Origin of the sequence: Virgifigura deserti (genome assembly GCA_003576685.1) — a bacterium.
In the GTDB taxonomy this organism is placed as follows: domain Bacteria; phylum Pseudomonadota; class Alphaproteobacteria; order Dongiales; family Dongiaceae; genus Virgifigura; species Virgifigura deserti.
Map to the genome: position 1 here is coordinate 1 of QOZR01000008.1, position 115343 is coordinate 115343.

Below are 115343 nucleotides of genomic sequence, written 5' to 3' on the forward strand. Positions count from 1 at the left end.
TAGCCGGCACCGGCCAGGGTGGCGCCGCCCGTGGCCGGCGCAAGGGCCGCGGTCGACAGCGCGCCGAGGCCCGCCCCGGCGGCGCAGCCGAGGCTCGCCCCGGCGATGGTGTGCCGGTTCTGGTAAAGGACGGCGCCGCCCAGGATGATCGCCTGCTCGGCCATTGCCGCCAACGCGTCCGTGGTTTCTCGCGCTTCCGCGACCGCCTCATCCAACCGATCCGACCATCCCGCTTCGGCCGGTGCCGCAAACCCGAGGGTCGCCAGCATCGCAAGAAGGGAAAGCGGTTGCCGAAGCAGGAGCATGATGACCGATCTTATGGCGGAATGAGCCAGGGTGGTGCCAACGGACAGTTTGTCCGGAAGGAGACTGTCGGACCAGAAAAAACGATCGAAGACACCCAAGAGAGACAACGCCGTCTCTCCAGCCAAGTTCCCGCGAGGCGGTCGTGGCAGGGAGCCGGGGCGGGCTCGAAAACCCGCCCCGGCGGTCCTTACGCGTTCTTCGCCATCTCCGCGGCGGCGGAGCCCTGGCGCTTGCTCATGAAGTTCTTGGCCATCTCGACCGCCACGGCGGCGTCGCGGCAATAGGCGTCTGCGCCGATATTCTGGGCGAAGGCCTCGTTCAGCGGTGCCCCGCCGACCAGAACGACATGGTCGTTGCGGATGCCTTTCTCGACCATCGCGTCGATCACCACCTTCATGTAGGGCATGGTGGTGGTGAGCAGGGCCGACATGCCGAGGATGTCCGGCTGGTGCTCCTCGATCGCGGCCAGATATTTCTCGACCGGATTGTTGATGCCCAGGTCGATCACCTCGAAGCCGGCGCCCTCCATCATCATCGACACCAGATTCTTGCCGATGTCGTGGATGTCGCCTTTGACGGTGCCGATCACCATCTTGCCCATCTTCGGCGCGCCGGTTTCGGCGAGCAGCGGGCGCAGGATGAACATGCCGGCCTTCATCGCGTTCGCCGCCAGAAGCACCTCGGGCACGAACAGAATGCCGTCGCGGAAATCGATGCCGACGATCCGCATCCCCTCGACCAGTGCCTTGGTCAGCACGTCATAGGGTGTCCAGCCGCGTTCCAGCAGGATATTGACCCCCTCCTCGATCTCCTCCTTGAGGCCGTCATAGAGGTCGTCATGCATCTGCTGCACGAGTTCGTCGTCGCTCAATGAGCGAAGATCGAGATCGCCTTCTTCGTCCGCCATCGCGTTTACCTGCTGTCCAATATCCAACGCCGTGCCGCCAAAGGTTTCGGCCATTGCCGAACGCTAGTCAACGGCCTATCGGGCGCCGCGTGTCGGCGCGACATGAATTGACCGGCCAGCGACATGGTCCCCCGCCTTCTCCCGAATCCTTCATCCTCGTTTCATCTTTGGCGGCTCCCCGGTTCAATGCTATCACGACGGAAATGTTCCAACCGGGTGCCGGCGATGCCTCAAATCGAATCCTTTCTCATCACCCCCGGGTCCCTGACCCTGACCGTTCTGCGGGCGCTGGCGGAGGAGGATCGGCCGATCGCGGTCGATCCCGCCTGCTGGCCGGCGGTCGAGGATTCCTCCGACACGGTGCAGATGGTGCTGAAGGAGGGACGCACCGCCTATGGCGTCAATACCGGCTTCGGCAGCCTGGCGCGAACGCGGATCTCCGACAACGAGGTGGCCGAGCTGCAGCGCCGGCTGGTGCTCTCGCATTCCGCCGGCACCGGGCCGCTGCTGCCCGACCGGCTGGTGCGGATGATCCTGATCCTGAAGATCAACAGCCTGGCCCGCGGCTATTCCGGCATCCGCCGCGAGGTGATCGAGGCGCTGGTCGCGCTGGTGAACGCCGGCGCCTATCCGCTGATTCCGTCCAAGGGGTCGGTCGGCGCCTCGGGCGACCTGGCGCCGCTCGCCCATCTCTCGGCGGCGCTGATCGGCGTCGGCGAGATGCGCGTCGGCGGCCGGGTCCTGCCGGCGCGCGAGGGGCTGGCCCAGGCCGGGCTGGAGCCCGTCGCGCTCGCCGCGAAGGAAGGGCTGGCGCTGTTGAACGGCACCCAGGTCTCGACGGCGCTGGCGGCGGCCGGGCTGTTCGCGGCGGCCGACGTGTTCGCCGCCGCGCTCGCCGCCGGGGCGCTCAGCGTCGATGCGGCGCTCGGCAGCGACGTGCCCTTCGACGCCCGCATCCAGGCGGTCCGCGGCCAGCCGGGGCAGATCGCCGTCGCCGCCGCGCTCGCCGACCTGCTCGGCGACAGCGCGATCCGCCGCTCCCATCTCGACTGCGACCGGGTGCAGGACCCCTACAGCCTGCGCTGCCAGCCGCAGGTGATGGGCGCCTGCCTCGACATGCTGCGCTTCGCCGCCGGCACGATCGAGCGCGAGGCGAATGCCGTCTCCGACAATCCCCTGGTCTTCGCCGAGGCGGGCGACATCCTCTCCGGCGGCAACTTCCACGCCGAGCCGGTGGCGATGGCGGCCGACGTGATCGCGATCGCGCTGGCCGAGATCGGCTCGATTTCCGAGCGGCGCACGGCGCTCCTCACCGACCCGCGGATGAGCGGCCTGCCCGCCTTCCTGGTGCGCGAGCCCGGCCTCAATTCCGGCTTCATGATCGCCCAGGTGACGGCGGCGGCGCTGACCAGCGAAAACAAGACCCTGGCCCACCCGGCCAGCGTCGACAGCATCCCGACCTCCGCCAACCAGGAGGACCATGTCAGCATGGCGACCCACGCCGCGCGGCGCCTCATCGAGATGGCCGACAACGCCGCCGGCATCGTCGGCATCGAGCTAATGGCTGCGGCGCAGGGCGTCGACCTCCGCCAGCCGCTGAAGACCAGCCCGAAGCTGGAGCAGGCCATGGCGCTGCTGCGCCGCCGCGTCGCCTTCCTCGAAACCGACCGCGAGATGGCCCCAGACATCGCCGCCGCGAAGGCGCTAATCGCAGGGGGCGCGTTCCGGGATCTGGTGCCGCTCGCCGTCTTCGGCTGAGAGGCGGGAGGGGGCTCCGAAATCGGGAAATAACCCCGGCAAGAACCGTGGCTTCGGGGATTGCGAGCGAGCTTGGGCTTTCCGATCAACTGGATCGTTGATTCATCCTTACGGGATCGTTCGCACGGCAATCCGCGTTTTCGAGCAGCCAGCGACGAGCGGTCTCGACGCTCGCCCGGACAGCTGCCGGGCGGGGCGTTACGAGCCAGTACGACATCGCGGTCAGGCCGACCCCTTGAAGCGGGGCAATGAGCCGTCCGCTGCTAATTTCGTCTTCCGTCAGGATGTTGCTTTCGAGAATGACGCCAAGACCCTTTATGGCGGCCTCAATCGCGACATGGGAAGGGTCGAGCTGAATCGATCTCGCGATGGCACCATCAGGTTCGAACCCTTGCCGCTGCAACCAGTCTTCCCAAGACACGATATTAACCCTGGTTCTAATGAGGGTCTGTGAGAGCAAGTCCTGTCGAGATCGGATCGGTCCAGAGGTGACGAGGTTGGGGGCGCAGAGCGGCTGAACCGTCTCTTCGAGGAGCGGAATGGCCCGGGATTCCCATTTGCTCGCACCACCATACACGACCGCCAAATCAACATTGGCAGCATCGAGGCCAGGTCCTGCCTCTGCATTCACCCTGATATCGATCATCGGATGATCTGCAAGGAACTTCGATAGGCGTGGAAGCAGCCAGCGGCTCGCGAAGGAGGGTGGCGTGTGTATTCTGACGATATCTATTGGGCGGCCATGTCTATTTTTACTGGATATTTTTTCGGTCGCCTGCTTCAGCTTGCGGAAGCCCTCTCGAATATTGTCATAGTAATCCAGGCCGTCTTGGGAGAGCGAGACGCCTCGACCAACACGTTCAAAGAGCCGAACGCCGAGGCCTGCCTCCAAGATCCGGATCTGATGGCTCACGGCCGAAGGCGTGAGGCTCAGCTCCTCCGCCGCCTCGCGAAAACTTCCCAAGCGGGCCGCGGCCTCGAAGACCGCAATTGCCCGGAGCGGCAGAGATGATCCTGACATATGGCTCCTTGTCCAGGCAGGGCCGGGCAGTCAGGCCGGCGGACACGATCATAAAATGATGAATTCAGCTCACCAGTCCAGTGAGTTCTTTGCGCTTGTCCCACCTTCAAGAAGTCGGATCATCAAGGCGGGAAGACGATGCGTGCCTGTGTGGTCTTTCCCCTCTCCATGACCATTCGCCCATGGCCATTCACAAGGAGTCCGGATGAACGACGTCGCACCCAAGACCGACCAGGCATTCTGGACACGCGCGCGGCGCCATCTGCTGCGCTATGGATGCGATTTCACGTCGTTTGTGCCGGAACGAGCCGAGGGAGCGTTTCTGTATGACGCGAGCGGACGCCGGATGTTGGATTTCACCTCCGGCCAGATGAGCGCCATCCTGGGGCATTCCCATCCCGAGATCGTGGCGACGGTCCGGGACATGGCCGGGCGGCTCGACCATCTCTTCTCTTCGATGCTCTCGGCACCGGTGGTCGATCTGGCCGAGGCACTGGCCGAACTGGTGCCGAATCTTCCCAGGGTGATGCTGCTGTCCACCGGCGGCGAGGCGAACGAAGCCGCGATCCGGCTGGCCAAGCTGGTTACCGGCAAGTGGGAGGTCGTCGGCTTCACCCAATCATGGCATGGAATGACCGCGGCGGCGGCAGCGGCGACCTACAAGGCCGGACGACGTGGGCTCGGGCCGCTGGCGCCCGGCTCATTCGGGATTCCAGCGCCGAATTCTTATCGCCCCCGCTTCGCCGGCGTCGACTGGAAACAGGAGCTGGACGATGCGTTCGATCTGTTGGACCGTCAGAGCACAGGCAATCTGGCCGCCTTTATCGCCGAGCCGATCCTGAGCAGCGGCGGCGTGCTCGACTTGCCGTTGGGGTATCTGCGGGCATTGCAAGCGCATTGCCGGGCAAGAGGCATGCTGCTGATCCTGGACGAGGCGCAGACCGGTATCGGTCGCACCGGCATGATGTTCGCCTTCGAACGCGACGGCGTCGTGCCGGACATCCTGACCTTGTCGAAGACGCTCGGCGCGGGCCTGCCGCTCTCGGCGGTGATGACCTCCGATGCCATTTCGGCCGAAGCCGATGACCGAGGCTTTCTCTTCTACACGACCCATGTCAACGACCCGCTCCCCGCCGCGGTCGGGCTGAAGGTTCTGGAGATCGTGGTTCGTGATGGGCTGGCCGCGAGGGCGCAGACATTAGGCGCGCGGCTCGCGGCCGGGTTGCGGGGACTGCAGCAGCGCCATGGCTGTGTGGGTGACGTGCGTGGACGCGGACTGCTGTTGGGGCTCGAATTCACCCAGGCCGACGGGAAGGATGCGGCGGCGATTTCGGATGCGGTAACGAATGCAGCGCTTGAGCTTGGCTTGTCCGCCAACATCGTGCGGGTCGGCACTTCGGGTGGGACGATGCGCATCGCCCCGCCACTGACGGTCAGCGAGGCAGAGATCGATCTGGGTGTGGAGCTGCTGGATGCCGCGATCTCGCGGGTAATACCGGCGCAGCAATAATCCCTGATATTCGCTGGCTCGGCTGCCAACCGTCCGACCTTCTCCGCTAACTCCCCTGATAAAGCGCCAGCGCCTCCGGCATCAGGCTCTCGAGCTGAGCGATGCGGTCCTCCGGCCCCGGATGGGTTGAGAGGAAGTCCGGCGGGCGTTCGCCGGCGGTCGCCATGTTGCGCCAAAGTTCGACCGATTCGCGCGGGTCGTAGCCGGCCTCGGCCATGATGAGGAGGCCGTTCCGGTCGGCCTCCAGCTCCTGGTTGCGCGAATAGGGCAGGATCAGGCCATATTGCGCCCCGGCACCCAGCAGGGCGGCGACCTGGTTGGCATAGCCGATATTGCCGGCCTGGAGCGCCACGCTGATGAGCTGCAGCCCAACATCGGTCGCCGCCTGCGAGCTCAGCCGCTCGGCGGCGTGCTCGGCCTGGTTATGCGCGATCTCGTGGCCGATCACGGTCGCGAGCTGGTCCTCGTTTTCGGCATAGTCGAACAGCCCCTCAAAGACGCCGATCTTGTTGCCGGGCAGGGCGAAGGCGTTGGCCTCCGCGCCCTCGAAGACGACCATCTCCCAATTGTTCGGGTTTTCGCCGGCCGCCTGCAGAAGATTGCCGCCGACCTGCTGCAAGGTCTGCTGGTAAGCGCGGTTGTCGGAGGCCGGCGTCTCGCTCCGGATTCGCTCCCAGTTCTCGACGCCCATCTCCTCTACCTGCTCGTCCGAAACGAGGTTGAGGCCGAGCCCCGTCTGCCCGCCGGCGCAACCGGCGAGAACTGCGCCGCCGGTTCCGACCAGCACGAAAACGAAATCGCGGCGGCTCAGGGCCGAGGAGTTCGCGGCCCTGGGCGGGAGCGCGAGACCGCTCCGGACGGGCAGGATGCGATGCGGGCGGTGGTCGAGACACATGGTCGCTTTCGCCTTCTGCTGAAAGCCGGACAGCAGGACAGGCCCCAGGATCGGTAGGGGACACCATTCCAACGGCATGATCGTCAACGGCTCTTGGCGGAAAAGGGTTCCGCGCGGCCGATCCGCGGTTCTGACGGCCGAGTGCGCCAGATGCATCCCCAGACGCCTCCAAGGCGGCCTCAATGCTTGCCCGAAGGCCCCCGGACGCTTAATTACAGGGGACCCCGCCCCGAGGAATGGAGCCCCCTAGTCCGGTCGCCCGATGACAGAACTGACGCTTGCCCACGATTTGGCCTTCGAAGACCTCTACCGGCCCGACGGCCTCGCCCGTATCGACGGCCTGTTCCTCGACGCGCTCGGCGAGAGCGACGCCGATCTCAAGACGCGTCTTCTGGCGGCGCGCGATCGGCCCGGCGAGCTCGAGGCAAAGGCGGAGTCGGAGCTGTTGATCGCGGTCGCGCCGCATCTCGAGGATTTCGTCGGCGGCCTGTTCGGCATCCGGCGGGAGCTGCAGACCCTGGCGGAGCGGCATCACGCGCTGGCGCCGCTCTATGCCTGCAAGCGGCTGTTCGTCCAGCGCCGCGCCATGCGCGCCCACAAGCCGGACGAGGCGCGCGGCTTCGACGCCGCCGCGCTGGAGGCGGCCCTCACGGAGCGCCTCGGCGCGCCGTTCGGCGAGCTTGCCTTCGCGCGGGCGGTGATGGGCTGGCTCGAGGACGAGACCGCCAACGCCGAGAGCCTCCAGCTCGCTTCGCGCTATGCCGCCTGGGCACTGCTGACCGAGGACGGAAAGCGGCGCCATGGCGAGGGCGTGCTGTTCAAGGCGCCGCGCAAGACCGACCCGCTGAGCTTGGTGCCGGTCGAGACCGTCGCGCGGCATGACACGGCGATGCTGGCGCTGCCGGAGGATCATCTGCGCCGGCGCGAGGGCTTTCGGCTGACCGATGCGGGCGCGGACCTCACCCACGCCCTCGACCAAGCGAACTACTGCATCTTCTGCCATAACCAGGGCAAGGACTCCTGCTCCAAGGGCCTGCGCGAGAAGGACGGCGCCTTCAAGAAGAGCCCCTTCCAGGTCACGCTCGCCGGCTGTCCGCTCGAAGAGAAGATCTCGGAGATGCACACGCTGAAGGCGGAAGGGGTTCCGCTCGGCGCGCTGGCGATGGCAGTCGTCGACAACCCGATGGTGGCGGGGACGGGCCATCGGATCTGCAACGACTGCATGAAGGCCTGCATCTACCAGAAGCAAGAGCCGGTCGACATTCCGCAGGTCGAGACCCGTACGCTGAAGGACGTGCTGGAGCTGCCCTGGGGTTTCGAGATCTATGGGCTGCTGACCCGGTGGAATCCCCTGAACTTGCGCCATCCGATGGCGAAGCCGCCGAGCGGCCGCAAGGTTCTGGTGGCGGGCCTCGGGCCGGCCGGCTTCACGCTCGCCCATTACCTGCTGAATGACGGTCATGCGGTGGTCGCGGTGGACGGCCTCAAGATCGAGCCGCTGCCACCGGAGACCTCGGGCGTCGATCCGCTCGGTGCGCGCGTTCCCTTCCAGCCGATCCGCGACGTCTCTACGTTGTACGAGTCGCTCGACGAGCGGGCGATGGCCGGCTTCGGCGGCGTCGCCGAATACGGCATCACGGTACGCTGGGACAAGAATTTCCTGAAGATCATCCGGCTGCTGCTCGAGCGGCGCGAAAGCTTCGCCATGGTCGGCGGCGTGCGGTTCGGCGGGACGCTGACGGTCGATCAGGCTTTCGAAATGGGCTTCGACCATGTTGCGTTGGCGCTCGGCGCGGGCAAGCCGACGATCCTGTCGATGCCCGGTGCGCTCGCCCCCGGCGTCCGCATGGCCTCGGACTTCCTGATGGCGCTGCAGCTCACCGGCGCGGCGAAGACGGAATCGATCGCCAACCTCCAGCTTCGCCTGCCGGCGGTGGTGATCGGCGGCGGCCTGACCGCAATCGACACCGCGACCGAGGCGCTGGCCTATTATCCCGTGCAGGTCGAGAAGTTCCTGAAGCGCTATGAGCTGCTCGCGGCCGAGGGCGGCGACGCGCGCGTACGTCAGCGCTGGACCCCGGCCGAGGCGGCGATCGCCGACGAGTTCCTGGCGCATGCCCGGGCGATCCGCGCCGAACGGGCGGCGGCGGCGCGCGAAGGCCGCCCGGCCCGCATTCGCGAGCTGCTCGATGGCTGGGGCGGCGTGACGATCGCCTATCGCCGCCGGATGATCGATTCGCCGAGCTACACGCTGAATCACGAGGAGGTCGACAAGGCGCTGCAGGAGGGCATCCGCTTCGCAGAGCGGCTGACTCCGGTGGAGATCGAGACCGATGCGTTCGGCCATGCCGAGGCGATCCGCCTCTCCCGCGCGGGCGAAGACGGCGCGGCGCCGGAGGTCGTGCGGCTTCCGGCGCGGGCAGTCCTCGTCGCCGCGGGGACGCGGCCGAACACCGTGCTGGCGCGCGAGGACCCCGACAACATCCGGCTCGACGGCAACTATTTCCGTGCGGTCGACGAGACCGGCGCGCCGGCGACGCCCGATCGCGTCGCCAAACCCTCCACGGCGGACGTGCTGCAGGACGTCCGGCCCGACGGTCGCGCCGTCAGCTTCTTCGGCGACCTGCACCCCTCCTTTGCCGGTAATGTCGTGAAGGCGATGGGCAGCGCCAAGCAGGGCTGGCCGGTGGTGTCGCGGGCGATTGCGCGGCTGGCGCGGCCGGCGTCCGATGAGGATGCCGCGACCTTCATCGCCCGGCTGAACGGCGCGCTCAGGCCGCGGGTGCATGCGGTGAACCGCCTTACCCCGACGATCGTCGAGGTGGTGGTACGGGCGCCGCAGGCGGCGCGAAACTTTGCGCCGGGCGAGTTCTACCGGCTGCAGAACTACGAGACGCTGGCGGCCCGTATCGACGGCACGACGCTGGCGATGGAAGGGCTGGCGATGACCGGTGCCTGGGTCGATGTCGAGCGCGGCCTGATCAGCACGATCGCGCTGGAGATGGGTGGATCGTCGGACCTCTGCGCGCTGCTGAAGCCGGGCGAGCCGGTGGTGCTGATGGGGCCGACCGGCGCGCCGACCGAAATCCCGAAGGGCGAGACGGTGCTGCTCGCCGGCGGCGGGCTCGGCAACGCCGTCCTGTTCTCGATCGGCCGAGCCCTGCGCGCCGCTGGCTCGCGGGTGCTTTATTTCGCCGGCTATCGGCGGGTGCGCGACCGCTACAAGGTCGAGGAGATCGAGGCGGCCGCCGACGTCATTGTCTGGACCTGCGACGAGGCGCCGGGCTTCGCGCCTGGCCGGCCGCAGGACAGCAGCTTCACCGGCAACATCGTCGAGGCCATGGTTGCCTATCAACGGGGTGAGCTTGGCGAGCGGCCGATCGACCTCGGCCAAGTCGACCGGATCATCGCGATCGGCTCCGACGGCATGATGGCGGCGGTGGCGCGCGCCCGCCACGACGTGCTGAAGGACTGGCTGAAGCCCCGGCACCGGGCGATCGGCTCCATCAACTCGCCGATGCAATGCATGATGAAGGAGATCTGCGCCCAGTGCCTGCAGCGGCATGTCGATCCGCTGACCGGCGAGGAGACGGTCGTCTTCTCCTGCTTCAATCAGGACCAGCCGCTCGACGAGGTGGACTTCGGCAATCTGCGCGACCGGCTGAGCCAGAACGGCGCCCAGGAAAAGTTGACCGCCGCCTGGATCGATCGCTGTCTCGTCAGGCTCAACCTTCGCGGGGCGGCTGCGGAGTAGGTTCCGGTACGGCTACGACGTCGCTTCCGCTCCCGCAGGACAGGCCGGGGTCACAGCCGATCAGGTTCTCGAAGCGGATGCCGGCGCGCCTCCACGCATGAAACGCCATCGTGATCGGAAGAAAATCGACATGGCGCCTACGCTGAACATCATCATCGCTAGTACGTGACCGCGCCGTGTCGGTGTCCCGGTGGGGGCATGGTTTCACGAAGTCGCAAAGGCCCATGGCGACTTCGATGCCGAACTCGTGGACCTCGCCGCGTTCGCTCTGCCGATCTATGACGGACCCCTACATCCCAGGCTGTAGAAATACGAGCACGAGCACACCAAGCGCTGGAGCGCGAGCGTCGATGCTGCGGATGCATATGTTTTCGTCACACCCGAATATAATCACGGCCCGACGCCTGCCTTGATTAACGCCCTCGACTACGTCTACAGCGAGTGGAACTACAAGCCTGCCGCCTTCGTCAGCTACGGCGGTATCTCCGGCGGCATGCGCGCGGTGCAGACGACGAAACCGACACTGACCACGCTGAAGATGATGCCGATCCTGGAGGCCGTGACCATTCCCATGGTCGCGCAGCATCTGAAGGATGGCGCTTTCGTGCCGAACGAGGTTCACACCACAAGCGCGAACGACCTTCTGAACGAACTCGCCCGTTGGGCCGAGGCTTTGAGGCCGCTCCGCGCCCCGGAGACTGTTTAAGGTCAGGACTCATTGACCGAGCCAAAAGATATCGGTTGCCGCGGTGCAGATAGCGCTGAAGAAGGTGTGGGCGCAGCGGTCGAAGATGCCCATGCGGGACCAGCGAACGAACCGCTTGTAGAGCGTCTTGTGGGGGCCATAGACCGCGGGCGCATCCCGCCATCGCAGCCCATTCCGGATCACATGGACTATCCCGCTGACCACACGCCGGTCGTCCACGGGCGGAATGCCACGTGTCCGCGGGAAAAGGGTTCAATGCGCTTAGCCGAGCCTTGGTCAGCCAGAATTGATCGGACATCGGCAGGTCCTCCTGCCGCACTTGAATCACGATGTCACCCCAGATGGAATCTGAGTTTGCCAAGGTCTGCTATGCGGACAAAGCTGACGCTCAGCAGCAGCAGGAACGCATCCTCTGAGCTGTATTTGAACTGACCGCGAGGATTATCTCGAGCATGGGGTGTCGGAATCTCCTTTAGCTAATCGTCTTCAAGACAGACAAGCTATGGAGAACAACAATGACTATTACCATTACCGCCTTTGAACGCTCGCCCGATGGCGGCAAGGGTCTGGCGCGTGACATGCGCGTTCGCTGGGCGCTCGAAGAAGTGGGCCAGCCTTACGACGTTCGTCTTCTTTCGTTCAAAGCGATGAAGGAACCCGCGCATGTCGCGCTTCATCCTTTCGGGCAGATTCCGACCTATGAAGAAGGCGATCTCGCCCTGTTCGAGTCGGGGGCGATCGTGTTCCACATCGCGGAGCGCCATGCGGGCCTGCTGCCAGACGATGCGAATGCCCGGGCGCGCGCGATCACATGGATGTTTGCCGCGCTCACCACGATGGAGCCGCCGATCTTCGACCGCGACCTAGCCAAGGTCCTCGAGCGCGACGAGCCTTGGTACGAGCGGCGCCTGCGTGTCCTCGAGGACAGCATCCGGAAACGGCTGGGCGACCTTTCCCGTCGCCTTGGCGATGCCGACTGGCTCGACGGTGCGTTCAGCGCCGGTGACCTGCTGATGGTGACGGTGCTGCTCAGGTTGAAAGGATCGGGTATACTGGACGAATATCCGAACCTCTCCGCCTATGTCGTCCGCGGCGAAGCGCGGCCCGCATACAAGCGTGCTTTCGACGCTCAATTGGCGGTTTTCACCGCGGCATCGACCGGCTGACAAAGGCCGCTCTGGGCTCGAAGCCGTCATCCGAGTCTTTCGCTCGGTTTATGGGTCCTGACCCTAGATAAATCGGCTCTGATCCCGGTCGGGGACCGGCTGGGAGAGGCCGCGGCTACAAGTCTTTTCCATCGAACGGGATCGGCGTGAGCGCGGCGATGTCCACATCGTCGAGGCAGCGGACGTTGATGGCGGCCATTTCCGCGCCGTTGGGAGCGGTCCCTCGGGCGAAGGACTCGACGCCACAGGCCGAGCAGAACAGGTGGTGGATAGTCTTCCGGCCGAACTGATAATCGACCAGATTCTCCTGTCCTGACAGGAGTGCGAACTGCTCGGCCCCCACGAAGGTCAGCAGCAGGCCCCGCTTCCTGCAGATCGAACAATTGCACGAGATGACCTGCTTCAGATCGGTCGTCGCCTCATAGCGAACCGCCCCGCAGTGGCAGCCGCCCCTATATGTCTTGCTGTCCGGCATGTTGTCCTCCTCCTGCTGGTTATCTCCGCAGTTCGTTCAAGATTCAATAAAGCTAAATATTGGCCGGGCTATGTCAGTCCCATGCGGCGCCGCGCTGTCGCAAATGAGCGACCAACCGTCGCGGGCAAAAGAGCCTGAAATTCGGCCGCGGCGCTCCTATGTCTCGTACGATGTCGCCGACGGATCGGCGCCATAAGATTGTTTCGAGGCCTGTTGACCGGCACCTGAGATGGACCAAGCACACTCCACCCTGCTGATCGCCTGTGGCGCCCTGGCGCGGGAGATTCTCGCGCTGATCGAGACGCATGGCTGGAGCCAGATGGCGGTCACCTGCCTGCCGGCGAAGTTCCATAACATGCCGGCCAAGATCCCGGAGGCGGTGCGGGGGAAGATCCGCGAGAACCGCGACCGCTATGACCGCATCCTGGTGGTCTATGGCGATTGCGGGACCGGCGGCCTGCTGGACGCGGTGCTCGAGGAGGAGGGCGTCGAGCGGATTCCCGGGCCTCATTGCTACCAGTTCTATACCGGCACCGCCGATTTCGAGGCGCTGGCCGATGCCGACCCGACCTGCTTCTTCCTGACCGACTATCTGGTCCGCCATTTCGACCGACTGATCATCGAGGGCTTGGCCCTCGATCGGCATCCGGAGCTGCGCGACGATTATTTCGGCAATTACACGAAGCTCGTCTATCTGGCGCAGATCGAGGAGCCGGAGCTGTATCGCCAGGCCGAGGCCGCTGCGGCCAGGCTCGGCCTCGCCTTCGAATATCGCCTTACCGGCTATGGCGAGCTGGCCTCCTTCATGGCCGACAACGCCAATGCCGGGGCCGAACACCCGTCAGGAGAGTCGTAGATATGGCGCAGCTGATCGTTGTCTATTGGCGCGACATCCCTGCCCAGGTAATCGTCAAGCGCGGCCGGCAGAGCGCGAAGCGGCAGCTTTCCGAGCGTTTCGAGAAGGCGATCGACCGTGCTGCGATGCGAGCCAAGCTGCGCGACACGGATTCCTACCTCGCCGAGTGGCGCCGGGCCGACCCGGTCGAGTGCGGCGACGACCTGGAGGCCGAAGCGGATGCCGCCGCGGCCCGGCTCGAGAGCGCGTTTCCCGATCCGCGGCTGGACGAATTCGTCGCTTCGGGTGGCGTGGAGTCGAAGGCGTCATGACCCGTCACGCCCTGACGGCCGACCGGACGGCAACCCGGGCACGTGGCCGGCTCGAGGCGGTGCTGCGCCGCGGCGACTTCGCGTTGACCGCCGAGACGTCGCCGCCGGATGCCGGCGCGCCGGCCCCGGTTCTGGCGCGCGGCGGATGCCTGAAGGGCCTCGCCGATGCGGTCAATGTCACCGACGGCGCGGGCGCGCGGGCGCATATGTCGGCGCTGGCCGCCGCCGCGCTGCTGGCCCGCGACGGCATCGAGCCGGTGCTGCAATTCACCATGCGCGATCGCAACCGCCTGGCACTGCAGGGCGACATCCTGGGTGCCGCCGCGCTCGGCATTCCGAACATCCTCTGCCTGCATGGCGACGACGTGGCGACCGGCGACCAACCCGAGGCGAAGCCGGTCTACGACATCGACAGCCGCGAGCTGATGCGCACCGCCCGGCGCATGCGTGACGAAGGGACGTTTCCGTCGGGCCGGCCGATCGAGCCGCGGCCGGCTTTGTTCATCGGCGCCGCGGACCGCCCGACCGACCCGAAGCCGGGCTGGAAGCCCGACGCCCTCTTGGCCAAGATCGACGCGGGCGCCGATTTCGTGCAGACCCAATATTGCTTCGACATGGACCTGCTGCGCCGCTATCTGGCGCGGCTGGCGGATCATGGCGTCCTGGAGCGGCTGTTCGTGATCGTCGGCATCGGCCCCATCGCCTCGGCCAAGTCCGCCCGCTGGATGAACGAAAACCTCTTCGGCGTTCAGATTCCGGAGGAGATCGTCCGCCGGCTGGACGGCGCCCGGGACCAGCAAGCCGAGGGGCGCAGGATCTGCGTCGAACTGCTGCAGGAACTGAGCGAGATCGACGGCGTCGGCGGCGCCCATCTGATGGCGCCGCGGCAGGAAGAGGCGATCGCCGAGGTGATTGCCGACTCCGGTTTGCTGTCCCGCCGCTCCGCGGCCTGAGAAACTCTAGAGACCCAAGGGATATATGGGCATGTATGCCGTTCGCCTCTGGTCGGTACGTCATTCGCGCCTGCTCGAAAGCTTCTATCAGGGCTTCGAGCGGATCATCGTTCGCCTCGACCCGCTGTGGAAGCGGATCGGCTATGAGCGGCTGGAGCAGCCGGTCGCTGCAGTGGAGCGGCAGGTCAAGGGCCTGCTGTTCGACTGCCAGATGTGCGGCCAGTGCGCGCTCAGCTCGACCGGCATGTCCTGCCCTATGAACTGCCCGAAGAACCTGCGCAACGGTCCCTGCGGCGGCGTTCGCGCCAACGGCCACTGTGAGGTGAAGCCCGAGATGAAATGCGTCTGGGTGAAGGCCTGGGAGGGCTCGCAGCAGATGCTTGAGGGCAAGGCCATCCTCGACGTCCAGAAGCCGGTCGACAACACTCTGAAGGGTCATTCCTCCTGGCTCCGCGTCGCTCGCGAGAAGGCCGGGGCCCGGGCGCAGCCCGAAGGGCGGGCGTCATGATCGTCGATCCGCTGTACGATCCTGGCGATCCGCTGCCGCCGCTGCCGGGGCATTCCTCACGCGGTCGGCTGGAGCGCGTCCTGCGGTCCGGCAAGTTCGCGGTGACCGCAGAGTTGAATCCGCCCGACTCGGCGGACCCGCGCGAGGTGTTCGAGCGGGCGCTGGTGCTGTCCGAGGTCTGCGACGCGATCAACGCAACGGACGCTTCGGGCGCCAACACGCATATGTCGAGCGTCGGCATCTGCAGCCTGCTGACCCGTGCTGGCTATGCCGTGATCATGCAGATCTCCTGCCGCGACCGGAACCGGATCGCGATTCAGGGCGACGTGCTGGGCGCCGCCGCCATGGGCGTGTCCAACATCCTCTGCCTTACCGGTGACGGGGTGCAGGCCGGCGATCAGCCGGGCGCCAAGCCGGTGTTCGACCTCGACAGCACCTCGCTGCTCGAGACCATTCGGACGATGCGTGACGAGAAGCGGTTCCTGTCCGGCCGCAAGATCACCGTGCCGCCGGCGGTCCTCCTCGGCGCCGCCGCCAATCCCTTCGCGCCGCCTTACGACTACCGGCCGATCCATCTCGGCAAGAAGGTCGCGGCCGGGGCGCAGTTCATCCAGACGCAGTATTGCTACGACATTCCGCTGCTGGAGCGGTTCATGGCGCGGGTGCGCGATTTGGATTTGCACAAGAAATGCTTCATTCTGGTCGGGGTCGGGCCGCTCGCCTCGGCCAAGACGGCCCGCTGGATGCGGACGAACGTTCCCGGCGTGCATATTCCGGACCAGGTCATCGCCCGGCTCGAGGGGGCCCAGAAGCAGAAGCTGGAGGGAAAGAATCTCTGTATCGAACTGATCCAGCAGATCAGGGAGATCGAAGGCGTTGCCGGCGTCCACGTCATGGCCTATCGCCAGGAAGAGCTTGTCTCCGACGTCATCAGCGCGTCAGGTATCATGAAAAACCGTCAGCCCCGGCCACAGGCCCGGCGTCCGGCAAAGGAAAGGATCGCATAATGACAGACACTGTAGTCAGCTCGGCGACCAAGGAGGTCGTCATCGGTTTCGAACGGCCCTTCGTCATCATCGGCGAGCGGATCAACCCCACGGGGCGCAAGCTGCTGGCCGCCGAGATGGCGGCCGGCGACTATAGCCGGGTCAAGGCCGATGCGCTGGCCCAGGTCGCCGCCGGCGCCCAGATGCTTGACGTCAATGCCGGCATTCCGCTGGCCGACGAGCCGCGCATTCTCGCCGAGGCGGTCCAGCTCGTGCAGTCGCTGACCGACGCGCCGCTGTCGATCGACTCCTCGATCGTCGCCGCGCTCGAGGCCGGGCTCGCTGTCTATAAGGGCAAGCCGCTGGTCAATTCCGTCACCGGCGAGGAGGAGCGGCTGGAGAGCGTGCTGCCGCTGGTGAAGAAATATGGCGCCGCCGTCGTTGCGATCTCGAACGACGAGACCGGCATCTCCGAGGACCCGGACGAGCGCTTCAAGGTCGCCAAGAAGATCGTCGAGCACGCCGCCGACTACGGGATTCCCTATTCCGACATCGTCGTCGATCCGCTGGTAATGCCGGTCGGCGCGCTGAACCAGGCCGGGCGCTCGGTCTTCCATCTGGTGCGCCGCCTGCGCGAGGAGCTGAAGGTCAACACCACCTGCGGCGCCTCGAACTTCAGCTTCGGCCTGCCGAACCGGCATGGGCTGAATTCCTCCTTCCTGGCCATGCTGATCGGCGCCGGCATGACCTCGGCGATCACCAATCCGCTCCATGCGGAGGAGATGACCGGGATCATGGGCGCCGACGTGGCGATGGGCCATGACCCGAACTGCATGCGCTGGATTCAGAAGTTCCGCGAGCCCGCGGCCGAGGGCGAGGAAGGCGCCGGCCGCCGCCGCGAGGGTCGCCGACGGCGCGCGTGATCGAAGAGTCTTAACCACAGAGGCACAGAGACACAGAGGTTGCGGACTGGTAGTAACGAGCACGCCGTGCCTCTATGTCTCTGTGGTTTTCTGAAGATCGGGATCTGATGTGGGTAACGATAGCTCCAGTGATAGCCGCGGCAGCGACGCCCTGATCGTCTTCATGCCGTCCGGACGCCGAGGTCGGTTTCCGGTCGGCACGCCGGTCCTGCAGGCGGCGCGCGCGCTCGGCGTCGACATCGATTCGGTCTGCGGCGGGCGCGGTATCTGCGGCCGCTGCCAGGTCGAGGTGAGCGAGGGCGAGTTCGCGAAGCTGGGCGTCTCGTCGCGGCTGGCGAACCTCTCGCCCTTCGGCGAGGTCGAGCAGCGCTATGCCGAGCGGCGCCAGGGCCGGGGCCGGCAGGGCCTCGCGCCGGGACGGCGGCTCAGCTGCTCGACGCTGCTGCTGGGCGATATCGTCATCGACGTGCCGTCCGACAGCCAGGTTCACAAGCAGGTCGTGCGCAAGCGCGCCGAAATGCGCGCGATCGAGCTCGATCCGGTGGTCCGGCTGCATTATGTCGAGGTGCAGGAGCCCGACATGCACGACCCGCGCGGCGATCTGCAGCGGCTGGAGCAGGCGCTGGAGGAGCAGTGGAACCTGACCGGCCTGAACTGCGACCTGCGCGTGATCCAGGGCCTGCAGCAGGCGCTGCGCAAGGGCGAATGGCAGGTGACCGTGGCGGTCCATCAGGGCACCCAGATCACCGCCGTCTGGCCCGGCTTCCATGACCGTGCCTTCGGGCTGGCGATCGACATCGGCTCCACCACCGTCGCCGCGCATCTCTGCAACCTCGCCACCGGCGAGGTCGTCGCCTCGGCCGGGCAGATGAACCCGCAGATCCGGTTCGGCGAAGACCTGATGAGCCGGGTGTCCTATGTGATGATGAACCCCGGCGGCGAAGTCGAGATGACCAAGGCCGTGCGCGAGGCGGTCAACGGCCTCGCGGCGGAGGTCGCGGCGGAGGTGGGCATCCAGGTCGAGGACATCCTCGAGGTCACCTTCGTCGGAAACCCGATCATGCATCACCTGCTGCTCGGGATTAACCCGGTCGAGCTGGGCGGAGCCCCCTTCGCGCTCGCCAGCGATTCGGCGATCATGTTGTGGTCGACCGAGATCGGCCTGCGTATCCACCCCAATGCGCGCATCTTCGTGCTGCCCTGCATCGCCGGTCATGTCGGCGCCGATACGGCCGGCGTGATCCTGTCCGAAGCGCCGCATCAGGCCGACGAGATGACCCTGATCGTCGATGTCGGCACCAATGCCGAGATCGTGCTCGGCAACCGCCACCGGCTGCTCGCCGCCTCCAGCCCGACGGGGCCGGCCTTCGAGGGGGCGCAGATCAGTTGTGGCCAGCGTGCGGCGCCGGGCGCGATCGAGCGCGTGCGCATCGATCCGGAGACGCTGGAGCCGCGCTTCAAGGTGATCGGCAGCGACAAATGGTCGGACGAGGAGGGCTTCGCCGCGGAGACGCGCAAGATCGGTGTCACCGGCGTTGCCGGCTCGGGCGTCATCGAGGCGCTGGCCGAGCTCTATCTCGCCGGCGTCATCAGTCAGGACGGCGTGATCGACGGCGCGCTGGCCGCGCGGAGCCCGCGAATCCAGGCTGACGGACGGACCTTCTCCTATCTGCTGCATGACGGCGAGCCGGCCCTGCGGATCACCCAGAATGACGTCCGCGCCATCCAGCTCGCCAAGGCGGCGCTCTATGCCGGCGCGCGGCTGCTGATGGACCGCATGGGCGTGGAGTCAGTCGACCGCATCACCCTCGCCGGCGCCTTCGGCAGCCACATCGACGTCAAGCATGCGATGATCCTCGGCATGATTCCCGACTGCGATCTGGCAAAGGTGAGTTCGGCCGGCAACGCCGCCGGCACGGGTGCGCGCATCGCCTTGCTCAACCGCCGGGCGCGCGACGAGATCGCCCGCGTCGTGAAGCAGGTGGAAAAGGTCGAGACCGCGGTCGAGCCGCGCTTTCAGGAGCATTTCGTGCAGGCGATGGCGATCCCGCACAAAACCGCGCCCTATCCGCAGCTCAGCGCTGCGGTTCGCCTGCCCGAGCCGAAGGAAGTGACGCTCGCCGGCGGCGACGACAGCGGGGGACGCCGGCGTCGGCGGCGGGCCTAAATCGGCGTTCCGGTGGGCCCGCCGCGCCCCGTGGCGGCAGCCCGATTCCGCAACGGCTGGGTGTAGAACCCGATCCGATCGCATCGGCTGGATGTAGTCGGCGTCCCAGTCTCTAACTACATGGGTTCGAGGACGAGCCACCGATCAGGTTGTATAAGCCCGATCGGAGCGTGCCCCAATATCTGTGTACCGCCCGCCGCCTCCAACAGAACTGTTCTAGTCCTCGGTGAACGTCGCGCCGGTATCCGGTGAGTCGGTTCGAAATTCGGTTGCTCCCATTATTTTGTCGGAACTTCAGGGTAACTGAGGCGTTGAACCCGTGTGATCAAGGCGATTGGTCAAGGCAATCACTAAGGCGGAGAAGGAAATGTTGAAGCACTTGCTCTCGACTACAGCCATCGTCCTGGCTCTTTCCACGACGGCGTGGGCGCAGACCTCGACCGCCGAGGATCCGGCCATGGATCAGGGGCAGACAACCGAAGAGATGAATGCCCAACCCACGGATCAGCCTGACTCCGCGACAGGAACCGATATGGAAGATCCGGCAGCCGGCACTGCCGAGACGGACATGCCGGATCCGACCATGGAGGAGCCGGCGGCGGACACCGCGGCCACCGATACGCAGGATGCGGTGATTCCCGCGGAAGAGGAGGGGCAGCTCAGGGCCGAGAACCTCATGGGTATGACGGTGCTCAGCGGTGACGGCGAGCGGATCGGCGAGGTCCAGGACCTGATCTTCGACGAGAGCGAGCAGATCACCGGCGTCGTCGTCGGGGTCGGCGGCTTCCTCGGGATCGGCGAGAAGCGGGTCGGGTTGAACTGGGAGCAGGCCGAGGTGCAACAGAACCCGGACACCAATGAAGAAGTGATCACGGTGAACCTGTCCAGGGAAGAGCTCGAGGCCGCTCCGGAGTTCCAGACCACAGAGGAGCAGGCGGCCGAAGAAGAGGCAGGGGCCGTGGCGCCGCTGCCGGAGCCGACGACCGGCACCGCACCCCAATAGGCGCGCAAATCTACATCAGCGCGGGCGACGCCCATCCCGTTCGCCCGCTCCATCCGACGGACTCGAAAGCTGTCCCCGATCCGGGGGCAGCTTTCCTCTATCCGAAGCCTTGCTCGCCGCCCACTTCAGGTCATATGACGGCTTCAGGCCATGTGGTGGCTCAGGCCATGACGGCGGCGCGGTCCTGTTCGGGGAGAGCCATGCCCCACATCTTCTCGAGATTGTAGAAGCTGCGCACTTCCGGGCGGAACAGATGCACGATGACGTCGCCGCCATCGATCAGCACCCAATCGCCGGCTCTCACGCCCTCCAGCCCGACCTCGCCCACGCCCTGCTCCTTGAGCTTGACGCGCAGATGCTCGGCCATGGCCGCCACTTGCCGCTGCGAGCGGCCTGAGGCGATGACCATATAGTCGGCCATGCTGGATTTTCCTTGAAGATCGATGACGACGATGTTCTCGGCCTTGTCGTCGTCCAGGGACTTTTCGACCAGTCCCACAAGCTGCGTAGAGGTCGCCAGGGACATGGTCCCATTGACCTGACTGCTGCGTGTTATGGCAACACCTCTGGGTTGTGGTCAGGTCGGAGGCGCTGAAACCTGGCTCCGTCCTGTACTTTTCTCCGTCCGCCCTGTTCCTGCCCCCCGTCCCGTCCGGATCTCGGTGGCCGAGAGCGGGTTGGGCCGGTTATGGACGAACACCCAGGCGGGCGGTTCCTGATCCGCCAGCCTCCGGCCGGCACTTTCGCGCAGCCGATTGCGGGCGAACCGCCGCGCCGCCTTGGCGGTCAGCGCCCTTAAAGAATAGGTGGGGCGGGCAAAGACTGCAATGGGAACGGCATGAAAGATTTGCGGCCAATCCTTCCAGGAGGCGATCTGCACTAAGTTGTCGGCGCCCATTAACCATACGAAGCGCGTGTGCGGAAACCGCCGTTTCAGCCGCCTCAGGGTCTCGGCCGTATAGCGGGTCCCGAGCCGCGCCTCGATGTCGGTCACGCGGATGCGGGGGTGCCGGGCCATTGCCCTCGCCTGCGCAAGGCGGTCGGCGAAGGGCGCCATGCCCGCGACCGGCTTCAGCGGGTTCTGCGGGCTGACCAGCCACCAGACCTCGTCGAGGCCGAGCCGCTTCAGCGCCTCGAGGCTGATCTCGCGGTGGCCCTCATGCGCCGGATTGAACGACCCGCCGAGCAGCCCGATCTTGCGGCCGGTGCGGCGACGTGCGTGGCGAGCGGTCCCCGAATCCGCCGTCAGGGGCGCACCTGTCCGGTACCGCGGACGACGTACTTATAGCTGGTCAGCTGCTCGGCGCCGACCGGTCCGCGGGCGTGGAGCTTGCCGGTGGAAATGCCGATCTCGGCGCCCATGCCGAACTCGCCGCCGTCGGCGAACTGGGTCGAGGTGTTGTGCATCACGATGCCGGAATCGACTTGGTCGAGGAACCGCTGCGCGGCCGCAGCATCCTCGGTCACGATCGCCTCGGTATGGTGCGAGCCGTGCCGGTTGACATGCACGATCGCCGCGTCGACCCCGTCCACCAGCTTCACCGCGATCACCGCATCGAGATATTCCGTGTCCCAGTCGGCCTCGCTCGCCGGCTGGACGCGCGGATCGAGGGCGCACGTCTCCGCGTCGCCGCGCACCTCGCAGCCGGCGTCGATCAGGTCGGCGAGGATTGCCGGCAATTGACCGATCGCCCGCCGATCGACCAGAAGCGTCTCGGTGGCGCCGCAGATCCCGGTGCGCCGCATCTTGGCGTTGAGCACCAGGCGACGCGCCATCTCCGGGTCGGCGGCACCGTCCACATAGGTGTGGCAGATGCCGTCGAGATGCTTGAGAACGGGAATCCGGCTCTCCGCCGCCACTCGCTCGATCAGGCCGCGGCCGCCGCGCGGCACGATCACGTCGATGGACTCCGCCATCTGGAGCATCTCGCCGACGGCGGCACGGTCGGTCGTCGGCACCAGCTGGATCGCCGCGGTCGGCAGGCCGCTCTCGCCAAGCGCACGCCGCAGACAGGCGGCGATTGCCGACGAGGAATGAAAGCTCTCGGACCCGCCGCGCAGGATTGCCGCGTTGCCGGAGCGCAGGCACAACCCGCCGGCATCGGCGGTCACGTTCGGGCGCGATTCGTAGATGATGCCGATGACGCCGAGCGGAACCCGGACGCGGGCGATCCGCAGGCCGCTGGGCCGGTCCCAGTCGGCCAGCACCGCGCCGACGGGATCGGGCAGCGCGGCGACCTCGTCGAGGCCCCGCGCCATCGCCTCGACGCGGGTCGCGTCGAGCTTGAGCCGGTCGAGCAGGGCCGGGGTCAGGTTTCGCTGCGCGGCCGCCGCCATGTCGCGGGCATTGGCCGCGAGAATCGTCTCGGCGTCGCGCCGGATCGCCGCAGCGGCGGCCTTGAGCGCGGCCGTCCTGCTGTCCGCCGAGGCCAAGGCAAGCGCTGCCGCGGCCTCGCGGGCGGCGACGCCGATGGCGCGCATCACGGCCTGGATGTCGCGTTCATCCATGTCTGCTTGTTTTGCCTGCGCGTTCGTGGACATCGCCGCTCGAGCCTCGCCCTTCGTCCCTCGACAGGCTCGGGATGAGGAGACGACCTCATGCTGAGCCTGTCGAAGCATGAGGGCCGGGAGGCTGCGAATCCTTTTGCGACAGCCGGCTAGCTCAGCACCAGATCGTCGCGGTGGATCATCTCGTCGCGGCCACGGTAGCCGAGGAGCGTCTCGATTTCACGGCTTTTATGGCCGCGGATGGTCCGCGCGTCGGCCGCGGAATAGGCGCTCAGGCCCCGCCCGACCTCGCGGCCGGCCGTGTCGACGATCAGCACCGCGTCGCCCCGCTGGAACGCCCCCTCGATCTTGGTCACGCCGGCCGGCAGCAGGCTGCCGCCGGCGCGCAGCGCCTTCAGCGCCCCGGCATCGACGGTGATGCGCCCGACCGGGCCGAGGGCGCCCGCGATCCAGCGCTTTCGCGCGGTCAGCGGATTGGCCGAGGGCAGGAACCAGGTCGCCGGCTCACCGCCCGCGACCGCGGCCAGCGGGTTCATTCGCCGGCCGTCGGCGATCACCATGCGGCAACCGGCGCCGAGCGCGATGCGCGCCGCCGTCAGCTTCGTCACCATGCCGCCGGAACTGTAGCCGGGCGGCGCCTGTCCCGCCATCGCCTCGATCTCGGGCGTGATCTCGGTCACTTCGGGGATCAGTCGCGCCGCCGAATCGCGGCGCGGATCGGCGGTGTAGAGCCCATCGATATCCGACAGCAGGACCAGGGTGTCGGCGCTGATCATCGCCGCGACGCGGGCGGCCAGCCGGTCGTTGTCGCCGAAGCGGATCTCGCTGGTCGCCACCGTGTCATTCTCATTGATCACCGGCACCGTGCCGAGCCGGAGCAGGGTGCCGAGCGTGCTGCGGGCGTTCAGATGCCGCCGTCGCTCCTCCGTGTCGTCGAGGGTCAGCAGGATCTGCGCCACGGTGATGCCGTGGCGTGCGAGGCTCTCCTGATAGGCATGGGCGAGGCGGATCTGGCCGGTTGCTGCCGCCGCCTGCTTCTCCTCGAGCCGGAGACCGGCACCGGTCAGCCCGAGATGGCGGCGGCCGACGGCGATCGCGCCGGAGGAGACGAGGATCACCTCCTGGTCGCGGGCGCGGGCGGCCGCGACGTCGTCGCCAAGCGCGTCGAGCCAGTTGCGCCGGATCGCACCCGTCTCGTCGTCGACCAGCAGGGCTGAGCCGATCTTGATGACGAGGCGTCTGGCCGTGTCCAGCCTTTGGCTTCGTCCCTGATCGGTCACGGTGCGCCGCCCTCCGTTGCGGCCTTCGCCTCCTCGGCCTCACGATGGGCTTGGATCGCAGCAACCATCGACCGCAGAAGGGTGGGCACGCCCTGGCCGGAGACGCCGGAGACGTGCAGGACCTCGGTCTCGCCGATCTCCGCCGCGGCGGCCAGCGCGGCCGCCTTCTCGGCGATGGCCGCTTCGTCCAGCGCGTCGCACTTGTTCAAGGCGAGGATCTCCGGCTTTGCCGCCAGGATCGGGCTGTAGGCGGCAAGCTCCTCGCGGACCGTCCTATAGGCGCCCGCGACATCGTCCTGCGTGCCGTCGATCAGATGCACCAGAACGCCGCAGCGTTCGACATGGCCGAGGAACCGGTCGCCCAGGCCCGCACCCTCATGCGCGCCCTCGATCAGGCCGGGAATGTCGGCCAGGACGAACTCGCTGTCGTCCACCCGGACCACGCCGAGCTGCGGATGCAGGGTGGTGAAGGGATAGTCGGCGATCTTCGGCCGCGCCCGCGACACCGCGGCCAGCATCGTCGACTTGCCGGCGTTCGGCAGCCCGATGAGGCCGGCATCGGCGATCAGCTTCAGGCGCAGCCAGACCCAGCGCTCTTCGCCGGGCCAGCCGGGCTCGGCGTGGCGCGGCGCCTGGTTGGTCGAGGATTTGAAGTGGGTGTTGCCGCGTCCGCCGTCACCGCCCTTCGCCAGCAGCACCCGCTGGCCGGGGCGGATGAGATCGGCGATCACCGTCTCCTTGTCCTCGTCGAGAATCTGGGTCCCGACGGGCACTTTCAGCAGGATGCTGTCGCCGGCGCCGCCGGTACGATTCCTGCCCATGCCGTGATGCCCGCGCTGGGCCTTGAAATGCTGCTTGTAGCGATAGTCGATCAGCGTGTTCAGGTTCGGCACCGCCTCGACGACGACATCGCCGCCGCGGCCGCCGTCGCCCCCGTTCGGTCCGCCGAACTCGATGAACTTCTCGCGGCGGAAGCTGACCGAACCGGCCCCGCCGTCGCCGCTGCGAACATAGATCTTCGCCTGGTCGAGAAACTTCATGACTGGTTAGCTCGGGTGCCGAAAAGCGGGGCGCAACGAAAAAGGGGAACGGCGCACCGTTCCCCCGAATCCAGGGCCCCTTGGACGGGCCGGCGGTCGGGTCCGCCTAGGCGGACGGCTCCACCACCGACACGAAGGTGCGACCACCGGACGTGCGGTGGAACTTCACCTGGCCCTCGGCGACCGCGAAGATCGTGTGGTCCTTGCCGATGCCGACATTGCTGCCCGGATGATATTTCGTGCCGCGCTGGCGGATGATGATGTTGCCGGAAATAACGGCTTCGCCGCCGAACTTCTTGACACCGAGCCGACGACCGGCTGTGTCGCGTCCGTTGCGGGAGCTGCCGCCTGCCTTTTTATGGGCCATATCGACTTACTCCTCGGTCTTCTTCTTTCGGGCCGCGGTCTTCCGCGCCGGCTTTTCCGGCTCGGCGGCGGCCTGGACCGCCTCGGGCTTGCGCCCGTCGGTCAGGATATCGGTGACGCGCAGCACGGTCAGATGCTGCCGGTGGCCGTTCTTGCGACGGTAATTCTGCCGGCGCTTCTTCTTGAAGACGATCACCTTGTCGTCGCGGATCTGCTCGAGCACCGTCGCGGCGACGGCGGCTCCACTGACAGTCGGGGCGCCGACGGTCACGCTGTCGCCCTCTCCGACCATGAGAATCTCGCCCAACTCCACGACATCGCCGGCTTCGCCCGTGAGGCGCTCGACACGGATAACGTCGTTCTTGGCGACCTTGTACTGCTTGCCGCCGGTTTTGATGACTGCGAACATGGGTCCAACGTCTGAAAATACGGAAAGGCGAGCCGCAGCCCGCTCAAGAAGCGCGGACTATAGCGCCGCGGCCTGCCCTGTCAACGATTTTCCGGACGGTTTCCGGCGGCCTTCCCGCCCATGACGACACCGCGGCGACACCGGGCGGCACCGGGGCGATATCCCAAGCAATAGTAAGAACGCTATTGCGGCGGGCCAAATGCAGTCCCTTCGAGGAACGTCTCACCGCGCCGGCATGTAGCCGAGATAAGGCCGGCTGCCCGGGATTCATCGTGCAATTAGCCATGATTTACTTGGGGCCTCCTGGCTATTTGAGTCCTTTTGGGGCCGGCCAGGGGAACCGTTGATCCTCGAAAACCGTTGTTGCAGTCGGGTCGAGGCGGTGCAACGTGCCGCGCCGGTCCATTCCGCTCCACCCTGGCACCCTGGAGGAGACCGTATTATGACGAGACTTACACCGGCATTTGGTGCGTCGCTGCTGCTGCTCGCCGCCGTTGGCTTGTCGGGCTGCGGCATGTTCGGAGGCGATCGCGATTCGGACATGTCGGCGCAGGCCCAGCCCATGCCGGACATGACCGCCACGGCCGATGCCGAGGCATCCGCCGAGCGCGCGGCTGATGCCGCGGAGCGGGCCGAGATGGCGGCTGAGCGGGCGGCGCAGGCGGCCGAACAGGCTCAGCGGGCGTTCCAGCTCTCGCAGCAGAAATAGTCGATAAACAGGCCGGAGCCGTGGATACTCGGGACAGTGGATGCCCGGCTACCGGGTAATCCGGACCGGGTAATCCGGACCGGGTATCCGCGTTTCTCCCGCACCGCCCGCCGGATTGCGCTGAAGTCCAGGCGGTTCGCCTGTGATCCGGCGGCCGTGCGCACCTTGGCGACCGCATCGCCGAAATCGTCCGATCCACCCTTGAACCGCCCGGTCGTCTCCAACTGGTCGGCTTGCGATTCCGATGGATGGACCTCGATGAAGAGCTCGCCCTCGATCCAGCCGAGCTTGACTGGTTGACGCAGCACGACGACCGGCGTGCCGATCGGCAGCCGCTCGAACAGCCCGTCGATATCCTCCGGATACATGCGGATGCAACCGCTGCTCGCGCGCCGTCCGATGCCCCAGGGCTTGTTGGTGCCATGGATCAGATAGGCCGGCCAGTCCAGATAGAGCGCGAATTCGCCGAGCGGATTGTCCGGCCCCGGCGGCACGACGGCCGGAAGCTCTGGCCGCTCCGCGCGAATGGATTTCGTCGGATACCAGGTGGGGGCGGTCGCCTTCCGCAGAATCCGCGTCTTGCCGATCGGCGTCGTCCGCCCTTCGCGGCCGATCCCAACAGGATAGGTCTCCGGCGGCTTGCCCGGCGCGGGGAAATAATAGAGCCGCATCTCGGCCAAGTTGATCACCAAGCCCTCGCGCGGCCCGTCGGGCAGCAGGTGGGCCGTCGGGAGCGTTATCACGGTTCCGTTCCCCGGCAGCCAGGGATCGACGCCGGGATTGGCGGCGAGCAGCTCGACGAAGCCCAGACCGAAGCGCCGTGCGACCTCGTGCAGCGTGTCGTCATAGGTGGTCCGATAGGTGCCCATTCGGCCCACCACGTCCTCCGCGGCATCCTCTGCGGCGTGGCTGCAGCCAGCCGACAAGCCGACGACCGCGAAAAGGAGGGCCCCGATTCGTCGCCGGAGCTTGGCTTTCATGAACAGCTTCGGCATCTTGAGGGCAGCCGTGGGGGTTCGGGGGACAGCAATGCCGATGTGGTACTGTTTGCGGGGATTGTCAAATTTCGCCTGCCTGCGTTTCCGGGGGGTCGGCGCGCTCCTCCTGCTCGCCGTCCTCTCCACCGCCGCTACCGATGCGGTAGCCAGCAACGGCGGCGATCCGGCTGGCGCCGACATGGTGGTGATCTACAAGCAGGAGCGGATGCTGCATCTGCTCCGCGCGGGCGAACGGATCCGGAGCTATCGCATCGCGCTCGGCAGGGAGCCGAGGGGACATAAGGTCCGGGAAGGCGATTCGCGAACCCCCGAAGGGGCCTACATCATCGACTGGCGCAATCCCGACAGCAGGTTCCACCTGTCGCTGCACATCTCCTACCCGGGTCGGCGCGATCTGCTGCGGGCCGCTTGGCTCGGCGTCACCCCGGGCGGCCAGATCATGATTCACGGCCTGCCGAACGGGCGCGATGCGGATGCGGTCGGGCACCCGGCCAGGGACTGGACCGATGGCTGCATCGCCGTCACCAACCGCGAGATCGAGGAGATCTGGCAACTGGTCGCCGATGAGACGCCGGTCTACATCTTTCCCTGAATCTTTACCCAGTATCTTTAGCCAGTCCGGCGCATGTTTCACCGCTTCCGCCTCTTGCGGCCCCAGGGGCGATAGGCTAGGGTCCCGCCCCGTTCGACAGGCCCCTGCCAAGGGGCCGTGCGATGCCGCCAGACGGAGGGGTGCCGGAGTGGTCGAACGGGGCGGTCTCGAAAACCGTTGTGCCCGCGAGGGCACCGTGGGTTCGAATCCCACCCCCTCCGCCAACAAGTCTTTGTTTTCAAGCCGTTCCCAGTGGGTTACGCGAAGTCCCGGTCCTTTCCGGGGGTTAGCGGCCGGCTTGGCGCGTCCACGGCCTGGAGAGACCGATTTCGCCGTCGCTCTGCGCGGTCTCAGGCGTCGTGTCTCTGTTCGCGAGTTCGGCGGTGCCACTCAGGCAGGCGCGAAGCCGAGCCGGCGGCGCTGCTCGCGCCAGTCGAGCGGCAGGTCTGCAAGCCGGAGCAGCCGCTCGGCGGTGAGCTCGACCGGCTGACGGCCGTCGAGGATCGCCTCGACGATGTCAGGCGCGAGGAAGGCGACGCGGAGCACACGCCGAATGTAGGAGCGGGCGATGCCCTCGGCCGTGGCGAGGTCGCGGAGCGAGCCCGCCTCGCCCGAATGCAGGCGATGCCACCAGTCCTGGGCCCGGGCGATCGCCTTGATCAGGGCGGGGTCGGGCGCCCGCTGCCGACGCTCGTCCCCGGTGCCGACGACGAGCTTCAGCTGGACGCCGCGGGTGCGCAGGCGCACGGGGATCACAAGGTCGTACGGTTCGGAGGTGTGGCTTGGCGCTGCATCGTCCGCCGGGAGGCCCAGGTTCCGGCGCAACGATCTCTGTTCGATGCGGAGCCGCACCGTGCCCTCCTCGACCACCACCTGATGCAGCACCGGGCCGAGATGGTCGATCCAGGTCGCGGGCGTCGCGTCCAGCAGGTCCTTGCGCCAGCGCCGCGCTCTTCGGATCGTATCGTCGGCCGCGGCCGCACTCGGGTTGCCCCCGAGCGCCGCCAGCAGCCGGCTCGGCGTGTTCAGGAGATCGGCGACGCCGGCGCGCACGACGCCCTCGATCGCGTCGGCCGGAATGCGCCGGAGCCGGGCGCGGGGTGGTCGCTCGCCGGTGATCAGGGCCCGCTCGACATAGTAGCGGTAGCGCCGGCCCGCCTTGAGCGCGTGCGACGGCGTGAAGCGGTTGCCCGCGGCATCGATCAGGCGGCCGACGAGCAGGCTTGGCGCGTCCGCGTTCGCCCGCGTCCGATGGCCAGTGAGGTTGGCGGCGAGCCGCTGCTGCACAGCCTGCCAGGTCTCGGGATCGATGATCGCCGCGTGGGCTCCGGCATAGGTCTGCTTCTTGTGGGCGATCTGGCCGACATAGATGGGATTGGCGAGGATGCGGTAGAGATGCCCACGGCTGAAGGCGGTGCCGCCGCTAATGCGGCCGTGCGCGTCACCGCGCCGCTTGGTCCGCAGCCCCAGCCGCTCGGCCTCCGCCTTCACCGCGCGAACGCTGCCCGTCTCCTGATAGAGTCGGAACAGGGCGCGGACGGTCGTGGCCTCCGGCTCGTTGATCACCAGGCTCCGGTCTTTGGCGTCGTAGCCGAGCGGGACGAACCCGCCCATCCACAGGCCTTTCTTCTTGGACGCGGCGATCTTGTCGCGGATGCGCTCGCCGGTGACCTCGCGCTCGAATTGGGCGAAGGAGAGCAGCACGTTGAGCATCAGCCGGCCCATTGAGGTCGTGGTGTTGAACTGCTGCGTGACCGCGACGAACGAGACGCCGTGCTGGTCGAACAGCTCGGCCAGCCGGGCGAAGTCGGTCAGCGAACGCGTCAGTCGGTCGATCTTGTAGAGGACGATCACGTCGATCTTCCGCGCCTGCACGGCAGCGAGGAGCCGCTGCAGGGCCGGGCGCTCGATCGTGCCGCCGGACTGGCCGCCGTCATCGAAGCGGTCCGGCAGGGCCCGCCAGCCCTGCTGCGCCTGGCTCTTGATGTAGGCCGCACAGGCTTCATGCTGGGCATCCAGCGAGTTGAAGTCCTGCTCCAGCCCCTCCTCGGAGGACTTCCGGGTGTAGATCGCGCAGCGGATCGTCGCGCGCTTGGCCGGCGTCATCCGCCGCGCTTCCCATCGGCGGGGGCTCGCGGCGGCGCCGTCAGGCCGAAGAAGCGCGGGCCCGACCAGCGCACCCCGGTGATCGCGCGGGCGATGGCGGAGAGCGATCGGTATTCCTGTCCCCGCCAGGCGAAGCCGTCGGCCAGCACCTCGACGACCTCGGTCCCGCCATTCCAGTCGCGCATCAGCCGGACCCCCGGCCGCAGGGTCGGGCGGGAGGGGGCGTTCATCGTCTTGGCGCTGGTTCTGAGATCGTCAGCCAAGCGCCGCAACTGACGGCGGGTGGCGGGCCGGAGCCCGCCGCCCGCCTGCTCCTGAATCCGGTAAGCGAGCGCCCGGATCAGCAGGTCTCGGCTGAGGTGAGCCGGCGCGGCATGGCCAAACAGGGCGGCCCATTCGGCCCGCAGTGACGGCACATCGCATTGGGCGATCGCGGCGAACCGACGGTCGACGGTTGATTTCTCCTGGCTCATTGTTCGCTCGCCGCTATCCTGGAGTCTTCAGCCGGCCGATTCGTCGCGTGAGCGATCCTGGGGCCGACGTGAGTCATCATGACCGGCACCACCCTTGCTTCTCGTCTCTGATGACGATGGCTGCGGATCGCTCGACTGTGGCGTATCGCCGGGATCGGCCGATGGCTCCCGCTTGGTGCGGTCGCGGAGGACCTGCGCGTAGCTGCGCCGCGGCCGCAGCAGATAGGGGCTGACAGAACCGTCCTCGTGGACATGGCGTGGTCTCCGGCGCATGGCTGGGCCATGTCAGCGGCCGGCGACGATGCGATAGACCCGGCCGCGGCCGGCCACCGTCTCCGAGGCGACGGCAAGGCCGAGCTTTTTCTTGAGCGTGCCGCTGATGGCGCCGCGCACCGAGTGCGGCTGCCAGCCGGTGGCCGTGACGATCTCGGCCAGGCTGGCGCCGCTCTTCTGCCTCAGGAGATCGATCAAGAGGGACTGCTTGGTTCCCGGCCGGGACTCTGACATGGCTGCCGCCGCCGGCCGCTTCGGGGTGGCCGTGTTTTGGGCGGGCTTTTGGGCGGGGCGCTTCAAGTCCGGCGTCTTCGCGGGTTCCGGCTTCTCGACTCCGGGCTTCGAGTCGATGCCGATCGCCTGCAGGCCCGCGTCGGTGATGACGAGCGTGACGCGCCGGCCGTTCTCGGCTTCGCGCCATGCGGCGACGTCCGGTGCCCCAGGCTGCTCCGCGACCAGACCGCTTTTCAGCAGGCTCTTAAGAACGCTGGTCACCGCCCCGCCTCGGAGCTTGAGTGACGGCGGCAAGGGCAGGACAGATCCGTCGGCGCGCTGGGCGGCAGCAGAGAGGATGACCAGTTGGGTGTCGGTGAGCTTCGGCATGTGGGCCTCCTTCGGTGTCCGGCGCCGCGGTGATCGCGGCGCTTCCACCACTCACAGCCCCGCCGGTCGGCCGGTCGGGGCAGGTGGGCCGGAGGCGGCCCATCACGTCCTGTCGTCGGCCCCCAGCAACGCTTGCCGTGCGCGGGAAGTCCAGTCGTATCTGCCAGCCCGAGGCGCCGATGGTCCGGCCCGAGGCCGGTCGGATCTCCCGATGCCACGGCGTCAGCGCAAGCGGCGCGATCCTGGATGAACCGGGTCCCGGCGCAAAGCGGATCGCTACCGCTCTCACACCCAAGGCCCGAGATCGCGCCCGGGCCCCGGTCATCGAGGCTGACCGCGCGTCACTCTGGCGCGAGTCTAGCGGTCTGTGGACTCCCAATGCTTGCGCTGCTCTTCCTCGGCCACCGGCATCAGCTCCGATCTGCCGGGGCTGGTCATCGCGCAGGTCACCGAGAATGTCTACGACACCCCGACGGGGCGGTATCTCCTGATCCCGCAGGGCGCGCCTGATCGGCAAGTACGACAGCGTCGTCGCCTTGGGGCAGAGCCGGGCGCTCGTCATCTGGAACCGCATCGTCATGCCGGACGGCGCCTCGATCGTGATCGAGAACCTGCCGGCGACGGATACCGCCGGCTACGCCGGGCTCGAGGACGCGGTGGACTACCACACTTGGCGGCTCCTCACCGGCGTGGCCCTCTCGACGCTGCTCGGCGTCGGTACCGAGTTGACCTTCGACGACGAAGAGAGCGATCTCCTCCGGGCCATACGCGAGTCCGCGCAGCGCGACGCCAACCGCGCCGGCCAACGCTTCACCGAGCGCAACCTCGACATCCAGCCGACCATCACCGTCCGGCCTGGCTGGCCGCTCCGCGTCATCGTCCACAAGGATCTGGTGTTGCGGCCCTACCGCGGCTGACGGAGGAGAGAGCTATGTCCGGCCTGAAACTTTCGAAGCTCCCGGACCGCATGCCGGTCAAGATCACCATCACAGTGGCACCTGAGCTCAACACGGCGCTGCAGGCCTATGCCGAGCTCTACCGGGAGGCCTACGGGGAAGCCGAGCCTGTCGCGGCACTCATCCCCTACATGCTGGAGAGCTTCCTCGCTGCCGATCGAGGCTTTGTAAAAGCGCGGCGCGAGCGCTCTTCCCCGAGACGCAGTTGATCCCAGTAACGAAAGGAGGCACAGTTATGTCGACCATCGGCACCTTCACCGCCACCAAGGATGGTGGCTGGGCCGGCACCATCCGCACTCTCATGATCGACATGAAGGTGCGACTTGTTCCCAATGACAATCGCGACAGCGACCGGGCGCCGGAATTCCGAGTGCTGGCGGGCCATTGCGATTTGGGAGCAGCTTGGCGCCATCGAACGAGCAGTACCAATCCACGAGAGTACCTTCGTGTCCAGATCGACGACCCGAGCCTCTCTCAACCCATCTCAGCGGCGATGTTTGTAGACCCCGCGCGCAATCAAGCGCAACTAGTATGGAGTCGCCGTCGGTTGGAGTGACGCGATGGTACATTGAGCTAAGTAGCTGCCCAGGCAGCCGAAGGAGCCGTCCATTGGCCCCGCTCAAGCGGCTTGCATGCCGATACGCAAGTCGCGGCGCCGTAACCAGGCAATGGCAGGTAGGGCGAGGAGAGTCATCCACGCTTTGCCGACGACTTGGCCGACTAGAAAATCCAGGCTTCCAAAGGCAAGCCATAGGAAAACGATACTGTCGACCAGCAGGCCAACAATACCGCTCGCGAGCACTGCAGCCATCAGCCATTGTCGCTGGAGCGGCGTATATACGAAGAGATCGGCGACCTCAGACAGCACAAATGCCATCGCCGAGGCGAATACAAGGGCTGCGGGCGCGAACGCCGCCGACAGTGCTGCGCCGAATGCAATCGCGCCGATTGCCCATCCCACCCCGAGTCGGCGCTGGATCAAGTCACGCAGCACCAGTGCTAATCCGATCATCAGGACGTCACTCGGCACAGCAATGCCGGGGGCGACGGGAACGAGACAGGGCCCCCACTGATGCAGGCCGTGCCAATATTCTCAATCAGCCAATTGGCCGCCGGGATACACGCTGCGAACGCCACTAGAAAAAACGGCGCCTTCGACGACGGCGCTCGAGATCAACCATCGTCAGGCTCCACATCGGTTTCCGACACTGTCAGTCAAAGACGGCGGTAGCCTATGACGCGGACTCGGCCGGCCGGCAGTGACCGCAGCAGTAGCCTCAAATGTGCTTGCGTCATCGATTGCCAAGGCAGCGCGTGTGCATTTCATGTGCGGTGTGTCGATAGCGCAGGCGATCATTTTTAGGTCTGTCCGGCTCTGAGTGTTGAGATTAAATGTAGCCAAAATAGCCATGGTGGTCTATAATAAATGCACGGAACAGGGGCGGATGAGGACGGCATTTATGCCGCTAGTGATTACCACCTGCACGAATCGTAAGCGTAAGCCAGTGTCCGATGATCTCCATGCGTCGTCTCTTCCGAAGGCAATGCTTTCCGATCTTGCGGTGCGCTGGGGCGAGCGCCTTGCATCGGCCGAGCCGCGCTTCATAGCTTCGGATATCTACGGTGGTCGGGCTTTCCAGGAGGCGGCCGCGGCAGCCAAACGCATGGACTCGCGATTACTGATCGTGTCGGCAGGGCTCGGCTTGATTGATGCCTCCGAACATGTGCCGCCCTACTCATGCACCGTCCTTATTGACGCGCCAGATAGCATAGCTTCGCGCGCGATCGACACGTTCACGCCTGCGGCTTGGTGGCGGGAGCTTCTCCCCGTTTCGCCTTACTCTACGCCGCTTCATGAATCCCTCTCCGGCACCAGCGGTGTCATCTGTGCCGCGCTCTCGGAAGCGTATATCGAGATGCTGGCGGCCGATCTCATCGATCTCCCGGCGACCAATTTGGAGCGGCTCCGCATCTTTACGCGCGCACCCGCTTCTCGGATCGAGCCGGCGCTGCGCCGCTTCGTCATGCCATATGACGATCGGCTCGATGGCCCCGACAGTACGATCGCTGGCACGCGCAGCGATTTCGCCGGCCGCGCCGTGCGACACTTTGCCGAGCATTTGATGAACATCGGCCAAGACCGCACTGCCGAGGCCGATGCGACCGCCGTCGCGGCAGCCCTCGATGGCTGGCGCATGCCTGCACGGTTCGAGCGCGTTCGCCATGACGATGAAACCATGCGTGACCTCATCGCCGCAAATTGGCAGGCAGCCAATGGCAGTTCGGCTCGTTTGTTGAGGCTGTTTCGGGACGAACTCAACATTGCATGTGAGCAAGGCCGCTTTGCAGAACTGGTGCGCGAAGTGCGGGCCTCGCGAGCATGACTGGGCGCGAGCACCTCAGCGTGCGTGCGGTGCGGTCGGAGCAGGCTAGTGGCACCAGTGTGTTCGCCTTCTTCCTGTATGGGGCCGATATCACCAGGATCGCCGACATCAGCCGCATCCGGCGCGATGATCAGGAACTCAAGGGCTTTCAACGGCGTGAAATCCGAGATCACGTGAAGGCGATCACCGAATTTCTCGATAGCGGCCCAGTGCTATTCCCGAACGCGATCATCCTGGCGATGTCGCCCGAAGTCGAATTCGCCTCCGCACGCGGCCGCAAGCCCGGCAAGCTCTGCGAAGTTGGAGACGCGGGCACGCTGACGATCCCAATCTATCCCGAGGGCCGACGAGCCGCCTGGATTGTCGATGGTCAGCAACGGTCGCTCGCTCTGGCGCAGGCTAAGGACCGGTCGATCGCCGTGCCGGTGATCGGCTTTGTCTCCGCAGAACTCGAGACGCAGCGCGAGCAGTTCATTCTCGTTAACAAGGCGAGGCCACTTCCGACGCGGCTGATCAACGAGCTTCTGCCGGAAGTCAGGGTGCTCTTGCCGCGGGATCTTGCTGCGCGGCAACTGCCGAGCGCGTTGTGCGAAGCGCTCAACACCGATCCAAGTTCGCCCTTCCACGGGCTTATCCGTCGTGAGTCCAATACCAAGGACAAGTCGGGCTTGGTCACCGACACTGCGCTGGTCGAGATGATGCGCCTGAGCCTCAGGTCACCGATGGGGGCTCTCGGCCAGTATCGCCGCAACGGCGAGGGCACAGACACCGCCGCGATGTATGAAGCGTTAGTGCTCTACTGGTCCGCTGTCCGTGACACCTTCCCCGACGCCTGGGGCAAGGCCCCGACGGAGAGCCGGCTCATGCACAGTGCCGGCATCCGCGCGATGGGGGCGCTGATGGACCAGATCATGCTGCGCACTGATGGCAGCGCCGACCGCGCGTCGGCGGTGCGCCAGACGCTCAAACGCCTTGCTCCGCACTGCCGCTGGACGAGCGGCACATGGGAGGGCTTAGGGCTCGCGTGGAACGCGATCCAATCGACGTCGCAACACATTTCCAAGCTCAGCGATCATCTGATGCACCTTGAGCGTGATCTGGCGAAAGGTCAGTAATGAAGTTCGTCTTCGCCGATAGCCTCGACTATGTAGATCCGAACTTCGACTTCATTGCAGATCGGAGCCCGGCGGAGCGCCAGCCATACTGGGATGACTCCTACCCGCACGAAATCCTCGGCTACGCACCGTATGACGGAGTGCTGGTGTCGCGCGGCATAATCGGCGATCACCGTGTGAAGGGGAAATATACGGCGAGCCAGGCACGCCGCTTCGAACTTGTTGGCGCACGCAAATTTCTCCGCCTCGACAAGCCCGCGTTCGCTCATCTCGACATCTTCGGTGACTGTGGCGCCTTCAGCTACGTCAGCGAGGAGAGGCCACCATACTCCGCGGTAGAGATGGTCGAGTTCTACGAGGACTGCGGGTTCACCCACGGCTGTTCCGTTGACCACATCATCTTCGACTTCGACAGCGCCGGGAGCGGCGTGGACGGTGGTTCGGCCGACGCACGGAATCGCTTCGACATTACGCTGGAGAATGCCGACGCATTCAGGCGCGAGGCAGAGCAGATCGATGCGAGCTTCACGCCACTTGGGGTAGTTCAAGGATGGTCGCCGGGAAGCATGGCCGAAGCGGCCCGGCGCCTCGTCGCAATGGGTTACGATTACCTCGCTATCGGCGGCATGGTCCCGCTCAAGTCGCCGGAGATCAAGCTCTGCCTCGACGCCATCCGCGACGCGGTGCCATGGTCGACTAAACTGCACATTCTCGGCTTCGCCAAGGCCGATGATATCGACAGTTTTCATGGGTTCGACATCGCCAGCTTCGATACAACATCGCCGCTCATCCGCGCCTTTAAGGACGCAAAGCAGAACTACTATCTTCCGGGCGAGGGACTGGCCCTCCACTACTTCACGGCGATCCGCGTGCCGCAGGCGATCGAAAATCCGAAGCTACAGCGGTCAGTCAAGAAGGGGGTGTTCCGTGCGGAAGATCTCCTGCGGATGGAGGCGGCTGCGCTGGGCTCGCTGCGCGCTTACGACCGGGGCGAGGCTGAACTCGAAGAGACGCTGCACAACGTCCTTGTCTACAGCGCGCTGCTAGTTGAGGAGAAGTCCTTCGACGACTGCGGAGGAAGTCCGGCCATGGCAAAGCTGGCCGCTCGCTACCGGCGTACGTTGGCCGAGCGACCTTGGAAGCGATGCGGCTGCGCTATCTGCGTGAGCGCCTCGGTCGACGTGATCATCTTTCGAGGCAGCAATCGAAACAAGCGCCGCGGGATCCACAATCTCGCGATCTACAAAAGCCATATCGAACGACTGGATCTGAAACGTGCCATCAACCGACCAACTGAACTACCTCGCCGTCTGTGCGCAGCAGAGCAGTGAGCACGAGGTGCTCACGTTCGCGGCGAAGGCCTCGGACGTGCTGCGCTTTGCCTCCATCGAACGGATCGGCCGCAATGCGCAGGGCGAGCTTAGCGGCTTCCAGCGTCCACAGGTGGCGGCGCATATCCACGAGATCCGCGACTATCTCGAGAAGCCCAATGCCGTGTTGCCCAATCCTATCGTGATCGCGTTTACCAATCGGGTTGTGATCGATGACCTCGGCAATGGGTCGGCCATGTTGACGATCGACATCGGTGAGGGTGCTCCCGGCCTGGTCGTCGACGGCCAGCAGCGGCTATCGGCGCTTTCAGAACTCGATCGTGACTTCCAGGTGTTCGTGTCGGCGCTTGTTTGTCGAGATGAGGCCGAGCTCCGACGCCAGTTCGTCCTCATCAACAATACTCGCCCACTACCGAAGTCGCTCATCTACGAACTGCTGCCTACGGTCGAGGGCCTGCCCCCCAGGCTCGCTCGACGGTCGGTGGCGGCCGATCTCACTGCGCGGCTGAACTTCGAAAAGACGTCACTGCGCGGGGAAATTAAGCAGCACACCTGCCCGGATGGCATCATCGCTGACACGGTTATCCAGAAGATCATCATGGAAAGCCTCACAAACGGAGTCATGCGAGAGCTGATCCGGAAGACAAACGGACCGGATCGGTGCGTGCACCTGATGTCGGCCTTCTTCGAAGCGGTTAAGTGCGTCTTTCCCGATGCGTGGTGGGGGCACAAACCGTCGACCTCGCGCCTCGTGCATGGCGCGGGCGTCCAGGCCATGGGTGATGTCATGGAGGTGCTGGCGCAGCGCAGCGGTGCCCGCGCTGTCGACGATTTCCGGGAGGGCTTGGCCTGTCTCGTCGGCAAGACCGCATGGACCTCGGGCGAGTGGAAATTGGGCGGTGAAGTGCGTCGCTGGAACACACTTCAGAATGTTAATCGCGATATCGCGCTTCTCAAACATTACCTTGTCGGCATTGTGAAGGCTGACCTTAGACGTAAGCTCAAGGCAGCGCCGACACCGCTCCTGAAAAGAACAGATTGCTAACGATGAGCTACGCCGTCAAAGAGATATTTAAGACGCTGCAAGGAGAAGGCGCCCAGAGTGGCCGTGCTGCCGTCTTCTGTCGGTTCTCCGGCTGCAATCTCTGGACGGGTCGCGAGATCGATCGCGGATCCGCCATCTGCTCATTCTGCGACACGGATTTCGTCGGCATGGATGGCACCGGCGGCGGCCGCTTTGCCGACGCCGAGGCTTTGGCCGATGCCATCGAGGCGGAGTGGGGTGACCTCCGTGCCCACCGCTATGTTGTCCTAACTGGCGGCGAGCCGCTTCTTCAAGTTGATGAGGCGTTGATAGATGCGCTGCACGCGCGGTTGTTTGAAATCGCTATCGAGACCAATGGAACGCAGATCGCCCCGCCAGGTCTGGATTGGATTTGTGTGAGCCCGAAACAGGGTGCCGATCTGGTTCAGCTCCGCGGGAACGAGTTGAAGTTGGTCTATCCGCAGGAGGGCGCCCCGCCAGAACGGTTCGAGGGCCTCGCGTTTGATCATTTCTTTCTGCAGCCAATGGACTCACCGTCGGCTGCAGACAATCTCCAGGCGGCCATCTTCTATTGCACCAACAATCCGCGCTGGCGTCTCTCTCTCCAGTCTCACAAGATGATTGGGATCCGCTGATGTTCGAAATCAGCAAGCAATTCCGCTTTGACGCCGCTCACACCCTTGAGCGGGACATCGAGAGAGAATCAAGCCGTCGCATCCACGGCCATTCCTACCGCGCCGAGGTGACGGTGCGCGGTCGCCCCGATCCTATCACGGGCATGGTCGTGGACCTTGGACTGCTCGAGAGTGCGCTCGAAGCCGCGCGGGACGGCCTTGATCACCGTTTCTTGAACGAGGTGTCGGACCTGGGGCCAGCGACAATGGAGAACCTTTCGGTGTGGATCTGGCGGCGCGTGTCGCCGGTCTGCAGCGGCCTGGCGCGAGTGACGGTCTACCGCGACTCCAGCGGCGACGTGTGCAGCTACTTCGGACCTGGGGAGACGAACCATGGATGACAGCACCGCCTTAGTCCTCTTCTCCGGCGGCCAGGATTCGACGACTTGCTTAGCTTGGGCGCTGGATCGCTTCGAGCGCGTCGAGACCATCGGGTTTGACTACGGGCAACGGCACCGAATAGAGCTCGACGTACGGCCCCGTGTTCTCGATTCTTTGCGCTGCACCTTTCCGACCTGGGAAACCCGCCTTGCCGACGATCATCTGATTGACCTGGCCGTACTCGGCCAGGTGAGTGATACGGCGCTGACGCGCGGTGCCGAGATCGGCATGCAAGCGAACGGGCTGCCCAACACCTTTGTGCCCGGCCGCAACCTTCTGTTCCTGACGTTCGCCGCCGCAGTCGCCTACCGACGGGGTGCTAAGCACCTTGTCACCGGCGTGTGCGAAACCGACTACTCCGGATACCCCGACTGCCGCGACGACACGATGAAGGCGATGCAGCTCGCGCTTAATCTCGGCATGGAGGCGCGCTTCGTTGTTCATACGCCGCTCATGTGGATCGACAAAGCTCAGACTTGGGCGCTTGCCGAAACGCTTGGCGGTGAAGCGCTAGTCCGCCTCATCGGCGATGAGACCCACACCTGCTACAAAGGATTGCGCGATCAGCGCTACGCTTGGGGCTTTGGGTGCGGTGAGTGCCCTGCCTGCGATCTGCGGGCACAAGGATGGGAACGTTACCAATCGTCCAAGGCCGAGTCGGAGGCGGCGCATGCCTAACCTTGATCGTCGGCGCCGTCTTGAGGGCGCCATCCTGTTTGTGGCTTTTGCCGCGTGTGTCCCCCTGGCCAACTGGCTGATCGGCAACGTCGGCACGGTTTGCGTCCCGAACGGACCGTGCCTCATTCCGGTGGCACCAGGGCTGTCGGCCCCCAGCGGGGTGCTTGCGGTCGGACTCGCGTTCGTTCTACGCGATCTGGTCCAGCGCCGGCTCGGTCTTCTGTGGTCGGCCGTAGCGATTGCCGTTGGTGCCGCGCTGTCGGCCGTGTTCGCGCCTCCAGCCCTCGTCCTCGCATCCATCACGGCCTTCGCTCTGTCTGAGACCGCCGATCTCGCTGTCTATACACCCCTGCAGCGGAGGGGACTCGTAGTCGCGGCAATGGCGAGCAGCGTCGTCGGCCTTGTCGTGGATAGCCTCTTATTCCTTGCCGTGGCGTTTGGCAGCCTCGAGTTCCTTGCCGGACAAGTGGTCGGAAAGCTCTGGATGGTTATCGCCGCCCTACCTCTCCTGGTATGGCTCCGTGAGCGTGATCGGAGGGTTGGCCTCGCGCCAGCATTGACCGGTCCCTGAGAAATTTCTCTAGACGCACCTAGAGTCCGGCTGTGGTTGAACCGATACCCGTCTTCGGACCACTGTCCGACCGCAGAACCCATTCCTCGACTGCTCTGAGAATGCTGATCGCGCCACGTCCGGCCGCATAGGTGAGGGGTCGGTCGCCCCGCTTCGAGCGAATGAAGTCTGTGGCTGCGTGAGTGGCCGATGCGGCAACGACTACGAAGAGGTCCGCGTTCTCGGCGAGGGCACGCAGAGACCTCGACCCACCATGGTCGCTGTTCACGCGGACATCCACGTCCGGAGCCAGTGCCTTGAGCGTATCCGAGGCCTGTGCAGCTGCGGACTCCATCAGGGTATAGATGGCCACCATTTGCCCCGCTAGGCGCTGCGCGAAGGCGACGTCGGCGCCAGCGTCCGATCCGACTGCAAGTGCCTCCGGTAGGGTCTCTCCCCAAGCTAAGGAGGTGGCGAGCCGAGCTAGGCTGGCGCGCTGCAGGTTCGAAAGTTGCGGAGCGATCGGGATGAGCCGGGCAACGGCGTCCTGCCAGAACCGCTCCCGGGCCGGCTGGTCCGGGGCGGGCGCGGCGACTGTCTCCTCGAGTAGCTCGATCAGCCAGTAGGCAGTTCGCACCCCGGCGCCCTGACCTGAGAACTCCAGCAGGTCAGACAGCAACCGCGCATATGCTGCCGGCGGCGGGCCGATTGCCAGCATGGCCCTCGCCAGCACCCCAGCGGAGTCCAGCATTGGGGCTGCGGCGCGTCCGCCGAGTATCAGCCGCTCAAGTGCAGCCTCGTAGACGGGATAGCCCACTGTTCGCGGAAAGTCGGGGTCGCGTTGCAGCCACGCGACTAGGTGGGGAAGGCCCTCCACGAGACGGTCCGACGCAGGCGGTTCGTCCCGGACCGCATTGAGCCTTTCGGTCAGGGTTGCGATCTCCACAGGGTCGCCCAACCCTGGGCGCCATTCCTGAGCCCCCTGGCGCGCGACCGCTAGGGCCTGGGTGAAGCCGTTGTCGTCGAGTGCTGCGAGCCAGGCGGTCCAGTCGGCGGGCGCCGGCTCCGCGCCGAAGATCTCGGCGATTGCGGCCAGGGCCCGCCGCGGTTGGTCCAACTGCAACAGGTCTGCCCGCTCGGCCTCGGTCAACTGGGCGAGCAGAGCCCTGGCTTGATCCACCGCAGAGAGCGCGCCGCTCAAATCAGCCGTAACGAGCGCGGCGGCGGTCCGAGCCGTGGGCGAGTTCGGAGGCGGCTCAGGCGGAGTGAGCGCCGTCGTGATGGCGACCAGTGCGTCTGCCAACCCGCCGAGGTTAGCGCCTGATGCCAGGGCGGCTTCCGCGAGCGTGCGGCTGGGAGCGTCGGACGACAGCGCTTCGAGTGCGTAGAGACGCCACGCCCCCTCTCTCATGCTGGGAGGCGCGGGCAACCGAACGAGGTCGCGGGCACGCGCTCGCGGACCCTCGGCGTAGGCGGCGATGTCGGGTGCGGCGTCCTCGAAGCTCGACCAGTAGAGGGCCTCGAGGAGCGCGGCGGTGACGGCGGGCGGGCGACGCGTCCGTAAGAGGTCGTCGAAGCCGCTAAGGGCGGTGATCGCGCGCCAATCCCGCGCCGTAGCCAGGATCTCGATCTCTAGGAATTTCAGGTTCAGGGCGTCTAGGCGATGCTCGCTGCGGCAGCGCTCAAGGAGACGTCGTGCATCGTCGATCGCTAGGGCGTTCAGGTGGTCGCGGATCCGCGCAAGTAAGCGACCCGTGGTCTCGACCGGCGGCTCGGCATCTGGCGGTGTCCGCGCCACCATTGCCACGAGCCGTTGCAGCCCCCGCACGGTGGAGGCCGCCGTCTCAGGGGTAGGGACGAGGCGGACTACGGCCGCCAGGTCGGCTGCGGCGAGGACCTGCTCATGCGGCCGCGCCGCGTCTAGCCGCGTCGGCGAGCCGGAGAAGTTCGTGAGCGTCGGGCCAACGAAGGCCAACAGGAGAGGCCGTAATCGCCGCCACTGCGCCTGTGTCTGCGCCGCGGCGTAAAACACCGGCGCCTGGCCAGCGTTGCGTGGCCAGGCGAAAAGGGCACCTGGGAACGCCGGGTCGGTGCTGGTCGCGTCGAACACTTCGAGAAGAGGATCCGCGCTGTCGCCAAGCGCCGACCGGTAGGCCTGGGCCAGGCTTCGGGCCTGGGAGGTTTCGGCGCCGATCACAGGTGCGCCCCCCACTTCTCCTCGAGTTGCAGGCGCCGCTCTGCGACGGCGGCTGGATCAGTCCGCAAGAGAACGTGTTCGTCGTTTACCGTGATACCGTTCCACGTGAGGTTCATTGAGCCGGACAGCACATAGTCGTCGCCGAGCAGTCCCTTCTCATGGAAGTCTGGCGCGATGATCACCCGCACGGCACCAGCTTCCTGCAACGGGCGCATCCGCTCGATGAAGCCACGGTTGTTGGTATGGTCGCGGATCAACACTACGACGTCGCAGCCCTTTGCGGCTACGGCTTCGATTACGGTTGAGAGCCGGATGGCAGCCGCGGGCCAGTCCGGCTGCAGGGCCGAGAACTGTCGAGCTTCGTTGTTGAGGATCTCGATATCGCTGATCCAGCCGAAGCCGATCCATAGGCGCCGGCTGGGTCGAAGCAGTTCGGCGGCGAACAGCGACTGCAAGACGTCGCGGATCGCGCGGGTTTGACCCGGTCCGGTGAGGTCGCGAGAGCTCATACTTGTTCCTGCACCACCAGTACGACAACGAGACCGTCGGCCTGGCGCTCGGTGCGTTCGATCTTGGGGAAGAACTGCAGGAAGCCCACGTCGATCGGGGTTGTCAGAGCGTCCAGGATCGCGGCGCGCATGGCGGGGAGGTCCGGCGTGCGGGCGAAAAGTTCGGCGGCGCCCTCCTGGGCCAAGGTGGCGGCAAGTGCCTCACGCCAGCCCTCGTCGCCTAGCGCAATGCGTCGGCCGGCGGGCTGCAACAGGGCGCGAGCCAGTCGTGGGTCGGTGCTGCGTCGCCGGGTGTAGCGGTTGTAGGACTGCAGCGCGCGCTGGCTGATCTCCAGACCCCTTGGCCAGAGGAGATTTGCCAGCACCTGAGCGGCTTCGGCAGGGCCCAGATTATGCGGCAGGCCTGTCGCTACCCGCACCCGTGCCCGAATATCTGGGTCCAGTGCGAGCACGAACGCCATCTCGCGCACCCCGATTGAGACGCCAAGTTGCGCCTCCAGTCTCCGCCAGCGATCGAGCAGGTCGACCAGGAGCGCGTCAGGTGCGGGTCCGCTCGTGGGGGTCAGCAGGCGCGCGTTCAAGGACACGCTGAGGGCGTGGCCGACGTCGAGGCCTCGCTCGCTCAACAAGTTGTAGAGGCGCCGCTGTCGGTCCTCACGATCATCGTAGTTCGTGGCGGCGCGCAACAACTGCAGGGCCTCGGCGACCATCGCGTCGCCCACCGCCAGGCGCACGAATGTCTCAAGCCCCTCGGCCGCAAGTTCGTAGTCGGTGGGTGCTAGGGCAGCTTCCAGCGCTCGGAATAGCACGCGCGGCTCATCCGTGACCCGCTCGAAGACGGCTTGCAGGACCCCAGCCCCTCCGAGCGTCGACTCGGTGATCCAGAGCCGGGCTGGCGCGCCGGTTTCCACGTCCACAACCAGGGAGTCGCTCGAGATGTGGCGAGGCACGAGCGCGACACAGGCTTGCAGTAGGGCTTCGGCCGTGGTCGCAGTGACCGTCTCGAGGATCCACTGCGAGAGCGCCTGAGGGTCCGGTCGGGTCATCTCCGGCGCTAGGGCGCGGAGGCAGTCCCTTACCTCGTTCCTCTGAAAGAGGTCGAGCAGGCTCTGCGCCTGGGCGCTGACCGCTCCGTCGCCTGCGGTGGCAAAGGCCTCCTCGTCGTCTCCGATCTCGGCGGGATGGTCGGCGACGCCCTGTCCCTGGAAGATCGCCGCCAAGGCGGCCGCGAGGTGCTCGCCCGCCTGTGGATCATCGAGGATTGCCAGGGCGGCGGTGGCGAGGTCGATGCCGTCAGCGGCGGCGCGGACCAGCACGGTCGCCACGAAGCTCTGGTGAAGCCAGTCCCGCTGGAAGGTGTCCACTTCAGCCGGGAGGTGAGGATCAGCGAGCAGCCGATGGCGCAGGTAGCCGAGCCGGCAACTGGCCAGCAGGCTCGCCGGCAGGTCCGGGATCCGGGTCTCCGCATCGGTCAGGTTGAGCAGGGCCGAGAGCCCGTCGACCTCGATCTCGAAGCCGACTGCCGCGGGGGCGCTGTCGGACTCGACGAACCGATAGCGAATCCGGCGGTCCCCTCTGAGGCGCCGAATCACCGCCTCGCCGCCGACTGCGAAGCGGCGGACGCTCACATGGCTGCGGTGACGGTGCAGGTAGGCGGAGAGCTGCGGGATCGGTTCCCGCCAGGGGTTCCGCGCCCCCAGTTCGACGAAAGTGGGCTCTCCATGCGGGACGAAACCGCTGCGCCAGTCCAGCCAGGCGTTGGAGGTGGGCCCCGCTACATGCTTGGCAGCATGGCTGAGTCGCACGTGCCAAGGCCGGTACACGGGGACCGGGTGACCCTCCGTCTCGAACTCGCCCACCGGCTCCGCCACCTCAGCATATGTGGAGATCGGGATGTCTTGGTCGCCGCCATCCGGGTCGAGGGGCGACCAATGGTTGAGGCCACCGTGTTCTACGGCGAACCGGCGGGTGACCCGCCCCGGCGCCAGTTCGGTCAAGGCTGGGGCGATCGCCATCGCCTTCTGTTTCTCCCGGTCCCGCACAGTCGCCGCCGGCAGGATGACCGTGACTTCCGGCAGGTTCAGGTCGGTGAACAGGGTGCGGGCCACGAAGTCGGGCAGGGGGTGCCAATCCGTCTGCAGATCGAGGTCGTGCTCGTCGACACCATGGGCCTTGCGCCAGTCCCGGTGCAGCCGGCGCGCCAGGGTCGGCGCCGCCTCCAGTAGCAGCGCTCGGGGCGGACGCCAGAGCAGCCCTTCGACGGTCGCCGCATCCACTTTCAGGGCGTCCTGCAGATGCCCCGAGAGCCCGGCGATCGCTGCGGGGTCGCCCTCGAGCAGACGCACGAGGCGGCGCTTGGCGTTCTCGCGGAGGCGTCCACCCGATGGCCGGTCTGGGTCGGGTGGCCGGCTCAGGACGTCCCATGCCCATCCCCGCGTGGCCGTGGACTCGTTGGCGAGCCAGTCGAACATCGCGAATGTGGCTTGCATGCGCAGCACGTAGTCATTGCTGATCGGCAGGCGCTGCGGAGGCAGGGTGGGATCGAACAGGTGCTCGTAGGCCTCGAAGGCGATCCTATCGCGGCCGTAATCACTCAGCACCGTCAAGGTCAGGGGGCGCATGCCCCGGACCCGTCCGGCTCGACCGCGGCGTTGCAGAAATGAGGCTGTGTCCTTAGGCGCCTTGTGCTGCAGGACCGCGCCGACCCGGCTGTCGTTGTACCCGACCTCGAGCGAAGCGGTGGCGACAACGACGTCGGCATCGGCCAGCACGCCTGAGTCCTCGGAGGTCGTGCGGCCGACGAGGAGGGGGCGGTCCAGTCGACGGCCGATGGTCTCGACCGCCCGCCACACCTGACCGTCGCGCTCCCGGCGGATCTGGTCGGTCAGGTCCGGCGGACGCAGCCGTAGGGCGGCCAGGGGCGCAGCCCCCGGGCGGGGACGGCCGAATATGTCCAAGCCTTCGGCGTCCCGCAGACTGTCGAACAGACGGTTGATCACATCGAGATTATCGGTGAAGGCGAAGACCCGACTGCCGAAGGCACCGCCCGAAGTTCCAGCCCCTTGGGGGTCCAGTAGTCTAGCGATCAGCATTAGACTCTGGATCGAGGTGGAGAGTAGGGAGGTCTGCGAAGCCGGGTCGCCACGCAGCAGCACCTGATACTCAGCCCCTTCCTCCACCGTGGCCTGCGGAGTCGCCTCCTGCACCCGCGACGGGTCAAGGCCCGTGAGATCGGCGAAGAACCGGGGCGCCTCGCTCAGGGTTGCCGACAGTCCCACGTAGGTGACAGGCGCCGCCACCGCGTGCCGCCAACGGCGCAGCGTGAGCGCCGCCTGGGCGCCGGACACGCCCGTATAGGTGTGCACTTCGTCGAGGAGCGCGAAGAGGGGCTTGCGGCCGGCCACCTGGGCGACACCGAAGAGCCGCCGCGCGCTGAGGTCCGAGAGGCGTTGGTTGAGCATCTCCGTGGTGGTGAACAGCAGGTCGGGCGGCGTGCGGGTCAAGCTTCCGCGGGTGAGGACGATCTCCGCGTCGGTGATCTGGAGGTCGCAGCGCCCGGCGGCGCACGTCAGTCGCTCCCGCGACTCGGCGATGTCTTCCTCCCGCCACAGCAGGTCGCCGCCGCACCGCGGGCACGGCATCCAGGGGCAGACGAAGTGACCTTGGCGGGCCCGCCAACCCCGCCGGGCGATGTCCTGTCGGTCGGCGCGGCCGGGGGTGGAGCCGAAAAAAGCCCCCATGGTCAGGCGACGTCGCGGCGACGCCATCACCGTGTCCAGCCGACGCGCCATTCGATAAGTCTCGGCGAACTGGTCTTTGAGAAGCTCGGTCCTGGGATAGATCGCGAGCACCTTGGTCCAACTCTGTCCGACCTGGACCGCCTCAGCGACCCGGAGCAGAGCCGGCAGGTAAAACGCCAGGGTCTTACCGGAGCCAGTGCCCGCCGTGACGATCAGACCGGTGTCGCCGCGGGCCTCGATCAGACATTTGGCGGCCTCCTCTTGGAAGTCGGCCAGGTCGCGTTGATCAACCGTAAGGGCTGCCCACAGTGCCGCACGGAGGGGGGACGGCGCGCCGCCAGCGATTCGAGCGAACACCTTGGTGGCCGGCAGGTCGCGGCGGGGATAGCGACGGCGACGGATATCCACCCTGTAGTCCGAGACGAGTCGCGGCGCCGCCGCCCAAGGCCGCCCGGGGAACAGTTGGCGAGCGCGGCTCAGGAGCCGGATCGCCTCGGCGAAACGTGACCGGATCCGGATCTCGTCGCCGGGGCCCCACACTTCGAGCAGGAGCCGCCGGCGGAGCAAACTGTCGAGCGCCTCGTCACCTTCATCCACGCCTAGCAACTCCGTGGCCACCGCGGCCACCTCCGTCTCCGACAGCGATCCGTCGGCGAACCCCCAGCGGAGCGCCCGGAGTTCGAGCCGCTCGATGGCTTCTAGGAGATGGAGATCGCTCATCTCAGTTGCGACTCCACGGTACGATCCGGAAGGCGCTCGACAGCTTGCGCGCCTCGAGCCAAATCCGCACGGGTGCCGAGAGGTCCGAGAGGGCCGCGCCGCCTTGGCCTGTCTTGCGTAGGAACGTCAGCACCTCTGGGGGTAAGTCGTCCCCCTGCATGGCGGCCAGGGCGTCATCTTTCTTTCGCCGGGCGGCGTCTGCCTGCGCGAGCGCCGTCGGCAGTTCCGCAGCGGTCGGCGTCCGATCGCGGAGCTTCTGGAACTCGCCGGCGGCCTCACGGATACGCTGCACCTGAGGGCGGTAACTCGGAATGGCGTGCAGGGCAGTGAGCACGTCGTCGCCGGGGAAGTCGGCTCGCGCCCCCATGTGCGCGGACCAGGCCTCGCGGGCGCCCTTCTCGAATTCCTCTATTGCGTTCCGCACGCCCGGCGTGAACTGGAAGCGGAACTTCTCGTCCGCCTCGGCCAGAACAGAACGGTTGGCCTTGAACCGAGCGAGCAGGTCTTCCGCATGGGACCTGAGGCCGGGCTTCGCCTCGACCGGCGTCGATACGAGTCCCGCGGCGTGCATCGCGGTCCAGTCTCGATGCGCCCGCGCGAGCGACTCAGCCAACGGGGTCAGTTGGCTGGCGCGGCTACGATAGACCTGCCCCTGCTGGCCGGCGGCCTTGAGGGCCAGGTGTTTCGCGAGTGCGGCCTTCAGGAATTCCGCCCGTTCAAGCAACATCGACCGGCTCCAGCGCGCGTAGGGTACTGCCTATGGACATCAGCGCCGCCTCAATCGCGTCGATGTCGGCCTGAACCGACTCCGCCTGGGCGGCATGCCTGTTGGCCTCCTCGTCCAGACGACTCTCGGCATGATCGAGGAAGGCTCTCGCTGCTTCGGCTAAAGCGCGGCCGTGCTGGACGGCTGCCGCCCGAGCCCGTGCGAACGCTGGCAACATCTGTAACGGGTCCTCGGCGCCGCGCAGGCCCCGGGTCGCGGAAAGCGCGTCGTCGAATTGGGTGCTGCGCAGGGCCTCCAAAGCCTCATCTAACCGCTTCGCGGCCGGCCCCGCTAAGCCCGCGTCAGCGAACGCCGCGCGTAATGCCGAGAACTCGGCGATGATCGTCGAACGCTTCGCCCCGGGACCAAATGCGGCCTCCATCTCATCGAGCCAGGTCAATCGAGCGGCGCATTCCGCCATTGCGGCTGCCTCTAGGGCGTCGGCGGTCTTCTTGTAGAGTTCTGCGCACCGCTTGAACGGCTCGAAATCTAGGTCCTCGGGCGGCGTCTGGTCGAGCCGCCAACCGTTGGCGCGCAGTCGGCGCAGGGCACGCAGGGCGACGCCGGGGTTCACAAAGGTGCCCACCTCGCCGCCTTTGCTTCCCGAGCAGAGCGTTCGCAGGAGTGTCCGCAGCTCCGGTTGGCGTTGGGCCAAGGCCATATAGAGGCGTTTCATCTCGGCGCTGCCTGGAGCCACTTCTGTGGGCCACTCCGGGCCCAGCAGGACGGCGATGTCGGCGACCTGATCGGCCTCAGCCTTGAGACGCCCGTTGACTACATTGCCGATCGCCAGGAGTTCGGCTGCAGCGCCGGCATGGTCCCAGCCCTCGCGCGCCTCAGTGAGCTTGTGCAGCTGACCGATGACTTCGCTGCGCCAGCCGTCGAGGCAGTGGAGAAAGGTGGCGAGGGCGTCGGACCCCCCGGGGAAGTCCCAGTGACCTTCCCGCTCGGCCTGCAACAGCCCGCTCAGGGCGATCGCGACCTTGTCAAACTCCGCGGCGCTGGCCGCCGTGCCCGGGATCTCCAACATTACCAGGGACGTGACGGCTCTCGTGCCCTGGCGCGTGAAGGTGATGGAGCGCCGCCGGAAGGGGCGCACCCCCTCCGTCCCGCAGAAGCGAGTGCGTTCGAGCCCGATGTCGTCCCAATCGATAGCATCGGCGATTGCGTCGAAGAGCAGCGGCCGTAGCTTGTCGACGGCCTTGTCGAGGCCGCCGCCCTTGGCCCAGGCTTCTAGCTCCTTCTCTTCGCGGCTGCGTTGATCAATGACTGGCTCCGCGACCGTGGCGCCGCCGAACTCCTGTGCCTCTGTGTCGGTCGCGGCTTCGCTAGCGTCGGGGATCGCGGGCGCGCCGAACGCCCCCAGCAAGGGGGCGGGCAGATTCACCAAGTGGCCAGACCCGTCCCACAGTTCGAGCAGCGCGCCGAGCCGGCCCTCCTCGCCGCCCGCCAACCTTCGCAGTTCACGCCGCGCCGCGGCGTCGAGCGTGCGATGTCCGCCGAGTTTGCCCAACAGGCTCGCCGGTGGGAATTGTCCCGTAGCCAGGGCAGGCCCGGCGTCATTCAGGACGGGCAGCAACACGCCAGTTTGCAAGGTGCGAGGGTTGAAGGCTTCCTCCATTTGTTCGTCCGCCCGATGCGCCATGTTCCACAGGGCGCGGTGCGTGAACGGGTAGAGACCGTGGCCCTGGGGGCTGACGCCGAAAGTCTCGTGACAGACCGGCTGTTGGGGACAGCCCGTGCAGGCATTCCTGAGGGGTATGGCGGGTGTGTCACGCTCCCAAGCCTCCAGCGCTCGGGCACCCAACCGTGCGGCGTTTAGATATGGCCCCGTGAACTCCGCGAGTGCGAGGGGATCCATCTTGTCCCCCCCGCGCCGTCCGGCGGACCGGTCCATGTTCACGAAGTGGGTTACGCGCGTGTAGACGGTGTCCACGACCTGTTCGAAGAAGCCGGTGGTCACCGCGATCGCCCAGCGGAGCTTGCACAATTCATTGCTGTCGTCACCCTGGACGATCATTGCCTGGAGCAGCGCCCTATCCAGGCCCTGCACGCGGGCGAAGTCCTCGATAAGCAGGACCAGTTCGCGGTCCTCGCTCCGCAGGTGGCGGCGGAGTTCCTCCATCAGGCTCACTAGCCGATCGCCTGTGAAGCTCAGCGTACGGCCGACCGCCACGTCGAGACAACGCTCGATCAGCCCCACCGCGACCTTCGTGGCTTCCGGAATGGTGTAGAGATAGCGCAGAGCGTTCTGCGCCAGGGCAGCGGCGTCCCGGAAGTCCAGAGCGTCGATCGGGAGGTCGGCCTGGGTGAAACTGCGACGATGCTCCGCCGGGCGGTAGGCGGTGGGCGCCGCGAAGACGTGGTCGACCAGTTCCGACACGATGTTGCCATCGGGGTAGAAGTGCTTCTCGCGGAAGTGGACGTCCTGGAACAGATACGGCAGTGTCTTGATCAGTTCGCGTTGCAGGTCCTGGTCGCCGCCATCTGGCGAGGGCGTGAGTTCGCCGAGGGCATAGGCGATCTCGTTTAGCAGCCGTTCTTTCTGGCCCTTCCGCGTCGCGATTGCCTCCCCGGTCCGGTTCAAGGCCTCGCGGAAGCTAACTTGCCGCTCCGGGGGCAGTTCGGTGATCAACATTTCCAGAATCGAGCGCAGGCTCGTCCCGGCCTTTGGCACCACGACGACCAGGCGGTCTTTGGTCGAGGGGACCTGCAGCTTGAGCCAGTGGATGAGGTGCGACTTCCCCGACCCGCTTCGGCCGAAGACCGCCATCCGCCGGTAGGAGGCGTCGGGCCGTAGGAATTCCTCCAGCAGCGCCTCTTGCGACAGGCTGGCGTAGTTCTCCGGGAGTAGGTCTTGGAAGCGGGTCCCGATCGGACCGGCGACCTTCAGGGTCGAGGCGGTATGGACCGCCTTGAAGATGGCGGGGGAGACAGCTTCCGCCTCGGTGTTGATCACATCGTGGACGTCGGCGGGCGCCCAGCAGAGGTGTTCCCTCATGAGCGGGCGGCCTTAATCACGACGTGGCTGACGCGACGCGGCGCGTCCTTGCCAAGATCAAGGATCATCGCGTGTGCGTCGGGGCGGGCGTCCAGGGTCAGCTGTCTCTGCTGTTCCAACCGGAAGAGCGCGAAACTCGTAGAAGGCGACAGTCGCTGAGGCTCGCGTTGAAACTCCGGCTTGGCGTCGGCCTCCACCTCTCGCCGGATGCGGCCGTTCTCGAAGACGGGTGAGACCTTGGCCAGGCTGCCCAGCAGGGGCAGGATGGCGGCCTCGCGCTCGCCACCCAGCGCCCAAGGCAACAGGCGTTGCAGGGCGCGACTGGGGTCGGCTACCAGGGCGCGACCCGCGATCACCTCTCCATAGCCTAGGAAGCGGCACCAATAGTGGAAGCTGTTCCAGCGATCGCGGCTGGTCAGGTCGAAGCGTACCGCCTCCGGTACCGCTAGTTGCTTTTCAATCCAGAGCTTGTAGTTCTCACTCCACTGGAGCGGCCGCCTCGGAGACTGCATGAGGAACCATGCGACCGCCCGTGCGAAATCAGACTGACCCAGGTCCTGTTCGGCCTCGGGCGCCAGCAGCACCGCCTCAATCGCCTGGAAAAAATCGTCCCCGAGATCGCCGCGTCGCGACAATACGCCCGGACGGACTCGGAGCTTGTCGCCAACTTCCTCAACTAATCCGAGGTCCTTGGCCGCGTTGAGAGTCGAGCGGAAGATCGCGATCGGGTCTGGCACGTCCCGGAGTAGCGTCGCTGGAGAACAGAAGTCACGCAACCGCTCTTCCGTCTCGCCCGCACCGCGTTCATTGAGAACTGCGAGGAGCATTCTAACGCGGCTCGGGGTCGCTTCCATGCGGCTGATGACGCTCATGCACACACTCTCTTGAAGAAGGCTTCGAAGGACTGGTTTCGACCCGAGTAGGTCGAAATTAGCGCGACGCCCGGCCGGGAGGGATCATCAATCTTCTCGGGTAGGAGGAGGATCTGTTCGGCGCTGACCGGACGGGGCGTCAGATCGAGCGACTCCAGCACAGTACCCGTGCCTAGGACCACTAGCTCCGGTCCCGCGGGAAGGCGGCGCTGCGTGAGCCGCCGGACTTCGGCCAGGAAGACCGGAAGGTCACGGCAGGCGCGCCGAGCCTCCGCCGAGAGAGCCTCGGAAGTCTGAACCAACACGAGGTTCGATACGCCCGCGCGCTGCAGGGCTTGCACGAGTTCGCCGAACCGCCGGCGGAATGCGCGGTCCTGGACAGTAGGATCGTACCAGACGATCAGCCGCCCGCTCGCCCCGAGCATGGCCCGCGGCGCGCCGGTCAGCGGCGCCGGCGCTGGCCAAGGCAGGTTGGGTTCGAGACGCGGGCGTTCGGGACGCCTCAGGCACGGGTCCGCCCGACAGCCCGCGCACCGGCTGCAGGCGTGTGCTTCCGGGCCCGCACTATAGAGGTCCAGCAATAGAGGAGCCGGACAGGACTGGCTCGCCAAGAACTGCCGCATAAGGTTGAGGTTCTTGCTACTGGCGGTGCCGAGTTCCTGCCGCACCGGTTCGACCCTCCGCAGCCATGTCGCCTCGTGGAGGTGGTCGAGGTCTAGAACGCGGACTTGTTCATAGGTGCCGACACGCTCGTCGCTTGAGGGCGGCGAGCCCAGCAAACGAATTAGCCGCGCACGCGCCATTAGGGTGAGGACCCGGGCGTTCCAGTCACTGTTGCGCTCGCCGCGCATGTCGATGTCTTCGGGCTCCTGGCTAGGCGCCACGTCCAGCGGCAGGATGTAGGTGTCGGGTTCCTCCGTTGGGATGCGGAGGTCGAACATCGAGCGCCATCGCTGGCGGCCTCGACCGATGCTGATCACCAGGGTTTGGCTGATTTTCTCGGCGACCCGTACGTCTCCGGGCGTATGGAGCGTTAGGGCGAGGCACGAGCGGCCGTCACGACCGCCGCGCCCCACCTCTTGGTAGAACCGATCGAGGCTCTCGGGGATGCACGCGTGGATTACGGTCCGCGCATGACGGTAGTCGATGCCCAAGCCGAAGGCCGAGGTGGCCACCACCAGGTCTACCTCGCCGTGACGCCACCCGAGCAGGATGCGTTCCCGCTCGGTGTTGGGCGTCTCGCCGTGAACCATCTCCACATGGTCGAAACCGGCCTGCCGAAGCTGCTCGCGCCAAGCCTTCGCGTCGTTAACCCGGGTGACGTAGACAATCGCGGGCCGCGGGACGTGACGCACGGCTTCGAGCACGCGCGTCTGCCGCTCAACTTCCGAGGCACAGGCGACCGTCCAGTAGTCGGGCTCAGCGCGCAGCCGCAGGGCGGACAAGCTCTGAAACTCCCCGGGTCCAGAGAACAGCGTGCGAAGCAGTTCGAGGGTCGTAGCCGTTAGCGTCGCGGACAGTAGCAACGTTCGCGCCGCTGCGCCGGCCGGAGCGGCCCGCATCCATTCTTGACGCACGCCGGACAGCGACTGGAACTCGGTGCGAAACCCGGTCCCCCAACCGTCGATCAGGTGCGCCTCATCGATCACCAAGGCGCGTAGACGCCCTCGCGCCGCGGACTCGGTCAGCGCACGGCGCAACGGCCCGCAGACGGCTTCCGGCGAGGCGATGCAGAGGCCCAGCGTATCGTCTTCTATGCGCGCGATGAGGCTCCGATTGTTTTCCACGTCGTCGCCCCGGTAGGCCATCGGCCTTTCGAAGCCCTTCTCGAGGGCGGCGTTCTCATGGTCGATGGCGAGCGCCACGGTTGGCGTTACCACCAAGGTGAGCCCAGGATTCGCCTCGAAGGTTGAGCCGGCAAAACCTATCTTGGCGATCAGTTGAAAGGTCAGGCTCTTCCCTTCCCCGGTGGCCAGACTGACCGCTAAGGTGCCACCCGGCGGGGCGGTGAGGGCAGCGCGGATGGCCGCCCGCTGGCCCACGCTCTGGTAAGTCGTGTGGCCTACCGCTTGAAGGAAAGGGTCCCCCGCGGGCGCTGCGGTGTCGGCGCTGGCGCGCAGGCGCTCTGCGGCCGTCGAACCATCCAGGCCATCGATATTCGAGCCGGTCGCCCAGCTCGGGCCCCAGGTTCGCGCCGAGACCAGCCACCCGTGGCCCAACCTCTGAGCGTCAAGGTCGACAGTCTTCCAGTCGGCAAAGGTCTGCAGGGGAGAATCCGGCCCGAGGGCGATGCTCGCAGCCTCACCATGCCGACGGCCGGTCTCGTGCACGAGAGCCTGCCGAAGGAGGACCGCCAGTTCGACTGCGGACCGACTTGAGGTCGCCAACCATGCCCGCCGGAGACGGTCAAACGCCGGGTTGTCCGGTGACGTCCAGGACGCCTGCGTCTCTCCGGCGACCAACAGCTTGAGCGCGGAGAAGGCGTTATCGCCCTCAAGTCTCACGAGAGACTCGGGGGCGGGTTGCGGGAGAGGACAAAGAAGCCCATGGAATCCAGACGCAAGCGCGGTGATTTGACGGCCTCTAGAAGCGCCACAACGTCGATTTCATTCGCCCCGCCGTCGAAGCGCCGCCGCCGTCGCCCGTCTTGGGCGGCGCGTTGCCCGGCGGCCTCCACGCGGGTACGGAAGATGTCGTCCTGGCGGATGCGCGCCTCGGCGGCCGCGCGCGCGCTTCGACAGAGGCGGGCGAAGACCGTCGGGGCCATCACCGTCTTCATCAAGCTTGGGCGACTGCAGAGGTTGATGTCGCGCCCACCCTGCGGGCGGACCCGGTTGTCGTAGGGCCGCTGCAGGATGGGCAGCAGGCTGGAGGGTGGGTCATCACCCTCCACGTCCATGTGCAGCACCTGCACCCACGGCGGGAGGAAGGCCTGGGCGCGCCGCGACAATCCATGGTGGTCCGCATGCCGGAACACTGCTAGGTCCTGCGCCAGCGCCGGCTCGATGACATAGCAGAAGCGGAAACCCAACCAGGCGATGTCTTCGCCGGAAAGTCCCGGGTCGACCCGCCACGTCGCGAAGGCAGATCCGCGGTCGTCCCACCGGATGTGCCGCTCCATGGCGTCCACCAGGGCCGCACCGGGCCTCAGCAGGCTGGCGTCACGATGCAGCGCAACCCGTCGGCGCCAGGTGAGGGTACGCTGTCCGTCGGCTCCGAACTCCACCTCCCAAGGCTGTTTGGGGATCAGGGTATCCCGTCCCCAGGCATAGGAGACTTGGTCCGCATTGGGGGCGATGCGCTTCAGCCGCAGCGCGGAGACCAACCACTGTTCAACCGCTGCTTGGAGGGCGGATTCATCGGCTTCGGCATCCTCGATCCGCATCGCGAGGTCCGCGCCGTCATCGGAGAGCGCCACAGCGTCCAGGGCGTACTGCTCGTCGGCCGCGCGCCGCGCGGCCGCGATGCGCTCACGCACCTGCCCGATCATCTCCCGCAGCCCATCGGCGCCCCGTTTGAGGAAGGCCTCCGCCAATTCGGCTTCCAACTGCGGTAGGACGAACTGAACGTCGCTGGCGGAGGTCTCGAAGATCTCGAAGCCCTCGGTTAGGACCTCCAGCCAAGCTACCCAGGGGCTTACGTCATCGTCGCTTGGCAGCAGCACGCGCTGCCGCAGCATCGCTTTGGACCGTCCGAAGCGGTCCAGGCGCCCAATCCGTTGCTCCATCCGGGTGACGGAGAAGGGCAGGTCCAGATGCAGAATCGCGTCGGCGAAGTTGAGGTTAAGGCCCTCTTCCCCGGAGCGGTCACACAACAGAACCGCGGTGGTGAGGTCGTCCTCGAAGGCCTGGACGATGTCCTGGACCGTGTCGGATCGGTCGCTGACCGTGAGCCTCAGCGCCGTTATTCCTTCGGCCGACAGGCGGGCGAAGACGTCATCGACCGTTTCACGGGTTGTGGCAAAGGCGACGATTTTGGGGTTGTTCTGACCTTCCTGGCGCAACCGCTGGCAGAGCGCACGTACCACGTCCAAGGCAACATCCGGCTTCGGGCGGTCGCCCGGTTCCTGAGACAAGGCGGCGCGGAGGCTTTCCGGCGCATCCGAGAGGTCGATCGAGGCGTCCCCGCAGCCGATAGCTTCGATTGCCCTTATCAAGGCGAGTGCCGCAACGTTTGGCTCATCGCCGGTGTCCTCTACGCGGAACCGCGTCGCGTCGCGCCAGTCCTCAAGGCCCACAAGGACCTCAGGCCAGCGAAGGTCTTCGTCGACCTCCTCGCGCAGGTGGTCGCGGCGACCGTCCATCGCTACGCCACGCGGCCGGAAGTAAATCATGGCGTCGCGTCGGCGGGCCCGGATCAGTCGTTGGTGCACGCGGTAGGTGTCGGCGAGGTGTTGCCTAAGGTCAGCCAACGCCTCAGGGAGCGCGCCGTCGGCCGCCAACGCGCGGGCGAGGTCGGCCACGACCGAGTCATCTGGCAACCGTGCCGCGACATCCCGGACGGCGCGTTGCACAAGGAACGTCGGGGCGGTGTCCGCGAGGCTGAGCAACATGCGCCCAAGGTCTCGGCCTAGCTCGAGCCGGGCTTCGAGCTTCGGCAGGTCGTTAGACCCATAGGCGCCGGGGTCGAGGATGTGCAGTAGGTCGAGGAGTTGACGGGGATCGCCCAGGGCGGGAGTCGCCGAGAGGAGGAGCAGTCGCGGTGCCGCGTGGGCCAAGGGCAGCAGCCGCGCCATAGCGCCGCGGTCGCCGAGCAGGTTATGAGCTTCATCGACGATCAGCAGGTCGGGCGTGACCGCCTCTTCAGAGTGCTCGTCATGCGAGCTAAACTCGATCTGGGCGGCGAGGCCCCTTAGGTCGCAACGGTCTAGCAGTTCGTAGCGCCACTGCTTAACCAGCGGGCGCGGCGCCAACACGCGGATCCGCCGCGTCGGGTCGTCGATCAGGCACTGCCGCGCTACGATGCCGGCTTCGATCGTCTTCCCCATCCCGACCTCATCGGCGAGGAGGAACCTCGGAATCGGATCGGTCAGCACCCGCCGCGCGGCGGCGAGTTGGTGCGGGACCAGTTCGATGTTGCTGGAGATCGCCCCGGTGAGTCCCTCTGCGGCCGCCCTTAAGGTGACCGAGGTCGCGAGCGCGTTCCAACGTCGGTCGTGCAAGTACTGCGTCTCGCCCCCGCCGCGCGCCAAGACTTCCGCAGGATCCGCATGGGGTTCGAACACCCGCACCCGCAGGTGGTTCTCGGTCATGTCGGCAGTCAGATCGTTGGGGAAGCGCACAAGGTATTCGATCCAGGGAAGGGTAGCGGTGTCGTAGTCCTTGATCCGGCCAATCCGCCAGTTCCCCTGCGCCTGCACATAGACACGCGTCTCGGGTCCCACCAGCGCCCGCGACAAGGTCCCGATGGGGTGCTCTTCGAGGACGCTCTCGTCGATGGAATGGAAGAGGGACACCTGGCAACGGTGACGGTCCGCGGAGACGACTGTGCCGACCCCGCGCCGTCCCGGCAGCGAAACCAACATGCCTGGCTGCAATGCCGAATCGAACGCCAACTGCCCTCCTCTAAATACCACCACATTGCCGGCAACGACCTCGGCGCCGCCAGTTTGCGGCCTCGACCCCGCCCGCGCTTGTCAGAAAATCCCAGACTCCTAGAGCTAGAATCATTTCTCTCGGCACGACCCCAGAGGAGTAAACCACCGGAGTCCGCGTTCGGCAAACTTGATGTCCCGGCGTTTGCCCGACAGGCCGACGGCCTGTCTCGTGTTATGAGGAACGGGAAGTGTTTGCGCTGGGCGCGAATATGGGGGATGACCGTAAAGTTTTCGATAAATTATTGGGGATTGGCGGATGGCTTCGCGCCCCTGATCTAAACGGCCACGATCAGCGAGTTTGGCTCTCGGTGGCTTCGGGCCCCTGATTTGAGCCTGCGGAGCTTCGGCGGTTAGCCGGTCTCTTCCAGTAACTTATACGCCGGGATCTCGAGAGCGGTCGCGATTTCCTCGAGCACCAGGACGGTGGGGTTGCGGGCGCCGCGCTCGACACCGCTGATGTAGGTGCGGTGCAGGCCGGACTCGAACGCCAGGTCCTCCTGCGACCAGCCGCGGTCCCGCCGGAATTTCTTAACGTTGAGGCCGACCCGCCGCCGGATATCCATGCCGCCAGAGGACGGCGGCTGCATCCGATCAGTCTACAGACGATGAGTAACATTTCCCTGGACTTCACCGCCCGGGCAGGCCAAGACAGAGGCCGTGTCCGCACCATGCAACGCGAGGGGAAACAAGATGAGTGATCAGGCTGCGCTGCCCGAAGAGGAACCGGCACCGAAGGCGCCGGGCGACGCCAACACCACGCATCTGGCGGGCGAGTTCTTCGTCGCGGCCGAGCTGTCCAAGCGCGGCTACTCGGTCTCGGTGACGCTGGGCAACGCCAAGGCGGTCGATCTCTTCGCCGAGAAGGATGGGCGGACGGTGAACATCCAGGTGAAGGCAATCCGCAGCCGCAAGAGCAACGGCTGGCCGATGGTCAAGAGCAAGGTCCGCCGCAGCGGCGACCTGGTCTACGCCTTCGTCTGCCTGAATGAGATCGGCGAGCCGCCGAGCTATTTCGTGCTCACCGGCGCGGAGGCTTACGCCAAGACCAAGCAGTACGAGACCCGCGGCATCATCAATGTTGGCAGCCTCCGCTCGCCCGAGTTCGTCGACCGCTGGGACAAGCTCGACGGCCCGGCCCAGCCGCTCTGATCGGAAGGGTAGCGGCCGGTGGTTGCCCGGCCGCTGCCCTCGCCAGCCCTAAACAAAGATCTGGAGGGACGGCCGGCGATCGATCCAGGTCAGGAACTGGGACAGGCTGTCGACCTGATCGTCGTGCTTGCCGTAGGGGAACTGCAGCAGCTCGCTCCGGAACGCCTCCAGCCAGGGGGCGCGGTCCGGCAGCAGCACGCAGCCGGCCTCGAGCGTGGCGGTCTGGTTGTACATCCGCGTCAGCTTGTCGCCCTCCGGCTTGATCTCGATTGGGCGCACCGGCCCGGCCATGCGCAGGTCCTGGATCAGCTGCGTGCCCGAGGCGCGGTCCTCGATCAGCACCGCGCTGGGCCGGTCGCGCTCCGCCAGCGCGATCGCCTGGCGCCGCAGCTCGGGATACTCCAGGCGGCCGCGGAAGACGTCGAGCAGGTAATAGGCGGTCCCCTGAACGAGCCAGGTCGTGCAGACCGAGCAGTCGTTGCTCTCGCCCATCTTGCAGGCCGTGTCCCAGCTCTGCACCACCTGGTCGCTGCGCCCGCGGACCGGCCGCGCAGTGTAGGTTCGCAGCCAAGAAGCCCGGATCATGGACCCGCCGGGCGGCACCGGGTCCTGTTGGTACTGCGCGGCGAACCGGGCCTCGCCGAGCGCGATACGCATCTCCGCGATATCCTCCACCGTGTCGCGACCGGGGTGCAGCAGCTCGCCCGCCGCGCGGTCGTAGACGCGACCATCGCCGATCCGGATGCGCTGGGCCTCCGGGGCGATCGCCGGCAGGTTCAGGTGAACCCATTGGCTGCCCTTCTCCAGTACATAGCCGACCAGGTCGTCGACATGCAGCCGCTGGGCGACCAGGATGATCACGTCCTCGCTCTTGTTGTCGAGCCGCGACAGCAGCGTGCCGTCGAACCACTCGTGGACCGCCCTGCGCTGGCTCTCCGACATGGCGTCGCTCGCCTTGATCGGGTCGTCGACGATGATGAAGTTGCCGCCGAGCCCGGTCAGCGGGCCGCCGACTGAGGTGCCGAGGCGGAAGCCGCCGGCGGTGGTCAGGAAGTTGAGCTCGGCGCTCTTCGCCGGATCGAGCCGGGTGCTCGGGAAGGCCTGCCGGTACCAAGGGCTCGCCATTACCCGCCGGCAATCGCGCCCGTGCCGGCCCGCGAGGTCGCTGCCGTAGCTGGCGCAGATGACGCGCAGCCTGGGATCGCGGCCGAGCGCCCAGGCCGGAAAGGCGACCGAGGCGCAGATCGATTTGAGCGCGCGCGGGGGCAGGGTGATGATCAGCCGCTTGATGTTGCGGGCATAGCACTGCTCCAGGTGCCAGCAGAGCGCCTCGATGGACCAGCCGGGCAGGTAGGTCTCGCCGGGCGCGACCATCTGGAAGGCGCGATGGACGAAGCTCGCGAGCCGCGCCTTCAGGAGAGCGTTCAGGACGTCACGATCGTGTCGGCTCATGGTCAGCTCTTCTGGATCCGGGATGAATGGGATGACGCCTTGCGCGCCGGCTTGTCGGCAGCGCGCGTCGGTCGCGGCATCTTGGACAATGGACGCTCCTGCAGCAGCGCGGTCTTGAACGCCTCCAGGACCGCGTTCTCGTCGGTCGAGAGGGGCGCGTCGGGATCGATCTGGCTGATCTCCTGCAGACGGAAGATCATGCCGAGGAACAGCGTCGCCGCGCGGGCGTCGCCCTTCATCGCCCGGGCGAAGAGGTTCTTCACGAACGCGCGCTGCTTGCTGATGCGCTTCCCGCCGTCGCCCTCGCGCAGGAGGACGGTCTCGCGCAGCTCCTCCTCAAGGTCGGTTTTCAGGTTCCGCGTGCCCTTGGGCCGGCCCTTGTGATTGCCAGACTGGCCCTTCCGGAACTGGAAGTCCTGCGGCGGCTTCTTGTAGCCGACCGCGTAATCATCGCCGTCACCGGGCATGACTCGCCTCCACCGCTCGAGAGGCCCGCCGGCCGCGCCGCGTCGCCGGCCGGCCCGGCGGGTGATCGGGATCATGTCCCCGTGCCTGCGCCACGGCGGCGAAGCTCTCACCGCTGTCGGCGTGGATGGCCGTCTCGCCGGTGTAGGCCTCCCAGCGGCGGACCGCGGTGTCGACATAGACCGGGTCGAGCTCGAGCGCGGCGGCCTTGCGCCCGGTCTTCTCCGCGGCGATGATCGTGGTGCCGCTGCCGGCGAAGGCGTCGAGGACGAGGCCGCCGCGCCTGGAGCAGTCGAGGAGCGCATCGGCCACGAGCGCGACCGGCTTCACGGTGGGATGCATCGCGAGATCCTCCAGCCGGCCCGCGCGCAGCGTGTTCACGCCCGCATAGTCCCAGACGTTGGTGCGGTATCGTCCATGCCGACCCAATTCCACATTATTTATGTGTGAACCCTTGCCGGACTTGAAGATGAAGACCAGCTCGTGCTGGGAGCGGTAGAGCGAGCCCATGCCGCCGTTGTCCTTCCGCCACACGCAGCAGTTGAGCAGCGTCAGCCCGAGCTGCCGCGCCGCGGTCTGCAGGGGATAGGCGCCCCGCCAATCCATGCAGATATCGAGCACGGCGCCGCGGCGGCTGTGGCCGGCGATGTTGCGCAGCACCCGGACGAGGAAGAGCGTGAACTCGGCCTCGCTCATCTCGCCCGAGGCCATCATGAACTCACGGTGCCGCGTGCGGCCGAGCCCGGTCGCGTGGCCGTCGATCGGCACATTATAGGGCGGGTCGAGAAACGCCATCTGCGCCCGCGATCGCGCGAGCAATCGCGCGAACGCCGCCGGATCGGTGCTATCGTCACAGAGCAGGCGGTGCGCCCCGAGCACCCAAAGATCACCGGGGCGGCTGACCGGCGGCGCCTGCGGATCGGTCGCCGGCAGCGCATCGGCCGCGGGATCCTCGGGCTGCGCTGCCCCGCCGATTAGGACATCGATCTCGGCGGTCTCGAACCCGGTGACGGTCAGATCGAAGTCGAGGTCGAGCTCGGCCAGCGCGCCGAGTTCCAGGGCGAGCAGGTCCCTGTCCCAGCCGGCCGTCTCGGCCAGGCGATTATCGGCGATGACGTAGGCCTGCTTCTGGGCCGTGGTCATCGCCTCGAGGCGGATCGTCGGCACCTCGGTCATGCCCAGGAGCTTCGCCGCTTCGACCCGGCCATGGCCGGCCACCACGCCGCCGGCGCGGTCGATCAGGACGGGGTTGGTGAAGCCGAAGGTGCGGATGCTCTCGGCGATCTGCTTGATCTGCGTCGGGCTGTGGGTGCGCGGGTTGCGCGCATAGGGCGCGAGCGAGTCGACTGCGCGATACGCGATCCGGAGATCCTGGCGCGGATCGATATGCTCTGCGGGCCGGAGCTGCGGCGTTGCGGTGCGCGGCCGGCGGGAGCGCCGGCGTGCGCCCGTGTCGTGGCATTGCGGTGTCTTGGTGGGGTTCATCGGTCGACATCCTTCTGCTCGAGCACAGTCGGATGTCGACGGACGCACAGATGGCGTCTGAAGACGGCCGACCTGTGCTTCCGGTGTTGGGGTGGAGTCCGTCGCCGGGTGTCCATCGCATCCGCGCCGCTGCCCAGCAGTCAGAGGGCGGCGGAATGCGAGGGCTGGTCCGACGACCGGACCGTTCGTCCCCGGCTGCCAACCTTCGGTCGAGCATCCAGGGACAATGAAATAAATGACAAATTCACCTGCAGTAGCAAGTGAAAAATGGAGAGAGCGTTTAAACGTTTTCAAGCATAGAGAAAGGTAAGCTGGATCAGATGCTTGAAAACATCCAAACTTGTACTTTCATCCGACGGACCTGATGACCCCCGCTGCGGGTGCGCCGTTGCGGTGTGCCACTGCGCGTCGCGGCTGTCGAGTCGCGCCGCGTCGGTCGAGGCAGCTGCAGACCGGCCGCGGCGATCGGTCCTATGGCTCTCCGCCTGATAGGCGCCACGAGTCGCGCCTGAACGCTCCAGCCGAGTGGGTTTTCCATAACGGCCCACACACGCGGCGCTGACGAGGATCGCTAGACCATGACCTCGCCGCCGTTCACGTGGAGCATCTGCCCGGTGACGAAACTGCCCAGATCGGAGGCGAGGTAAAGGCAGGCGTTCGCCACCTCCTCGACCCGGCCAAGCCGCCGCAGAGGAATTGTCTCCCGGAGCTGTCGAACGGTCGCCTCATAATCGGGATAGTTCTTCATGTCCCGCGCGGTCTCGATCCAGCCCGGCGCCACCGTGTTGGCCGTGATGCCGTACGGGCCGAATTCGAGGGCGATCGCCTTCGCCAGGGCATGCACGGCCGCCTTGCTGGCGAGCACATGCGCCCGGTTCGGGATGGCGAACACCGCGTCGGAGCCGGCGATATGAAGGATCCGGCCCCACCGTCGTTCTTGCATCTGCGGCAGAACCGCCCGGGCCAGGTAGAAGGCCGCATTGAGATTGATGTTCAGAATGCGGTTCCAATCGGCGACGGAGATCTCGAGAAAGGGCTGGAACGGCCGCAGCGCGACGTTCGAGACGGCGATGTCGACCGCCCCGAATCGGGCCACCGCATCGCACACCAGACGAGACACCGCCTCCGGATCGCCGACATCGGCCAGTCGGGCGAGCGCCTCGACCCCCAGGCCGCGCGCCTCGTCCGCGACCGCCTCGATCTTCGCCTGGTCGCGGTGCCCGTTGATCACGACGTTCGCGCCGGCCGCGGCGAAGCGCAAGGCGATCGCCTTGCCGATGTTCTGGCCGGACCCGGTCACGATGGCCGTGCGGCCCTGCAGTGGCTTCTCGTCCATCAATCTCGGGCTCCTCGTCATGGGTGGCAGAGTTACCGGGACGCTCTCACCAACGGTTCCCGATCGAAGGAGACTGCCCTGCTTCCAGCCGCGCATCGAGTCACCCGCTGCGGATGCGCCTGACGCCCGACCAAAGGAGAACATCTCGACGGCTTCTAAACCATGATCTGAGCCTGACAGGCTTTACGCACGCGGGCACGCTGGGATCAGCGCCGCCTCAAGGTTGGGGCATCGATCCATCGCGTTCGACCAGTGGCCATTGCGGCGCAGGTGCTCCTGCACTTCAAAGCAGGTCCGACGGAAACTGTTGCCATAGTGCACGTGGATAACATGAGTTACGGTCCGCACGCACTGGATCGAGGCGCCGCATGCCGCACACCGGATGGTCGCCATACCTGGCTCCCTAGTCGGGGGCGCCTCGTCCTCAGCTTGTGAACAGGCCCGTTCAACGGTGCCGATCCACACCAGCGGTATGAGCTGCGACCTATAAGGTTCGCGGGCATTCTTTACGCGAATGCGGCGCTGCAATCCGCCTAGTCGCGATGAGGCGGGTTCTGGCGCACTTGAACACCCACGGCTCTCTGTCGGGAGCCGAGGCGGAGATCCTGTCGTTTGACGAACGGCAGATCTTTGTCGACTACGCGCGAAGGATCTGGAGAAGCGATATATTGGAGCCCAGGTAGTGCTGCGACCACTGAAGGGTGTCACTGGGCTGCGCCGAGCCGAGCAGAAAGGCGTCGCGCGGCTCGACAGACGGATTCCACAAGCCCCTTAAGCTCCGAGGACTGGAGGCGGTGCTCCGGTGCGACGATGCTGAGTGTGGCTATGCAATGCCCCTCTGCATCCTCTACTGGCGCCGCTACGCAGCCAGCGTGTGCGTTCGTCTCATTGATTTCGAGAGACCAGCCGCGCTTCCGGAAGACTCGGATCTGTCGCATCAGCTGTGGGATATCGACGGTGACGCTGGTCTTTGGGGATGGGCGCGCCGTCTGCTCAAGGAACATCCGTAGAGCTTCATCGTCCAGATCCGACACGAGCAACCTGCCGGAGGCAGCCCAGTTCACAGGCACACGTGTCCCGACGTGAGACATGATCCGAATCGGTCTGCGACCGTCGGCCTTCTGCAGGACCAGGAGTTGCTCGCCGTCCAGGATGCAGAGCTGGACCGTTTCTCCTGTTTCATCCCTGAGAGTTTCAACGGCAGCGCTCCCGATCTTCGCCAGATCGATGCTGTCACGGTAGCTCATGCCAAGAAGATGAAGCGCCACGCCGAGCGTGTAGCGCTGTCCGTCCAGCGTGCGATCTACGTACCGCTTGTCCTGCAGGAGACGCGCGATCTCATAAATCGAAGAGCGCGGAATGCGGAGGCTCCGGGAGATCTCGGTAATTCGCAACGGGCCCTGCGTTCTCAGGAGCTCCAGAACCGCGAGGCCGCGCTCCAAGCTCCGTGCTGATGAGGGGGTGCCCGGAGGCCTTCCGGGTCGTGCATTCGCTGCTGCGCTTTTTGGGCGGGCCATGATCAGGAGTCCTCCGGATGTCGCGTGTCCAGTATATCGGATTGGTATCCGAGCACCTGTACATTAATTTTTGCCGCTGATAGGCTGTGAAAGTTGGTTGCGGCCCAGGAATGGTGGAATGGCAGTGGACGCAGCGGCAGTACTCAAGCAGGCGGCGCAGCGTACGCTCCGTTACGACTTTACCGTCTGGTTCTGGGGCGACGCGATTGCGCTCGATGGTCTCCTCGAAGCCGATGAGCTCCTCGGAGACAAGAAATTCGCCGAGTTCTGCGGCCGCTACTTGGAACGCTGGGCAAAGGCAGTGCCTAGCTGGACAGACTATCTGACGCCTGGAAAGGCGCTGATCCGGCTGAACGAGCGTGTCCCACAGCTTCAGCTCGGATCGGCCGCAGAGAGGCTGATGCGCTGGTACACCGAAGAGACGCCGAGAGGACCGGATGGGGTTCATTATTTTCGGCCGGACCTGCCGCAGTTTCGGACGACCGTTTTGGTCGATTCGATGTATCATGTGCCGAGCTTCTTTGCCCAACTCGGCGCCTCCACCGGAGACGAGGCTCATTTCCGATCGGCGATCGAAACCTGGGTAAGCCACGCGGCGGCGCTGACAGGGCCGCGTGGACCATTACTGTTTCACAATTATGACGTCGGCTCGGGACGCTATCGCGGCTATGGCTGGGGCCGCGGGAATGGATGGGCACTCCTCGGGCTTGCGGATGTTCTCGAACTTCTGCCGGAAAGCCATCCGCAGCGCACAGACCTCGTGAAGCGGTTCGAGACACTCTCCCGGTTGGTCTTCGACTTGCAGGATCGCTCGGGATTCTGGCGAACCCTGCTGGACGAGAAAGAAGCCTATCTTGAGTCGTCGACGGCGGCCTTCTATGGCGCCGCCTTCATGAAAGGCGTGCGGCTCGGTTTCCTGGACGAACGGTATGCTGGATCATACGAGAGGGCATGGACCGCCATGCTCAGCCGGATCGATGCGGACGGCGGCTTCTTTGGGGTGTCAGGCGTCACCTGGGCGTCAACGGCGGCCAGCGAAGATCTCACTCTCTACCAGGCCATGCCGACAGAGGTGAACGTCTGGGGCCAGGGAGCCGCTATGCGCTTTGCGGCTGAGCGCATTCGGGCTGGACTGAACTGATTCCTGTTTGAGAGGTGTCATGTCTTCCATTGCGAAGATCGAAGTCATCCCACTCAGAATCCCGGCAGACAAGGCGGCAGATTGCGACGGGTCGGTCGACACGGTCGTGGTGCGGCTCTCGGACAACGAGGGCCGGACGGGCATCGGCGAGGCGGACGCTCCACCCGAAGTGGTGAAGGCCTTCCTGGAGATGCCCACGGCGCATATCTGGAGCACCCATGCCGCCGAAATACTGATCGGAGCCGACCCTTTGGAGATCACGGCGCTCTGGGAGATGCTCTATGAGCGCACGATCTATCCAGGCCGCCGAGGCCTCGGCATCCATGCCCTGTCCGCTATCGATATTGCTTTGCATGATCTCGCCGGGAAGCAGGTCGGTGTACCCGCCTACAAGCTGATGGGGGGCGCGCGCCGGCAGCGGCTCCGGCCCTATTGCACGATCTTTCCCGGCTTGGCCGGAGAGCGCAGCTTGCGAGAGGTTCTGGATGAAACGTTTCAGCACTTCGACCGTGCCCTGCGGCTGGGATTTCGCGCCGTGAAGATGGAGGTCCTATACTACGAACTCGCGACGGACGCCGAGCTCGTGGATGCGATCAAGGAAGGGCGGAGCTATTTAGGGCCAGATATCACCATGGCCGTGGATTTTGGCTATCGGTGGAAGCATTGGGCGGATGCCAAATGGGTGCTCGATCGGGTTGAGGACTGCGACATCTTCTTCGCGGAAGCCGTTCTGCAGCACGACGATTTGGCTGGTCATGCGCAGCTTGCACAGCGCAGCAACATTCGAATCTGCGGCGCGGAGTTTGCGTCAACGCGCTTCGAAGTCCGGGAGTGGATCGAGGTCGGCAAGGTGCACGTCGTGCAACCTGATATCTCCCGATGCGGTGGCCTGACCGAGATCCGCCGGATCTCGGAGATGGCCTCGCTCTACGGCGTCGATGTGATACCGCACGCCTGGAAGACAGGTATCCTTGCGGCCTGTGGGCGCCACTTCCAGGCGTCCTGTCCGGCGTCTCCTTTGTTCGAGTTCATGTCGCCGGACGTTTACGATTCTCCCCTCCGTCGCGACCTTGTCGCACCGGAACCGACGATCCACGACGGATACATGGATCTTCCGCGAGGGCCCGGCCTCGGTATCGAACTGAACGAAAGCACGGTCGAGCAGTACCGGATCGATTTGGCTGTACCCGATAAGACGGAGCATGCGCAAAGAACGGCATGAACTCCGAATAGCATCAAGAGGCTTGGGAGGAGGCGATGAGATCAGTCAGAGCAGTCGCAACCATGTTGGGTATGGCGGCAATGTGTGCGCTGTCACTTCAGGAGGCTGGTGCTCAGGAGAAATGCCCCGAGGTGGTAGCGAGCGAGTGGGCGACGGAATCGCAGTCCGTCGATCCGATCATCAACACGTCGGTTGACGATCCGGTGCGGATCAATGCGCTGTACGAAAAGCTGACGGATGTCGACAATTCATATCAGGTCGTCCCGGTGCTCGCGGAACGCTGGGAACCGAATGAAGAGGGTACCGTCTGGACCTTTCACCTGCGCGAGGGCGTGAAGTTTCACGACGGCAGCGATTTCGATGCGAGCGATGTCGTCTACTCTTTCCGTCGTGCATTGGATCCCAACACAGGCTCCGGAGCCGTCTCCGTTCTTAACTTCATGACACCCGAGCAGATCGAGGCGGTCGATTCCGATACGGTCAGGTTCAGTCTTGACGAGCCCGTGGTCGAGCTGCCGCTGCTCATCAGCACGAAGTTTGCTGCCATCGTGCCGGATGGCGCCACCCACGATGAACTGCAGAAGAACCCCGTCGGGACCGGTCCCTTCATGATCGAGTCGTTCTCTCCGGGCCAGCCGTCGGTGACGGTGAAGGCCTTTCCGGACTACTGGCAAGAAGGGAAGCCGAAGTCGCCATGCCTGCGTTTCTCGGGGATCAGCGAGCCGATTTCGCGGGCTGCGGCGCTGCTGTCCGGGCAGGCGGACCTCGCAGTGGCAATTGACCCGGTTGCGATCAAGATGCTCGAGGACGACCCGAACATCACGCTCGTTCAGTCGCCGAGCGGCACCGTCATGACTCTCTCGATGTGGGTCGACACCCCACCGTTCGACGATATTCGCGTGCGTCGGGCGCTCAAGCTGGTCGTTGACCGGCAGCAGATGCTGGACACTGCCCTGATTGGCTATGGCGAGACTGGCAGTGACAATCCGATCCCCCCGTCGTCGGCCGAGGCCTATCGGACGGAGCCGATCCAGCGCGATGTGGAGAAAGCGAAGGAGCTGCTGAAGGAGGCAGGTTACCCCGACGGCCTCGAGATCGATCTCTATACGTCGGACGCCTATCCGAGCATGCTCGACATTGCGCAGGTCTACAAGGAAATGGCAGTCGACGCCGGAATCAAGGTGAACCTGATCACGACTCCTGCGGAGAGCTACTGGGAAGAGATTTGGCTCAAGAAGCCGTTCGTCAGCTCATCCTGGGGCGGCCGGGCGGCTGCCGAGGCTCTTTCAATCGCTTACCGTTGCGACACTGCCTATCCCGAGACGCACTGGTGTCGCGAAGATTTCGAGGCCCTGCTCGACGAGGCCTCCCGGACGATCGATCCGGAAAAAAGACGGGAGATCTATAAAGAGGCACAGCGGGTTCTGGCCGAGGAAGGTGGCGTGATCGTGCCGGTCTTCCTGCCCATCGTTTCGGCGTATCGTAGCAACTGCACCGGGTACGTGCCGAACAACAATATCAACAACATGGATTTTCGGCAGTTCTACTGCGAGTAGAAGCAGCGAACGATGTTGTCTGCACCCTTCTGAGGCTGTTGGGAATGTAGGATGGCTGAAGCACGGTTGGGTCGGCTGGCGGGGCTGACCGCACTCATCTATGGTGGAGGCTCCGGACTTGGCTTGGCCTCCGCCCAGGCGATGCTCGACGAGGGGGCACAGATCGTCCTGAGTGGACGATCCGCGGACCGGCTTCGCCAAGCCACCGACCGTCTCCAGCCGCGGCAGCGAGTAGTGGCAATTGCCGGCGATGCCACGAAGGAAGAGGAGGCGGATTGGATCACCCGGAAGAGCATTGAGGCCTTCGGTCACCTTGATGCTCTGTTGGTTAGTTCGGGGCGAACGGCCACTGGATCCGTGTTCGATGCGACGCTCGAGGAGTTCCTCGATGTTATTCACGTCAATCTGCTCTGCCTCTTCCTGGCTGCGAAGCACGCCGCCCCCTATCTAAAGCGCTCGGACAATGGCTCGATCACCGCTATCGCCTCCATAAGCGGTACCGTCGGGATTCCTGGTCGGGCGGCATACTCTGCCGCGAAGGCGGGGCAGATCGGAATGGTTCGGTCGTTGGCGATGGATTTCGCGCCGTACAACGTGCGGGTCAACGCCATCAGCCCCAGCTTGGTACTGACCGACTATGCAAAGTCGGTGATTGCCAAGGAGGTGGATTCGGACGCGGTTCTGCAACGCCGCACTGCGGCTCACCCGCTCGGCCGATTGGGCCAGCCGGAGGAAATTGGGGCCGCGGCAGTCTATCTGGCTTCACGCGATGCCGCGTGGATCACAGGCCAAAACTTGGTCATTGACGGCGGTCTGACGACTCCCTGAAGCGCCACGTGCTGACCTGGATCGGGGCATCGGAGGGTTCGTCACCGCGGATCGAGGATTCAGTCCCATGCCTACGGGCTTTGCGCGGACGATGGAGGCGGCCGAGCTGCAGCGATTGCAGCATGGCGGCGGCGACCGGGAGGTCGTGTCGCCGGTTTGACTGCAGCTGGGTGGCTCGACCTGCGTTTGCATTTGCCGGTGCGGCAACAGGGGAATAGCGGGAGCGCGATGCAATGATCCAAGCCAAATCTGGGTTCCAGGGAGTCTATCCCATGGTCTACGCGCTCTTCGGCCCTGACGGCCGCCTGCACCGGGAGGCGATGCAGCATCAGTTGGAGTCGATGATCGCCGCGGGCGTTCACGGCGTGGCCGTACTCGGGCTGGCAAGTGAGGCCAACAAGCTCTCGTTTGACGAGCGCTGCATGCTGATGCAGTGGGTCGTAGAGGATCTGCGGGGGCGCCGACCCCTTGCCGTTACCGTTGCGGAGCCCTCGATCGACGGCCAGATCGCATTTGTCCGCGAGGCCGCGGCTCTGGGAGCCCAATGGGTGATCCTTCAGCCGCCGCCGGTCAAGGCTGTGCCAGACCTGGAGCTCGTCCGCTTCTTCGGGTCCGTCGCCGATCAGGTGCCTGTCCCTGTCGCAATCCAGAATGCGCCGGAGTACCTGGGAGTGGGGTTATCGGCCGAGGGATTGAAATCGCTCAATCGCCAGCATCCGAACGTGAAGATCTTGAAGCTGGAGACCACCGCGATCGCTGTCCGGCGAATCCTCGATGTGACGGAGGGCGCCTATGACGTGTTCAACGGCAGAGGTGGGATCGAGATTATTGATACGCTGCGCGCCGGCGGCGTAGGCATCATCCCCGGAGGCGAGAGCTTCGATTGGCTGACCCGCATCTTCGACCTGATGTCGAGCGGCGACACTGCCAAGCAGGACCAGGCCGAACGCCTCTATCATGAGCTATTGCCGATGCTGGTGTTTCTCATGGACTCGATCGACAATTTTCTCGTCTATGGAAAGCGCGTTCTCGGGCATCGGCTCGGAATACCGGAAACCGACGTACGTCCACCTTTAACGCCGCCAACCACGTTCGGACTTTCGATGGCCAAGCTATATGCCGATCGCCTTGGACGTGCACCTTGAGCCCGCCGTATTCATCGGATGGCCAGAGTAAGGTCGTCCCGGGATGTGGTCAGCGATAGTAGCGTCTTCTCTGTCGCGTGATCCGAGTCCGAGGGTCGGAACAGGAGGTGCGGAGGCGCGCCCATGGAGAGCTTCTTCACACGCTGAAGGTCGAACTCGTCCATCAGCGGCGCTGGGCAACCTGCGAGGAGGCCAAGCGCAACCTCTTCGCATATATCGAGAGCTACTATAATCGGCAGCGCATCCACTCCGCCGTCTACATCACATTCAATCTGCAGCGTCATCTCATCTCCCGCCGAAATGTATCCAGCTTTAAAGCCGAGGCTATAGGGCGATAGCAATCTGCGACCATCATTTCTTGAGACGCGGCAATCCTGCGGGCCCCAGGCGCTCCCGCCAGGTTGCTATGACAAAACCACCGCGACAGTGCCCCACGATGCGGGCCGCACTAACCAACCGCGAGGGTGGACGGCCCGCCGCGAGATCTGAGATGATCCCGGAAAAGCACAAACGGAGGCTGCCGCCTCCGAGATCAGGGCGAGAGGAGCGATCGTGAGCTATTTCGAGACCAAGCCTTATGCCGTCGTCGTGATTGGCGCGGGTAGCGGCATCGGCCGCGCCGCAGCCGAATTTCTCGGGGCACAAGGTGTCTCCGTCGCCTGCCTTGATCGCGACCTGCCGGCGGCGGAAGACGTTGCGCAGCAGATCCGCGGCAGGGACGGAGAGGCCCTTGCGCTGGCGGCCGATGTCACCGTGGACGCTTCGATCAATACCGCGCTCGACCGTGTCGATGCGGTGTTTGGGCGGATTCACGGGCTGGTCAACTGCGCCGGCATCACCGGCCGGACCAACCTCAAGGGTCATGAGGTTGATCTCGCCGATTTCGACGCGGTCTACCAGATCAATCTGCGCGGCGCGATGGTTGTATCGAAGGCGGTCCTGCCGCGCATGCTCAAGTATGGCTATGGCCGACTGCTGCATGTCGCGTCGATCGCCGGCAAGGAGGGCAACGCCGGCATGGCCGCCTATTCGGCGACCAAGGCCGGGTTGATCGGCCTCGTCAAGTCGCTCGGCAAGGACTATGCGGAGACGGGTGTCACGATCAACGCGCTCGCGCCGGCGGTCATCCGCACGCCGCTGGTCGAGGAGCTGCCGGAGACGACCGTCACCTACATGACCGAGAAGATCCCGATGAGGCGCTGCGGCACGCTCGAAGAGGCGGCGCAGATGATCGCCTGGATCGTCTCGCCGGCCTGCAGCTTCACCACCGGCTTCACCTTCGATCTGTCCGGCGGGCGTGCGACCTATTGACGATCGGTCCGGGATTTCGGACGGCATTCTGTATTTGCGAAATCCGCCATGGGTTGCGATAGTCTGAGAACGCAGGGGAATAAGCCGCTCTCTCATTTGTCGCCCGCGGAGTTGACTTGCGGGTCCGTTGGATGCCCGGGCTTGGCCCGGGCATGACAAAGATCGAGGCCGGGGCTGCAGACGTCATGGGGAGAGGGGGCATGTCGCCCATCGAGAAGGTCGAAGTCATCCCGATCGTCGTCGAGAACGACAAAGCCGACGATCTCGACGGTACCGTCGATACGGTGGTTGTCCGCCTCACCGACGCGGACGGTCGCACCGGCATCGGTGAATCGGACGCGCCGCCGTCGGTCGTCAAGGCCTTCATCGAGATGCCGACCGCGCATCTCTGGAGCCAGAACTCGGAAGGGCTGCTGATCGGCGCCGATCCGGTCGAAGTGACGGCGCTCTGGGAGACGCTTTACGAAGCGACCTGCTACCCCGGACGTCGCGGCCTGGGCATTCACGCGCTGTCGGCGATCGACATCGCGCTGCATGACCTCGCGGGCAAACAGCTCGGCATTCCCGCCTACAAGCTGATGGGCGGCGCCCGCCGCCAGAAGCTGAAACCCTACTGCACGATCTATCCCGGCTTGGCGCGCGGCGGTCAGACGGTGCGGGATCTGATGACGATCATCGAAAGGCAGTTCGAGCAGGCGCTGGGCGAGGGGTTCCGCGCGGTGAAGATGGAGGTGCTGTTCTATGATCTGGTGGGCGACGCCGAGCTGGTGAACCTCATCAAGGAAGGCCGGCGGATGTTGGGCGACGGCATCCTCATGGCGCTCGACTTCGGCTATCGCTGGCGCGACTGGTACGACGCCAAATGGGTGCTCGATCGGGTCGCCGACTACGACATCTACTTCGCGGAGGCGACGCTGCAGCATGACGATCTTCTCGGCCATGCGCGCCTGTCCCAGAACAGCCCAATCCGGATCTGCGGTGCAGAGCATGCCGCGACGCGCTGGGAGATTCGCGAGTGGATCGAAGTCGGCAAGGTCGCTGTGGTGCAGCCGGACATCAGCCGCTGCGGCGGCCTGACCGAAATCCGTCGGATTGCCGAGATGTGCGAACTCTACGGCGTCCAGGTGATTCCGCATGGCTGGAAGACGGGAATCCTCGCCCAGTGCGGCCGGCATTTCCAGGCCGCCTGTCCGGCGGCGCCGCTGTTCGAGTTCATCTCGCCGCAGGTCTATGACAGCCCGCTCCGCCGCGACCTGGTCTCGCCGGAGCCGAGGCTGTCCGACGGTCTGATGGATCTGCCGGAGGGGCCGGGCCTCGGCGTCGCCTTGAACGAAGAGGTCGTCGCGCGCTACCGGATCGACGGCTGAGGCCGGACTGCAACGAAAGGATACTCCCGAATGAAGCTCGTGCGTTACGGCCCGGTGGGGCAGGAGAAGCCGGGGCTGATCGATTCCGCCGGCACGCTCCGCGACCTGAGCGGCAGGCTCCCCGATATCGACGGCGCCGCCCTGGCGCCGGAGCGGCTGGCGGCGCTGCAGGCGGTCGACCCGGCGACGCTGCCGGCGGTGTCGGGCAGTCCGCGCCTGGGGCCGCCGCTGACCGGTATCGGCAAGATCGTCGCCGTCGGGCTCAACTATTCCGACCATGCCGCCGAGGCGGGCCTGCCGGTGCCGAGCGAGCCGATCCTGTTCATGAAGGCGACGACCGCGATCAGCGGTCCGCACGACCCGGTGATCATCCCGAAGGACTCGGTGAAGACGGACTGGGAGGTGGAGCTGACGATCGTGATCGGCAGCGTCGCGCGCCATGTGGCGGAGCGCGACGCGCTGCGCTACGTCGCCGGCTATATGATCTGCAACGACGTCTCCGAGCGGGCCTACCAGATCGAGCGGCAGGGCCAATGGGTGAAGGGCAAGAGCTGCGATACCTTCGCGCCGCTCGGCCCCTGGCTCGTGACCACCGACGAGATCCCGGATCCGCAGAGCCTGTCGATGTGGCTCGACGTCAATGACGAGCGGATGCAGGCGGGCTCGACCGCGACGATGATCTTCGGCGTCGCCCAGCTCGTCAGCTACATTAGCCAATTCATGACGCTGATGCCGGGCGATATCATCCCGACCGGCACGCCGCCGGGTGTGGGGCTGGGATTCAAGCCGCCGCGCTTCCTGAAGCCCGGCGACGTGATGCGGCTCGGCATCGAGGGGCTGGGCGAGCAGCGCCAGGACTGCGTCGCTCGGGAGGTGTGAGGAAGGCTCGATCCAGGCATCAAGCCCTGAAGCGCTCTACCGGACCCGGTACTTTGCCACGGCCTCCTCGTTCAGGCTGACCCCCAGCCCCGGTGCCGTAGGTACCGCGACCATGCCGTCGCTGTCGATCGGGAATGCCTCGTTGGTCAGGTCCCAGCGGATCGGCGATTCGCTCGTCGAATATTCCAGGGCCTCCTCGGCCCAATGCTGCGCCAGGAAGGCGAGGTTGGCGGCAATGGTGATGTTGCTCTTGTAGCCGTGAGTCACGACGCGCTTGCCGCGCGCCCGGGCCAACGCGCTCACCCGCATCAGCTCGGTCAGGCCGCCGACCATTGTTACGTCCGGCTGGGCGATGTCGATCCTGCCCTGCTCGAACATGGTCTCGTATTCCCAGCGGGTCGTCAGGCCAAGATCGCCGCCGCCGATCGGCACGCCGAAGCCCTGGAAGCGGGCATGGCCCTCGAGATCGTCCAGCGGCAGCGGCGCCTCGACCCAGGCGAAGCCGTTCTCTTTGAAGATCGGCATCAGGGGTAAGCCGTCCTCGGCTGTGGCCCAGGCCGTCGCGGCATCGACCATCAGTTGGATATCCGGCCCGACATGCTCGCGCGCGGCCCGGATCAGGCGCGCCGTATGGTCGAGGTCGTCGCGCCAGAAGGGGTCGGCGACGATCTTGATCGCCCGCAGGCCAAGCGTGAGGCCGCGGTCGATGTTGCGCCTGACGGCGTCCGGCGTTTCGCCTAGCGGATAGACGGTGCCGTAGGCGCGGAGCCGGTCTCGCTGCGGCTTGCCGAGCAGGGTCGTGACCGGCGCGCCCGCGATCTTGCCGCGGAGATCCCACAGGGCGATGTCGAGGCCGCTGATCGCGTGAATCACCACGCCGCGGCGGCCGTAGTAGCTCGTCGCGTCGTACATCCGGTCCCAAAGGCTCTCGTCGGTCGGGTCTTGGCCGATCAGCACCGACTTCAGGCCCATCGCATGGGTGTGCGAGGCGGGCGCCTCGATGATCGCGCGGATCACCGACGGCACGCTGTCGACCTCGGCCAGGCCGGTGACGCCCTCGTCCGTATGCACGCGGATCACGCAGTCATCGTAGGAGCCGTCGAAGGTGGACGCGGTCCAACCCGGCACACGCAGCTCGATGACCTCGATATCGGTGATTTTCATGGCGCGGTTCCCCCTCATTGACCGACGCGTCGCCGGAGCGAGCTTAGCAATTTATGATTTTGGACAATAGTCCGAAATACTGTACTTTCCGACCGCATGGGCAAAGGAGGAAGCATGCCGAAAGGAGCAGCGGGAACGGAGTCTGGCGCGATGGAGGCAGGGACTGCGACCTCGACGTCGCGCAGCGTCCGCCGTGCGCTCGACATCCTGGAGCTGATGCTGGCGCGGGTGGAGCCGTTGAGCGTGGCGGAGCTTGTTCGCCTGCTTCGAATTCCAAAATCCACGGCTTATGAGCTGGTGCGGACCTTGGCGCAGGCCGGCTATATCGAACGGGCAACCGCAGCCGGTGCCTATGGCCTTGGGCGCAAGCTCTTCGAGCTGGGCATGGCCTATCGTAGCCAGGTGGACCTTCTGAAGGAGGGCGGTCAGATCGTCGAGGAGCTGCGGGACGAGACGGGAGAGACCGTGCAGCTCTCGGTGCTCGAGCACGACATGATGCTGGTGCTGGTCAAGGAGGAGAGCCCGCAGCCAATCCGCATTATCTCCCGCGTTGGTAGCCGCGTCCCGGTGAACTGGGCGGCGGCCGGCCGCCTGCTGGTCTCCGATCTGGACGATGACACGCTTCGCGCGCTTCTGAAATCGATCGTCCGGCCGTCGCCGACCGGTCGCGCGCCGACCGACATCGACGACCTGGTGATGCAGATCCGCAAGTTCCGAAAGCAGGGCTACGCGGTCGAGCTGAACGAGGCGAACGAGCATGCGGGCTGCGTCGCAGCGCCGGTGATCGACGCGACCGGCGACTGCGTTGCTGCGGTCAGCATCGTCGCGCCGGAGCAGCGGCTGCAGAAGAAGCAGCGGGAGACGTTGATCGCCGCAGTCAAAGCTGCGGCCAACAAGCTCTCTCACAGGCTGGGTGGATGACATCTGCCGTTCTCTACGCAACCCCCCGGCTGGCATGGAGGGCCTGTAGCTGCTCGAGAAGCGCCGCCTCGCCGATGGCGCCGCGAAGATGCGCTTCGACCAGATCTCCCCCCGCCCGCTGGAACCTGAGATAGCCGGCGTAGCGCGGCCGAATCCAGGCCTGCTCCATGGTCGGAAGCGTGTCGCGGAAGCAATTCCCGAAGCGCGCATTAAGCGCGGGATCGCGCCAGGCATCGAGCCGCGCCGGCTGGCCATGATTCAGGGCGAACTGCCGCTGTGTCTCCGCTTCCATCAGGAACCGCACATAGGCGAGGGCCGCCTCCGGGTGTGCGGTCCGCGCCGAGACGCCGACGCCTGTCCCGCCGACCGTCGAGCCGGCCGGCGAGGCGCGGCGCAACCCCGGCAGATCGGCGAAGGCGAGGGGGCGCGGAATGTCAGCCTCGGCGTAGGCGGCATAACAATAGACCGCCGGGCAATAGACCAGATCGTCACGCGCCACCATCGCGTCATGCAGCGCGATGCTGTTCCAGTCGAGCGCCTCTGGCGGGCAGAAATCGATCAGCCGGCGCATCGCTTCGAGTGCCTCGGCCGCCGTATCCCGGTCAACCAGCGGGTCGGAGGGGGTGATGGCGCAGGGTCGGCCGAGATTGGCGCAAAGCGTGAAGAACGTCATCAGGCTGTGAACGCCCGCGAAGGCGACGGCAAGCTTCAGGCCCAGCCGCGTCCCCTGGTCGCCAAGCGCCATCATCTCGGCCCAGCTCCGCGGCGGCTGGCCGCCGCGGCGCGCCAGCAGGTCCGGCCGGTAGACGGCGACCTGGCAGGCGGCATCGACCGGCAGCGCCCAGAGATGGCCGTCATAACGGTAGGTCTCGAGCGACGGTCCGACGAACACATCCGCAAGCGCTTCGGAGTTGGCCAGCGCATCGAGCGGAAGCAGATATTGCTTCGCCGCGATGTCGCCGGCGAACGGGTGATCGAGGATGATCAGATCGTAACGTGCCGCCAGCTCCTCGACTGGGGTGAATTCGAAGCCGTGCAGCGGCCGCGAGTCCCAGGCCACGCCGATCTCCGGATGCCGCTTTCGAAACGCCGCAATCGTGTTGACCAGCGGGTGGACGGCGCGTCGGTGCTCCCACGTGATTCCGCGCAGAAGAATGTCAACCATGGTCGAACCTCGTTCATGCCGCGATCTTGGCGTTCGCAGCGATCCTGTTCGCCTTGACGGCGCAAGGCAAGCGCCATCAAGCAAAATGTCCCAATATGTGAACAAAGTTCCGGTATTTCAGAATTGGCGTCGAGGGGCGGATTCGTTCGCAACCAATGCCATCTGTGCGATTCCAAGGCAGAAGGCGCTTGGCCCAATCGACTAAATTTGAGGGCGTCGGTTTTCCGTTTCCCGACACAAACATTCCGACGCTGCCCACCGCAAATCTTCAAACCGTTTGCGCGGCTCTGCGCATCACCCGCAGGTACTCATCGAATTTGGCTTCGAATCGGGCCGCCGGCGCCGAGAGTCCGGCGACGAATGTTGCGGCGGCCCGGCCGATCGGAACGGCAAGGCAGCACACCCCCGGCGCGAACTCCTCACGGTCCGTCGCGTAGCCGTTCTCCCGAACGCATGCCAGTTCCCTTTCGAGCGCCCCGAGAGTGACCAAAGTCCGCCGCGTACGCCGCTCCAGGCGATGGGTAGCCAGGTATCGGTCCCGGACTTCCGGTGCCGCGAGAGCAAGCAGGAGTTTGCCGGTTGCCCGTGCGTGGGCGTGATGGTGATATCCCTGTGGTACCGTCATCGCCTGAATGGCGTTGCTCCCTGGCACCGCCACAAGATTGACGATCTCTCCGGCCCGCCAGCCGACGGCGTAAGCGGTCTCGCCGGTCTCGATGGCGATCCGTCGGACCAGCGGCGCGAGATGCTCGGGTGGCGCAAGATGGCGTACGAAGGCATCCGCGAGAATCGCCATCTGCAGTCCCAGGACATAGCGGCCTTCCTGATTGCGCGCGAGCATGCCGCATCCCACCAGCGTATGAAGCAGGTGGTATGTGGCCTGCCGGCCCAGCCCGAGCTTCGCGGCGATCTCCATGGCGCGCATGCCGTGCGCACTTTCGGCCACGACGACAAGGATGGACATCGCGCGCGCCACGGATTGCACCCGAGGCTGCATCGCCCCCGGCGCCTCTGGTGTTAGCGGCCGCTGTGGGGCAGCATTCCTGGTCGATGTCTTGTTGGCACGCATGGTCCCGGTCTCCAGTTGGACGGCTGCGATCGCCAGTTTGGCGACCGTTCTCCAATTCGAGAATAGTATCATATTATGATACATTAATCACTATTTGACACACATGCGCCATCTCCATAAGCTCGCTGATGTTGGGCAATGGTTCGTGCGTCGCGGTTCGGCAACACCTGTCGCGGCGAAGTAGAAAGACGATACCGGTGCAGCCTTTTGCGGAGGCAGAGACCCGATGTCCGATGACATGCAGATGCAGAAGGCGCGGCGCATTCATCCGGATGACATCAGCTTCGCGCTGAATGCCTTCCGGCGGATGGCCTTCATCCGCGCTTTCGAGAAGCGGTGTTGGGATCTCAGCGCTCGTAGCCCCACGGCGATCGCCGGCTCTCTCCATTTCTGTGCAGGACAGGAAGCGATACCGGTCGGTGCTGCCGCGGCGCTTGGGCCGGAGGACCGGGTCATCGCCACCTATCGCGGGCATGGCTGGGCGCTGGAAACGCGGATCACGCCCAGCGAACTGCTCGGCGAGATCTGCCATCGCGCCACGGGAGTCAATGGCGGACGCGCCGGCTCTGCCTATGTCATGGCGCCCGGTCGCGGCTTCATCGGTGAGAACTCGATTGTCGGGGCAGGTGCGCCGATTGCCTGTGGTGTCGCGCTGGCTGCCGCCCGGCAACGGACGGGCAGCGTCGTCCTCGTCTCCTTCGGGGACGGTGCGACCAGCCAAGGGGCGCTGCACGAAGCGATCGTATTCGCCGCCAGCCGGCAACTTCCCGTCGTGTTTCTATGTGAATCGAACGGCTGGTCGGAGATGACGCCGACGCGGGATATCATCAAGATCGACCGCCTCGCGAAGCGGGCCAGCGGCTATGGAATCCGATCCGCGACGATCGACGGCTGCGACCCGATTGCCGTCCGCGACTCGGTCCAGCTGGCGGCGGACGCTGCGCGAAACGGCGAAGGCCCGATCTTCATCGAGTGCCGCACCGTTCGTCTTTGGGGTCATTACAACCGCGACATCGAGCATTACCGTCCGAAGGATGATCGTACGGCGGCAGAGGCGAGCGATCCAATCGCCCTTCTGCAGGAAAAGCTGATCGGCGCGGGCGTGGCGTCTGACGACCGGCTGGCGGCAATCCGGCGCGGCGTCGACGAGGAGATTGAGGCGCTGACCGAGGAAGCGCTGGCGGCGCCGCTGCCGGATCCCGGGACCGCGCGCGATCACGTCGTGGCGCCGCCGCTTGCGACGGGCGCCGTTGCGTCCACCGGCGAAGCGTCGGCCAGGGAGATGAGCTTCATCGAGGCCGTGAATGCGGCGCTCCGGATCGAGCTGGAGACGAGGCCCGAGGCCGTGATCTACGGCGAGGATGTCGGGCGTGCCGGTGGCATCTTCGGGGCAACGCGGAACCTGCAGCGGGAGTTCGGCGTCGAGCGGGTCTTTGACACGCCGATTGCCGAAAGCGCTATCCTCGGATCCGGCGTGGGCGCGGCCATGTGCGGCCTGCGGCCGATCGTCGAGATCATGTGGGCCGATTTTTCGCTGGTTGCCCTGGACCAACTGATCAATCAAGCGGCCAATATTCGCTATGTGACGCGCGGCGAGTGCAGCGTGCCGATGGTGGTGCGGATGCAGCAGGGCGCGACCCCCGGCTCCTGCGCGCAGCATTCGCAGTCGCTCGAGGCCTTGCTGACGCACGTGCCCGGGCTCAGAGTCGGCCTGCCGGCGACGCCGCAGGATGCCTATGACATGCTGCGGGCGGCGGTCGCACATCCCGACCCCTGCATCATCATCGAGGCGCGAGCGCTCTATCAGCAGCGCGGTCTTGTCGACACCTCTCGAGGCCTGCAGCCGGTCGGCGGTGCCGCGCTGCGGCGGTCCGGCTGCGACGCCGCGATCATCTGCTGGAGCACGATCCTCGGAGCCGCGATCGAGGCGGCAGAGGAGCTGGCCGCGTCCGGACTGAAGGTCGCAGTCCTCGATTTGCGCTGGCTGTTGCCGATCGACGACGCGGCGATCGATGAGGTGGTGACACAGTGCAGCGGCCGCGTCGTCGTCGCGCACGAAGCGAATGTGACCGGGGGCATGGGTGCCGAGATTGTTGCACGGATCATCGAACGCAACGCCGGGTGGCTAAGCGTGATGCCGCGTCGGATCGGGGCGCCCGATGTGCGGATTCCGGCCTCGCCGGTTCTGCAGAAAGCCCTGCTGCCGGACCGGGACCGGATCGCTGCTGCCGTGCGCGACATCACCGGCGTCGGGTCGCAAGTCGTGCCGTCAATCAACGGGGAGGGAACCCGGCCATGCTCCTGAGCGTGTGGCATACCTCTTGGACCGTGTCGGACCTCGATCGGTCGGTCGGGTTCTATTGCGACCTGCTTGGCTTCGAGCTTGTCGGAATCAAGGCCAGAGTCGGCCCGTTCATAGAGACGGTCGTCGGCTTCGAGGGAGCCGAGCTGCGGATCGCTATGCTGAAGATTCCTGGCGCCCCGGCGGTGAAATCCGGGCACCACCTCGAGCTGATCGAGTATGTCGCGCCTCGGGGCATGAAGCTGGATCTCAAGACCTGCAATGTCGGTGCGGCGCATCTTGCCCTGGAAACCGACTCGATCCACGCTCTCCATGAGCGGCTGTCGCAGGCCGGCGTCACCTTCGTGTCCGGGCCGGTGCGGATCGAAACGGGCCCTAACCCCGGCGGCTATGCCTGCTATCTGCGCGATCCCGACGGCTTCACGATCGAGTTGGTTCAACCGCCTCCGTCATCGAAAGAAGCGGTGCCGCAGGATGCAGTCGGCAGCACGGTCGATGCTGGTGCGATCGCCCGCGCCCCGACCGCGCGCCGCGCCGAGTCAACGCCGTCCAAGCCCTCCCGATTCAATCTCGAAGGGCGGGTCGCGCTCGTCACCGGCGCAGCGCGCGGGCTCGGGGCGGCGATGGCCGAGGCCTTGGCGGATGCGGGCGCCCATGTCGTTCTCAACGATATCGACGAGGCGGGGCTCGACCAACAATGCAGTTATCTCGCGGGGCAGGGTATGTGTGTCGAAGGGATGGCCTTCGACGTCACCGATGCCGAGGCTGTGGCGTCGTCGATGCAGGATCTCGTGGGCCGTCACGGTCGCCTCGACGTTCTCGTCAACAATGCCGGGATCGCCGTTTACGGCGGCATCGAGGAGCATGGGCGAGAAGAGTGGAATCGGGTCATGGATGTCGACCTGACCTCGCTTTTCGTCCTTGGACGCGAGGCGGCGGCCGCGATGCGGAAGGGCGGGTACGGCCGCATCATCAACATCAGCTCGGTCCTCGGACTTGTTTCGCGACCTGGAATCGTCTCCTACGTCGTGGCGAAGCACGGAGTCGTGGGGCTGACCAGGTCGATGGCCGCCGAGCTCGGCGGTCTCGGAATCACCTGCAACGCCATCGCGCCCGGCTACTTTCGAACGCCGATGGGCGACGTCCTCGAAGCGGACCAGGAGTTCTACCGGATGATCGTCGACCGGACGCCGCTGCGGCGATGGGCGCAGCCGGAGGAACTGCAAGGCCCTGTCGTGTTTCTGGCATCCTCGGCCTCTTCATTCGTCAACGGGCATGTGCTCGTGGTCGATGGCGGCATCACGGCCAGCCTGTTCTGACCAGGGAAGCCATGGCCGAACCTCGTCGATATTTCGATCGTGGCGCCCGAGGCGATGCCGTTCGCCTTGACTCCGCGAAGCAAGCATCATTAAGCTGATGTTCCCGATATATGAACCAAATTCCGATATTTCGGAATTTTGATCGAGGGGACATTCGGCTGGGAACGGTGGCGAGCAACAAAGCAACGGGGCCTCGGATCGATCCGATGAGCACCCGCCGGCCCAGGAGGCAAAACGACTGAGGAGGAAGCGCGCATGAGGAGATTCGCCTGGGGTCCGGCCTGTGCCGTGACCGGCCTGATGGTTTCGCTTGGCTCGACGTCTGCTCTCGCTGCTGCCGGCGACGAATGCGTCAAGGTCTTGGGCTATGAGTGGAGTGGCGAGAAGCAGTCGATGGACCCCGCCGACATGCAGTCGGGAGACGACGCCTACCATATCTTCGCCGTCTACAACCGGCTGGTCGATGTGGACGATAACTTCAACGTCATTCCCGAACTTGCCGAGTCCTGGTCGGTCTCGGATGATGGGCTGACCTGGACTTTCGATCTGCGCGAGGGGGTGGAGTTTCACGACGGCAGCGCGTTCGATGCCAATGACGTGGTCTACACCTTCCAGCGATTCTGGGACCCGGCGCTCGGCTCCGGCGCGCCGGCAGTCATGGGCTTCCTCGATCCGGAAGGCATCAAGGTCGTCGATTCCCATACCGTCAGCTTCACCACCCAGGAGCCGGTGGTCGAGCTGCCGGTTCTGATCTCCAACAAGTTCACCAACATCGTCGCGGAAGGCGCGACGCATGAGGATCTGCGCCTGCATGGCAATGGCACCGGTCCATTCATGCAGGAGCAGTTCACGCCGAATGCGCCGGTGCGGATCCTGGTCAAGAACCCGAACTATTGGGACGAGGGGCTGCCGAAGGCCGAATGCCTGCGCGTCACCGTCGCCCAGGAGCCGATCACGGCCGTTTCGGCGATCAAGGCGGGCGAGGTGGATCTCGTGCTGAATGTGGACCCGTCGCTCATTTCCGCGCTCAAGGACGACCCGAACATCGAGCTCCTGGAGACTGGCGCGTCGAACTCGATGACCCTCTCGATGTGGGTCGACACGCCGCCCTTCGACGATCCCAAGGTCCGCGAAGCGCTGAAGCTGGTCGTCGATCGCCAGGCAATGATCGATACCGTCCTCCTCGGTTTCGGTGAGCCTGGCGCCGACAATCCGGTGCCGCTGGGCTCGCCAGCCTCCTACGTCGAGGAGGCGCCGAAGCAGGATATCGAGAAGGCGAAACAGCTCCTGGCGGAAGCGGGTTATTCCGACGGGCTGGAGCTGGAGCTCTACACCGCGGAGGGCGTGCCGGGCATGGTCCGCATGGCGCAGGTCTATGCCGAGATGGCCAAGCAGGCCGGAATCACAGTGAACGTCATCGTGACGCCGGCGGACAGCTATTGGGACGACACTTGGCTGAAGCAACCGTTCCTGACGTCGGCCTGGTCGATGCGGCCGGCCGGTGAGGGCTTGGCCGTGGCCTATACCCAGAACGCGAAGTGGAAAGAGACGCATTGGGAGCGGCCGGAGTACGACGCGCTGCTGCTGAAGGCCAACACCACGGTCGACGAGGCGGAGCGTTTGAAGCTTTATCAGGAAGCCGGTCGCGTACTGGCGGAGGAGGGTGGCGTCATCATCCCGATGTTCGTCCACCAGGTCTTAGCGATCCGCGACGAGTGCTCCGGCTACGAACCGCGGGCCCAGAACTTCAACCTCAACTTCGAGACCTTGAGCTGCGAGTGATCAACCAACTCGCTGTTCGCTTTCCATCCCGCTGATGCGGGTCCGTCCCTCTCCCCATTCGACGGGGAGAGGGACATCTCGAAGAAAGACGTTTCACGATTGGAGAGAAGCCGGTGTCTATTCTTCGGCTGGTGATCGGCCGGGTGCTGCTGTCGCTGCTGACGCTGCTGCTGGTCTCGATCATCATCTTCGCAATCATCGAGGTGCTGCCGGGCGACGTGGCCTCGCGGATCCTCGGCCGCGACGCGACGCCGGAGACCCTCGCGGCGCTGCGTGAGCGGCTCCACCTCAACGACCCGGCGATCCAGCGCTATCTGAGCTGGTTCGGCGGCATGCTCCAAGGCGATTTCGGCAACGCCCTGACCAGCGCGCGGCCGATTACCGAGATTCTCGCGCCGCGCATCTTCAACACGGTCCTGCTGTCGGCGGTGGCCTTCGGGATCTACCTGCCGCTGGCGCTGATTCCCGCGTTGATCCAGGCGACGCACCGCGAGCGGCCGGTCGACCACGGCCTCTCGGTCGTGACGCTGATCCTCCTGTCGATGCCGGACTTCCTGCTGGCGACCGTGCTGATGATCCTGTTCGTGATCATGATTCCGGTGCTCCCGGCGATCTCGCTCGTCGTCGAGACCTCCACCGTGAGCCAGTATGCCCGCGCGCTCGTGCTGCCGGCGACGACGCTCGCCATCGTGATGGCCGTCTATGCCGTTCGGATGCTCCGCGACAACCTGATCGAAGTGCTCGAGTCCGAGTATATCCGGATGGCGGAATTGAAGGGCCTGCCGCGTCGTAAGGTACTGCTGCGGCATGCGCTGCCGAACGCGTTGGTGCCGACGCTGAACGTGACGGCGCTCAATCTCGGCTATCTAATTGGTGGCGTGGTTATCGTCGAGAAAGTGTTCGGCTTCCCGGGCTTTGGCAGTCTGCTCGTCGATTCTCTGCAGCTCCGCGACGTGCCGCTGATCGAGGCCACTGTGCTGATTGCCGCCGCGGTCTACATCGCCGCCAACCTGCTGGCCGACCTCGGCGCGATCCTCCTCAACCCGCGGCTGAGAGCCGGATGATGGCTGTCGCTCAGCCGACGATGCCGGGGGAGAGCCGCTGGGAGCGCGTCGCGCGATTCTGGCGGCGGGCGCCGAACAGCTTCCGGATCGGCGCGGTGGTCCTGCTGATCCACCTTTTCGTCGCCGCCACGGGGCCGTTCTGGGCGCCCTATGGCCTGAGCCAGATGGGAACCGGCATTCCGCTCGCGGGCATGAGCTGGGCGCATCCTTTCGGCGTCGACCAGCTCGGCCGCGACATCTTCAGCCGGGTCGTCCACGGCGCCCATATCGTCATTCTGCTGTCGCTGTCGGGTACTTTCCTCGGCTTGGTGATCGGCGCCGTGGTCGGCCTGATTTCCGGCTATGTCGGCGGCTGGATCGATGAGATCCTGCAGCGCCTGATCGAGGCGCTGATCAGCATTCCCTTCCTGGTCCTGGCGCTGATCGCCATCGCCGCGGCGGGGCCGCAGCTTGCTGGCCAGCCGATCCTGATCATTCTGGTCGTCGCGCTGGTCTATGCTCCGCGCATTGCCCGCATGGCGCGCGCCGCCGCGGTCGACATTGCCACCCGCGACTTCGTCACGGTCGCCCGGTTGCGCGGCGAGGGCGCCTGGTCGGTGATGCGCCGCGAGCTGCTGCCGAACGCCAGCGGCGTCCTGCTGGTAGAATTCGCATTGCGCGCCGGCTATGCGCCGGTCCTGATCGGCTCGCTCGGGTTCCTCGGCTTCGGCATGCGGCCGCCGACGCCGGAATGGGGGCTGATGATCAGCGAGAACCGGGCTCTGCTGATCGTTTCGCCAGTTACGGTGCTGGGACCCGGCCTGACGCTCGCTTCGCTGGTGGTGGGGCTCAATCTGTTCACCGATGGGTTAGCCCGGATCCTTGGCCGCACCGTGCGGCTGGCCGACGCATGACCACGCCCTCCCCGCTGCTCGAGGTGGTTGACCTTGACGTTGCCTATCGCCACGGCGACGGTTGGGCGCGCGTGCTGCACAAGGTCAGCTTCCGCATCGGCGCCGGCGAGGCCTTCGGCCTGGTCGGCGAATCCGGCTGCGGCAAGTCGACGGCGGCCTATCAGCTGCTCGGCTATCGCCGGCCCAACAGCCTCATTGAGGGCGGCAAGGTCCTGTTCAAGGGTTGCGACTTGCTGGCGCTTGAACGGCACGAGCTCGACCGGCTGCGCGGCAACCGCATCAGCCTGGTGCCGCAGAACCCGACGACGGCGCTCAGCCCCGGGATGCGGGTGGGCCACCAGATCACCGAGGTGCTGCGGACGCACCGGGCCGCCCCGAACGACGCGGCGGCGGAAGCGCGCATGATCGAGCTCTTCCGGCTGGTCGGCCTGCCCGATCCCGAACGGGTTGGTCGACGCTACCCGCATCAGCTCTCGGGCGGCCAGCAGCAGCGGGTGACGATCGCGATGGCGCTGGCCTGCGACCCCGATCTGCTGGTGCTCGACGAGCCGACCACCGGCCTCGATGTCACGACCCAGGAGCAGATCATCGCGCTGCTGATCGAGCTGCGGGCGCGGATCGGCCTGTCGATGCTCTACGTCACCCATGATCTCGGCGTGCTGGCGCAGATCGCCGATCGGGTCGGCGTGATGTATGCCGGCCACATGGTGGAGATGGCGCCGACCGAAATGCTGTTCCGTCAGCCGCGGCACCCCTACACGCGCGGGCTGATCGCCTCGGTCCCGCAGCTCGAGGCGGTGGGGCGACCGACAGAGCGGTCGCTCAAGGGCCTGTTGCGTCGCGACGAACTCCCGACCGGTTGCCCATTCCAGCCGCGCTGCGCCGTCGCCGAGCCGTCCTGCGCTGGCAATCGGCAGCGACTCGAACCGGTCGCGCCGCGTCACGACGTGGCCTGCCAACGCTGGCGAGCGATCGGCGTGCCCGATCTGGCGATGGTCAAGGGCGAGGCGCCGGCGGTGGTCGAGGCGGCGGCGATACCGCTGTTGTCCCTCGACGGTGTCACTCTGGGCTATGGCGGCGCGCGCGGACCACTCGCCCGGCTGCTCGCGCCCGTGGCCTTGCCCGTCGTGCAGGACCTGTCCTTCCGCATCGATCGCGGCGAGACTTTCGCGCTGGTCGGCGAGTCGGGTAGCGGCAAGTCGACCGTCGCCCGTGCGGTCAGCGGCCTGATCGAACCGCTGGCCGGGGCGATCCGCTTCGAAGGCGAAGCGCTGCCGCGATCGGTCGGGGCGCGATCGAGCGAGCTGCGGCGGCGCATCCAGTATATCTTCCAGAATCCGGACGCCTCGCTGAACCCGCGCATGCGGGTCGGTGCCATCCTCGCGCGACCGCTCGAGATCTTCCAAAACCTGGACGGCGCTGCGATCCGCGAGCGCATCGCGCGGGCATTGGACGAGGTTCGGCTGGAAGCCGGCTATGCCGCACGGTTCCCGGACCAGCTCTCGGGCGGCGAGCGCCAGCGTGTCGCCATTGCGCGCGCGCTGGTCGCCGATCCGGACTTGTTGCTGTGCGATGAGATTCTCTCGGCGCTCGATGTGTCGGTGCAGGCCAGCATCCTCGACCTGCTTGCGCGGCTGCGGCAGGAGCATGCGGTGGCGATGCTGTTCATCTCGCACGATCTTGCGGTGGTCCGCGCGCTCGCCGATCGCGTCGGCGTACTCTACCGCGGTCAGCTAATGGAGATCGGACCCGCCGCCGAGATCTTTACGCCGCCCTTCCATCCCTATACGCATGCGCTGTTGATGGCGGCGCCGGGCATTCAGACCGAGCGGCGGCCGCCGGCGACGCAACGGCTCGCAAGCGCGCCCGTCGCCGGCAACAAGGGTTGTGTCTTTGCGGGCCGCTGCCCGTGGCAGGTCGGCCGCCTCTGCGAGGAGGTGGCGCCGCCCTGGCAACTCGCAGGGCGGGATCTGCGGATCCGCTGTCACATCCCGCTCGACGAACTGAGCGCTCGGGCCGTCTGGCGACCGGATCGCGAGGGGCCGCGGCTTGCGGAGCCCGTCGAGCCATCTTTCCTCCCATCTAAAAGCAGGGCCGCCCCGCGATGAAGATCACCGATATCGAATGTTTCGTTCTGCTCGTCCCCGACTACCGTGCCGACGCCTGCAGCTCGGCGCAGGACGATCTCGTCGTCAAGATCCATACCGACGAGGGCGTGACCGGAATCGGCGAGACCGACACCAATCCTTGGGTTGCGCGTGCGATGATCGAGGCGCCGGGCACCCACATCATGGGGCTCGGCCTGAAGGAGATGCTGATCGGCGCCGACCCGCGCGACGTCGAGGGGCTGTGGGAGCGGATGTATGTCGGCTCGGCCATGACCGGCCGGCGCGGGCTCGGCATCTGCGCGATGGGCGCGCTCGACATGGCGCTCTGGGATCTGCGCGGCAAGATCGAGAACAAGCCCGCCTGGCAGTTGCTCGGCGGCGCGGCGCAGCCGGCGGTGACGCCCTATGCCTCGCTGCTGCCGGAGGGCGATACGCTTGATCAATACACGGAGAGCTTGGTTCAGCGCGCGGTGGAGGCGAAGATGTTGGGCTTCCGAGCGGTGAAGCTGGAGGTCTGCATCAAGGGACCTTACTCCCACAACTCGATCCAGATTGAGGATGATCGCGCGATCGCCGAGGTGGTGCGGGCCTGCCGCCAGGCGGTCGGCCCGGAGATGACGCTGATGGTCGACGTCGCCTATTGCTGGCCCGACTGGAAGGCCGCCCTGCGCGCCATCGAGATGTTCGCCGACGAGGACATCTATTTCGTCGAGACGCCGCTGCCGAGCGACGATATCGACGGCTATGCCAAACTGACCGCGGCGTCCGATGTGCGCATCGCCGCCGGCGAGTGGCTGAACACCCGCTTCGAGTTCCGCGAGTATATGGAGCGCGACGCGCTCGACGTGGTGCAGCCCGACGTCGGCCGGGTCGGTGGTCTGACCGAGGCCCGCCGCGTCGCCTTCCAAGCGCGCGACCGGGGCCTTGTGGTGGTGCCGCATTGCTGGAAATCGGCGATCGGCATCGCCGCTTCGATCCATCTGGCGGCGATCTCGCCGACCTGCAGCTTCGTCGAGTATCTGCCCGCCGCTCTGGCCGATTCGCGGCTGCGCAAAGATCTCGTGCTCGACGAGGTCGCACTGGTCGACGGGCGGCTGCCGCTGCCGGATCGGCCGGGCCTCGGCATCACGCTGAACGAGGCGGCTCTGGCCGAGTTCCAGGTGCCATGATGACGGCGGGCCGCAACCGACCGGTCCTGGTCACCGGCGCTGCCGGTTGCATCGGTGCCTGGGTCGTCGCCAACCTCGTACGGCGCGGTATCGCGACGGTGGTCCTCGACCGATCGGACGACCGGCGGCGCCTGCGTCTTTTGCTCGATGAGGAGGAGGTCGCTTCGGTGCCATGGATTACCGGCGACATCGCCGATGGTCCGGTAGTCGACACCGCGGTCGACAAGACCGATGCCGATGCGATCATCCACTTGGCGGCGCTGCAGGTGCCGTTCTGCAAGGCGGATCCGGCGGCGGGAGCCCGGGTGAATGTGGTCGGGCATGTGAATGTCTTTGAGGCCGCTCGGCGGTACGGCATCCGGCGATTGGTCTATGCCAGCTCCGTCGCCGCTCTGCCGGCGGACGGCGCCGTGTACCCCTCGACTCTCTATGGCGTCTACAAGGCGGCCGACGAGGGAATTGCGCGCATCTACGCGCAGGACTGCGGTGTGCCCAGCATCGGCCTTCGGCCCCATACCGTCTATGGGCCCGGTCGCGACCAGGGCCTGACTGCAGCGCCGACCCTCGCGATGCTCGCCGCCGTCGCTGGGCGGCCCTATCGAATTCCCTTCAGCGGCGCTTTACTGTTCCAATATGCCGGCGAGGTGGCCGAGATCTTCGTCCGCTGCTGCATCGACGGCGAGCCGGAACCAAACCGTAGCCAAGTGTTCGACATCGCTTGCGCTCGAATCACAGTGGAGGAGATTGTCTCCGCGATCTGTCGGGCCGTGCCGACCGCTGCAGTCACTGTCGACGGCGCGGCTCTGCCATTCCCCGCCGGCCAAGACGATGGCCCTCTGCGGCAGCTGATCGAGCCCTGGGCGGAAGTTGGTCTAGACGAGGGCGTCCGCCGAACGATTGCACGCTTCCGCGAACTGCTCGACCGTGGCTTGCTCCGTGTGGACGCGGCTTGATCTGATGCATGAATCCTTACACTAACTCTGATGGAAGAGAATTTGCCGTTATAAGGAGTGCCTCCTCCCTCGAGCAGATGCCGGCCGGAATCGCACCAGAGAAATGCTGATCAACAGTTGCTCTGCCGGCCTATCTGTACGATGCGCGACCAGAGTCTGGGTGGGGCCATGCTGGCCGCGAGCTCTATCTGGATCTTCGGCTTCGTTCAGCCGCTATTCCCTGGTCGGCGCGAAAATTTCCCTGCTTTGAGCTTTAGAATTCCCTGTTCCAGTCCGTAGGGAATTCGTCCCTAAGCATTTCGAGTTCCTGCACATTTCGAACTGCAAAGCTGCTGGATGGGCCCAGATCTGACGTAATTCCCTGTATTTTCCCGGTGAAACAGGGAATTGCTGGCGGAGACGGGTTCGCTCGTGACTGCCCCCTCCGCCAACAAGTCTTTGTTTTTTCTTCATTTGCAGGGATTGGCGCGGGCGGTTGAGCCAGCCCGCGCAGCAGCCGAGGCAGCCGTTGCCCAGAGAACGTCAAGGGCAGGCCGCATTTCAGCCCTAAATGCCCGCCATTTTGGACTGGATCACCACTGCCGCCGAAGAGCTTCCGCTCAGGTTTGGCGCATGGCTGATCTAGAGTGATGTGGGCAGCGGTCAGGGGCTGTGATGGGCATCAAGAAGCGATCGATAACCAGTGTTGTGGTCTGGTTCCGCCGAACCTGCCAAAGGTTCGTTCATCCCTATCGGCCCGAGCGCCACTACATGCGTGGAGCGCGCATGCAATAGGCGTGAACGGGCGCCCGCACCAGCCGATTCCCGGATCTCGGACGTGCCGTCTAGGGAAAATCGGAAGACCCTCCCGCGCTTACTGCCTATAGTCTAGTTTCGCGCACTGAACGGCAAGGGAGGGACCGGGCGGCTTGGAGAACGCGGTATATGGCAGTGCCGTGGCGGGCGGAGGCCCGATGCGAGGCCATGCTTCCCGCCGGTAGGAGCTATGATGAGGTCCGCAAGGCCTTCCGCTGGCGGATTCCATCGCGATACAACATTGGGCTCGATGCTTGCGACAGATGGGCGGACGGGTCCGGTCGACTTGCGCTGGTCCATCAACGCCACGACGGCGGCGTCGATCACTACAGCTTCGATGTCCTCAAGCGGCTGTCCAACCGGTTGGCGAACGTCCTGTCGGCGCACGGGGTGCGGCGCGGTGATCGGGTCGGCGTTCTGCTGCCCCAGATGCCGGAGACGGCCTTCGCCCATATCGCAATCTACAAACTCGGTGCCGTCGCCGTGCCGCTGTTCATGCTGTTCGGCGAGGACGCGTTGGAATATCGGCTCGCCGACAGCGGTGCGCGAGGCCTGATCACCGATTCGGCAGGGCTGGCGAAGATCGCGTCGCTGCGGGAGCGCTTGCCCGGACTCGGCGTGGTGCTGTGCACCGACGGGCCGGGGGAACAGGCGCTCGACCTCCGGCGGGCGCTCGAGCGCGCGAGCGACAGCTTCTCCGTCGCGGACACCGCGCCCGACGACCCGGCGATCATCATCTATACCTCCGGCACGACCGGCGCGCCCAAAGGCGCGCTGCATGGGCATCGCGTGCTCCTCGGCCATTTACCGGGGGTGGAGATGCCGCATGAGTTCTTCCCCAAGGCGGGCGACCTGTTCTGGACGCCGGCCGACTGGGCCTGGATCGGCGGATTGTTCGATGTGCTCCTTCCCAGCCTGCATCATGGCATCCCGGTCCTGGCCCGCCGCCTCGCCAAGTTCGATCCCGACGAGGCGTTTCACCTGATGGCGCGGTTCGGCGTCCGGAACGCCTTCATGCCGCCCACGGCCCTGAAGATGATGCGGAACGTGCCGAACCCGCAGGCCCGGTTCGACTACGCACTTCGTTCCATCGGGAGCGGCGGCGAAACCCTGGGCGAGGAGCTCCTCGACTGGGGGCGCAAGACGTTCGGGCTGACGATCAACGAGTTCTACGGCCAGACCGAGTGCAATCTCGTCGTGGCCAATTGCGCGGGCCTCATGCCCATCAAGCCGGGGTCGATGGGACGCGCCGTTCCGGGCCACGACGTGGCCGTCATCGGCGAGGACGGGCGACGGCTGCCGGCCGGCGAAACCGGCGCCATCGCCGTGAAACGGCCCGATCCGGTGATGTTCCTACGCTATTGGAACAACCCTGAGGCAACGGCCGAGAAATTCATCGGCGATTGGCTGGTGACCGGCGATCAGGGAACGATCGACGAGGAAGGATACATCCGTTTCGTCGGCCGGAACGACGACGTCATCACCTCCGGCGGCTATCGCATCGGGCCGGGCGAGATAGAGGACTGCCTTCTGAAGCATCCGGCGGTGGCCATGGCGGCGGCCGTCGGAGTCCCGGATCCCTTGCGCACCGAGCGCGTCAAGGCGTTCATCGTGCTCAAGCCGGCTCATGCGGGCAGCGACGCCCTGGCCGAGGACATCCGGCAGTTCGTGAAGATCCGGCTGGCGGCGCACGAATACCCTCGGGAGGTCGCTTTCGTCGACTCCCTGCCGATGACCACGACCGGGAAGATCATGCGGCGCTTGCTTCGCTCGAACGACAGTCGTCCGTAAACCGGCTGAAACGTCACCGAACTCAGCCGGAGCGCTCCGCCCGTCTCACGGCGGAGGCGTGGCCGCCCGCGACCAGCAGCGTCGCCTCTGCCTTCTGCAGCCGTTCCGGAAAGGGCGGCGGCGGCGGCGCGTCGGTGATCAGCGTCTCCACCGCCGCCAGCGGGCACAGGGTCACCAGCGCGCGACGCCCGAATTTCGACCGATCGGCGACGATGATCGTCCGATCGGCGCGGCGCATCACCACGCGCGAGAATTCGGCCTCGTCGAGATGGTAGTTCATCAGCCCGTCCTCGGCGTCGATCGCGCCGATCGACAGGAAGGCGAGCCGGACGCGGAACTGCCCGATGAAGGCGGTGGCTGAGGGCCCGAGCGCCGCGCCGTCGTCGGCGCGCAGCTCGCCGCCCGCCATATAGACGCGGTTGCCGTTTCGGGTCGCCAGCGTCCGGGCGATGTCGGCGGAGTTGGTCACGACCAGCAGGTTGCGATGATGCCGCAGGGCGCGCGCGACATAGGCGGTGGTGCTGCCGGTGTCGAGCATCAGCGAGTCGCCGTTTCGGACCTGCGCGGCGGCCGTTCGGGCGATCGCCTTCTTTTCTTCCGACTGGACGACGAGGCGCTGATGGAACTCCGGCTCGCTCAACGGGTCGGTCAGCGTGACGCCGCCATGGACCTTGCGGACGAGCCCCTCTGCCGCCATGCGCTTCAGGTCGCGGCGAATCGTCTCGTCGGAGACGCCGAGCTGCGTCGCCAGGTCGGTGACGCTGGAAGATCCGCTGATCGAGACCGCTTTCAGAATTGCCGCGTGCCGCGCGAGCTGATGCATCGAGGATTTCCCTATCTTTCCCACACGGCCCAAAACTGCGGAAAACCGGGGACTCCTGGTTGTCGTCGCTGAATTTCCGGCGCCGGCGGTCGGGATTCTATGGGAATATGCGGTTTTTCCGCAATTCCTCTCGAGCGGAACGGCGGCCACAGCTCGCCGAAAGCCTCGGTCCACCCGTGGCCGAGTGCAGAGGTGCAGCCAAGCCGGGCACCTGAGGATTTCCCCACTTCCACATCGGACGCAATGGCCGAAAACCGCGAGAAGCCGCCCTATGGATGCGAAATTTGCTGCCGCCGGGGGGTTATTTATGGATTTATATGGATTTTTGCCGGTTTTGTTGGGTGGTCTGATGGTCGGGGGCGCATAGTCGCAACATGATGCCGAATAACTCCCTGATGACCGACGCCATGACGCCCGCTCTCGCCCGCATCGCCGCGCTCGCCTGCTGGTCCGGACCGGTCGATCCGGAGCCGCTCTCAGGCGGGATCACCAACGCCAACTTCGTCGTCCGCCATCGCGGCGAACGCTTCTTTGTGCGGATCGGCGACGACATCCCGGTGCACGGCATCATGCGCTTCAACGAGCTGGCGGCGAGCCGGGCCGCCGTTGCCGCCGGCCTGTCGCCGGAGGTCGTCCATGCCGAGCCGGGAGCGCTGGTGTTCCGCTTCATCGAGGGGCGGACGCTGAGCGCCGAGGAGGTCCGGCCGCGCGCCATGCTGGAACGCATCCTGCCGCTGATCCGCCGCTGTCACCGCGAGATGCCGAGCCATGTCCGCGGCCCGGTGCTGATGTTCTGGGTGTTCCACGTGCTGCGCGACTATGCGGCGACGCTGAAGGACGGCGGCAGCCGGATGCTCCCGGAGCTGTCGCGGCTGATGGCCATCGCGGCGGAGCTGGAGGCCATGGTCGGACCCGTCGAGGTGGTGTTCGGCCATAACGACCTGCTGGCGGCGAATTTCATCGACGACGGCGACCGGCTCTGGCTGATCGACTGGGACTATGCCGGCTTCAACAGCCCGCTCTTCGACCTCGGCAATCTCTGCTCCAACAACGCGGTCGCGCCCGCGGACGAGGTCTGGCTGCTGGAGGCCTATTTCGAGCGGCCGCTGACCGACGAACTGCGCCGGCGCTATGGGGCGATGAAATGCGCCTCGCTCCTGCGCGAGACAATGTGGAGCATGGTCTCCGAGATCCATTCGACGCTCGATTTCGACTATGTCGCCTATACGGCCGAGAACCTGGCCCGATTCGACCAAGCCCACCGGGCGCTGAAGCAACGCTGAGGACGACCATGACCAGCTTCCCGACCCAGGCACGCGCCGTGATCATCGGCGGCGGCATCATCGGCTGCAGCACCGCCTATCATTTGGCCCGGCTCGGCTGGCGCGAGGTCGTGCTGCTCGAGCGGCAGAAGCTGACCGGTGGCTCGACCTGGCACGCGGCGGGGCTGGTCGGGCAGCTCCGAAGTTCGGCCAACATCACGCAGCTCTTGAAGTACAGCGTCGAGCTCTATGACCGGCTGGAGGCCGAAACCGGGCTGGCGACCGGCTGGAAGATGAATGGCGGCCTGCGCCTCGCCTGCAATGCCGAGCGGATGACCGAGATCAAGCGGCAGGCGACGACGGCGCACAGCTTCGGCCTGGAGATGCATCTGCTGACGCCGAAGGAGGCGCAGGAGCTATGGCCTCTGATGGATATCGGCGATCTGGTCGGCGCCGCCTTCCTGCCGACCGATGGCCAGGCCAACCCCGCCGACATCACCCAGTCGCTGGCCAAGGGCGCGCGGGCCGCGGGGGTGCGGATTGTCGAGGACTGCGCGGTGACGGCGATCCACCAGAAGAATGGACGCATCACCGGCGTCGCGACCGACCAGGGCGAGATCGCGACGGAGGTGGTGGTGAACTGCGCTGGGCAATGGGCGCGCGAGGTCGGAGCGCTGGCCGGCGTTTCCGTGCCGCTGCAGCCGGTACAGCATCAATATATGGTGACCGAGCCGATCGAAGGCGTGGCGCGCGACCTGCCGACCCTGCGCGACCCCGACCGGCTGATCTATTTCAAGGAGGAGGTCGGCGGGCTGGTGATGGGCGGCTATGAGCCGAACCCGATCCCCTGGGCATTGGACGGCATTCCCGACGGGTTCCATTTCACTCTGCTGGAGTCCGACTGGGACCATTTCGAACAGCTGATGACGCAGGCGCTGGCCCGCGTGCCGGCGCTGGAATCGGCCGGCATCAAGCAGCTCATCAACGGCCCGGAATCCTTCACTCCTGACGGCAACTTCATCCTGGGCGAGGCGCCGGAGCTCGGCGGCTTCTATGTCGGCGCCGGCTTCAACGCCTTCGGCATCGCCAGCGGCGGCGGGGCCGGCCGGGCGCTGGCGGAGTGGATCGACGGTGGCGAACCGCCGATGGATCTCTGGCCGGTCGACATCCGACGCTTCGGCGCGCTGCACCGCGACCGAAGCTGGGTCTGCGACCGCACGCTGGAGGCCTATGGCAAGCACTACACCATGGCCTGGCCGCATGAGGAGCATGCGAGCGGTCGGCCCCTGCGGGTTTCGCCGCTCTACCACCGGCTGAAAGACCAGGGTGCCTGCTTCGGCTCGAAGCTCGGCTGGGAGCGGCCGAACTGGTTCGCACCGGACGGAACGGAGCCGAAGGACGTCTATTCCTATGGCCGGCAGAACTGGTTCGACGCAGTGGGCGCGGAGCACCGGGCGGTGCGCGAGCGGGTCGGACTGTTCGACCAGACCTCCTTTGCCAAGTTCCTGCTGGTCGGGCGCGACGCCGAGGCGGCGCTCGGCTGGATCTGCGCCAACGACGTGGCGGTGCGGCCGGGCCGGCTGGTTTATACCCAAATGCTGAACCGGCGCGGCGGTATCGAATGCGATTTGACCGTCTCGCGCCTCGCTGCCGACAGCTACTACATCGTCACCGGCACTGGCTTCGCCACCCACGACTTCGCCTGGATCGCCGCGAACATCCCGGCCGGGCTCGACGCGCGGCTGCTCGACGTGACCTCGGCCTTCGCGGTGCTCTCGCTGATGGGGCCGCGGGCGCGCGACGTGCTGTCGTCCGTGACCGACGCCGATGTCTCGAACGCCGCCTTCCCCTTCGGAACCTGGCGGGAGGTGATGATCGCCGGGGCGCCGGTGCGGACGCTGCGGGTGACCTATGTCGGCGAGTTGGGCTGGGAACTGCATCTGCCGGTGGAGACGGCCGGCGCGGTGTATGACGCGCTGATGGAGGCCGGCCGACCGCACGGCATCGTCAATGCCGGCTATCGGGCGATCGAGTCTCTGCGGCTCGAGAAGGGCTATCGCGCCTGGGGCGCCGATATCGGCCCGGACCACACGCCGCTCGAGGCCGGGCTCGGCTGGGCGGTGAAGCTGAAGGGGAACGTTCCGTTCCTGGGCCGCGAAGCGCTGGCCGAGCAGCGGACCGCGGGGCCGCTCAAGAAGCGCCTCGCCGGCTTCACGGTGGATGATCCGGACATCGTGCTGCTCGGCCGCGAGACGATCTTCCGCGACGGAAGGCAGGTCGGTTGGCTGACCAGCGGCGGCTACGGCTATACGGTGGGTACGAACATCGGCTATGGCTATGTCCGCCACGCTGAGGGGGTCGACGACGATTTTCTCGCCTCGGGCCGCTATGAGCTGGAGGTCGCAAATGAGCGTGTGCCCGCTGCGTTGCAGATGGCGCCGCTCTACGACCCGAAGATGGAGCGGGTGAAGGGATGACCGGTAGAGAACGTCCGCTGACCCGCGATGTGTTTGTGACGTCATTGAAAGGGAGCATCAAGTGATCAAGGCCGTCACGTTCGATCTCTGGGACACGATCGTCCATGATGACTCGGATGAACCGAAGCGAAAGGCCCAGGGCCTGCGCGGCAAGAAGGAGGAGCGGCGCCATCTCGTCTGGGAGGCGCTGAACCGCCAGGCGCCGATCGATCCTGCCGACGTGACCCTCGCCTACAATGTCGCCGATGCGGCCTTCAACACGGTCTGGCACGACCAGCACATCACCTGGTGCATCGCCGACCGGCTGCGGGTCCTGTTGAAGGGGCTTGGCCGCACGCTTCCGGACGATGTGTTCGCCCAAATCGTCAAGCTGCATGAGGACATGGAGACCGAGGTCTGCCCCGATCCGATCCCCGGCATCGCCGAGGCGCTGACCGCGCTCAAGGAGCGAGGCTACAAGCTGTGCATCGTCTCCGATGCGATCGTCTCGCCAGGCCGCTGCCTGCGCCAGCTCCTCGATCACTATGACCTCAAGCGCTATTTCGACGGCTTCGCCTTTTCCGACGAGGTCGGCTATTCGAAGCCGCACCGCACCATGTTCGAATCGGCGGCGCGGCAGATGGGCGTGGAGATCCCGGAGATGGTGCATATCGGCGATCGCGATCACAACGACGTCAAGGGACCGCAGGCGCTCGGCATGAAGGCGGTGCTGTTCACGGCGACGAGGGCCGTCGACAAGGACCGGACCTCGGCAGACGCGATCTGCGAGCGGCATATCGATCTGCCGGACATCATCGACCGTCTCGCCGGCGCCAGGCCGGCGGCTGCACAATAGAGGCCGGCCATGGAGGGACCCCGCTTTCTGGTCATCGACGGCTACAACCGCGAGGCGCGGGACGAGCTCGCCGCCGGCGGAGCCTCACGGGCCGGCGACCTCTATGTCGCGATGCTGCGGAAGTGCCTGCCGGAGGCGGCCTGCGACATCGTCTATCCGGCCGATCCCGGCGCCGCCCTGCCGAAGGGCGCCGCGCTCGAGCAGTATGACGGCATCGCCTGGACCGGCTGCAGCCTGACCATCTATGAGGACGATCCCCGGGTCGGGCCGCAGATCGAGCTGGCCAAGGCGGCCTACGAGTCCAAAGTTCCGAGCTTCGGGAGCTGCTGGGCGGCGCAGATCGCGGTGGTCGCCGCCGGCGGCATCGTCCGCGCCAATCCGCGCGGCCGCGAGATGGGCATCGCCCGCAAGATCGCGCTGACGCCGGAGGGGCGCGGCCATCCGCTCTATGTCGGCAAGGCCTCGGTGTTCGACGCCTTCATCAGCCATGTCGACGAGATCACCCATCTGCCGGCGGGCGGCGTGCTGCTCGCCTCCAACGCCTTCACCCATATCCAGGCAGTGTCGGTCACTCACAAGGGCGGCAGCTTCTGGGGTCTCCAGTACCATCCGGAATACGACCTGCACGAGCTGGCGCGGCTGACCTTCTGCCGCATCGACAAGCTCATCAAGCTCGGCTTCTTCAAGAACCGCGAGGCGGCGCTCGATTACGTCAATCTGCTGGAAACCCTGCATCAGGACCCGTCGCGCAAGGATATCGCCTGGCTGCTCGGCATCGACGAGGACGTGACGAACGAGGATGTCCGCCTCACCGAGGTCCGCAACTGGATCGAGCGGCTGGTGCTGCCCAACATGCGATCGTGATGCGGTAATCGTCAGGACGAAGCCGGCTGCAGGCTCCCGACCCGGTCGATGTCCTTACCGACAATCGAAGTTGCAACGTCCGGTTGCAATTGTACAATTGCAATCTGCCGCAGGGACGCGCACAGCGGCTGACCGAGCACGACAGGGGGTGGCCGGATGTATGACTATGAAGACGTAAGAAAGGTCCTCGAGCGACGCGAGCGATATCTGAAATCGCCACAGTCGAAGATCTTCCCCGTCTATTTTTTCGCTGTGCAGTTGTGGGCTCTTGCTTCCATCATCTTCAGTGCCTGGACAAGAGATCCGAACGAGTCAATGCAGCATGTGCCGGCACCGCCTGCGCTCCTGGAAGCCGGACGGGCCGCCCTGCATGAGGATGAGAATGAAACGAGGGCGATGGAGATCCTGCGGCCGTTAGCAGACCGCGGGAACCCGGAGGCACAATATCTCCTCGCTCAACTCTACAAGTCCAGTTCCGGAATGGGCCCGGATCGATGCGAAGCGACGAAATGGCTCGACAGGGCGGCGCGGCGCGGCCACCCGAGAGCGCAAGCAAGATTTGCGCAGGCCTATATGTGGGGTGAGGGCCTGCTCCCGAACAAGTGGAAGGCCTATCGCTGGGCCTTGGCCGCCCGTCGAGGCGGCGTCGATTGGGCGGCAGCAATCGTGGAGGAGGCTGCCGCCGCGTTATCGAAAAGAGAGCGCCGGAGAATTGAACAGGGGATGGCGGCGTGGCGGCCCGAAAACGAACCACCTGCCTTCATCGTCAGGATACCGAATGTGCCGGCTGTTCTTGCGAGTGCCTTGATTAAACCCTGCCACTCCTGGTTCTGATCACCCTTCGCATCGGAGGAGCGTGTCTAATCTTCCGGGCAGTAATTTGTTTCCCCTCTCCGACAGAGTTCTTCCCTGAATTTATCCGTTTCCGCCTCGATCGCCATTTGCGCTCCGACCGCTGCGGCACTGAAGCCTGCGATTGGCCAGCCCCCAAGAGAGGGAATTTTAGGAATGATGCCGCTCCCGCCGATGTCCACGGCGAGCGTACCCCAGCCGATTCCATTGATTAGTTTATTGTTTTGACTAACGGCAGCCTTCAATTCCTCGGTTGACATTGACGACGGCTCCCATCGGTGATTAGCGACGATATCGGCAATCTTGGCGCGCATAGCGCTGTGGAGTTGTGGGTGCGACTGCTGCCACCGCTCGATCTCCTGCATCACCTCATACTGCCCCTGCCGGTCGAGATGGCGATAGCCTTCGATGGAGCGGAGCGTCGGCAGGATGTCGGGACCGGCGGCGATGATTTGGTCCGGATCGAGACCCAGCCGTCCGGCGATATCGCGAGCCATCGTCGGCCAGTCGGCCGTTGGCTCGCCATCGTCGCCCTGCGCCGCCACATCACTCCCATTCACCATCTGCTGAACCGCACTGCCGCGGGCCGCTTTTGCAGCCAAGCGGCGCTGCGCTTCGGCGCGATAGGCATCCTCCTGGTTCAATTGCGCCTCGATCGCCTGTGCGGCATCGGCGAGGCTGGGCCCGGCCGCTGGCGCCGGCGGGAGGTTCGGCTGCCAGCCGGAGGCGCGCAGACGATCGACCATCACCTGCTCCAATTGTTGGTCCTGCTCCTCCTGCTCCAGCAGATGCCGAATGCGCGCCGCCGCCTCATTGATGCCGCCTTGGCCGAGCCTTTCTCGATTCCGTTGCATGGTATCTCTCTCCGCATATGCAATTTGCGTAATATAAGCGTAAGCGGGCGCTGCGGTCAAGAACGGACAAAGAACATATGCCGTAATGCGACACCCCGGCTTTCGTATCTCTCCTTCTACGGCCCGGAGACGCTGACGCCGTTGTGATCGCCCGGGTTTAACGAATGGGCGGCTGTCACCCCAAAAAAAACTCTTACGCCATTGTCGGTGGTGCGGCAGAGTGCACCACTGGCTGAGTGGCGCGGTGTCCAATGCGAAGATGAGGTTTTCGCGTGTCGCAGGCGATGCGAAGCAATCGGCTCGATCGTCCGGTGGACGAGGCATCCGATCATGTTCTCGGCCCTGCCGATGCTCAAATCACGCTCGTCGAGTATGGCAGTTATGCGTGCCCGTACTGCAGGGCGGCGAACGACCGGATCGCCGAGGTCCGCGATCAGCTCGGTGATCGCATGCGCTATGTCTTTCGGCATCGGCCGATTCCCGGCATCGACATTGCCCGGCGCGCCGCCGAGCTGGTGGAGCGCGCTGGCGATCCCGAACGCTTCTGGGACGCGCACGTCAAATTGATGACGCGCTCGGAGACGTTGACCGAAGACGATTTGCGCGCCGTCGCCAAAGATTTGGGCGTCGCGCAGGAAGATCTCGAAGAAGCCCGGGAGGCCGCTCAACGCGCGAAGGCGCGGGTGGATGCAGACGTGAACAGTGCCCGCGCCAGCGGGGTGATCATCACGCCGACCTTCTTCATCAACCGCCGCCGTTATGACGGCCCCTGGGACGAAAGCTCGTTCTCCGATGCGATGCTCGGCACGCTGGGGCATCGCGTGCGTGCGGCGGCGCTCGACTTCGCCAGCTGGGGACCCTCCGCGGGCATCCTGCTGCTCTTGGCGACGATCCTTGCGGTGGCATTGACCAACTCGCCGCTGGGACCCGGCTTCGAAGCGTTCTGGGAGCAGTATTTCGGCTTCACGCTCGGTGACGCAGGCTTCCGGATGTCGTTGCGGCATTGGGTCAATGACGGCCTGCTGACCATCTTCTTCCTGGTGGTGGGCCTGGAGATCAAGCGCGAATTCACCGTCGGCCATTTGGCCAGCCGGCGTTCCGCGGCGCTGCCGATTGCCGCGGCTATCGGCGGCATGGTGGTGCCGGCGGGATTGTACATGCTGGTCATACCGGAAGGGCCGTGGGCGCATGGCTGGGGCGTTCCGATGGCGACCGATACTGCCTTCGCGATTGCGCTGATCGTGATGATGGGAAGGCGCGTGCCGATCGAGCTGCGCATTTTCCTGACCGCCGCGGCCATCGTCGACGACATCGGTGCGATCGTCGTGGTGGCGGTCTTCTATTCCGGCGATCAGCACCTTGGGTATCTCGCCGCCGCCGCCGCGATAACCGCAGCGCTGGCGCTGCTCAACCGGTCCCGTGTGTACCGCGTGCAGCCTTATATGCTGCTGGGTGTTGCACTTTGGGCTTGCGTATATGTCGGCGGCCTGCACGCCACCCTGGCTGGCGTGATTCTGGCGCTGTTCATCCCGACACGACCGCCGCCGAACCTGAAAGCATTGACGACGCAAGCGACGACGATCGTGGCCGCTGAAGCGCGGCGCAGTGGCGAGGTGCTGCAGCACGGGCCTTCCATGCCGGCGATGCGCGCGCTGGATGCGATCCACGACCGACTGGAGTCGCCGGCGGACCGCCTGTTGAGGCATGCCGGGGCGCGGTCGAGCTACCTGGTTCTGCCGCTGTTCGCGCTGGCCAATGCCGGTGTCGCCATGACAACGGACGTGCTGAGCGGACACCAGCCTCTCATGCTCGCGATCATGGCCGGGCTGGTGATCGGCAAGCCGCTCGGACTGGTGGCGGCTTGCGCGCTTGCGGTCCGACTGGGGATCGCCGTCAAGCCGGAAGAATATTCGTGGCGGCAACTGGCCGGCGCGGGCGCGTTGGCCGGCATCGGCTTCACCATGTCGCTGTTCATCGCCGGCCAGGCGTTCCCGGTAGCCTCCGATTTCGCCGCTGCCAAGATCGCCGTGTTCGCCGCCTCCGTGGTATCCGCGGTCATCGGCGTGGCGCTGCTTTGGGGCGCCGGGCGGAACTCGACGCAGCCGTAACAGGCTGTCGAAGAGGTTACTCGTGCCGCGTAAAGCGATCAGCTCTCGGGCTGGTCCGGATCGTGGCCTACGAGGCAGTTCACCGTCTCGCCGCCGGTGGAATTGATCTCTTCGCCTTGTGGGTCGCGGATGCCGAACAGCACCTTGGTGCGGGCCTCGATGCCGGCGACGAGGTCGAGGCCGAGCCTCAGGCCGTCCAGGGCCTTGGTGTTGCTGTAGAAGGTCAGGTAGTCCCTGGCCAGTTCGGGCTTATCGGCCTCGAACAGCACCCGCGCCGTCTCCTCGACCTCCGGCTGCTCGGACCGGAGACTGCCTTCGAAGGCTTCCAGCGCCGCCGTCACCTCGGGCAGGAACAATTCAGGACGGGTGCAGGTATAATACATCAGCCGCTTGAACACGCGGCCTGCGAACTGCGCCGCCTCCTGCTCCTGGTAATCCGGATTGAGGAAGGTCGAGGCCGCATCCTTGTAGAGGTAGCGGTGCTTCCCGAATTCGGGCGGGACGTGGGTCGCGCCGATATGCCAGGGGATGAAGGGGGCGGTGATCGAACCAGTCGGAGCGACCCACAGGATCGCCAGTTCCGGATGGATGTCCGAGCGCAGATGGGCGACCTGGCCGTAGCCTGCCTCGTCGTCGGCAATTCGCGGGTCGCGCACCATCGCCATCATTTCATCGACCGAAACGGGCGCCATCTCGCGCAGCTCCTCCTCGATCTTCTCCGTGGCGAAGTATTTGGCGCCGGACTTCATGGGGCGTTCCTGGGCGCCGTAGACCTCATGGACGTTGAAAGGTTCTCCGGAATCCGGGTCGTACCAGCCCTGCTCCACGGCGAAGGAGATCAGGTTCTCGGATCCCATGAAGTCGGGATTCTCTCTGTAGTTCTCCGGTACCTCGCCGATATAGCCGGGATAGGAGACCCGCACCTCGTCCGGCCCGAGTCGCTCGGCGACCCACAGCCCCTTGCCGCCGGCGAAGTTGATGAAGACCCAGCCTTCGTTCGGGTCGGCGAAGAGATGGGAGTTGCCGCCATAGGTGGAGTAGCCGTACTCGTCGATCAGACGTCCGAGGATCTCGACGGCCTCGCGTGCCGTCTTTGCGCGCTCCATCGCGATTCGGGAGAGGTCGCTATATTGCGGCCCGCGCTGCGGCTCCGGCGTCATCTCGACAAGCTCGTCCCGGGAAGGGGACCAGATGTCGCGCGCGGCGACCTGGTGCTCGTTCATGCCGCCGTTGGTCAGCGGAGCCGGAAAGCCCTCATAGTCGCTGTAATTCATCGTGATGTATTTATAGGTTTCCGCAACCTGCGGGATCTCGATCAGTTCACCCGGCATGGTTGCGCGCTCGGTGACGCCGACCTCGATCGTTGCGCCCTCAGGATGCTGGCGGCGCGGCACGATTTCCAGCCAGTGCCCGGAAACCTCCTCGCCCGTGCCGCCCAGAAGGACGCTGCCGTCCTCGGTCAGGTTCTTGCCGACATAGAACCCGTAGCTGGCCAGGGCCGGATCGCCCTGCACCGCCGCGAGGACCGCGGCACAGCTTGTGACGCCGGCAATCCTGCCCAGCCGACGCCAGCCTTCCAATATCTCTTCCATCGGTCGCATGATCATCTCCCTTCCGGCTTGCCGGGTCGCCTCGATAGACATTCCACATAGCGAGGTTGTCGGGATTCGAAAGCGCTACGAGCCGGTGATGCCTCGAGTGGCCGCAATCCAGTCGCGGGTCCGGGATTCTGGATCGGCGTTCCGTAGGACATCGGTCACCACGGCCAGGCTGTCGGCACCGGCGGCGAGGACGGGCGCCGCCCGCTCGACTGTCAGCCCGCCGATGGCGACCAGGGGCCGGTCGCCGATCAGGCGTTTCCACTCGCCGATCCGATCGAGACCCTGCGGCGCCCAGGGCATCTGTTTGAGAATGGTCGGGTAGATCGGCCCGAGCGCGATATAATCCGGCGCAAGGCTCAGGGCGCGGTCGAGTTCGGAGTGGCTGTGGGTGCTGATGCCGAGCCGGAGCCCCGCGCGCCGGATCGCGGGAAGATCGGCCGAGTCGAGATCGCTCTGGCCCAGATGGACGAAGTCGCAGCTCTCCTCGATCGCGATCCGCCACGCGTCATTGACGATCAGTTGTGCGCCGTGCCGTGCGCAGAGCGCCTTGGCCTCCCGGACCTGCCGCCGGATCTCCGCCTCCGGCTTCTCCTTGATCCGCAGTTGGACAAGCCTCACACCCAGGGGAAGCAGGCGCCGGAGCCAGATCACGTCGTCCACGATCGGATAGAATGGATCGAGCATGGCCGTCACCCGAGGAGCGCCTTGCCGATGACGGGCGTCGAGGGTGCCGCCATGTCGCGCGGCTCCATCGGATCGGCCTGCCATGCCGCACGGCCGGCCTCGATCGCCTGGGCGAAGGCCTTGGCCATCATCACCGGATCGCGGGCCTTGGCGACGGCGGTGTTGAGAAGGACGGCGTCATAGCCGAGTTCCATCGCCTGCACCGCGTGGGACGGAAGCCCGATCCCGGCGTCGATCACCAGCGGCACATCGGGGAAGTGCGCGCGCAGCGTCCGGAGTCCGAACGGGTTGTTGAGGCCCCGGCCGGAGCCGATCGGCGCACCCCACGGCATCAGGACCTCGCAGCCGGCCTCGAGAAGCTTCGACGCGACGAAGAGGTCTTCCGTCATATAGGGGAAGACTTGAAAGCCGTCGCCGGTGAGAATGCGCGCCGCCTCGACGAGGCCGAAGAGATCGGGCTGGAGCGTATCGTCCTCGCCGATCACTTCGAGCTTGATCCAGGGCGTCCCGAACAGCTCGCGCGCCATATGCGCGGTCGTCACCGCTTCTTTCACGCTGTGGCAACCGGCCGTGTTCGGCAGAGCGCGAACGCCCAGGTCGCGAATGATCGACCAGAATCCTTGTCCCGCAAGCGTGGCCCCCGATTCGCGGCGCAACGCGACGGTCACTACTTCGGCGCCCGACGCCCTGATGGCCTCCGACAGGATAGCGGGCGAGGGATATTGCGACGTCCCCAGCATGAGCCGGGAGGCGAGTTCGACACCATAGAACGACATCGGGTCAGCCTCCCTGCATGGGCGCGAGCACTTCGACGGCGTCGCCGTCCTTCAGCGCCAGGGCCGGACGCGCCGCGGCCGTCGCGAAGGTGCCGTTGACCGCGGTGGCGACGATTGCGCCGCCATAACCCAGTTCCTCCAGCGCGAGGGCGAGAGTCGGTCCCGCCACCTCACGCGTTTCGCCGTTGAGCATGATCCTCATCCATGACCTCCGGGTGATAGGCATCTACGAGCACGGTATCCGCCGCCATGCGGGCCAGGGCGGGCGCGAGCAGGAAGCCGTGCCGGAAAAGTCCGTTGACATAGACCGTGCGGCCCCGCCGCCTGATCCGCGGCAGGTTGTCGGGGAAGGCGGGCCGGGCGTCGCATCCGATCTCGACGATCTCCGCCTCGCCGAAAGCGGGGTGGAGCGCATAGGCCGCGCCCAGCAGCTCGAGCATCGACCGCGCGGTGATCCGGCGGCGCTCATCGCTTTCGATCATGGTCGCGCCGACCATGAACAGCCCGTCGCCGCGCGGCACGATATAAAGCGGAATGCGCGGATGCAGCATGCGGACGGGCCGGGACAACGCGACCTCGCGCGTGCGGATCAGCAGCATCTCGCCTTTCACGCCGCGGAGGTCCGTAAGCTGGTCGCGTGCCGCCAACCCCCGGCAGTCCAGGATCCTGTCGCCGCTTGGCGGATGGGCGGAGACATCGGTGCCGAGCCGGATTGCGACGCCGCGTTCGGCGAGCTTGTCTGCCATCGCCTTCAATGTCGCGCGGGGATCGAGATGCGCTTCCTCCGAGAAGAAGAGCGCCCGTCCGAACCGGCCCGCGAGATCAGGTTCCAGCTCGGCGATCTGCTCGCCGTCCACCCAGGCGAACCGCTCCGTCCGGCGCGCGAACCGGGCGAGGTCCGGGCCGTCCCGGGCTTGCGCGACGACGAGGCTGCCTCTTTGAGTCACGCCGGGCATGTGCGCCGCCCAATAATGCAACGCCTCCTGCCCAAGGGACGTCACCAACGGCTCCGCGCTTTCACGCTCGCACCAGGGCGCGAGCATGCCGCCCGCATACCACGAGCAGCAGTCGCCTCCGAGGCGATCGCCGCGGTCGATGACTTCGACCGAGGCGCCGCGCTCGGCCAGTTCGAGAGCGCAGGTGAGGCCCGCCACCCCGGCGCCGATCACCGTGACGCGCATCGTCTCAGGCGGTCCTATCCGCCGGCATGTAGAGATCGCCGCCGTCGCGGAACTTCTTTGCCATCTCGGCCATGCCCTGTTTCTGCGCTTCCGTGCGGATGTCGTGCGAGATGCGCATGGAGCAGAATTTCGGTCCGCACATTGAGCAGAAATGGGCGAGCTTGTGCGCCTCCTTGGGCAGCGTCTGGTCGTGGAAGGCCTGGGCGGTCTCGGGATCGAGCGACAGGTTGAACTGGTCCTCCCAGCGGAACTCGAACCGGGCGCGGGAGAGCGCATCGTCCCGTGCCTGCGCCGCGGGATGACCCTTGGCGAGGTCCGCCGCATGCGCCGCGATCTTGTAGGTGATGACGCCGGTCTTGACGTCGTCGCGGTCGGGCAGGCCGAGATGCTCCTTCGGCGTGACGTAGCAGAGCATGGCGGTGCCGAACCAGCCGATCATCGCCGCGCCGATGCCCGAGGTGATGTGGTCGTAGCCCGGCGCGATGTCGGTCGTGAGCGGCCCAAGCGTGTAGAACGGGGCCTCGCCGCAGGTCGCGAGCTGCTTGTCCATGTTGGCCTTGATCTTGTGCATGGGGACATGGCCCGGGCCCTCGATCATCACCTGGCAGTCCTTCGCCCACGCGATCCGCGTAAGCTCGCCGAGGGTTTCGAGCTCGGCGAACTGGGCCTCGTCATTGGCGTCCGCGATGGAGCCTGGGCGCAGGCCGTCGCCCAGCGAGAAGCTCACGTCATAGGCCCGGCAGATGTCGCAGATCTCTTCGAAGCGCTCGTAGAGGAAGCTCTCCTTGTGATGGGCGAGGCACCATTTGGCCATGATCGAGCCGCCGCGCGAAACGATGCCCGTCACTCGGTCCACCGTCAGCGGGATGTAGCGCAGGCGGACGCCGGCATGGATGGTGAAGTAATCCACCCCCTGCTCGGCCTGCTCGACGAGCGTGTCGCGGAAGACCTCCCAGGTCAGGTCTTCAGCCACGCCGCCGACCTTCTCCAGCGCCTGATAGATCGGCACCGTGCCGATCGGAACGGGCGAATTGCGGATGATCCATTCGCGGATGTTGTGGATATTGCGGCCGGTGGAGAGGTCCATCACCGTGTCCGCGCCCCAGCGGATCGCCCAGACCATCTTCTCGACCTCCTCGGCCATCGAGGAGGTGACGGCCGAGTTGCCGATATTGGCGTTGATCTTCACCAGGAAGTTCCGCCCGATGATCATCGGCTCGGTCTCGGGATGGTTGATGTTGGCCGGGATGATGGCGCGGCCGGCCGCCACCTCGTCGCGCACGAATTCGGGCGTGACATGATCCGGGATGTTCGCCCCCCAGGATTCGCCCCGGGAGCCGCCATCGCGCATTCCGGCTTCGCGGGCCATATTCTCGCGAACCGCGATGAACTCCATTTCGGGCGTGACGATTCCGGCCCGGGCATAGGCAAGCTGCGTCACCGCCCCGCCATTCCTGGCGCGCAGCGGTTGGTGGCGCAGGGCGAATTCCGGGAAAAGCCGCGTGCCGGTCGCAAAGCCATTGTCCTCGGGCTTCACGACCCGCCCATCATAGGCCTCGACATCGCCGCGCGCCCGAATCCAGGCGTCGCGCAGGCGCGGCAAGCCCTGCGTGATGTCGGTCTTTACTTCCGGGTCGGTGTAGGGACCGGAGGAATCATAGACGATGACGGGCGGTTCTCCCGCGGTCGGGTGCAGCGAGATCGCGCGCATAGGCACCCGGAGATCGGGATGGATCGCGCCGGCCTGGTAGGTTTTGCGCGATGCGGGCAATGGCCCTGCCGTGACGGTCGGGGTAACAGCGTTCATTGGATACTCCCTTGCGCTTTCGCGGTTCGCGAAGGAGATCCAGTTTCTGCTGGTTTAGAGAATGGAGCTGTGACGGTGACGGGATATCAGCGAGCGGCACCGTGATCTGACCTTCCCTACGCCAGTGTGAACTGGATCAGGTTCGAAGGGTCGTCATGCCGCGCGATCTGCGCCAATGACCTCTCAGCCCCTTGCCGGGACTCCCCTGGTAACGGATCAAAGCGTAGTGATACGTCCGACCCCCGTCAACCTGTTGATCGGATTCGGCGAGGAGGCCGGTGTGCGCCCTGATCGAAAGCGTCTCTATGGTGTCGCGATAGGTCAATCGCCGGCGGCGCCGTTCCTCATAGTCGGGGGCGCTTGCCGTTGTCGCGCAACAGCAACGGAGCATGAACCGTAGGCCGAAGAAGGAAGAATGATGGGTCGAGTAGAGGGCAAGGTCGCGATCGTCACCGGCGCCACGAAGGGGTTGGGGAGAGCCTCCGCCATCCTGCTCGCGCGCGAGGGCGCGAAGGTCGTCCTGACGGGGCGGACCGAAGCGGAGGGCGAGGAGGCTGTCCGGGCCATCGTCGCCGAGGGCGGCGAGGCGGTCTTCGTCAAGCAGGACGTCGCGGACGCGCGGAGCTGGCCGGGTTTGATCGAGGAGACGGTTTCGCGCTACGGCCGGCTGGACATCCTGGTCAACAACGCCGGCATCGCGATCGCGGCCAATGTGGAGGAGACGACGCTCGAGCAGTGGCGGCTCACCATGGCGGTCAATCTCGACGGCGTGTTCCTCGGCACCAAATACGCCATCGGCGCGATGAAGAAGACAGGCGGCGGCTCGATCATCAATCTATCGTCGATCGACGGCAATATCGGCGAGGCGGATCTTGCCGCATACTGCGCCAGCAAGGGCGGCGTGCGCACCTTCACGAAGGCCGCGGCGGTGCATTGCGGCGAGGCCGGCTACAACATCCGCGTGAACTCGATTCACCCCGGCTATATCTGGACGCCGCAGACGCAGAACTATCTCGCCGATCTCGGCACCGCCGAGGAGGAGAAGCGGAAGGCCGCGGCGCGGCATCCGATCGGCCGGCTGGGCGAGCCCGACGACATCGCCTATGGCGTGCTTTATCTGGCTTCCGACGAGTCGAAGTTCGTGACCGGCTCGGAGCTGGTCATCGACGGCGGCTACATCGCGCAATGATGGAGGGCTCCATGAAAGCTGCGAACTTCACGCGCATGACCGAGGCTTCGGTCGAGGATTGGGCGTTCATCATGCGCGCGACCACAGAGCACAAGGAGGCCGACTTGGCCGACAATGTGCTCGGCCTCCTGCGCGCCATGAAGGGGCCGAAGCTCGGCTATCCAATCGACCGCTACGAGCATTCGCTGCAGAGCGCCACGCGGGCGTTGCGGGACGGCGTCGACGAAGAGACGGTCGTCTGCGCTCTGCTGCACGATATCGGCGACACCATCGCGCCCGACAACCACAGTCAGGTGGCGGCCGCGATCCTGCGCCCCTATGTGAGCGAGGAGAACCGCTGGATCATCCAGCATCACGGCCTGTTCCAGGGCTACTATTACTACGACAAGATTGGAAAGGATCCGAACGCCCGCGAGCGGCTTCGGGGGCATAGATATTTCGAGGCATGCGAGCGCTTCTGCCGCGACTGGGACCAGTGCGCCTTCGACCCGGCCTATGAAACCCTGCCCCTGGAGTATTTCGAGCCGATGGTCCGGCGGACCTTCGCGCGCGAGCCCGCCTACTTCGATTGACGTTTCTCGATCGCGGCGTGCGCCGGTTTCCTGCACGCGTCTTCCTTCGTTGCCTCCGCTCATGGGGCATGATGGTTTGCGTCGTTTGGCGGCGCAAACCATCAAACGAATCCTCCCGGCGCCGCAATACTTCATGCGGATATCGGATCGGTTTTCGTTTTCATCCGGAGAGGGAGCCCCCTGAACGGACCTTGCGCGAGCGCGCGAGGGCCCGTCACCGCACCGGCTCCCGACGATCGTTTCAACCGATTATGGAGAGACTCATCGCTTACGACGCTTCACATCCGAACACGCAGACCAACGCGCTGCATACGCCCACCAACAAAGCCAAACAACAGGGAGGTCGTGCGTCTATGTCCAGTTTGAAAACGCTCTACAGCCACGCGGCGGGGATTGCCGTCGCCTTCGGCCTGGGCGCAAGCCTGAGCGGATCCGCGCAAGCGGCCGATCTGGGCGCCGTCGACGAGCCGATACGGCTCGCCATGGTCGAATGGACCGGCGCGCGCATCACGACGGAGATCGCCGGAAACGTTCTCGAGCGGATGGGGTACGAGGTCGAATATGTCACCGCCGGGAACTATCCCCAGTTCACCGCCCTCGCCGACGGATCGCTGCATGCGACGCTCGAGGTCTGGACCAACAATGCTGGCGAGCTCTATCCGAAGCTGAAGGAAGCCGGAAAGATCGTCGACATCGGGCCGCTTGGCTTGGAAACCAGGGAAGGCTGGATGTATCCCGTGCATATGAAGTCGATCTGCCCGGGCTTGCCGGATTGGAAAGCGCTCAAGGACTGCGCGAACCAGTTGGCGACCGCGGAAACCTTCCCGAACGGGCGGATCCTGTCCTATCCCGCCGATTGGGGCACGCGCTCGGTCGACATGATCAAGGGGCTCGACATTCCGTTCGAAGCGCTTCCGGCCGGCTCCGAGGGCGCTCTGGTCGCCGAGTTGAAGGCGGCAGTGCAGACGGAGAAGCCTCTCGTCATGATGTTCTGGGCGCCGCACTGGGTCTTGGCGGAAGTCGACGTCGAATGGGTCGATCTACCGAAATACGAGCCCGCTTGCACGGAAGATCCGTCCTGGGGCCCGAACCCGAACGCCGTCAATGACTGCGGAGTCAGCCCGCCGCTCGTCAATAAGGCCGCGTGGACCGGATTCGAAAAGAAGTGGCCGGCCGCCTGGGAGTTTCTGAAGAACTTCCAGATGGACGCGAAGGAGCAGGAAAAGCTGATGCTCCGAATCGATCAGCAGGGCGAGGACTTGGAAGCCGCCACCACCGCGTGGGTGGAGGAGAACAAAGCCGTTTGGGAGCCCTGGGTGAAAGCGGCCATGTGAGCCATGTGATCGCCCGGACCCTGCCGTACCGCGCCCGCGGTACGGCAGGACGGCTGCAGGAAGCGCTCGGAGGTCGCGGCATGCCGACGAAGAATTCTTCTTCCATATCGAGCACCGGCGGCGGGGTGAAGCTCGCCTGCCATAATCTCTGGAAGGTCTACGGACCGAGTCCGGAGCAATTCTTTCCCGGTCGCCAGGGTGGCGTACCGGAGGCCGGCCCCTGCGCCCGGGACATTCGCGCCGCCGATCACATACCGGCGGTCGCGAATGTCAGCTTCGATGTCCGGCAGGGCGAGATCTTCGTGGTCATGGGACTCTCCGGGTCCGGCAAGTCGACCCTGATCCGCTGCCTGTCCCGGTTGATCGACCCGACGGCGGGCGGGGTCTATCTCGACGGCGACAACCTTCTGGACCTCGACGAGCGCAGGCTCATCGAGGTGCGCCGGCACAAGATCGGAATGGTCTTTCAGAACTTCGGTTTGCTGCCGCACTTGACCGTGCTCGAGAACGTCGCCTTCCCCTTGAAGGTGCAGGGCGTGACGGAGGCCCGGCGCCACAAGCGCGCGATGGAGGTCATCGAGCTGGTCGGGCTCGGCGGGCGCGAGAACGCCTTCCCGGCCGAGCTGTCGGGCGGCCAGCAGCAGCGTGTCGGAATAGCGCGATCCCTCGCGGTCGAACCCGAGCTTTGGCTGCTGGATGAGCCCTTCTCGGCACTCGATCCCCTTATCCGCCGGCAGATGCAGGACGAGTTCGTCCGTCTGCAGAAGCTCCTGAACAAGACGATCGTGTTCATCACCCATGACTTTCTGGAAGCGCTGAAGATCGCGGATCGCATCGCGATCATGCGCGACGGGGAGATCGTGCAGATCGGCGCGCCGGCCGAGATCGTGCTGAAGCCCGCCGATCAATATGTGGCGGAGTTCACGGAGGACGTGCCGCTCACGCGCGTGATCAAGGCCGCGGACCTCATGGAGAGTCCGTGCGCCGACCTCGTCCCGTGCGACGGAACGCATCCCGACACAACGCTCGAGGACCTGCTTCCGCGCTTCGCCCATCATGAGACGGCGGTCGCCGTTACCGACGGCCTCGGTGCCGTCGTCGGCCAGGTAACGGCGCGCAGCGTCATCCGTGCCTTGGCCGAGAACGCGACGCAGAGGCATCGTTGATGGCAGCGGTGGAGATCGCCGGCTACAAGGGGCGGACCTTCATCGCCGCCGATGCAGTGCGCTGGGGCGCCGTCTTCGGATTTGCCGCGCTCTGCTTCATTGCCGGCGACAAGCATCCCTGGCTCGCGGCCTATCCCGATAGCTGGGTCGTGCCGGTCGCCGACTGGGTGAACCATGGCATGGACTGGTTCGTCGAGCGCTTTCGGGATGGCTTCAAGATGCTGTCCGCACTGCTCGGCATGCCGATGCACCTGCTGCAGCGCCTCCTGCAATGGCTGCCCTGGCCGGCCGTCCTGGGGGTCTTCGCGATCGTGAGCCACCGCGCCGGCGGGTGGCGATTGGCCGCCTTCACCACCGGCGCGCTGCTCTACACCTTGCTCGTCGGCTATTGGAGCGAAGCCATGAATACGCTGGCCCTGGTCGGCGTATCCGTTCCCCTCTCGGTGGCGTTGGGGTTCGGACTCGGCCTCATGGGCTTCCGCTGGCCCCGGTTCGAGAGGCCGCTCCAGGGGATGCTGGATCTGATGCAGACCGTGCCGGCCTTCGCCTATCTGATCCCCATCCTGCTTCTGTTCGGTTTCGGCCCGGTCGTCGGGCTCGTGGCCAGCATCATCTATGCGGCTCCGCCCATGGTCAAAAACACCATGCTCGGCCTGCGGTCCGTTCCGGAGGAGCTCGTCGAGTCCGGCCTGATGAGCGGCTGCTCGAAGCGCCAGCTCTTCTGGAACGTCGAGTTTCCGGCCGCGCTGCGGCAGATCATGGTCGGCGTCAATCAAACCACCATGGCCGCGCTCAGCATGGTGATCATCGCCGCGATCATCGGCGGCTTCAACGACATCGGGTGGGAAGTCCTGATGACGATGCGGAAGGCGCAATTCGGCCAAAGCCTGCTGTCGGGGCTGGTGATCGTGCTGCTGGCGATGATTCTCGACCGCATCAGCTGGGGATTGGCGTTCCAGGACAGCGGGCCATCGTCCCGGTCCCGGCGCCGCCGTTACGGCTATCCGGCGGCGGCCCTGGCGGCCGTTCTGCTGTCGCTGGGCATCGTCGCCCTGATACCGGAAATCCGAACCGCCCCGGAGACCTGGATCACGTCGCCGGCCGACCTTCTGAACGACTGGGTGAACTTCGTTCTTCGCGAATATGCGGCGGTGATCGAGGGCATCAAGAACGCCGTTCTGTTCTACGGCATGATGCCCTTCCGCATCGGCCTGTCGCAGTCGATTACTCCCTTCACCTGGGGGATCGAGATGTCAGCGGAGGTCGTCGCCGTCTATCTGGCCCTCGTCGGCGCGGCGGCCGTCTGGTGCTATCGCCGCTTCGGGTGGCGCGGCATCGTACCGGTTGCGATCTTCGGCGCGGTGTTGTTCTACGGCACCACGGGCATTCCCTGGCCGGCCTTCATGGCGGTCATCGCCCTGCTGGCGTTCGAGGCGGGCGGATTATCGGTCATGGCCCTGGCGCTCGCATCGATGGCATTCATCCTTATCACCGGGCTCTGGAACGAGGCGATGCTGTCGGTCTATCTGAGCG

Annotated in this window: 95 protein-coding genes, 1 tRNA gene, 6 pseudogenes and 1 riboswitch (1 of these 103 running past the window's edge); of the genes and pseudogenes, 58 read left to right on the forward strand and 44 right to left on the reverse strand. The window is 65.7% G+C overall.

The window, feature by feature from the left end:
* Window positions 1–305, reverse strand: a pseudogene (locus DT069_RS14495) (hypothetical protein); the annotation flags it as partial.
* Window positions 306–493: 188 nt separating this feature from the next.
* Window positions 494–1213 carry a corrinoid protein gene (locus tag DT069_RS14500; protein ID WP_119461256.1) on the reverse strand — a complete coding sequence of 240 codons (720 nt, stop codon included), beginning with the start codon at window positions 1211–1213 and terminating at the stop codon, window positions 494–496.
* 225 nt (window positions 1214–1438) lie between these two features.
* On the opposite strand from DT069_RS14500, the gene hutH reads away from it, so the two are divergent.
* Complete coding sequence (gene hutH, locus DT069_RS14505; RefSeq protein WP_119461044.1) at window positions 1439–2971, forward strand: histidine ammonia-lyase; 1533 nt, start codon at window positions 1439–1441, stop codon at window positions 2969–2971.
* Between the two features lie 85 nt (window positions 2972–3056).
* On the opposite strand, the gene DT069_RS14510 is transcribed toward hutH, so the two are convergent.
* Window positions 3057–3992, reverse strand: coding sequence for a LysR substrate-binding domain-containing protein (locus tag DT069_RS14510; RefSeq protein WP_119461045.1), 936 nt, complete (start codon window positions 3990–3992; stop codon window positions 3057–3059).
* 205 nt (window positions 3993–4197) lie between these two features.
* On the opposite strand from DT069_RS14510, the gene DT069_RS14515 reads away from it, so the two are divergent.
* Entirely contained in the window at window positions 4198–5502 is a 1305-nt protein-coding gene (locus DT069_RS14515) for an aspartate aminotransferase family protein (protein ID WP_119461046.1), read from the forward strand.
* Between the two features lie 46 nt (window positions 5503–5548).
* Here DT069_RS14515 and DT069_RS14520 read toward each other — a convergent pair whose 3' ends face one another.
* Entirely contained in the window at window positions 5549–6553 is a 1005-nt protein-coding gene (locus DT069_RS14520) for a M48 family metallopeptidase (protein ID WP_425450246.1), read from the reverse strand.
* A gap of 106 nt (window positions 6554–6659) precedes the next feature.
* Between DT069_RS14520 and DT069_RS14525 the strand changes: the two genes are divergently transcribed.
* Together DT069_RS14525 and DT069_RS14530 are read left to right on the forward strand one after the other, a co-directional pair.
* Window positions 6660–10151 carry an FAD-dependent oxidoreductase gene (locus tag DT069_RS14525; protein ID WP_119461047.1) on the forward strand — a complete coding sequence of 1164 codons (3492 nt, stop codon included), beginning with the start codon at window positions 6660–6662 and terminating at the stop codon, window positions 10149–10151.
* A gap of 322 nt (window positions 10152–10473) precedes the next feature.
* Window positions 10474–10857: pseudogene (locus DT069_RS14530) on the forward strand (NADPH-dependent FMN reductase); the annotation flags it as partial.
* A 75-nt stretch (window positions 10858–10932) separates the two neighbouring features.
* On the opposite strand, the pseudogene DT069_RS14535 reads toward DT069_RS14530, so the two are convergent.
* Window positions 10933–11155, reverse strand: a pseudogene (locus DT069_RS14535) (transposase); the annotation flags it as partial.
* 217 nt (window positions 11156–11372) lie between these two features.
* Between DT069_RS14535 and DT069_RS14540 the strand changes: the two are divergent.
* Window positions 11373–12023 carry a glutathione S-transferase family protein gene (locus DT069_RS14540; RefSeq protein WP_119461048.1) on the forward strand — a complete coding sequence of 217 codons (651 nt, stop codon included), beginning with the start codon at window positions 11373–11375 and terminating at the stop codon, window positions 12021–12023.
* A 115-nt stretch (window positions 12024–12138) separates the two neighbouring features.
* Here DT069_RS14540 and DT069_RS14545 read toward each other — a convergent pair whose 3' ends face one another.
* Window positions 12139–12498 (reverse strand): GFA family protein, encoded by a 360-nt coding sequence (locus tag DT069_RS14545; protein ID WP_119461049.1) that lies wholly within the window; start codon window positions 12496–12498, stop codon window positions 12139–12141.
* A gap of 229 nt (window positions 12499–12727) precedes the next feature.
* On the opposite strand from DT069_RS14545, the gene DT069_RS14550 reads away from it, so the two are divergent.
* The 8 genes from DT069_RS14550 to DT069_RS14585 all read left to right on the forward strand — a co-directional run bounded on the left by DT069_RS14550 (window position 12728) and on the right by DT069_RS14585 (window position 20205).
* On the forward strand, window positions 12728–13354 hold the full coding sequence (locus DT069_RS14550) for a DUF1638 domain-containing protein (protein ID WP_119461050.1): 627 nt from the start codon (window positions 12728–12730) through the stop codon (window positions 13352–13354).
* A 2-nt stretch (window positions 13355–13356) separates the two neighbouring features.
* Window positions 13357–13665, forward strand: coding sequence for a virulence factor (locus tag DT069_RS14555; RefSeq protein WP_119461051.1), 309 nt, complete (start codon window positions 13357–13359; stop codon window positions 13663–13665).
* Window positions 13662–14618, forward strand: coding sequence for a methylenetetrahydrofolate reductase (locus tag DT069_RS14560; protein ID WP_119461052.1), 957 nt, complete (start codon window positions 13662–13664; stop codon window positions 14616–14618). Before DT069_RS14555 ends, DT069_RS14560 begins: the two co-directional genes overlap by 4 nt.
* A 31-nt stretch (window positions 14619–14649) precedes the next feature.
* Complete coding sequence (locus DT069_RS14565) at window positions 14650–15126, forward strand: methylenetetrahydrofolate reductase C-terminal domain-containing protein (RefSeq protein ID WP_119461053.1); 477 nt, start codon at window positions 14650–14652, stop codon at window positions 15124–15126.
* Window positions 15123–16133, forward strand: coding sequence for a methylenetetrahydrofolate reductase (locus DT069_RS14570; RefSeq protein WP_119461054.1), 1011 nt, complete (start codon window positions 15123–15125; stop codon window positions 16131–16133). The genes DT069_RS14565 and DT069_RS14570 overlap by 4 nt, the downstream gene beginning before the upstream one ends.
* On the forward strand, window positions 16133–17035 hold the full coding sequence (locus tag DT069_RS14575) for a methyltetrahydrofolate cobalamin methyltransferase (RefSeq protein ID WP_119461055.1): 903 nt from the start codon (window positions 16133–16135) through the stop codon (window positions 17033–17035). The genes DT069_RS14570 and DT069_RS14575 overlap by 1 nt, the downstream gene beginning before the upstream one ends.
* 109 nt (window positions 17036–17144) lie before the next feature.
* Window positions 17145–19202, forward strand: coding sequence for an ASKHA domain-containing protein (locus tag DT069_RS14580; protein ID WP_425450247.1), 2058 nt, complete (start codon window positions 17145–17147; stop codon window positions 19200–19202).
* 367 nt (window positions 19203–19569) lie between these two features.
* The gene (locus DT069_RS14585; protein WP_119461056.1) at window positions 19570–20205 is read left to right on the forward strand and encodes a PRC-barrel domain-containing protein; all 636 of its coding nucleotides are present in this window, start codon (window positions 19570–19572) and stop codon (window positions 20203–20205) included.
* A 160-nt stretch (window positions 20206–20365) separates the two neighbouring features.
* On the opposite strand, the gene rsfS is transcribed toward DT069_RS14585, so the two are convergent.
* From rsfS to rplU, 7 genes and pseudogenes are all read right to left on the reverse strand, one after another.
* Window positions 20366–20731 (reverse strand): ribosome silencing factor, encoded by a 366-nt coding sequence (gene rsfS, locus DT069_RS14590; protein ID WP_119461057.1) that lies wholly within the window; start codon window positions 20729–20731, stop codon window positions 20366–20368.
* A 51-nt stretch (window positions 20732–20782) separates the two neighbouring features.
* Window positions 20783–21454, reverse strand: coding sequence for a nicotinate-nucleotide adenylyltransferase (locus tag DT069_RS14595; RefSeq protein ID WP_119461058.1), 672 nt, complete (start codon window positions 21452–21454; stop codon window positions 20783–20785).
* Window positions 21451–22746 carry a glutamate-5-semialdehyde dehydrogenase gene (locus DT069_RS14600; RefSeq protein ID WP_483887791.1) on the reverse strand — a complete coding sequence of 432 codons (1296 nt, stop codon included), beginning with the start codon at window positions 22744–22746 and terminating at the stop codon, window positions 21451–21453. The genes DT069_RS14595 and DT069_RS14600 overlap by 4 nt, the downstream gene beginning before the upstream one ends.
* Window positions 22747–22862: 116 nt before the next feature.
* Window positions 22863–23993 (reverse strand): glutamate 5-kinase, encoded by a 1131-nt coding sequence (proB, locus tag DT069_RS14605; protein WP_425450248.1) that lies wholly within the window; start codon window positions 23991–23993, stop codon window positions 22863–22865.
* The gene (gene obgE / locus DT069_RS14610) at window positions 23990–25033 is read right to left on the reverse strand and encodes a GTPase ObgE (protein WP_119461060.1); all 1044 of its coding nucleotides are present in this window, start codon (window positions 25031–25033) and stop codon (window positions 23990–23992) included. The genes proB and obgE overlap by 4 nt, the downstream gene beginning before the upstream one ends.
* Before the next feature lie 106 nt (window positions 25034–25139).
* Entirely contained in the window at window positions 25140–25400 is a 261-nt protein-coding gene (gene rpmA, locus DT069_RS14615; protein WP_119461061.1) for a 50S ribosomal protein L27, read from the reverse strand.
* A 105-nt stretch (window positions 25401–25505) separates the two neighbouring features.
* Window positions 25506–25808: pseudogene (gene rplU / locus DT069_RS14620) on the reverse strand (50S ribosomal protein L21); the annotation flags it as partial.
* 442 nt (window positions 25809–26250) lie between these two features.
* On the opposite strand from rplU, the gene DT069_RS14625 reads away from it, so the two are divergent.
* Window positions 26251–26517, forward strand: a complete 267-nt coding sequence (locus tag DT069_RS14625; RefSeq protein WP_119461063.1) for a hypothetical protein — start codon at window positions 26251–26253, stop codon at window positions 26515–26517.
* Here the strand turns inward: DT069_RS14625 and DT069_RS14630 are convergent.
* Window positions 26484–27497, reverse strand: coding sequence for a L,D-transpeptidase family protein (locus tag DT069_RS14630; protein ID WP_162913204.1), 1014 nt, complete (start codon window positions 27495–27497; stop codon window positions 26484–26486). The two genes, DT069_RS14625 and DT069_RS14630, sit on opposite strands and share 34 nt — an antisense overlap.
* On the opposite strand from DT069_RS14630, the gene DT069_RS14635 reads away from it, so the two are divergent.
* Complete coding sequence (locus DT069_RS14635) at window positions 27496–28107, forward strand: L,D-transpeptidase family protein (protein ID WP_425450249.1); 612 nt, start codon at window positions 27496–27498, stop codon at window positions 28105–28107. The two genes, DT069_RS14630 and DT069_RS14635, sit on opposite strands and share 2 nt — an antisense overlap.
* A gap of 134 nt (window positions 28108–28241) precedes the next feature.
* A tRNA-Ser gene (locus DT069_RS14640) sits at window positions 28242–28331 on the forward strand.
* 166 nt (window positions 28332–28497) lie between these two features.
* Here the strand turns inward: DT069_RS14640 and DT069_RS14645 are convergent.
* From DT069_RS14645 to DT069_RS14655, 3 genes are all read right to left on the reverse strand, one after another.
* On the reverse strand, window positions 28498–30213 hold the full coding sequence (locus DT069_RS14645) for a recombinase family protein (protein ID WP_119461065.1): 1716 nt from the start codon (window positions 30211–30213) through the stop codon (window positions 28498–28500).
* Window positions 30210–30686 (reverse strand): DUF2924 domain-containing protein, encoded by a 477-nt coding sequence (locus DT069_RS14650; RefSeq protein ID WP_119461066.1) that lies wholly within the window; start codon window positions 30684–30686, stop codon window positions 30210–30212. Before DT069_RS14650 ends, DT069_RS14645 begins: the two co-directional genes overlap by 4 nt.
* A gap of 285 nt (window positions 30687–30971) precedes the next feature.
* A complete protein-coding gene (locus tag DT069_RS14655; RefSeq protein WP_119461067.1) occupies window positions 30972–31562 on the reverse strand; it encodes a DUF3489 domain-containing protein in 591 nt (196 codons plus the stop codon).
* 367 nt (window positions 31563–31929) lie between these two features.
* Between DT069_RS14655 and DT069_RS14660 the strand changes: the two are divergent.
* From DT069_RS14660 to DT069_RS14670, 3 genes and pseudogenes are all read left to right on the forward strand, one after another.
* Window positions 31930–32479, forward strand: a pseudogene (locus DT069_RS14660) (TraB/TrbI/VirB10 family type IV secretion system protein).
* 14 nt (window positions 32480–32493) lie between these two features.
* Window positions 32494–32727 (forward strand): DUF2274 domain-containing protein, encoded by a 234-nt coding sequence (locus tag DT069_RS14665; RefSeq protein ID WP_119461068.1) that lies wholly within the window; start codon window positions 32494–32496, stop codon window positions 32725–32727.
* A 26-nt stretch (window positions 32728–32753) separates the two neighbouring features.
* A complete protein-coding gene (locus tag DT069_RS14670; protein WP_119461069.1) occupies window positions 32754–33074 on the forward strand; it encodes a DUF736 domain-containing protein in 321 nt (106 codons plus the stop codon).
* 63 nt (window positions 33075–33137) lie between these two features.
* Here the strand turns inward: DT069_RS14670 and DT069_RS14675 are convergent, their stop codons facing one another.
* A complete protein-coding gene (locus DT069_RS14675) occupies window positions 33138–33530 on the reverse strand; it encodes a VUT family protein (protein ID WP_425450250.1) in 393 nt (130 codons plus the stop codon).
* 532 nt (window positions 33531–34062) lie between these two features.
* Here DT069_RS14675 and DT069_RS14680 point away from each other — a divergent pair.
* Genes DT069_RS14680 through DT069_RS14715 form a run of 8 tightly spaced genes read left to right on the forward strand, consistent with a single transcriptional unit; the run spans window position 34063 to window position 40697 of the window.
* A complete protein-coding gene (locus DT069_RS14680; RefSeq protein ID WP_119461070.1) occupies window positions 34063–34902 on the forward strand; it encodes a hypothetical protein in 840 nt (279 codons plus the stop codon).
* The gene (dbpB, locus tag DT069_RS14685; protein WP_119461071.1) at window positions 34899–36017 is read left to right on the forward strand and encodes a DGQHR domain-containing protein DpdB; all 1119 of its coding nucleotides are present in this window, start codon (window positions 34899–34901) and stop codon (window positions 36015–36017) included. Before DT069_RS14680 ends, dbpB (DT069_RS14685) begins: the two co-directional genes overlap by 4 nt.
* Window positions 36017–37348, forward strand: coding sequence for a tRNA-guanine transglycosylase DpdA (gene dpdA, locus DT069_RS14690; protein ID WP_119461072.1), 1332 nt, complete (start codon window positions 36017–36019; stop codon window positions 37346–37348). Before dbpB (DT069_RS14685) ends, dpdA begins: the two co-directional genes overlap by 1 nt.
* Entirely contained in the window at window positions 37293–38393 is a 1101-nt protein-coding gene (gene dbpB, locus DT069_RS14695) for a DGQHR domain-containing protein DpdB (protein ID WP_425450251.1), read from the forward strand. Before dpdA ends, dbpB (DT069_RS14695) begins: the two co-directional genes overlap by 56 nt.
* A 2-nt stretch (window positions 38394–38395) precedes the next feature.
* Window positions 38396–39028, forward strand: coding sequence for a 7-carboxy-7-deazaguanine synthase (gene queE, locus DT069_RS14700; RefSeq protein ID WP_119461073.1), 633 nt, complete (start codon window positions 38396–38398; stop codon window positions 39026–39028).
* Entirely contained in the window at window positions 39028–39408 is a 381-nt protein-coding gene (locus DT069_RS14705; RefSeq protein ID WP_119461074.1) for a 6-carboxytetrahydropterin synthase, read from the forward strand. The genes queE and DT069_RS14705 overlap by 1 nt, the downstream gene beginning before the upstream one ends.
* Window positions 39401–40126, forward strand: coding sequence for a 7-cyano-7-deazaguanine synthase QueC (gene queC, locus DT069_RS14710; protein WP_119461075.1), 726 nt, complete (start codon window positions 39401–39403; stop codon window positions 40124–40126). The genes DT069_RS14705 and queC overlap by 8 nt, the downstream gene beginning before the upstream one ends.
* Window positions 40119–40697 (forward strand): VUT family protein, encoded by a 579-nt coding sequence (locus DT069_RS14715; protein WP_119461076.1) that lies wholly within the window; start codon window positions 40119–40121, stop codon window positions 40695–40697. Before queC ends, DT069_RS14715 begins: the two co-directional genes overlap by 8 nt.
* A gap of 19 nt (window positions 40698–40716) precedes the next feature.
* Here DT069_RS14715 and dpdD read toward each other — a convergent pair whose 3' ends face one another.
* From dpdD to DT069_RS14760, 9 genes are all read right to left on the reverse strand, one after another.
* Window positions 40717–42888 carry a protein DpdD gene (gene dpdD, locus DT069_RS14720; protein ID WP_162913205.1) on the reverse strand — a complete coding sequence of 724 codons (2172 nt, stop codon included), beginning with the start codon at window positions 42886–42888 and terminating at the stop codon, window positions 40717–40719.
* Entirely contained in the window at window positions 42870–43382 is a 513-nt protein-coding gene (gene dpdK, locus DT069_RS14725; protein WP_119461078.1) for a phospholipase D-like domain-containing protein DpdK, read from the reverse strand. Before dpdK ends, dpdD begins: the two co-directional genes overlap by 19 nt.
* Window positions 43379–47842, reverse strand: a complete 4464-nt coding sequence (dpdJ, locus tag DT069_RS14730; protein WP_119461079.1) for a protein DpdJ — start codon at window positions 47840–47842, stop codon at window positions 43379–43381. Before dpdJ ends, dpdK begins: the two co-directional genes overlap by 4 nt.
* Before the next feature lies 1 nt (window position 47843).
* Window positions 47844–48569: a hypothetical protein gene (locus DT069_RS14735; protein ID WP_119461080.1), complete on the reverse strand. Its 726-nt coding sequence runs from the start codon at window positions 48567–48569 to the stop codon at window positions 47844–47846.
* Window positions 48559–51609 carry a protein DpdH gene (dpdH, locus tag DT069_RS14740; RefSeq protein WP_119461081.1) on the reverse strand — a complete coding sequence of 1017 codons (3051 nt, stop codon included), beginning with the start codon at window positions 51607–51609 and terminating at the stop codon, window positions 48559–48561. Before dpdH ends, DT069_RS14735 begins: the two co-directional genes overlap by 11 nt.
* On the reverse strand, window positions 51606–52481 hold the full coding sequence (dpdG, locus tag DT069_RS14745) for a protein DpdG (protein WP_119461082.1): 876 nt from the start codon (window positions 52479–52481) through the stop codon (window positions 51606–51608). Before dpdG ends, dpdH begins: the two co-directional genes overlap by 4 nt.
* Window positions 52478–54985 carry a protein DpdF gene (gene dpdF, locus DT069_RS14750; RefSeq protein WP_119461083.1) on the reverse strand — a complete coding sequence of 836 codons (2508 nt, stop codon included), beginning with the start codon at window positions 54983–54985 and terminating at the stop codon, window positions 52478–52480. Before dpdF ends, dpdG begins: the two co-directional genes overlap by 4 nt.
* On the reverse strand, window positions 54982–58035 hold the full coding sequence (gene dpdE, locus DT069_RS14755; RefSeq protein ID WP_162913207.1) for a protein DpdE: 3054 nt from the start codon (window positions 58033–58035) through the stop codon (window positions 54982–54984). The genes dpdF and dpdE overlap by 4 nt, the downstream gene beginning before the upstream one ends.
* A 392-nt stretch (window positions 58036–58427) precedes the next feature.
* A complete protein-coding gene (locus tag DT069_RS14760) occupies window positions 58428–58664 on the reverse strand; it encodes a helix-turn-helix domain-containing protein (protein WP_425450252.1) in 237 nt (78 codons plus the stop codon).
* 103 nt (window positions 58665–58767) lie between these two features.
* Between DT069_RS14760 and DT069_RS24655 the strand changes: the two genes are divergently transcribed.
* Complete coding sequence (locus DT069_RS24655) at window positions 58768–59226, forward strand: group I intron-associated PD-(D/E)XK endonuclease (RefSeq protein ID WP_162913208.1); 459 nt, start codon at window positions 58768–58770, stop codon at window positions 59224–59226.
* Window positions 59227–59274: 48 nt separating this feature from the next.
* On the opposite strand, the gene terL is transcribed toward DT069_RS24655, so the two are convergent.
* The 5 genes from terL to DT069_RS14790 all read right to left on the reverse strand — a co-directional run bounded on the left by terL (window position 59275) and on the right by DT069_RS14790 (window position 65481).
* Window positions 59275–60678, reverse strand: coding sequence for a phage terminase large subunit (terL, locus tag DT069_RS14770; RefSeq protein ID WP_119461085.1), 1404 nt, complete (start codon window positions 60676–60678; stop codon window positions 59275–59277).
* Window positions 60679–60680: 2 nt separating this feature from the next.
* A complete protein-coding gene (locus tag DT069_RS14775) occupies window positions 60681–61145 on the reverse strand; it encodes a DUF5681 domain-containing protein (RefSeq protein WP_119461086.1) in 465 nt (154 codons plus the stop codon).
* Window positions 61135–62628, reverse strand: a complete 1494-nt coding sequence (locus tag DT069_RS14780; RefSeq protein WP_119461087.1) for a site-specific DNA-methyltransferase — start codon at window positions 62626–62628, stop codon at window positions 61135–61137. The genes DT069_RS14775 and DT069_RS14780 overlap by 11 nt, the downstream gene beginning before the upstream one ends.
* A gap of 571 nt (window positions 62629–63199) precedes the next feature.
* Complete coding sequence (locus DT069_RS14785; RefSeq protein ID WP_162913209.1) at window positions 63200–63964, reverse strand: SDR family NAD(P)-dependent oxidoreductase; 765 nt, start codon at window positions 63962–63964, stop codon at window positions 63200–63202.
* 704 nt (window positions 63965–64668) lie between these two features.
* On the reverse strand, window positions 64669–65481 hold the full coding sequence (locus DT069_RS14790; RefSeq protein ID WP_119461089.1) for an IclR family transcriptional regulator: 813 nt from the start codon (window positions 65479–65481) through the stop codon (window positions 64669–64671).
* Window positions 65482–65599: 118 nt separating this feature from the next.
* Between DT069_RS14790 and DT069_RS14795 the strand changes: the two genes are divergently transcribed.
* From DT069_RS14795 to DT069_RS14835, 9 genes and pseudogenes are all read left to right on the forward strand, one after another.
* Window positions 65600–66622, forward strand: a complete 1023-nt coding sequence (locus DT069_RS14795; protein WP_119461090.1) for a glycoside hydrolase family 88 protein — start codon at window positions 65600–65602, stop codon at window positions 66620–66622.
* A gap of 19 nt (window positions 66623–66641) precedes the next feature.
* Complete coding sequence (locus DT069_RS14800; RefSeq protein ID WP_119461091.1) at window positions 66642–67844, forward strand: mandelate racemase/muconate lactonizing enzyme family protein; 1203 nt, start codon at window positions 66642–66644, stop codon at window positions 67842–67844.
* Window positions 67845–67906: 62 nt separating this feature from the next.
* Window positions 67907–69400 (forward strand): ABC transporter substrate-binding protein, encoded by a 1494-nt coding sequence (locus DT069_RS14805; RefSeq protein WP_162913211.1) that lies wholly within the window; start codon window positions 67907–67909, stop codon window positions 69398–69400.
* A gap of 51 nt (window positions 69401–69451) precedes the next feature.
* Window positions 69452–70228: an SDR family NAD(P)-dependent oxidoreductase gene (locus tag DT069_RS14810; RefSeq protein WP_119461093.1), complete on the forward strand. Its 777-nt coding sequence runs from the start codon at window positions 69452–69454 to the stop codon at window positions 70226–70228.
* Between the two features lie 233 nt (window positions 70229–70461).
* Complete coding sequence (locus DT069_RS14815; RefSeq protein ID WP_119461094.1) at window positions 70462–71373, forward strand: dihydrodipicolinate synthase family protein; 912 nt, start codon at window positions 70462–70464, stop codon at window positions 71371–71373.
* Window positions 71374–71490: 117 nt separating this feature from the next.
* Window positions 71491–71711: pseudogene (locus tag DT069_RS14820) on the forward strand (IS3 family transposase); the annotation flags it as partial.
* Between the two features lie 214 nt (window positions 71712–71925).
* A complete protein-coding gene (locus DT069_RS14825; protein ID WP_119461095.1) occupies window positions 71926–72684 on the forward strand; it encodes an SDR family NAD(P)-dependent oxidoreductase in 759 nt (252 codons plus the stop codon).
* A gap of 200 nt (window positions 72685–72884) precedes the next feature.
* On the forward strand, window positions 72885–74051 hold the full coding sequence (locus DT069_RS14830; protein ID WP_162913212.1) for a mandelate racemase/muconate lactonizing enzyme family protein: 1167 nt from the start codon (window positions 72885–72887) through the stop codon (window positions 74049–74051).
* A gap of 30 nt (window positions 74052–74081) precedes the next feature.
* The gene (locus DT069_RS14835; protein ID WP_119461097.1) at window positions 74082–74930 is read left to right on the forward strand and encodes a fumarylacetoacetate hydrolase family protein; all 849 of its coding nucleotides are present in this window, start codon (window positions 74082–74084) and stop codon (window positions 74928–74930) included.
* Window positions 74931–74966: 36 nt separating this feature from the next.
* Here the strand turns inward: DT069_RS14835 and DT069_RS14840 are convergent, their stop codons facing one another.
* A complete protein-coding gene (locus tag DT069_RS14840) occupies window positions 74967–76094 on the reverse strand; it encodes a mandelate racemase/muconate lactonizing enzyme family protein (protein ID WP_119461098.1) in 1128 nt (375 codons plus the stop codon).
* A 114-nt stretch (window positions 76095–76208) separates the two neighbouring features.
* On the opposite strand from DT069_RS14840, the gene DT069_RS14845 reads away from it, so the two are divergent.
* Window positions 76209–77015: an IclR family transcriptional regulator gene (locus DT069_RS14845; RefSeq protein WP_162913213.1), complete on the forward strand. Its 807-nt coding sequence runs from the start codon at window positions 76209–76211 to the stop codon at window positions 77013–77015.
* A 13-nt stretch (window positions 77016–77028) separates the two neighbouring features.
* Here the strand turns inward: DT069_RS14845 and DT069_RS14850 are convergent, their stop codons facing one another.
* Window positions 77029–78180: an ABC transporter substrate-binding protein gene (locus DT069_RS14850; RefSeq protein WP_119461100.1), complete on the reverse strand. Its 1152-nt coding sequence runs from the start codon at window positions 78178–78180 to the stop codon at window positions 77029–77031.
* Window positions 78181–78448: 268 nt separating this feature from the next.
* Window positions 78449–79333, reverse strand: coding sequence for an IclR family transcriptional regulator (locus DT069_RS14855; protein WP_425450253.1), 885 nt, complete (start codon window positions 79331–79333; stop codon window positions 78449–78451).
* A 142-nt stretch (window positions 79334–79475) separates the two neighbouring features.
* On the opposite strand from DT069_RS14855, the gene DT069_RS14860 reads away from it, so the two are divergent.
* The 9 genes from DT069_RS14860 to DT069_RS14900 all read left to right on the forward strand — a co-directional run bounded on the left by DT069_RS14860 (window position 79476) and on the right by DT069_RS14900 (window position 93425).
* A complete protein-coding gene (locus DT069_RS14860; RefSeq protein ID WP_425450254.1) occupies window positions 79476–81554 on the forward strand; it encodes an alpha-ketoacid dehydrogenase subunit alpha/beta in 2079 nt (692 codons plus the stop codon).
* A complete protein-coding gene (locus DT069_RS14865) occupies window positions 81545–82870 on the forward strand; it encodes an SDR family oxidoreductase (RefSeq protein WP_119461101.1) in 1326 nt (441 codons plus the stop codon). Before DT069_RS14860 ends, DT069_RS14865 begins: the two co-directional genes overlap by 10 nt.
* Window positions 82871–83125: 255 nt before the next feature.
* On the forward strand, window positions 83126–84652 hold the full coding sequence (locus DT069_RS14870) for an ABC transporter substrate-binding protein (protein WP_119461102.1): 1527 nt from the start codon (window positions 83126–83128) through the stop codon (window positions 84650–84652).
* Between the two features lie 113 nt (window positions 84653–84765).
* The gene (locus tag DT069_RS14875) at window positions 84766–85716 is read left to right on the forward strand and encodes an ABC transporter permease (protein WP_119461103.1); all 951 of its coding nucleotides are present in this window, start codon (window positions 84766–84768) and stop codon (window positions 85714–85716) included.
* Window positions 85713–86609, forward strand: coding sequence for an ABC transporter permease (locus DT069_RS14880; protein WP_425450255.1), 897 nt, complete (start codon window positions 85713–85715; stop codon window positions 86607–86609). Before DT069_RS14875 ends, DT069_RS14880 begins: the two co-directional genes overlap by 4 nt.
* Window positions 86606–88717: a dipeptide ABC transporter ATP-binding protein gene (locus tag DT069_RS14885; protein WP_119461104.1), complete on the forward strand. Its 2112-nt coding sequence runs from the start codon at window positions 86606–86608 to the stop codon at window positions 88715–88717. Before DT069_RS14880 ends, DT069_RS14885 begins: the two co-directional genes overlap by 4 nt.
* Window positions 88714–89886, forward strand: a complete 1173-nt coding sequence (locus tag DT069_RS14890) for a mandelate racemase/muconate lactonizing enzyme family protein (protein ID WP_119461105.1) — start codon at window positions 88714–88716, stop codon at window positions 89884–89886. The genes DT069_RS14885 and DT069_RS14890 overlap by 4 nt, the downstream gene beginning before the upstream one ends.
* Window positions 89883–90839 (forward strand): NAD-dependent epimerase/dehydratase family protein, encoded by a 957-nt coding sequence (locus DT069_RS14895; RefSeq protein WP_119461106.1) that lies wholly within the window; start codon window positions 89883–89885, stop codon window positions 90837–90839. The genes DT069_RS14890 and DT069_RS14895 overlap by 4 nt, the downstream gene beginning before the upstream one ends.
* A 963-nt stretch (window positions 90840–91802) precedes the next feature.
* Window positions 91803–93425, forward strand: coding sequence for an acyl-CoA synthetase (locus DT069_RS14900; protein WP_119461266.1), 1623 nt, complete (start codon window positions 91803–91805; stop codon window positions 93423–93425).
* A 22-nt stretch (window positions 93426–93447) separates the two neighbouring features.
* On the opposite strand, the gene DT069_RS14905 is transcribed toward DT069_RS14900, so the two are convergent.
* Window positions 93448–94248, reverse strand: coding sequence for a DeoR/GlpR family DNA-binding transcription regulator (locus DT069_RS14905; RefSeq protein ID WP_119461107.1), 801 nt, complete (start codon window positions 94246–94248; stop codon window positions 93448–93450).
* Window positions 94249–94622: 374 nt separating this feature from the next.
* Here DT069_RS14905 and DT069_RS14910 point away from each other — a divergent pair, with 374 nt between their 5' ends.
* The 5 genes from DT069_RS14910 (at window position 94623) to DT069_RS14930 (ending at window position 100520) form a co-directional block, all read left to right on the forward strand.
* Window positions 94623–95531, forward strand: coding sequence for a phosphotransferase (locus DT069_RS14910; RefSeq protein WP_425450256.1), 909 nt, complete (start codon window positions 94623–94625; stop codon window positions 95529–95531).
* Between the two features lie 8 nt (window positions 95532–95539).
* Window positions 95540–97987 (forward strand): GcvT family protein, encoded by a 2448-nt coding sequence (locus DT069_RS14915; protein ID WP_119461108.1) that lies wholly within the window; start codon window positions 95540–95542, stop codon window positions 97985–97987.
* Window positions 97988–98048: 61 nt separating this feature from the next.
* Window positions 98049–98822 carry an HAD family hydrolase gene (locus tag DT069_RS14920; protein WP_162913214.1) on the forward strand — a complete coding sequence of 258 codons (774 nt, stop codon included), beginning with the start codon at window positions 98049–98051 and terminating at the stop codon, window positions 98820–98822.
* Between the two features lie 9 nt (window positions 98823–98831).
* On the forward strand, window positions 98832–99686 hold the full coding sequence (locus tag DT069_RS14925) for a type 1 glutamine amidotransferase (protein ID WP_119461110.1): 855 nt from the start codon (window positions 98832–98834) through the stop codon (window positions 99684–99686).
* Between the two features lie 156 nt (window positions 99687–99842).
* Window positions 99843–100520 (forward strand): tetratricopeptide repeat protein, encoded by a 678-nt coding sequence (locus tag DT069_RS14930; RefSeq protein WP_119461111.1) that lies wholly within the window; start codon window positions 99843–99845, stop codon window positions 100518–100520.
* 26 nt (window positions 100521–100546) lie between these two features.
* Here the strand turns inward: DT069_RS14930 and DT069_RS14935 are convergent, their stop codons facing one another.
* On the reverse strand, window positions 100547–101452 hold the full coding sequence (locus DT069_RS14935; RefSeq protein WP_162913215.1) for a hypothetical protein: 906 nt from the start codon (window positions 101450–101452) through the stop codon (window positions 100547–100549).
* A 56-nt stretch (window positions 101453–101508) separates the two neighbouring features.
* Window positions 101509–101862, reverse strand: coding sequence for a hypothetical protein (locus DT069_RS24970; RefSeq protein ID WP_425450284.1), 354 nt, complete (start codon window positions 101860–101862; stop codon window positions 101509–101511).
* Here DT069_RS24970 and nhaA point away from each other — a divergent pair.
* On the forward strand, window positions 101749–103500 hold the full coding sequence (gene nhaA, locus DT069_RS14940; protein WP_425450283.1) for a Na+/H+ antiporter NhaA: 1752 nt from the start codon (window positions 101749–101751) through the stop codon (window positions 103498–103500). The two genes, DT069_RS24970 and nhaA, sit on opposite strands and share 114 nt — an antisense overlap.
* Before the next feature lie 38 nt (window positions 103501–103538).
* On the opposite strand, the gene DT069_RS14945 is transcribed toward nhaA, so the two are convergent.
* From DT069_RS14945 to thiC, 6 genes are all read right to left on the reverse strand, one after another.
* On the reverse strand, window positions 103539–105101 hold the full coding sequence (locus DT069_RS14945; RefSeq protein ID WP_425450257.1) for a C69 family dipeptidase: 1563 nt from the start codon (window positions 105099–105101) through the stop codon (window positions 103539–103541).
* Between the two features lie 75 nt (window positions 105102–105176).
* On the reverse strand, window positions 105177–105785 hold the full coding sequence (locus DT069_RS14950; protein ID WP_119461114.1) for a thiamine phosphate synthase: 609 nt from the start codon (window positions 105783–105785) through the stop codon (window positions 105177–105179).
* A gap of 5 nt (window positions 105786–105790) precedes the next feature.
* Window positions 105791–106561: a thiazole synthase gene (locus DT069_RS14955; RefSeq protein ID WP_119461115.1), complete on the reverse strand. Its 771-nt coding sequence runs from the start codon at window positions 106559–106561 to the stop codon at window positions 105791–105793.
* A gap of 4 nt (window positions 106562–106565) precedes the next feature.
* Entirely contained in the window at window positions 106566–106763 is a 198-nt protein-coding gene (thiS, locus tag DT069_RS14960) for a sulfur carrier protein ThiS (RefSeq protein ID WP_119461116.1), read from the reverse strand.
* The gene (gene thiO, locus DT069_RS14965) at window positions 106732–107742 is read right to left on the reverse strand and encodes a glycine oxidase ThiO (RefSeq protein WP_119461117.1); all 1011 of its coding nucleotides are present in this window, start codon (window positions 107740–107742) and stop codon (window positions 106732–106734) included. Before thiO ends, thiS begins: the two co-directional genes overlap by 32 nt.
* Before the next feature lie 4 nt (window positions 107743–107746).
* Complete coding sequence (gene thiC / locus DT069_RS14970) at window positions 107747–109549, reverse strand: phosphomethylpyrimidine synthase ThiC (RefSeq protein ID WP_119461118.1); 1803 nt, start codon at window positions 109547–109549, stop codon at window positions 107747–107749.
* Window positions 109550–109645: 96 nt separating this feature from the next.
* A riboswitch (TPP riboswitch) is annotated at window positions 109646–109766 on the reverse strand.
* Between the two features lie 198 nt (window positions 109767–109964).
* Here thiC and DT069_RS14975 point away from each other — a divergent pair.
* From DT069_RS14975 to DT069_RS14995, 5 genes are all read left to right on the forward strand, one after another.
* Window positions 109965–110738, forward strand: a complete 774-nt coding sequence (locus tag DT069_RS14975; RefSeq protein ID WP_425450258.1) for a glucose 1-dehydrogenase — start codon at window positions 109965–109967, stop codon at window positions 110736–110738.
* A gap of 11 nt (window positions 110739–110749) precedes the next feature.
* Window positions 110750–111310, forward strand: a complete 561-nt coding sequence (locus DT069_RS14980; RefSeq protein WP_119461269.1) for an HD domain-containing protein — start codon at window positions 110750–110752, stop codon at window positions 111308–111310.
* Window positions 111311–111663: 353 nt separating this feature from the next.
* Window positions 111664–112644: an ABC transporter substrate-binding protein gene (locus DT069_RS14985; protein WP_119461120.1), complete on the forward strand. Its 981-nt coding sequence runs from the start codon at window positions 111664–111666 to the stop codon at window positions 112642–112644.
* Window positions 112614–113810, forward strand: coding sequence for a quaternary amine ABC transporter ATP-binding protein (locus DT069_RS14990; protein WP_425450259.1), 1197 nt, complete (start codon window positions 112614–112616; stop codon window positions 113808–113810). Before DT069_RS14985 ends, DT069_RS14990 begins: the two co-directional genes overlap by 31 nt.
* A protein-coding gene (locus DT069_RS14995) for an ABC transporter permease (RefSeq protein WP_119461121.1) crosses the window boundary here: on the forward strand, window positions 113810–115343 show its 5' portion. Its footprint extends 566 nt past the window's final position; only the first 1534 of its 2100 coding nucleotides appear in the window; it begins with the start codon at window positions 113810–113812; its stop codon lies beyond the right edge, outside the window. The genes DT069_RS14990 and DT069_RS14995 overlap by 1 nt, the downstream gene beginning before the upstream one ends.

Bases quoted from the DNA above. Each gene is read 5' to 3' on its own strand.
- DT069_RS14895 (WP_119461106.1), top strand. From the start codon at position 89,883: ATGATGACGGCGGGCCGCAACCGACCGGTCCTGGTCACCGGCGCTGCC.
- DT069_RS14520 (WP_425450246.1), bottom strand. From the start codon at position 6,553: ATGCATCTGGCGCACTCGGCCGTCAGAACCGCGGATCGGCCGCGCGGA.
- obgE (WP_119461060.1), bottom strand. From the start codon at position 25,033: ATGAAGTTTCTCGACCAGGCGAAGATCTATGTTCGCAGCGGCGACGGC.
- DT069_RS14705 (WP_119461074.1), top strand. From the start codon at position 39,028: ATGTTCGAAATCAGCAAGCAATTCCGCTTTGACGCCGCTCACACCCTT.
- DT069_RS14815 (WP_119461094.1), top strand. From the start codon at position 70,462: ATGATCCAAGCCAAATCTGGGTTCCAGGGAGTCTATCCCATGGTCTAC.
- thiS (WP_119461116.1), bottom strand. From the start codon at position 106,763: ATGAGGATCATGCTCAACGGCGAAACGCGTGAGGTGGCGGGACCGACT.
- DT069_RS14635 (WP_425450249.1), top strand. From the start codon at position 27,496: ATGAACAGCTTCGGCATCTTGAGGGCAGCCGTGGGGGTTCGGGGGACA.
- DT069_RS14985 (WP_119461120.1), top strand. From the start codon at position 111,664: ATGTCCAGTTTGAAAACGCTCTACAGCCACGCGGCGGGGATTGCCGTC.
- terL (WP_119461085.1), bottom strand. From the start codon at position 60,678: ATGAGCCGACACGATCGTGACGTCCTGAACGCTCTCCTGAAGGCGCGG.
- DT069_RS14645 (WP_119461065.1), bottom strand. From the start codon at position 30,213: ATGACGCCGGCCAAGCGCGCGACGATCCGCTGCGCGATCTACACCCGG.
- dpdH (WP_119461081.1), bottom strand. From the start codon at position 51,609: ATGAGGGAACACCTCTGCTGGGCGCCCGCCGACGTCCACGATGTGATC.
- DT069_RS14955 (WP_119461115.1), bottom strand. From the start codon at position 106,561: ATGTCGTTCTATGGTGTCGAACTCGCCTCCCGGCTCATGCTGGGGACG.
- DT069_RS14975 (WP_425450258.1), top strand. From the start codon at position 109,965: ATGATGGGTCGAGTAGAGGGCAAGGTCGCGATCGTCACCGGCGCCACG.
- DT069_RS14555 (WP_119461051.1), top strand. From the start codon at position 13,357: ATGGCGCAGCTGATCGTTGTCTATTGGCGCGACATCCCTGCCCAGGTA.
- DT069_RS14905 (WP_119461107.1), bottom strand. From the start codon at position 94,248: ATGCATCAGCTCGCGCGGCACGCGGCAATTCTGAAAGCGGTCTCGATC.
- DT069_RS14780 (WP_119461087.1), bottom strand. From the start codon at position 62,628: ATGAACCCCACCAAGACACCGCAATGCCACGACACGGGCGCACGCCGG.
- DT069_RS14630 (WP_162913204.1), bottom strand. From the start codon at position 27,497: ATGAAAGCCAAGCTCCGGCGACGAATCGGGGCCCTCCTTTTCGCGGTC.
- DT069_RS14650 (WP_119461066.1), bottom strand. From the start codon at position 30,686: ATGAGCCAGGAGAAATCAACCGTCGACCGTCGGTTCGCCGCGATCGCC.
- DT069_RS14575 (WP_119461055.1), top strand. From the start codon at position 16,133: ATGACAGACACTGTAGTCAGCTCGGCGACCAAGGAGGTCGTCATCGGT.
- DT069_RS14675 (WP_425450250.1), bottom strand. From the start codon at position 33,530: ATGATCGGATTAGCACTGGTGCTGCGTGACTTGATCCAGCGCCGACTC.
- DT069_RS14850 (WP_119461100.1), bottom strand. From the start codon at position 78,180: ATGGTTGACATTCTTCTGCGCGGAATCACGTGGGAGCACCGACGCGCC.
- dpdK (WP_119461078.1), bottom strand. From the start codon at position 43,382: ATGAGCTCTCGCGACCTCACCGGACCGGGTCAAACCCGCGCGATCCGC.
- DT069_RS14625 (WP_119461063.1), top strand. From the start codon at position 26,251: ATGACGAGACTTACACCGGCATTTGGTGCGTCGCTGCTGCTGCTCGCC.
- DT069_RS14830 (WP_162913212.1), top strand. From the start codon at position 72,885: ATGTCGCCCATCGAGAAGGTCGAAGTCATCCCGATCGTCGTCGAGAAC.
- DT069_RS14655 (WP_119461067.1), bottom strand. From the start codon at position 31,562: ATGCCGAAGCTCACCGACACCCAACTGGTCATCCTCTCTGCTGCCGCC.
- DT069_RS14885 (WP_119461104.1), top strand. From the start codon at position 86,606: ATGACCACGCCCTCCCCGCTGCTCGAGGTGGTTGACCTTGACGTTGCC.
- DT069_RS14680 (WP_119461070.1), top strand. From the start codon at position 34,063: ATGCTTTCCGATCTTGCGGTGCGCTGGGGCGAGCGCCTTGCATCGGCC.
- DT069_RS14925 (WP_119461110.1), top strand. From the start codon at position 98,832: ATGGAGGGACCCCGCTTTCTGGTCATCGACGGCTACAACCGCGAGGCG.
- DT069_RS14515 (WP_119461046.1), top strand. From the start codon at position 4,198: ATGAACGACGTCGCACCCAAGACCGACCAGGCATTCTGGACACGCGCG.
- thiC (WP_119461118.1), bottom strand. From the start codon at position 109,549: ATGAACGCTGTTACCCCGACCGTCACGGCAGGGCCATTGCCCGCATCG.
- DT069_RS14525 (WP_119461047.1), top strand. From the start codon at position 6,660: ATGACAGAACTGACGCTTGCCCACGATTTGGCCTTCGAAGACCTCTAC.
- DT069_RS14860 (WP_425450254.1), top strand. From the start codon at position 79,476: ATGTCCGATGACATGCAGATGCAGAAGGCGCGGCGCATTCATCCGGAT.
- DT069_RS14855 (WP_425450253.1), bottom strand. From the start codon at position 79,333: ATGTATCATAATATGATACTATTCTCGAATTGGAGAACGGTCGCCAAA.
- DT069_RS24655 (WP_162913208.1), top strand. From the start codon at position 58,768: ATGAGTGATCAGGCTGCGCTGCCCGAAGAGGAACCGGCACCGAAGGCG.
- dpdJ (WP_119461079.1), bottom strand. From the start codon at position 47,842: ATGAGCGATCTCCATCTCCTAGAAGCCATCGAGCGGCTCGAACTCCGG.
- DT069_RS14890 (WP_119461105.1), top strand. From the start codon at position 88,714: ATGAAGATCACCGATATCGAATGTTTCGTTCTGCTCGTCCCCGACTAC.
- DT069_RS14840 (WP_119461098.1), bottom strand. From the start codon at position 76,094: ATGAAAATCACCGATATCGAGGTCATCGAGCTGCGTGTGCCGGGTTGG.
- dpdG (WP_119461082.1), bottom strand. From the start codon at position 52,481: ATGAGCGTCATCAGCCGCATGGAAGCGACCCCGAGCCGCGTTAGAATG.
- DT069_RS14565 (WP_119461053.1), top strand. From the start codon at position 14,650: ATGTATGCCGTTCGCCTCTGGTCGGTACGTCATTCGCGCCTGCTCGAA.
- DT069_RS14950 (WP_119461114.1), bottom strand. From the start codon at position 105,785: ATGCTCGATCCATTCTATCCGATCGTGGACGACGTGATCTGGCTCCGG.
- DT069_RS14865 (WP_119461101.1), top strand. From the start codon at position 81,545: ATGCTCCTGAGCGTGTGGCATACCTCTTGGACCGTGTCGGACCTCGAT.
- DT069_RS14560 (WP_119461052.1), top strand. From the start codon at position 13,662: ATGACCCGTCACGCCCTGACGGCCGACCGGACGGCAACCCGGGCACGT.
- DT069_RS14805 (WP_162913211.1), top strand. From the start codon at position 67,907: ATGTTGGGTATGGCGGCAATGTGTGCGCTGTCACTTCAGGAGGCTGGT.
- DT069_RS14790 (WP_119461089.1), bottom strand. From the start codon at position 65,481: ATGGCCCGCCCAAAAAGCGCAGCAGCGAATGCACGACCCGGAAGGCCT.
- DT069_RS14510 (WP_119461045.1), bottom strand. From the start codon at position 3,992: ATGTCAGGATCATCTCTGCCGCTCCGGGCAATTGCGGTCTTCGAGGCC.
- DT069_RS14585 (WP_119461056.1), top strand. From the start codon at position 19,570: ATGTTGAAGCACTTGCTCTCGACTACAGCCATCGTCCTGGCTCTTTCC.
- DT069_RS14550 (WP_119461050.1), top strand. From the start codon at position 12,728: ATGGACCAAGCACACTCCACCCTGCTGATCGCCTGTGGCGCCCTGGCG.
- DT069_RS14795 (WP_119461090.1), top strand. From the start codon at position 65,600: ATGGCAGTGGACGCAGCGGCAGTACTCAAGCAGGCGGCGCAGCGTACG.
- DT069_RS14845 (WP_162913213.1), top strand. From the start codon at position 76,209: ATGCCGAAAGGAGCAGCGGGAACGGAGTCTGGCGCGATGGAGGCAGGG.
- rsfS (WP_119461057.1), bottom strand. From the start codon at position 20,731: ATGTCCCTGGCGACCTCTACGCAGCTTGTGGGACTGGTCGAAAAGTCC.
- dbpB (WP_119461071.1), top strand. From the start codon at position 34,899: ATGACTGGGCGCGAGCACCTCAGCGTGCGTGCGGTGCGGTCGGAGCAG.
- DT069_RS14835 (WP_119461097.1), top strand. From the start codon at position 74,082: ATGAAGCTCGTGCGTTACGGCCCGGTGGGGCAGGAGAAGCCGGGGCTG.
- DT069_RS14930 (WP_119461111.1), top strand. From the start codon at position 99,843: ATGTATGACTATGAAGACGTAAGAAAGGTCCTCGAGCGACGCGAGCGA.
- DT069_RS14570 (WP_119461054.1), top strand. From the start codon at position 15,123: ATGATCGTCGATCCGCTGTACGATCCTGGCGATCCGCTGCCGCCGCTG.
- thiO (WP_119461117.1), bottom strand. From the start codon at position 107,742: ATGCGCGTCACGGTGATCGGCGCCGGGGTGGCGGGCCTCACCTGCGCT.
- DT069_RS14880 (WP_425450255.1), top strand. From the start codon at position 85,713: ATGATGGCTGTCGCTCAGCCGACGATGCCGGGGGAGAGCCGCTGGGAG.
- DT069_RS14665 (WP_119461068.1), top strand. From the start codon at position 32,494: ATGTCCGGCCTGAAACTTTCGAAGCTCCCGGACCGCATGCCGGTCAAG.
- hutH (WP_119461044.1), top strand. From the start codon at position 1,439: ATGCCTCAAATCGAATCCTTTCTCATCACCCCCGGGTCCCTGACCCTG.
- DT069_RS14980 (WP_119461269.1), top strand. From the start codon at position 110,750: ATGAAAGCTGCGAACTTCACGCGCATGACCGAGGCTTCGGTCGAGGAT.
- DT069_RS14810 (WP_119461093.1), top strand. From the start codon at position 69,452: ATGGCTGAAGCACGGTTGGGTCGGCTGGCGGGGCTGACCGCACTCATC.
- DT069_RS14900 (WP_119461266.1), top strand. From the start codon at position 91,803: ATGCTTCCCGCCGGTAGGAGCTATGATGAGGTCCGCAAGGCCTTCCGC.
- DT069_RS14540 (WP_119461048.1), top strand. From the start codon at position 11,373: ATGACTATTACCATTACCGCCTTTGAACGCTCGCCCGATGGCGGCAAG.
- DT069_RS14775 (WP_119461086.1), bottom strand. From the start codon at position 61,145: ATGCCCGGTGACGGCGATGATTACGCGGTCGGCTACAAGAAGCCGCCG.
- DT069_RS14715 (WP_119461076.1), top strand. From the start codon at position 40,119: ATGCCTAACCTTGATCGTCGGCGCCGTCTTGAGGGCGCCATCCTGTTT.
- queC (WP_119461075.1), top strand. From the start codon at position 39,401: ATGGATGACAGCACCGCCTTAGTCCTCTTCTCCGGCGGCCAGGATTCG.
- DT069_RS14915 (WP_119461108.1), top strand. From the start codon at position 95,540: ATGACCAGCTTCCCGACCCAGGCACGCGCCGTGATCATCGGCGGCGGC.
- DT069_RS24970 (WP_425450284.1), bottom strand. From the start codon at position 101,862: ATGCCGAAAGACATAGCGCATGCGATCACCGAGCTGATCGCGGACCTC.
- dpdA (WP_119461072.1), top strand. From the start codon at position 36,017: ATGAAGTTCGTCTTCGCCGATAGCCTCGACTATGTAGATCCGAACTTC.
- DT069_RS14670 (WP_119461069.1), top strand. From the start codon at position 32,754: ATGTCGACCATCGGCACCTTCACCGCCACCAAGGATGGTGGCTGGGCC.
- DT069_RS14760 (WP_425450252.1), bottom strand. From the start codon at position 58,664: ATGCAGCCGCCGTCCTCTGGCGGCATGGATATCCGGCGGCGGGTCGGC.
- DT069_RS14910 (WP_425450256.1), top strand. From the start codon at position 94,623: ATGATGCCGAATAACTCCCTGATGACCGACGCCATGACGCCCGCTCTC.
- rpmA (WP_119461061.1), bottom strand. From the start codon at position 25,400: ATGGCCCATAAAAAGGCAGGCGGCAGCTCCCGCAACGGACGCGACACA.
- DT069_RS14785 (WP_162913209.1), bottom strand. From the start codon at position 63,964: ATGGACGAGAAGCCACTGCAGGGCCGCACGGCCATCGTGACCGGGTCC.
- queE (WP_119461073.1), top strand. From the start codon at position 38,396: ATGAGCTACGCCGTCAAAGAGATATTTAAGACGCTGCAAGGAGAAGGC.
- DT069_RS14945 (WP_425450257.1), bottom strand. From the start codon at position 105,101: ATGCGACCGATGGAAGAGATATTGGAAGGCTGGCGTCGGCTGGGCAGG.
- DT069_RS14500 (WP_119461256.1), bottom strand. From the start codon at position 1,213: ATGGCGGACGAAGAAGGCGATCTCGATCTTCGCTCATTGAGCGACGAC.
- DT069_RS14735 (WP_119461080.1), bottom strand. From the start codon at position 48,569: ATGTTGCTTGAACGGGCGGAATTCCTGAAGGCCGCACTCGCGAAACAC.
- DT069_RS14800 (WP_119461091.1), top strand. From the start codon at position 66,642: ATGTCTTCCATTGCGAAGATCGAAGTCATCCCACTCAGAATCCCGGCA.
- DT069_RS14600 (WP_483887791.1), bottom strand. From the start codon at position 22,746: ATGTCCACGAACGCGCAGGCAAAACAAGCAGACATGGATGAACGCGAC.
- DT069_RS14545 (WP_119461049.1), bottom strand. From the start codon at position 12,498: ATGCCGGACAGCAAGACATATAGGGGCGGCTGCCACTGCGGGGCGGTT.
- DT069_RS14870 (WP_119461102.1), top strand. From the start codon at position 83,126: ATGAGGAGATTCGCCTGGGGTCCGGCCTGTGCCGTGACCGGCCTGATG.